The sequence below is a fragment of the Nitrospirota bacterium genome (assembly GCA_016219645.1).
Taxonomy (GTDB): domain Bacteria; phylum Nitrospirota; class Nitrospiria; order Nitrospirales; family Nitrospiraceae; genus Palsa-1315.
Genome location: JACRLR010000015.1, coordinates 57,304 through 166,454, shown reverse-complemented (window position 1 = coordinate 166,454; position 109,151 = coordinate 57,304). Strand labels below are relative to the sequence as shown.

Sequence of the window (109,151 nt, the reverse complement as noted above, 5' to 3'; positions counted from 1 at the left end):
GGCCTACGGGAGCTTTATGCGGAGCTTCACGTTGCCGGAGGATGCCGACGGCAGCAAGGTCAGCGCGGAGTACAAGGAAGGGGTCTTGCAGGTGCACCTGCCCAAGTCGGAGAAGGTAAAGCCGAAGTCCATCGAGGTGAAGGTCGCCTGAAGCCGAAGGAAAGGAGGGAAGCCATGCTTCGCCATCCCCACTATCTTGAAGTACCATGGGACCTTAGGGGACATCGTGGAACCACGGAACCTCAGCATCATCTGTGGTGGCTGATCGCGCTCCTGGTTCTCTTCGCCATGTTTTTGATCGGCGTAGGAGTCACAGAGGGAATCTTCTAGGGGACAAGACCAAGGCCCGCGGAGGAAGCAAATACGTTATTCGAGCGAAACTGGGGAATTCCCCGGTTCCGCAATTGGCTGCGGGTCGGTGTGACCATGCCGTAGATCGTTCAGGACCTGGCAGCAGCAGATGTCCTGGTCTGGCGGACGAAGGAAAGGGATGGCATATGTCTCCTGAAACACCATCAGCCCAGGCCACTCATGGGACACCGCCCGTCCTGAACGAGGAGCCGTTCACACAACCGACGTTGCTCCCTGTCTGTTGTCAGTGCGGACTCATTCGAGACGACAGGGGCTCATCCCCCGGTCTCGAATGCTGGCTCACGCCACACATGCATAACAAGACCTATGACATAAAGCTGGAGGCTTTTGCTCTCACCCATACCTACTGTCCTCAATGTTTCACGAAGGTCCGGAAAACGACCGCCCAGTACTTCCGGAAGAATGGACCGTCGCCATGATTCTACTCGACGGATCCAGTCGGCGCTTGATGATCGGCTCAGGGGGGGGATTCTTCGTACTGAGGCATTTGGCAACAGCCCCCGGACCGTCCACTGACCCGAATTTCCTCATCGAGCCGGATGGTGCAGCCCATTCCTTCATCCTGTAAGCCTGTAACTCCCTGAGTTACGGAACTTCTCCCTCTCCCAGCCGGCGACAACATTCTGTGGCACCGACAATGCAACCCTCTCTTCCCAGCAACTTATTTTGCTTTTCAAGACGGTCCAATGGATGTTGCGCGTGAGCGCAGCAGTCAAGGAGAAAACGTAGATCTGATGGAATCATCGATGGAAACTCGCTTCGGCCGTCGGGCGAGCAAGGCAAACAGTCTCACAGTATTCTCTGCTCCGAACTATGGCCAGGTTCGTCGTGCCTTCAGCGGCTTGGTGCGCGCCATCTACCGGATCGAGGTGATCGGCGCCGATCGCGTCCCTGCCTCCGGACCTGCGGTCATCGCGTCAAACCACGAATCGTTCCTCGACGCAATCATTCTGGGAGCGGCAATCCCGCGCGACCTGCGTTTCGTCGCAAAGGCAGAGCTCTGGCGGTTCCGACTACTGGCTTGGATGCTCGACGGGCTCGGCGCAATCCCGGTTGAGCGTAGCCACTTCGACTTTTCCGCTCTCGCAAAGGTGCTGCAAGCGCTCAATGAGGGAGAGGCGGTCGCGATCTTCCCACAGGGCGGCGTGCGCAGCACCAATCCGTGGGGTCGGGGCGCGGCACACCTGTCACTCGTGACGGGGGCTCCCCTTATCCCGGTTCACCTCATCGGCACGGCACGGGCCCTCTCGCAGGGCAGAATCGGCTTCCCGAAGGTGCGCGTCATTGTTGGAGAGCCGATTGAGGTCACGTGGGACCAGGAAGACCCAGCTGCCGCGACAAAGTTGACCGAGCGGTTACGGGGTATCGTGGAATCGTTGGCATAGTTGCCTGTTGTGGGGTACATGACGGTTCGTCGAGAAATTGGCTGGACCGCGTATCTCGTGAAGCGTCTCTCGTATCTCGCAGGCGAAGGACGGACATGCACTCACTCCGGTCTGCGCTTCACGCTTCACGAACGACGATCGACGCGAACGGTCGCAGCGTCGGATCCACGATTGCAGCAGAAGCGGTCATGAATGCGGGCTAGAGGAAAGGGCGGGGGTGAATGTTTCGTAATCGAGAAGAAGCAGGCCGCACCTTGGCCGAGAAGCTGAGCCACTACCGCAACGATCCGACAGGATTGATTCTCGCTCTTCCGCGCGGCGGTGTAGCTGTGGGCTATCAACTGAGCCTCGCCCTCCATGTCCCGCTGGATGTGTTTATCACACGCAAGATCGGTGCACCGGGCAATCCCGAGTATGCGATTGGAGCTGTGGCTGAGACAGGGGCCCGCTATCTGAATCAAGAGGCGATCAGTTCGTTTGACCTATCCAGGCATGAGCTGGAGCGGTTGATTCATGTCCAGGAGAAAGAAATCGCCAGACGCAAGGACCTGTATCGGCAAGGACGGCCGCTTCCGCAACTCACAGGCCGCACCGTGTTCCTGGTTGACGACGGCATTGCCACAGGCTCGACATTTTTGGCCTCGGCACTGGCTATTCGCAGTTTACAGCCCCGCCATCTGGTGGGAGTGATCCCGGTCGGACCTCCATCGACCATGCGGGAAGTCCAAGCGCATGTGAACGAATTGATCATTCTCATGACTCCGGATCCCTTCTACGCCGTGGGGGATTTCTTCGTAGACTTCACCCAGGTTGAAGATCGCGACGTGGTGGAATACTTAAATCTGGCCGAGGCGGCAATGCTCGAACGCGCCTCCTCGTCACCGGCTTCGTAAGGCGGCTTGTCGCCAAGGAGGATGCCCGTCACATGTCTACACATTCAAAGATCCCGTCAGGATTGGGGGCTCGGAGAGACCGGACTGTTCAAGAGTACCAACATGACACCTATAAGCTGCGGGGCAAGCTCAAAGAGCCGACAGTCTGCACCGAGTGCGGGGCCCTGTTTCATAAAGGCCGCTGGACCTGGAACCCGAAGCTGGCAGAAGCCGATGAGATTGTCTGCCCTGCTTGCCTGAGAATTCGGGACAAGTACCCTAAAGGTTTCCTAACTTTGAACGGCCCCTTTCTCGCTGATCACAAGGAAGAGATCATGGGGGTAGTCCACAACACGGAAGCCAAGGAGAAGGCGGAGCACCCCTTGTCCCGCATCATGGGATATGAACAGCAGGGCGCGGCCCTGGTGATCTCAACCACAGACACGCACCTCCCCCGGCGCATCGGTGAAACTCTCCATCACGCCTACGAAGGAACGTTCGAGGTCCATTACGACGAGGGGGAACAATTTATACGGGTCACATGGAGTCGCTGATCCCTGATCTCAACAGTAGAGGAGGCTAGTATGTCCGGTCTCACAAGAGGTATCACCATGGCACAGTCGAGGTGGTCCTGCTCCAGTCGATCGCTATGTGTCGCTGTGGTGACACTTAGCCTGCTGACCGGAACGGCAGGATATGCAGACACGTTGCTTCAGACTGGCGCGGTCGTGGAAGTGGATCAGGCTACTGTCAACCAGATCTTGGATGTGTTTCACAAGGCTGACGCAGCCATCGCTGAGGAAAATCTCGAGGGTATCATCGCGCTCCATGCAACCCAGTACAACTATCATGGGCTGAAACTGGCAGATATTCGTAAGATCTGGTCCGACATCTTTAAGGAATACCGTGATCTGGGGGGAGTGCATTTCTTTTCGAAGATCGCTAAAGTAGGATCTGGCTCCAACGCCATCATTGAAGTGACCTGCACAGGGAGCCTGTCGGGCATCTCAAAGACCAGTGGCCTCCGGGTCCCGATCGACAGCTGGTACCAAGAGGTGCATTATCTGACGTTTGAAGGAGGCGCCTGGCGCATCAGAGGAAATGCCGGCGAAACGCCACGGGTCTTGCCCTTCGGCACGTCACCACATCCACTGTTCTGAATGATTGGGAGACGATAATGCGAATCGTAGCCGGGGTGGATTGGTCAGATGAAGCTTTTTCCGCAGTGGAACAGATCGGAATGCTCTACCGGCCGGAGGAGGTCGTGCTCGTACATGGGGTGGATCTTGGCATGTTCCAGTCTCCCCTCGTGGCGGGAGTATTCAATGTGCAAGGGTACGACGAGTTCCGCCAGGCCATGATTGACGCCGGTCGTCAGGCGGTTGAGCGCTGCCGCACTCTGCTGCCGGCTGAAACCCCCTCCGTCCGAACATTGTGTGAAGTCCAGCACCCGGCATCCTTCATTCTCGACAGCGCCTCCGCGGTCAAGGCCGACCTTATCGCAGTCGGCACGCGTGATCACAGCCGGGCGGCGGAGCTGTTTCTCGGCAGCGTGTCCCACCGCGTCGTACTCCATGCCACAGTGCCGACCCTGATTGTGAAGGGGAAAGCCCGGCCTATCACCCGCGTCCTCTTGGCAGTGGAAAGTCGCGAGGATGCGATCCGTTTGCAGAGATGGCTGACGTCGCACCCCTTCAAGAACCCCGTCGCAATTACCATCCTCTCGGTCGTCCCCTCGCTGCATCTGGTTGACCCGCGTCTGACGGTAGGGCTCGAAGGCTGGTCTGAACAAAATAAGCGAGAGGCTGAACAGGTCGTGAAAGACACGGCCCGGGCGTTGGCCGGCCCGAACTTCACCCCGTCTACCGAGGTCTGCCTGGGTGATCCCGCCACGACTGTGTGCGAAATGGGACAGAGCCGCGACCTCATTGTGGTCGGCTCCCATGGTCGGATGGGGATCGAGGGATTCTTGCTGGGCAGCGTGTCACACGGGATTGTGCATCGGGCCACAACTTCGGTCCTCGTTGTCCGTTGAGATCAATTCACGGGAGGCGACGCCACCAAACCAAGGAGAGTCGACAACATGAAAGTCCTGAGCATGATCAGTGCGGTGTGCTTGATCCTGTTGGCAGGTTCCTGGGCTGCCGGACAGACCGTCCGCGGGAATCCCAAGGAAGGGCACGCGGTGTATCAAAAGAACTGCCTCCGCTGTCATGGGAACACCTTGGATGGGAATGGGCCGGATAGCAAGGATTTGATCGTACAGCCTGCCAATCTTCGATCCTCCATCGTTCGATCCAAGAGCGATTGGGAATTGCTCGTGGCGATTTCGAACGGCGTACTGTTCAGCCCGATGCATAGTTTCCGCGGCAAGCTGACGGATCAGCAAATCTTGGATGTGTTGTCGTACATCAGGGATGTGTCTCCTCCCGGCACTGTCAGTTAATTGGCGCGATTCTCCACTGGCATCAGAGACACCCTGGCGACTTCTGCCACAGTCGAGCTAAACGTATAGCTCCCGCTCATTGCTCCGACCTACGGATTTGCAAGCAGATTTCATGTTTTCTGCTTTAGTCTCAATGGCCTATGCCTTGCACTCTCCCGCGCAGGGAGAGTCATCTATGCCTTGGTCGACGATCGTTAAATCCAGCCGGGACTGGGAGACCGTTCCCAATCTCCACGACTACGGGAGTATCCATGCGCGATTCACATGGAAGCAGGCCAGACAGGACCTGGAAGGGCTCCGTGACAATCAAGGCCTCAACATCGCGCATGAGGCCATCGATCGTCATGCCAACGGAGCACGCGCGTCACATTTGGCGATCAGATGGCTGGGAAAAAATGGAACGATCGAGGATTACTCCTACGGCCAGCTACAGGACCTGACGAACCGGTTTGCCAACCTGCTTCAGCAGTTGGGCGTAGCCAGAGGCGATCGCGTATTTGTTCTGGCGGGACGCATTCCGGAGCTCTACATCGCTGCGCTCGGGGCATTCAAGAACCGTAGTGTGTTCTGCCCTCTGTTTTCTGCCTTCGGCCCTGAGCCGATCCGAGCACGACTCAATATCGGCCAGGCGAACGTCCTCGTCACCACCGCCTCGCTGTATCAACGAAAAGTGGCCGCTATTCGCGCGGCGCTCCCAAACCTTCAGCACATCCTGCTTATCGGAGAGGACCGGCAGCGCACCGCCATCGCTGGCACAGAGGATTTGTGGGCGCTCATGCAGCAGGCCAGTCCGTCCTTCGTTATCGGACCCACGGATCCGGAGGACATCGCACTGCTCCACTTTACGAGTGGCACGACCGGCACACCCAAAGGGGCTATTCATGTCCATCAGGCAGTGGTGGCTCACCACATGACCGGCAAGTACGCGCTGGATTTTCACAAAGATGACGTGTTTTGGTGTACAGCAGATCCCGGTTGGGTCACCGGGACGTCCTATGGGATCATTGCGCCCCTGACGAACGGAATTACCAGCATCGTGGACGAGGGGGACTTCGATGCCGAACGCTGGTGTCGCATCCTGCAAGAGGAACGTGTCACTGTGTGGTACACAGCCCCCACCGCCATTCGCATGATGATGAAAGGCGGCGCGGGGCTCGTCAGAAAATACAACCTCCGTCATCTTCGTTTTCTGGCAAGCGTGGGTGAGCCCCTCAACCCTGAAGCGGTCGTGTGGGGACAAGAGGCTTTCGGCCAGCCGTTCCACGACAATTGGTGGCAGACCGAGACCGGTGGAATCATGATCGCCAATTATGCCTCCATGGACATTCAACCCGGTTCAATGGGCCGTCCGCTTCCCGGTATTGAAGCTGCTATCGTGCATAAGACGGAGGCCGGCACCATCGAATTGATCGAGACCCCCGGCGAACAGGGAGAACTGGCCCTGCGTCCAGGCTGGCCCTCGATGTTCCGCGGCTATTGGAACGAACCGGAGCGTTATCAGAAGTGCTTTGCCGGAGGCTGGTACCTCACCGGAGACCTGGCCAAGAAGGATGAACAAGGCTATTTCTGGTTCGTCGGCAGAGCGGACGACGTGATCAAAACTTCCGGCCACTTGATAGGCCCGTTCGAAGTGGAAAGCGTGTTGATCGAACACAAGGCGGTCGCAGAAGCCGGCGTAATCGGGAAGCCGGATCCCGTCGCCATGGAGGTGGTAAAAGCCTTCGTGTCGCTCAAGGATGGGTATGAGCCCTCCGAAGAGTTGCGCCGTGAATTGCTGGGCTTTGCGCGCGCCAGACTTGGCGCCGCCGTGGCGCCAAAAGAAATTGCGTTTCTCCCGACCTTGCCCAAAACGAGAAGCGGGAAAATCATGCGGCGGTTGCTCAAGGCCCGTGAACTCGGTTTACCGGAAGGTGATACGTCGACGTTGGAAGGATGAGCTTTCAGCGGTCAGCCTTTAGCGTCAGCATCGGAGAGTGAGTGTGCGCTGACAGCTCGCACCTGTGATGGAGAAGAAATGGATGCCGTCGTAGATCGCGATCATGCCCTTGACCTTCTGCGCCAGATGCTCCGCATCAGGCGGTTTGAGGAGAAGTGCGCAGAACTTTATAGCGGGGGCAAGATCCGCGGCTTCCTGCATCTCTACATCGGTGAGGAGGCGGTCGCGGTCGGTGCCATGCCATGTTTCACGTCGGAGGATGCGATCGTCGGAACCTATCGAGAGCACGGCCATGCGCTGATACGGGGCACCCCAATGGGACCGCTGATGGCGGAGCTGTACGGGAAAGCGAACGGCTGCGCGCGGGGACGCGGGGGATCCATGCACTTCTTCGACGCCGCACGCCGCTTCTATGGAGGCTTGGCGATCGTCGGCGGAGGGCTGCCGGTCGCCGTCGGACTCGCGTTGGCCGACAACATGCAGCAACGCCGTAGAGTGACTGCGTGCTTCTTCGGCGACGGCGCTGTGGCCGAAGGAGAGTTCCACGAGTCCCTCAATCTCGCCGCGCTCTGGAAGCTCCCGGTGCTGTTCCTCTGCGAAAACAATCTCTATGCGATGGGCACCGCGCTCGGACGGCACCAATCACAGACCGACATCGCCCGCAAGGCCGATGCCTATGCGATTCCGGCCGAAGCCGTGAACGGGATGGATGTGCTCGAAGTGGAAGCAGCCACGCGAAAAGCCGTCGATTTCGTTCGCACAGGCCACGGGCCCTATCTTCTTGAGTACCGAACCTACCGGTTTCGTGCCCACTCGATGTACGATGCGGAGCTCTATCGGACAAAGGACGAAGTCGCCCAATGGAAACAGCGCGACCCGATCGCCCTCTTCCAGCAACAGCTCCGCACCGAAGGGTACGTGACTGATGCCGACCTCGATAAGATGGAAACCGCCATTGCGGCAGAGATTGCAGGAGCTGTGTCGTTTGCCGAAATGGGTCCGTGGGAACCTCTGGAAGATCTCACGAAGGACGTGTATACGCCGAAGAACGGCTCTCAGCGGTCAGCCCAGAGCTGACAGCCGATAGCTGATGGCTGATCGCTTCTACACTCGACATGACTAAAATTACATACAGAGAAGCGGTGCGGGCTGGGTTGCGGGAAGCCTTGCAGGGCGATCCGCGCGTGTTTCTGATGGGTGAAGACGTCGGCAAGTACGGCGGGACCTACGCCTGTAGCAAGGGTTTTCTGGATGAATTCGGGCCGGAGCGTATCCGGGATACTCCTCTGTCTGAAAGCACCTTCGTCGGGGCCGGCATCGGAGCCGCTCTGGGTGGCATGAGACCGATCGTCGAAGTGATGACGGTGAATTTCAGCCTGCTCGCCCTCGATCAAATTGTCAACAATGCAGCCACGATTCGCCATATGTCCGGCGGACAGTTCAGCATTCCTCTCGTCGTGCGGATGGCCACCGGCGCAGGCCGGCAGGTGGCTGCCCAACATTCGCATAGCCTCGAAGGCTGGTATGCCCACATCCCCGGGATCACGGTGCTCGCGCCGGCCACCGTCACGGATGCCCGGGGAATGCTGCTTGCGGCACTCCAAGAACCGGACCCAGTCTTTATCTTCGAGCATGCCTACTTGTACCCGTTCGAAGGCGAACTCGACGAGAGCGCCCTCCCCGTCGATCTGACACAGGCGGCAATCCGACGGGCCGGAACAGATATCTCGCTGATCACGTTCGGGGGCTCTCTCTGGAAAGCGCTCGAAGCAGCAGACCAACTTGCCCATGAGGGCATCTCGGCTGAAGTCGTTGATCTCCGGATACTCCGGCCACTCGATATCTCGACAGTCTTGACCTCTGTGCGGAAAACGCGCCGCGCGGTCGTGATCGACGAAGGGTGGCGCACCGGCAGTTTTGCCGCCGAAGTATCCGCGCAGATCATGGAAGGGGCGTTTTATGATCTGGATAGCCCGATCGCCCGGGTCTGTAGCGTCGAGGTGCCGATCCCCTATCCCAAACACCTGGAAGACGCCGCAATCCCGCAGCCTGAAAAGATTGCGCTGACAGTTCGGAACATGCTTCGACGCTGATCCGAACGTCCCCTGACGAGAAGAGAGATGTGGAATTATGAATTCGTTGCCAGGGAATCGTCGCACCACTGAGCCTGACTCATTCCTCGTCAAGACACTCGGCAACTTATTCCAGGTTGTCCAACAGAGGGCCGCAGAGGCTCGAGCGCAATTCCGTCTTTCAGACCCTGACGCGCAATGCAGCTGCGACAACCTCCTCGCTTACCTGGCGCTGCGTGAGCATGATCTTCAACATCTTCAACTGGAGCTGGCGGAACGTGGGTTGTCCTCTTTGGGAAGGCTCGAAGGCTCGGTACTCCATAGCCTCAGGAAGGTCATGGGGCATGTGGGGATCGAACCGACAGACACTCCTCTTATGGCCCCCGACTTTGCACAGGCACGGTCCATACTGTCCCGGCGCAGCGCCATGTTATTGGGGCGACCTCGCCCGCATCACCACACTCGCATCATGGTGACATTGGACCCTGACGTCGTCAGGCAACCCGAACTGCTTGAGCAGCTTCTGGTGAAGGGGATGGATATCGCCAGGGTCAATTGTGCCCACGACACATCTCATGAATGGTCCATGATCATTACTGCGGTACGGGATGCAGAGAAGCGATTAGCGAGCAGGGGACAAGCGATCGGACGCAGTTGCCGGGTGTTTATGGATCTCGCCGGACCGAAGGTCCGGACCGGGCCGTTGATGCTGACAACCAGGCCGCTCAAACTCACGGTGGAGAAGGACGACTACGGGCGGCCGGCCCGCATTTTGGAAGGATTCCTTGACGCCGAAGCATCGCAAACCCAACGGGTCCGCTCACCGGGCGCCCCTTCGAGCTTTGTTATCGCCCTGCCAGGTCAAAGCGGCCTGACGAACCTGGTGCTCGGCGAAGAACTGCGGTTCACGGACACCAGAGGTCGTGTACGGGCTCTCCGTTTGCTTGAGCGCGTCAGTCCCACGAAAGTTCGTGTCGGGCTGGAGAGAACGACCTATCTTGAAGAAGGAATGGAACTCGTGACGACTGGCGGAGCGAGTTTTCGCATCGGGCCGATCATGCCTCAACCGGTGGACATTCGCGTCCAGGCAGGAGACCGATTGGTCCTCTACCGAGAGCCGGCTCGTCTCGGCCATGAGGCTCGGGGACGGCAGCCGCCTGGAATCAGCTGCACCCTTCCCGCAGTGCTGGAGATGGTAAAGCTGGGACATCGCGTGTGTATCGATGACGGCAAGATTACGACCATCGTCCGGAATCTGAATCCGGAATATGTGGAACTTGAAGTCATCGCTCCGCATGATATCCCGGCACGCATTCGTCCGGAGAGGGGCCTCAATTTCCCCGACTCTCCTGTTGACGTCCCCGCCTTTACGGCCCAGGACCGGGAGGATCTTCGATTTGTCGCGCAGCATGCGACGGCAGTCGGCCTCTCCTTCGCGCACCATCCTCAAGATCTGTTAGATTTGCGCAAGGCCCTAGAAGATCTCGGGTGTCCCGATTTGGGAATCGTGATCAAGGTCGAGACTCGAGAGGCCATTCATCGGTTGGCACAGCTTCTCCTTGCCGGGCTGAACCTACCCAGATTCGGCGTGATGATTGCGCGAGGCGATCTCGCGGTCGAGGTGGGCTTCGAGCATCTGGCACTGGTACAGGAGGATATTCTCTGCCTCTGTGAGGCCGCCCATGTGCCCGTGATCTGGGCGACGCAAGTGCTGGAGAACCTGGCGAAAAGCGGATTGCCTGCACGAGCCGAGATTACCGATGCTGCCACAGGACAGCGGGCCGACTGCGTCATGTTGAATAAAGGCAGGTTTGTGTTGGACGCCGTGAAGATCCTTGCGGATTTGCTCGGTTCGCGAGAACGCCAGCGGATTAAGAAACGGCAGGTCTTTCGTGATATCACAGCCCAGCACGGCATATTCGATCGACCCGAGACCGGTCTGCATGCCGGCACCGGGCCATCTCAGGACCCGACTCGCTAGCAGGCGTGCACCCACAGGTGGATTGATTTGCACTTCTACCAGGACTCTTGACCGGAGAACGTCGCATGGCTGAATTTGTGATGCCCACCCTCGGCTCAGATATGACCGAAGGGACTCTTGTCCAGTGGAAAAAGAAGGTGGGCGAACGGGTGGTCAAGGGTGAGATCATCGCAGAGGTGGATACCGAGAAGGCCGCGATCGAGATCGAATCCTTCCACACGGGAGTCTTGGAGCAACTCCTTACGGAACCAGGCGACCGTGTTCCGGTCGGCACGGTCATGGCAATCATCCGAGAAGAGGGAATTCAGGCGACACCCGCCGTTCAATCTCCCGCATCTCCAGCTCCATTGCAGAGAGTCTCGCCGAAGGAACCGGTTTCATCGGTTCCTCCTGCACCTCCGCCGGCCGCAGCACCGGTTACAGAACCGAGACGGCTTCGCATCTCGCCGGCGGCGCGCAAGCTCGCCGGCGAATTAGGAGTGGATCCCGCCTCTGTTCAGGGCACTGGTCCCGGCGGCGCCATCACCCTGGACGACATTCAACATGGCGCTCAAAGACAACGCCAAGAACCCTCCGCACCCACTGCCTTCGCCGACGCGGCCGGCGATCGCCAGGCCAGGATGCGACAGACCATTGCAGCCGCCATGGCACGATCCAAACGGGAGATCCCCCATTACTATCTGAGCAGCACCATCGACATGGGCCGGGCTATGACGTGGCTCAAAGAAGAAAACATCAAACGGCCGGTGACGGATCGGCTGCTATACGGCGTCTTACTTGTTAAAGCCGTGGCCCTGGCGCTGCGGCAGGTACCGGAGTTGAACGCACTGTGGAAAGACAACGCCGCAGTTCAGAGCCCCAATATCCACGTCGGTGTGGCAGTTTCCCTCCGGCAAGGAGGCCTCATCGCGCCGGCCATTCACGATACGGACAAGCGAAGCCTTGGTGAGCTCATGACCAGCTTCCAGGATGTCGTGAAACGGGCCCGTGCCGGAACGTTACGGGGCTCGGAATTGTCCGACCCGACCATCACGGTCACCAGCTTGGGTGAACAGGGAGTGGAAACCGTGTTCGGCGTCATCTATCCGCCGCAGGTTGCCTTAGTCGGTTTCGGAAAGGTCGTGGAACGTCCGTGGGTCCTCGATGGACAGGTGGTCTCGCGGCCGGTTGTGACCGCAAGCCTGTCGGCGGATCATCGCGTGACCGACGGCCACCGCGGCGGGGTCTTTCTTTCAGCCGTCGATCGTTTGTTGCAGGAGCCAGGACAGCTATGAACACTCCGCTCGCGCCGGACCAAATAAGAAAAACCGTCCTTCAGCTCCTTGGCGAGATCGCGCCGGAGGCAGATCTGACGGCCTTGACGCCCGGCGTCAGCTTCCGTGATCAGCTGGATATCGACTCGATGGACTTCCTCAACTTTGTGATCATGATTCACAAGACCTTTGGCGTAGAGATTGCGGAAGCTGACTATCCGAAGTACGCCACGCTCAATGGCTGCGTGGACCAATTGTCGGACAAGCGGGTGACATGACCCTCCCTTGACACGACCAGCTAGCGCGACATTGTGTTCCACCCACATCACAACATATTGAGATTCGTTCGCACGATCGGCATATGCCTTGTCCTACTCATCGTGGGGAGCGGCGCTCGGCTCCAAGCCGGCGAACCAGTCCCGGATCTCGAAGTGTTTGTTCGCGCCGGCTGTCCCCATTGCGAAGCTGCGAAGACTTTTCTCGATGAACTTCGGCGTGAACGGCCACTGCTGCGGATCGCCATCTACGACATAGCTGAGGATCCAGCCGCCCGGCAGCGGCTCGCCACATTAGTCGCTGAACGAGGTTTGTCCAGCGTCGGCGTCCCCACCTTTCTCATCGGCACAGAGCTGATTGTCGGATTCCTCTCAACCGACACGACCGGAGTAGAGATACGCGCCCGGCTTGACCAGAACACCCAAGCTGCTACACCGCCTCCGGCTGTTGAGAGCGTCCAGTCCAAATGGTTCGGCGAGCTTCGCGTCAGGGAACTGGGCCTTCCGCTGTTCACCATTGTCATCGGGTTGCTGGATGGATTCAATCCCTGCGCGATGTGGGTACTGCTCTTTCTATTGTCATTGCTCGTCAATCTTCAAGATCGACGGAAGATGGCGCTCATCGCCGGAACGTTCGTCCTCGTCAGTGGCCTGGTGTATTTTGCCTTCATGGCGGCCTGGCTCAACATGTTTCTCTTGCTCGGTCTTTCGCGCGCTGCTCAGATCGGGCTCGGCGGCATCGCCGTCCTGGTTGGTGCGGTCAATGTGAAGGACTTCTTTGCGCTGCATCACGGCATCGCGCTGAGCATTCCCGAGTCCGCCAAGCCCGGACTGTACACCCGTGTCCGAGGCATACTCCAAGCCGAGCATCTCGCCGGTGCGATAGCAGGGATCGTGGTACTCGCAGGACTCGTGAATCTGGTCGAACTACTCTGTACCGCCGGATTCCCGGCGCTCTACACGCAGATTTTAACTCTTCAACAGATGCCCTCCTGGGAATATTATGGCTACCTCGGCCTCTACAACCTGGCCTATATCTTGGATGACAGTCTCATGGTCATGATCGCGGTGGTCACGCTGAGTCGCAGAAAATTGCAGGAACGTGCCGGTCGTTGGCTGAAATTGGTGAGCGGGATCGTAATGGCCGCCCTTGGTGGCTTATTACTGATAAAACCCGACTGGCTCATGTAACCGTTCCGCACGATTTCAGCTTGCCGGACTTGTCTCAACAGGAAACCGAGAGTATTCTCCAGCGAACCTGGGGATGTTGCAGATCTGGGAAAGGACGAAATGAACGGAATGAGCGATAACGCCGCGACATTGATTACAGCATGTCGAGTGGGTGACCGAGCATGAAGCAGATCCGCCCATTGTTCCAACCGCCTCCGGCATCTGAGAGCCTGGAATCTGGACCGGTCATCCTGCGCGATGGCACGACCGCATCCCTCCGCTCGACCCGTGCGGAAGACCAGGCGATGATGCAAAGGTTTATCGATCGGTTGTCACCGGCATCCAGGCGTCATCGGTTCTTTTCTGAAACGGCGCCCCCTGCTGACACCATCGTGTCGCTGTGTGATTCCTCCAATCCCTCCAAACAACTCACCATCGTGGTCACGAGAACCCTCGCAGGACAGCCGCGCATCATCGCCGCCGGCTCATATTGGGCGCGAACCGCCGATCAGGCCGAAGTGGCTATGGCAGTCGACGACGACTATCACGGGAAAGGCCTGGGAACGATCCTGCTCGAACGGTTGGCGATGCTGGCCATACACCGGGGTTTCACCAGACTGTGGGCTGTCACACACACTGACAATCTGGCTATGCGCGAAGTCTTCCAGGAATCCGGGTACCCGGTCCATGAAACCTATGAAGGCGGCGACATGCAAGTCGAGATCTCGCTGCACCCGACCGAGAACACGACGACTCGCTTGGAGTTGCGCGAGCGTATCGCCACGACTGCCTCGCTTCGCCCGTTCTTCTATCCTCGTTCCGTGGCCGTGATCGGAGCGTCCCGCGATCCCCAAAGCATCGGCTACCGGATTGTCGAAGCCCTTGCCGTCAACCGGTTTCGCGGCGCCATCTATCCGGTGAACCCCAAGGCGGCAACCATTGCAGGCTTGACTGCCTTCTCGTCCGTGACTGCAATCCCCGGCGCCGTCGATCTGGCGGTGATTGCCGTACCGCGTGATGCGGTGCTGCCGGTCCTCACCGATTGTGCAGGCAAAGGCTTCGGCTCCGTGATCGTGATCTCCTCGGGCTTTGCCGAATCTGGCCCTGAAGGAAAGCAGGCCCAGGACCGTCTCGTAGAGGTTATCCGTCAACAGGGCATGCGCATGATCGGACCGAACTGCTTTGGGCTCCTGAATACCGATCCGGCCGTCCGTCTCAACGCCACATTTACGTCGGTCTTTCCCCCCTCCGGCCGCATGGCCATGGCCTCCCAGAGCGGCGCGCTGGGGCTCGCAATCCTCGCCGCAGCCCATCGACTTCGGCTGGGCGTATCCTCATTCGTCAGCGTAGGAAATAAAGCCGACATCTCCACGAACGATCTTCTGCAATATTGGGAAGGCGACCCTTCCACCGACATCATTCTCCTCTACCTGGAGTCCTTCGGGAATCCCAGACGGTTTGCGAGAATTGCGCGTCGCGTTGCTCGTCACAAACCGATCGTGGCGATCAAATCCGGCCGGAGCCTCGCCGGACGGCGCGCGGCCAGCTCGCATACCGCCGCACTCGCATCGAGTGAGGTGGCCGTTGACACACTCTTTCAGCAGTCCGGTGTGATCCGCGCAGACACCTTGGATGAGCTCTTTGCCCTGGCCCGAGGGCTTTCCGATCAGCCCTTGCCGAATGGAAAGCGCGTCGGCATCGTTACCAATGCCGGCGGCCCCGCCATTCTCTGCACCGACGCCTGCGAAGCGGGAGGATTGTCTGTCCCCGAGTTGTCCAAGGCGACCACCGCCGCCCTGTCGGCCTTCTTACCTCCCGCCGCCTCGGTGAAGAACCCGGTCGATCTCATCGCATCCGCCGCTCCTGATCATTATACAAACGCGATCACCACCCTCCTCGCCTCCAAAGAGATCGATGCGCTGATTGTTCTCTACATGTCCGTGACTGTCGGCGACGCAGTCGGCATTGCAAACGGGATTTTGCGCGGGATCTCCACTGCCAGACAGGCTGGCGGCACCGACATCCCGATCTATATCTGTTGGATGGCTGAAGGGGACCTCGGGCGGACCTTTGAGACGGCAGGCGAAACGATTCCCACATTTTCATTGCCGGAGCAGCCAGCGGTTGTGCTCAGCAAAGCCTTCCGGTATGAAGCATGGCGCACCGAGCCTCTCGGCATGATTCCAGACTTCGACGACATAGATTTCGGGACTGCGCGAGCGATCTGTGCTCAGGCCCTGTCTCAAGAAGGGCCCGGTTGGTTGACCGTCGAGGACACCAGAACCCTCCTCGCCTGTGCGAAACTTCCTGTGACACAGGGCGGCGTCGCGAGGACCGCAGACCAGGCAGCGGCCCTGGCGCATGACGTGGGATTTCCCGTTGCCGTCAAGCTCGCGTCACGCCAGATCCTGCACAAGACCGAGATGGGCGGCGTGCATCTGAACCTGTCTGATGAGCAGGCCGTGAGGAATTCGTTCGAGGCGATTCAGGCCAGGCTCGCACAAGAAAATAAACTGGAGGCGATGGAAGGTGTGCTCGTGCAGCCGATGCAGTCAGGCGGCACGGAGGTGATGGTCGGCGTGACACATGACCCTCTCTTCGGCCCTTTGATCGCGTTCGGGCTGGGAGGCATTCACGTGGAAATCCTGGGCGATGTGCGATTCCGGATTACACCCCTCACCGATCGTGATGCAGCTCAAATAGTGCGCGAGATCAAGGGCTATCGATTGCTCCAAGGCTACCGAGGCCATCCTGCAGCGGATGTGGAAGCCATCGAAGAGGTACTGCTGCGTCTCTCTCGCCTTGTCGAAGAAATCCCCGAGATCAGCGAACTCGATCTCAATCCGATCTTCGCCCTCCCGCCTGGGCAAGGTTGCAAGATCGTGGACGCCAGAATTCGCGTTGAGAAGAGTTCGCCGACGGTTTAGGAACATGCCGGCTGGGCGATCCAGCGGATGCGATCCGCCCGCGGCAAACCACAGCTAGACCTGGCAACCACAAGGAAAACGAAAACACAACGCTGTCACTGTTAAGCGACAAATTAAAGCCATTCTATTGTGTCCCTGCAAAACATTGCTGCTCGTTGGCAATCTCGCTGACACGCGAAGTAGTTCCGCCAATGCGTTGCGCGCGCGCATTGGCAGACAGGCCCAGTGGCTCCATGAATTCTTCCAGGAGGATTTCACCTGGGTAGATAGGTGGCAGTTGTTGCTTGCACATGGCAGGTGCCTTTACGACGCCCACTCATGCCGCACGCCGCTTTGTCCCGCGACTGCTTGCACGAGAGCTTGATGCACTGAGCCGCTTACCGGCTGCTTGGGCATGTAATTTCAGCCCCAGCGCTCCCACCACCTTGAGGATCGTATCGAAGTCTGGGTTCCGCTCACCAGAGAGCGCTTTATACAAGCTTTCGCGAGACAAACCGGCCTCCTTGGCAACCAGGGCCATGCCCTTGGCCCTGGCAATATCGCCCAGTGCCTTGGCAATAAAGGCGGCATCGCCTTCAGCCTCCTCCAGGCACGCCTCCAAATACGCAGCCATTTCTTCCGGCGTGCGAAGGTGCTCCGCAACATCGTACCGCGTGGTCGTCGTTTTGCTCATCATGCGCTCCTACAGATTGCGTGCAAGACGCAAGGCTGTTTTGATATCGGTGGTCTGCGTGCGTTTGTCACCACCGGCTAGCAAAACCACCATCTCGCGTCCGCGCTTCGTAAAATACACACGGTAGCCGGGACCAGAATCGATTCGCATTTCAGAAACGCCTTCACCCACTGGCCTCACATCCCCCGCATTTCCTGTCGCCAGGCGTTCGACCCTGACTTGAATCCGCGCTCGCGCACGAATGTCGCGCAATCCATCAAGCCACTGCGCGTAGGTCTCAGTTTTGCGAACCTCAAACATGAAGCACTGTAGCCAGAAGGCTACAGTTTGTCAATGTGCGTAACTGGTCTATCTGCCATTTAGGGAACCCTCACGCCGCAGGAGCGCCAGGTAGGCTAGCGTATCGATGAGTTCCTGATCGGTCATGGTGGTATCCGGGAACATGCCTGTGCCCGGGTGTCCTTCCCGGATTGCACGCGCGCGCTGCTTGTCAGATTTCAGATGTAGTGCCTCGGGATTTCTCAGATCGACCGGTGGAGGATTGAGTTGACTGATGAGTGTGGCTGTGTCGGCTGCGAGTTGCGGTCGTAGGTTTTTGTTTCCATCAATGCCATGACAGTAGTGGCACACGCCCTTCCCATTGAAGACCGCTCTGCCCCGCTCGGCATCGCCTGCCGCTCTTGTACTCTTGGATGACGGCGGAGAACCGGCCCAGGCATTCATCTCAACTGTATCTGTGAACTGAATCCCCCAGCAGCCCACGAAAAGGAAGCAGGTAAGAGAAACTTCTCTCATATTATTCCCCTCTGAGCTACGAACCACTTGTGACTTTGAATTCTAAATGGCAAGCCACACAGGCTTTGAGCACTCCGTCAAGCTTGGGCAAAATCTGTTTGAGATCCTTTGTCGGAATAATCTGGGCCAGATCCTCCGCCGCCTGGTGATGAGCCATGGCGAGATCGTGATAGGCCGGTGGAAAATTCTCCGGCTGCTGACTCGCCATCGCCTGCCTGTGCATGAAGAAGCCCAGGTGTGTTTCGGTTAGGCCTTTGGCCAATTCGTAGTCCTCCTCAGCCAACGCGCTGACAATCCCTTGAACGGTCTCCAGGTGCTGCAACATGACTACGCGATGTTGCTTCCCTGCCGGTGACGACAGCGGGATGGGATGCCTGATATCGGAAGTCATATAGGGGTCGGGGGTTTGCTCGCCCTGGCGCGGTCGGACATCGGTACAACCGACTGAAAACACAACACAAATGACTCCCAGAGCCATACCTCCAAGTAAGGCCTGTTTCCCTCTATATATAATGGTAGAGACTCTATCCACGACATTTCTGACATATCTCCGTAAAATCAATCGCTTAACACCATTAGACCGCTTTTTCCGCATTTTTCACCTGCTTCCAATAGGCATCGACCCGCTCTTGAATGTGCCGGATAGCTTCATCCTGCCTCGTCGGTTCGAACAGATGTCGGAACCGGCCCTGCAACTTGAGGTACTCTTCAACCGGCTTGCGCTTGGGAATGTAGGTGTGTGTGACTACTCCGTTGATCGACTCCTTCAAAGGCCAAAGACCGGTCTCGACCGCCAACTTGGCGACTCCCGGAGTCTCTCCCGGATCGTAGAGCCAGCCGGTGGGGCAAGCGGAGAGGGCGAGAAACAGTTTGGGGCCTGTAAATGTTGCCGCCCGGGCGAACTTTTCTTCCAAATCCAATGGGTACCGAGGCGCGACTGTTGCGATATAAGGCGGTTTGTGTGCCCGCCAGATCTCGAAGATGTCTTTCTTCTCCTGCGTGGTACCAGACGGATGCTGCAAGCTGCAGGGCGAGGTGCTCGTTCGTGCGCCGTAGGGTGTCGCGGGAGAGAGCTGCATACCTGTGTTGCCATACGCTTCATTGTCGTAGCAGAAATAATAGAAATCGAGTTTTCTGGTGATGGCGCCCGAGGTCGAAGAGAGGGCCATGTCATAGGTCGAACCGTCTCCACCCAGCACAACAACTTTCAGATTCTCGCGTTCCGGCAGCCGTCCTTTGGCGATCAACACATCCAATGCATCGCGCACACCTTGCGCGCCGGCAGGCGCCGACCCCATGGTGGTGTAGAGCCATGACCCCTTAAATGGGGTGAAGGGATACGCCGCCAGCATCGTAAAGCACCCGGCGGCATTCACATAGACAACCTCGTCCCCCAACACCTTCGCAGCCAGCCGCAACGCTTCCAGCCCTCCGCAGCCGGCACAAAGTGCGGTTCCCGGAAGGACGTGTTCTTCACGGGGAATCTGTTTGATCTTCTTAAATGTCTCACGTTGCCAGGTCATGATGAAAACCGTGAGGCGTGAAACGTGAAGCGTTAGAAAACTGATGGCCATAACACCATTTATTCACTTGCCTGACCCCTGACTCGCCCTCACATCCGCTGCGATATCTTGAAGCTGCACCATCTCGCGGTGCTCGGCTTCTGTGTAGAGCAAGACCGGCCCGATCCCTTTTCCTTGAACTCCAGCTTCTGCCGTCTGTTCGAAGACAGTCCGAAGCTCACCTTCCGAAAGATTCTTCCCTCCCAGGCCCCCGATGAAAGAGCAGAGCGCCCGCGGCCGCAACGCTTCATGGTACAGACAGGCTGCAATCTCCTGAAAGAGAATGCCGCCCTGCCCCGGAGACAGATTCTGATCCAGGACCGCCACGGCCCTGCGGCCTTGCAGTGCGTGACGGATGGCGTCCGCCGGCCAAGGACGGATCATGCGTAACCGCAGCAGTCCCACTCGCTTGCCCTCTGCCCTGGCCGCATCGACTGCGGCCTTGCCTTTGCTCGCAAAGGCGTTGGTCATGACGAGCACATCTTCCGCATCGTCAAGCCGATACCCCTCAACCACATCGTATCGCCGTCCGAACAGCTGCTCGAACGCAGCGGCCGCGTCCCGATGCACATCCAACGCGTTCATGGCAGCCAGATGCATTTGATGACGGAAGTACGAGTATGGCGTCCCGCCGAGGACCGCCACGCCGAGCGCATGCGGCGCAGAGGCTTTGAAACCCAAGTGAGCAGGACGAAACGGCGGCAGGAACGCCTTCACCATCTGAAGATCCGGTATCGTCACCGGCTCGCGGGTGAACGAAAGGTAGAAACCGTCCAGATTGACGATGACCGGCAACATGACCCTTTCATCCTCCGCGATCCGATAGGCCATCAGGATCGAGTCCAGGACTTCCTGGCAGGTCTCGGCATGGATCTGAAGAAAGCCTGAGTCCCGCGCAGCCAGCACATCATTGTGATCCGGTTCGAGCGTAATCGGCGCAGCTAACGCCCGCGAGACGTTGACCAGCACGAGCGGTGCGCGCCAGCCGGAAACCGAATAGAGGACTTCGAGGGCATAGAGCAATCCCTGGCTGGATGTTGCGGTGAAGACCCTGGCCCCCGTGGCCACAGCAGCTCCGGCCGCAGTCATCATGGAATGTTCGGAATCCATGGTCACAAAGCGGGCTGCCATCGCGCCGCTCTCGCACCAGGTGGCCAGTGCTTCCACAATTTCCGTCTGCGGTGTAATGGGAAACGCCGGGATGTAATCCACATCCGCCAGCCGAGCGCCCCAGGCCGCCGCGAGATTGCCCGTCATCATCATCTGGTCTGTCTGGTTCATTTGGTCTATCCGGTCTATTTGGTTTGCTTGACGAGACCCGTCTCACATTTCCATACCTATCGTGCCGTCCACGCCACTCCCCCTTCCTGCTCCCGCTCGGCCACCAATGCCTCCGTCGGGCATTCATGGACACAGATCTGGCATCCTTTGCAATGGGCATAATCAACCACGGGCCTGTCGTCCTTTGTCATCGAAATCACCCCTTCGGGGCAATAGGCGAAACAGAGCCAGCAGCCATTGCACTTGTCCGGCACCAGCACCGGCCGGAAGGTTCGCCAGCCGCTGGTTTCACGCAGGATCGAATTTGCAGCGGCGCTGATCCTGGCAGTTCCTCTGGTCGGAGGTTCATAGACCGGTACTTGAAGCTGCGCTGACGTGGTCGATTGCGGCGCGCCCGGTACTACGGGAACCGTGCGAACGGCATCATAGCACTGAAGTGCAGCAGCTTGATTGCGCTCAATCTGAGAAGCGGCGAGTGCGAGGTCGGCTAATTCCCGCGCAATAGCCTCTCGAACCGAATCCCGGCGGAGTCCGATGAGTCTCCCGGCGACAGCACCGAGCAGCGCGCTGATCGCGCCGCCCTTTCCAAACTGTTGCAGGGCGATGTCTGTTAGATCGAGCGTCGTCAGATGTCCCGGCAGCGAAGTCTGGGGCTGCAACTGTTCTGCAGTCAGTGGTGAGTTGACGAAGACAGCCGTTCGTTCGTCGATGCCGTCCAGCACGCGGGCGGCAGGGTCCTGGATGAGCGACGCGTCGGCAATCACGACAAGGTCGGGGCAGGCGATGATGCCTCGCTGTTTAATTGGTCCGGTATCGATGCGCGTGAATGCCGCCACTGGTGCGCCGCGCCGCTCGGCCCCATAAATCGGCGAGTCCTGCGCCACGAACCCCTCGATAAACGCAGCCGTTCCCAGGATGCGGCTCGCGGTCTTCGCACCCTGCCCTCCTCGGCCATGAAACCGGACTGCCCGCATCGTTCATTCCCTGAGCGGCGCCTGATTCTCCCCTGCCTGTGCGCAAGCCATACGCGGGTCGCACTGTTGCCTAAACAGCTTCTTCCGAATATCCTCGGCCGGTTCCATCGCAAGAGCTTTTCCTCACCGCAACATCAGCTACAACACGTATCCGCTTTTTCCTTCATGGCCTCACGTCCGGCCTTGATTGCCGCCTCGACACCCGCCGTTTTCGCTGCGATGAAATGCTTGCCACGCTCAATGCTCTCATCAAGGGCGGCTCGCGCCTCCTTTGCCTTCTCCAGAACTTCTTCCTCCGTCCTCCTGGCATAGCCCTTCAACACCTGACGCGTTTCTTCCCCGGACTTCGGGGCGAGAAGAAGACCTGCCACGACTCCAGCCATGGCCCCCCCTAAGAATGCGAGTACAACAGCCGGTCCCGAACATTGTGTCTCTCGATTGTCCATAACAATTCCTCCTTGGATAAACGTGGTTCTTCCGAAAGAGGAAAAGCGAAGGCCGTGCCAGAATTGCCGAACCACGGCGATCACTGATTGTTGCGATTTGACGCGGCCTTACAAAAACGTGTGAAGAAGAGAAACAATTTCCTGGGGCATTCCAGGTCTTAGGAGAAAAGGGTGCTGTCGCAAAAGGCAACAGTCCCCCACACGAAGGAGGTAGGTTACTGTAGACCTAATAAAACAGAAGATAAATCGTTATGGAGAGGCAGCCCATCCTTCAATCTGTCCCATCATGCCGGCCCATGCTCACCGGTGAAGCTGCGGATGTACTGGATGAGGGCCCAGATCTCATCATCTGTCAATTGATCTCCATATCCAACTAGGCCGGTATCGGGGGATCCGTTCTTAATCACCCAGAAGAGTTCGCCTTCCGTACGATGGATCCAGAATCCCTGGTCCTGGAAATTGCGCGGTGAGGGATCCAATCGGGCTGCCAGCGGTCCTTTACCGTCACCCTCTTTCCCATGACACCTGAAGCAAGCACCCTTGCCAACGTAGATCGCCTTACCCTGTGAAACAGTCTCAGGGGACCTCGGCAATGGACTCGTGAGCGCGCGCGCCTCGGACAGTTTATCAGCCGGCACTAACAGCTGCATCCTGTGCCGTTCGGTGGCCCAGGATGGAATGGTAAGAGAAACCACAAGAGCCAACAGCGGCAGCATACTACGAGGCTTCATCACCTTCCTCCAGAAAAAGGATTGCGTCAGGCTCCCTATAGGATCGCAGGCACCGTTTGGGCAGACCTATCACTTCCCCTCTGTCGCGAAGGACCGGACGTACCGCAGCACCTGCCAGGCTTCTTCTTCCGTGAGGACGAGCGGGATAAACGGCGCCATCGCCGTGCCCTTGCTGCCATGTTTCAAAATCCAGAACAATTCTCCATCGGTTCGAGCGGCCTGCCAGTCCTTGTCGGTGAAGTTTCTTGGCAAGGGCCCTTTCAAAGTGCCCGGCTCAATGTCTGCCCCCAGTCCCTTACCGTCCCTTCCATGACAGGTAATACAGAAGGCTTTCCCATGGAAAAGCTTCTGTCCCTTCTCAATAGTTTCCTCGGTAGCCGGAAGCGGATTGGTCCAGGCTCTGGCTTCTTCGATTTGATCGATCGGTACTCGCGGTTTGAGCACGGCTTCATCGCCCCCAAAGACCGGATTCCCCCATGAGCCAAGCGATGCCGCCATACAGGCCGTGAGTAGGAGATACGGACGCATTGCTCATCCTCTCATTTCATTCTCCTTCGCCGAATACCCCGTAGCTCGCGACGGGGATGAAGGCAGGGAGAACCCTCCGTAGCCTTGGCGAAGGAGGGTGGTCGCTTCGGAGAATTTCGCAAGATACCCCGCAGCTTCCGGCCTTCGTAGCCGAAGTGGCTACTTCGGCGGAGTAGGCTGCTGCGGGGAGCTTCATTGTGCAATCCATTACGAACGGTAGACCGTCGACAGGGACCAGCCAGGCCCTCAGAGGAACGAGGCTGGTCCCCTCTCTCAATCCTATTTGTCGGAATATCCCGTAAACTTGTGCCCGAGGGACTGAGGGAAACTCACGGTACCATCCGGGAATTCCAGCCCATGTTGCCACAAGTGATAAATCACACCGTCAGTCCCTGCCGCAACTTCCGCCACCTTGGCAGCCTGATCGGTCGGCATATCCAGGATTTGGACCCGGCCTGTCGCGATTTCCACTTTATGATCGTGGAAATGCCGGTGCCACTGAATGGCAGGGAGCTTTCGCGTGAGGTCTTTCGATATGAAATACTCGACCGCAACCAGTTTGGCCTTGGGATCCGTGGAATCGAACAGCAAACACTGAAGAATCTTGTCGGATACACCCTTGCAGTAGTGATGGAACGGTCCTCCCGGGGTGCCGTCCTCCATCATATGTGGTGCCTGCACATGAATATCGAATCCTTCGACCGGGGACTTTGGTTCCCCGCTTATGGCTTTCTGGGGAACGACTCCGCTACATCCAATTGCAGCAATCGCAGCAACAACTAGCAGACCTTTTCTCATCACAATAGACCTCCTCGGGGTTGGGGTTAGGGTACGGGGGCCTGGCCTCGCTCATCTGGACTGAGAAAGACCGTACACGTTCGACTGACCATAAGAGACACATCGCTTCAAAAGGATTCAACCGATTAACAATTGAGCCTTACTTATCGGCCACAGCCTTCCCCCTTGCAACCGCCCATCCCACCGCCTCCTCCCATCATGGGCCCCATCCCTCCGCCATGTCCCATCATGCCAGGTCCATGCTCACCCGCGAAGCTCCGCAAATACGGGATGAGACTCCAGATCTCTTCGTCCGTCAGTTGCCCGCCGAATCCTACCATGCCGGTACCGACCGATCCGTTCTTGATCACCCAGAAGATTTCGCCTTCCGTCCGATGGCGCCAGAATCCATGGTGTTGAAAATTGCGAGGGGATGGATTCAACTGGGCAGCCAACGGCCCATTACCATCTCCGTCTTTTCCATGACAGTTGAAGCAGCCGCCCTTGCCGGCATAGATCGCCTTACCCTGTGCGACCGTCTCAGGGGATTTCGGCAAGGGGCTCGTGAGCGCGCGCGCCTCGGCCATCTTGTCGGCCGGCACCAACGGCTGCATCATGTGCCGTTCGGCAGCCCCGGCAGGGATGGCAAGAGAAATTACCAGGGCTAGTAATGGGAACGTACTCGGCTTCATCACCTTCCCCCTTTGGTCGCTTGTTGTAGCTGGCCGAACGACCGATGCATCTTGCATCGAACAGCAAACGTGCAGGGACGCATCGTCAATCCTCTCCTGTTGGACACATCTCACGGGGCAGTATTGGTTTCGATGTCTACGCCAAGGCCTATCCAGGCCCGCAGCAGATCGTGTCGTGTGATCGAGTAGACCACCTTGCCATTTCTCTCAATCGGCAGATTGATGAGCCGCTTATCCTCCATGAGCTTCACGGCCGCCTCGAAACTCGTATCATCTGTCACAGCGATGCGCTCTTTCGCCATAATGTCCTCTGCGGCCAGCCGGTTCAGATCTTTCCCCGCTTCCAACGCCCGAAGAATGTCGAACTCGCTGATGAATCCTGCGAACTTTCCCTCTTTGTCGACCACCGGCGCTCCCGGCGTATGGGTCGTCAGCAACTCAACGGCGATCCCCATTGCATTCTGTTTTCGAGTAAACACAAGATCGTTTGTGGCCCGCACTTGTCCAATCGTCTTGAACCCTCCGGCAGGAACACCCGGTCTACCTAACGTTGTCATGACAACCTCCTTTGTGTTGATGAATGCTAAACTTGTCCTAGCCGGATTCTGAAACAGTCCGCCATTAGTCCCTCTCTACCCCCCTACTCATTGTGAGCCTTTGCGTAGAAGAAGGATTCACGAATTGCAGCTGGCGCTTCATCTTTTCATGCCGACAAACGCAATCTAACTTGAGCACAAGACAACCTACAGCACTGGCGAGTCTACGCCAATGCCATTTGGATGCCACCGGGGTAGTTTCAATGCTGTATGTATAGTTTTTGAGAAACAATGGCTTAGAGAGGCCGGATCGGCTAATTCGTTGTCGATGTGATGCATAGATACCCAGGAGGGTATCTATCGGGTGGGGCAAATCGCTACGGCAGGGTACAACAGCGCAATGAGAAAATGGACCACGATCGGATGCTTCCGGTCTTTCTCCGGCCTGTTACAAGTCCAATTCCACCATCTTGCGGTGGAATCGGGTGATCACGTTCGGATCTGGTGTCAGCCGAATCTGCGCTTCTTCCTTGCCCTTGTAGGGCAACAAATTCAGCACATAGCGCAAGCTTTCCAGACGCGCGGCCTGTTTATCGTTCGCTTTGACGATGATCCAGGGGCTGAACGTCGTATGGGTCTTGCTGAACATCTCCTCTTTGTAACGGGTATAGGAATCCCACAACTCCTGTGCCTTTTCATCGACCGGGCTCAACTTCCACTGTTTGAGTGGATTCAGCCGGCGCGCTTCGAATCGCTTCGCCTGCTCCTCTTTCGAAATTGAGAACCAGAACTTGATGATGGTCACGCCATCTTCGTAGAGCATATGTTCGAATTCAGGAACCTGCTGCAGAAACCGCTGGTGTTCTTTCTTGCTGCAAAATCCCATCACCGGTTCGACGACCGCGCGGTTGTACCAGCTACGGTCGAAAAACACGATCTCGCCTTTGTTGGGCAGCTGGCGGATATAGCGCTGAAAGTACCACTGGCCCCGCTCTTCATCCGACGGTTTGGGCAGCGCGACCACCCGCATGGCGCGAGGATTCAGATGTTCGGTGAACCGGCGGATCGTGCCGCCTTTCCCGGCCGCATCGCGTCCTTCGACCAGAATCGCAATCCGTTCTCCGCTGCTCTGCACCCACCGTTGAAGCTTGACCAATTCAACTTGTAACTGCCTCAACTCTTGCTCATACAGCAGTGTCTTGCGCACCTCCTCAATATCGACGGTCTTGTTCTCAAGCAGCTGAATAAAGCCCTTTCTCGTATTAATTCTTTGCAGATCATCGTCGGTCAAGGCGAAGCCCGGTTCACCGATACGCCCCAGCCCCTGTCCAACGGACCCGCGGCGCGCCACTGGATAGCCGTCCCCTTCCCGTGGCACCACCGTTGGAATGGCCTCCAGCCCATTGACATCGAGCTGCCCATCCTTTTCGACGGACTTGTCAATGCCCATTTCATCCTGCCGACCCGTCCGGCCTTTTGACTTCCCGGTCGATTCGCCATCTGCTGCCATACAGAGGTCCCTTCCTGTGATACAGAATCAGAACGCCACGTTGCGGTCACGCTCGGCAACGGCTTTGATATAGTCCGCCATGCCCTTGATCGACGCCCCGGTCACGAGGTCTGTCCCGCTGATCTGCCGCGCCACGGCGCAGGCCCCGCAGACCCAGATAGGAATATTCGCAGCTTGCAGGGCTGCCAGCAGATCTTTGAGCGGCGTCAGATTCACACCGGTCACATGATCGGCCGTACCCTTTCGTCCCAACGTCACTGCTTCATTCCAGAGCCATAGGACCACATCATGGCCCTGCTCCTTCGCCACCTTCGCTGCCATGAACGGCAGCGTTGCCATCGTCGGATCGTCCGTACCCCGACTGCCTGAAATAATAAATGTCGCCATTCTTTCCTCCTCCGTTGCTCGTCGTTCGTGAAGCGTATCTCGCGTGAAATCTTTCGCGCTTCACGAGATACGAGGGACGCTTCACGCGTTACTTCGCCAGCGATCGAATGTAGTGAATCAATTGCCACACCTGCTCATCCGGCAACCCGGCAAACGACATCATCCCTGTTCCAGGCGAGCCGTTCTTGATGATCCAGAACAAATGACCATCGGGAATGTCTTTCATCATCGCGCCACATGTGAAGTTTCTGGGTGGCGGCACCAGGGCGGCTCCCATGATGCCCTTTCCGTCGCCTTTTTCTCCATGGCACATCGCACAGGCCACAGGCTGGGCCGTCTTGAGGAACAGCTCCTTTCCCACTTGTACCGTACCGGCAGAGGTGGGAAGCGGATTCGTTTTGGTCAAGAAGTCATCCGGCACCTTTACCACCTGGCGCGGTTGCACACAGGCTCCCCCCTGGCCTCCGCTTGGGGCAGCCGTCATATCAGGGACACCCTTGAAGGTTGTCTTGAGGTACGCGATCACATCGGCCACGCCTTGCTGACCGATCGTCAAGTTCCAATAGGGCATATTCGCCGACTTCCCCACTGCCGGACCGCCATGGTTAATCACGTTGTAGAGATATTCCATCGGAAGCTTTTCGAATGGAATATTGGCATGGATCGCCGGCTTGGGTAGCAGACCGGACGCTGCCGGTCCGTCACCTTTACCAGTCGCGCCATGGCACTGTGAGCAATACTCCTTGTAGATGACTTTACCTCGATCCGGGCTGGCCATCCCGAATTCGGGACTTGTCCAGGGTTCGTAGTACTTGAAGTCCTGCACCCCTTGGACCATCAAGAATCCGATCACGGCGCGAAGCTGCGGCTCCGTCGCATCGGCCAGAAATTCGCCGCTATGAGGCACGAAGTCTTGTGGATTTTGCCCGAACCGGAAGAGCCAATCCTGGTCATACCGTTGTCCAGCTGCCACCAGCGAAGCACTCTGTGGTCCCCCGATAACCTTGCCATTCTCCTCGATGACGTGACAGCCGAGACAGGCGTGCGCCTTGTAGGCCATTCCACCGAACGTCGCATCGAACTTCGTTACCTTCGAGAGATCAAACGCGCCGACCTTCACGCGCGGATCCTTGTTGTGCTCGGCAAAGTAATCGGCGATGGCGTGAGCCTCAGATTCGGTGACCATCGGATGCTTGGACGGAACTTCGGTCAGATCCCACCGATAACCCTTGGCGTACAATGGCGCCTCTTTGCCTGTCAGCCACCGGATCAACCAGGGCCGCTGATACTTGCTACCGGCCCACATGAGGTCGGGCGCCTTCAGATTGAAGCGAGAATCCGCCTGACCTTCCAGCCTGTGGCATTGGACGCAAGTCTGCTGAACGATTTCCTTCGCACGCGACTGATCGCCTGCGAACAATAGATGAGGGGGCGACATCAGCCCCATCAATACGAACACAGCGCTTCCAATGGCCATTCGGCTTCTTATATTCATGTTGCTGCCTCCTTCATGAGTCTGTTGCAAACCCCCCTCGACAAGGAAATCCCCGGTCGTTCCCGCAAGGGCCACAGAGCTTGGGAGGAGGCTCGTGAGGATGCTGAAAAAGCCCGTCCAGCAAGGCCGCAGCGAGTGAAAGGTCGAGGCGTACGCGGTTGGTACGTTGAGACCTTGAGCGATGCGAGAACGCCGCTGGAGGGCTTTTGCAACATCATCACAACGGCTTCTCCCCATGGTGATGGTGATTGAGTTTGATCGCCACGCCGGGAGGCACCGCGATGGATTGATGCACGGTGCAGCCATGTGCCACCTTGAGGAGGCGCTCACTATGTTCGGCCGTGACGCGATGCGGTAGATGAACCGCCAGGGTGATCTGGCCTACCCGATGCGGCTGTTCCGCCATGGTCCATTCTGCCTCGACACTCAACCCCTTGGTCGAGATCTGATGGCGGTCGCAGTAGCGCCCCACGAAATAACCGACACAACTGGCGAGTGCACCGACAAAGAGTTCGACAGGACTCATGCCGGCGTCCTGGCCACCGTCATCAACCGGCTGATCGGTGACGACCCGATGCTTGCCGCTCGTGATGTCATGCCGAGTTCCACCATGGTAGGCCACGGTAAGTGTCATCACGCACCTCCCGGTTCGGGCAGTCGCATCGCAAGCCAGATACAGACGATTCCCAAAGGTGCCGGGATCCACAGGCCGTGAATCCCGATCAAGCCGGAAATCGTCACCGGACCATAGCGACCGACAACCAGCAGATGTTCTTCGATCTCAGGGAACATGAAGGCAAACACGAGCGCGCCGCACAATCCCCCTATAACGGTGACCCAGGCATCCGGCTTCCCTTCCGCACAGGCTGCGAGCGCCGTTCCCGGGCAATATCCTGATAGCGCAAATCCCACCCCGAAAATCGCACCAGCAATCATGAGCCCCAGGAGATACAGTTCTTTCACCTTCATATTGGCCAGTCCAAAGAGATCCAACAGATGCACGCCGATGAGTCCAACGCCGATGGCCATCAGTATTAGCTTCATAATGGTCAAATCCTTCAACCGTAGCGCGTTGACAATCTTGGTATGGCTGGAGGCACCGGAGAGCTGAAGCAGCGCCCCGAAGGCTGCTCCGAGCGCCAATCCGAGCCCGAGCGTCAACATCGTGACCCTCCGTCCCGATAAAGCACGCGCGCTGTGATAATCGCGCTGATGAAGAGCGCCGCAGAAAAGAGAAAGGAACTGATGGCTAATTGCGAAATCCCGCTGATCATATGCCCGGAGGTGCAGCCACCGCCGAAGCGGGCGCCGAAGAGAAGGAGAAATCCCCCGACGAAGGACCAGACCAGCCGACGCCCCGGGTTTGAGCCAAAACGTCTCTTCCATTCGATCGGCACGACTCTGGTTCGGAAGCGAGCGGTGACCATCGCCGCTACCAACGCCCCGAGCGGGATCCCCAACACAAAGAAAAACTCGTAGGTGGCCAGAGTCCATCCTTGCGCGGTCTTGGCCAAGTAGGGACTCCTTGACGCGACGTCCGGGAGCACAGAATGCAGGAGCACCCCATCCAACACGACATACTGGCCCGACACTCCGATGGGTTGAACCAATCCAACGGCCACGATCAAGACCAGACCGATTCCGATCCCCCCGGCCCACCATGGGAATACTGGTCTCGCATCCTCGTGAGACGTTTCATAACGATCTGGGACGTCTTTCTTCATTTCAGCATCACGGTTTGATATAGATCCAACCTTGTTCTTGCAGCTCTATCAATCGGACCATGGCGGGAGTCGTTCGATCCACCTGATCGATCAAATCCGCCCGCGTGAGACCCTGAGCCTTCATCGTATTGGAGCAGGCTGTAAATTCGACATCATAGGCAGCCTTCAGTTGAGCCAGTTCGCTCGCCAGCGTCGAATCCTTTTTTGTCAACAACGTCAGCCCGGCACCATGTACCACCAACTCAACACGCACGTGCTCGCGGCCCACTTCCTGATAGAGATTGCGAATATTGTTCAACGCTCCTCGCTGAACCTTCTCATCGCCTGAATTGAGGTGCAGGACCACGCGATGCGGATCCTGAGACGTTACGGCTGCTCCACTGAGCCCCGCGGAAGAAACGCCCAGTGCGCCGACCAGACATATGATGAGCATCGCATTCATCTTGACGGCCACTGTCTGTAACACCCTCTCAACGATTCCCCTTAATACGGTGAATCAGCAGGCTTCCCGCCCTTCGGCCAATCATTCACCTTGCCGGGGAAATCCGGCCGCGGCTGAGCGTTGATATATGCGGCGACGTCGTACGCATCATCGTCCGACAGGCTCCAGCCCCAGCCACGCGGCATATTCGACTTGATGAAGGCAGCAGCGACCGTCACCCGCGCCATACCTGCGGCAATGGTGTAGGACTGGGGTCCCCAGACCGGCGGCGCCGCCATCGTCCCTTGGCCATCGGAGCCGTGACAGAAGGCACATTTACCCGCAAACAGGTTCTTCCCATTGCCTGGATCGAGAGGACGCCGTGAGTCGATGCGTTGGAGGCCCCGCCAGGGGATTGTCGCACCGCTCGGGACTCCACGCGAGAGCCAGGTGATATAGGCCACGACGGCCTGCAGTTTGAAACTATCCGGCGGAAGTGCTCGCCCATTCAGGCTCCGCTCGAAACACTCATTAACACGGTCAGCGAGTGTGTTCACTCTCGCGCTGCGGGGTCGGTACTCGGGATAGACTGCGGCCAGACCTACGAATGAGGCGGCGTTCGGATTCAGCCCGGCATCGAGATGACAATTGGTACAGTTCAGGCGGTTGCCGACGTAGGCATCGGCATACTCCTGCGTATTGACGACGATCTGATAGCCCAGCCGGATCTGTTCACCCAACTGAGTGCCCGGGATAGTGTCCGGAGAGGGTGGAGCGAATTCAATCGGGGCACTGCCAGATTGAGCCTCCCGAGACTTCTCAGTCTTAACCTGGGCACTCTCGCTTGAACAGCTGAGGAGCGTAGCCACCCCAAGAATCACCGAGAAGAGCCTCATCATGATAGCTTCGCTTGTGCCAAGACCGTGCCACTAACAAGGACAACCGGCCTATGGCGTAACCTGTCAAATCACAGGATTAGCAGTCAGATTCAGATCGGACTGGAGCTAAAAGCCACAGCGCGGCAGATGTGATTGTTGCAGGATGCCACAGACTTCGTCGGTCCCTCGTGAAGCGTCGTTCGTCCCTCGTTGCTCTGGTTCGTCGCTCATATCTCGTCCCTCGTCGTTTGTAGGTGGAGAATTTCCTAGCTCGCGAGATACGCTTCACGTTTCACGGGTAACGCGAGCGACGCGGCAGTCATGCGATGGAGGCAAGGTGCTTGGGTTATTTCGGCTGGGCTTTCGACGCGGACTCTTCGTTGTACAACTCGACCCGGTTCCGCCCTCTTCGCTTAGCGTCGTACATGGCTTGATCGGCACGAGTAATGAATGTTTCGACCTGGTCGATGTCCGGAGTGAGCATCACGACTCCGATGCTGACCGTTACCGTAGCGACATGGTGATCCCAGACGAATTGATTTTGTGCGATTTTCAGCCTGATGCGTTCGGCAATCTGCAGTGCGCCGGTCTGATCGCACTCCACCAAACCAATCACAAACTCTTCCCCCCCATAACGGCCGATGATATCGGGCGGGCGGATCATTCCCCTGGCCAACTGTGCCACGTGGAGCAACACCTGATCGCCGAACGTATGCCCGTAGCGGTCATTGATCTCTTTGAAGTGGTCCACATCGAGGAACAGCAGCGCGAACTGGTGCCGGTAGCGCCGGCTCCTGTGAAATTCCAAGGCCAGGGCCTCCATGAGTGCGCGCCGGTTATTCACAGAGGTGAGAGAATCCTGTCGGGATAACCCTTCAAGCTGCCGGTGGGCGTCTTTCAGTTGAGAGAGGCTCTCTTCCAGACGCTGCATCGTCGCATGGTAATACGTCTCCACGACGAAGATCTCATCGAGCGTAATGGCCTTGTTCAAGGTAAGGGCCAATGAGGTGAGTCTGCCTGCGTCCCCAGGGTAACGAATCGCAAGCTCTTTCAGAATCAACTCGAAGAGTTTGTGGTAGGCACCCAAGTACCATTTCTGCTTGAGCCCGACCCGTTCGTGCGTGAGCCCGATTCGAAGCCGCCCTTCTGCATACTCGACGTCATCGCCGAGTCGTCCAAGGCTGAGCAGGTAACGACGCTGCGACCCCTTGAGTCGCTCCACGAGCTTCGGGTCGGATAAGATGCCCCTGAGTTCTTCAAATCGGAGCAGGTGGTCGTAGAATTCCCCGATGATCTCGTCGACGTGAGAAGAGACCACGTCGTGGATCTCGACGAGATTTTGCCGGTCTTGTGTGCTGAAGGAGAGAAACGCCCGTCTGGTCTGCAGCTCCTCCTCTGTGATCTGCAGTCGATCGCAGAGACCTCCCGCCGACTGCATGCTTTCTGGGTCAGCCATAAGGATTGCGCGCGCGACAAGCAGGATCCGAAGGTCAAAGTTGTGAAGACTTCAACCTTCGGACCTTGAACACTCGCACCCCGGGTGGCTGGTGCAGTTCTCGTGCCTCTCGTTCCCATTGACGGTTGAGAGGCGCTGTTATCCAGCAGGGTCTTTTACTCTTTTACAATCACACCGCAGGCGATGCGGGGCCCACCAGGCGCATCCTTTGTCACCGGATCCGGCAGATACTTATCGTCGAACTCATGGATAATGAACGCGCTCCCGTCTTTATCGAACAAGGTATTGAGCCCCTCAGATAGAGTCACCCGGCTCGTGATGGTATAGAGTGACCCTTTCCGGTCATTGTCCACGGAGAGATTCTGGAGATCGCCGAGATGGTAAGGATGGTTCGCCAATCCAGGCGTGACATTCGCCTCAGGATTGATTGCCGCATCCACATTCCCGTCAAAGTGCCCTTTGGCTGCCGCAAAGGGCTCGCAGTTGCCGACCTCATGAATGTGTATCCCATGGCGCCCCGGCGTCAATTTGCTTTCCGCCGTGCCCTCGAGCTTCAGCTTGATCCTGACACGTCCCTCAAACTCCTCGTAGAGATGCGCCTCTCCCGTAATGCCTGGTCCTGCGATGATCGCCTTCGCATGCAGAGGCTTCTCGACCTTGCCCTTGTAATAGCAGCCCGACAGCGGCAGTAGCGCTGCCGCCACGAGCGCAGTTCCTACAAACATTCGATTCATGCGGCCTCCTTGGTTATATGATTTTTCGCTCAGACGATCGCCTTCTTGAGAGCAATGCGTCACGATCTTATCGCACGTCGGAGGGTATCCTAGCAGAACGCCAAAATAGTATTCCAGCGATCCTCGTGACGTGAATCGTCACACATCGAAGGCTTCGGAGAAAGATACAGGGATCTTGCGAACAGCGGGCGACAGGCAGTGAAGTGGCCCCGTCGTCCCGCACGATAGGCTTCATGTGCCGGTCGGAAACCCCGCCCCCTTCCAACCGGTCATCCCGCCCACCATGACATGCACCTTGGGGAAACCGGCTTGCATGAGAATCTGCGCGGCCGTGTGCGCGCGGCCCCCGGATTTGCAAACCGTCACGATCTTGAGGCTGCGGTGCGAATCCAACTCGGCCAGTCGATGGGCAAGTGCCGAGCGGAGCATCAACTCGCCACTCAACTCTGATGCTTCGTCAGTGTACAGCACCGGATCCGGCACCGCTCCGTTCAGCCCGCTCGGCTTTCTCGTGCTGCGGTCTCTCCGGGCGCTCCGTGCGGGTCTGTTCACGGGTTCGCTCCCGTGTCCGCTCCTGCTCCTTGAGCTGATCCTTCTCCTTCAGCTGGTCTTTGGTCTGCAGCTTGTCCCTATCCTGTAATTGCTGGTCCGTCTTCAATTGATCGCGGTCGCGATCTTGCGCCGACGCGATAGTCACGATACTACCGACCGGCAACAGCATCGCGGCCGCGACTGCAACGGAAAGAATCATTCCGGACTTCATCTGGCACCTCCTTGTGTCTATGGCCGGAGCGACATTGCTCACGGCAGAAGCAGGCGATCTGCCGGCTTCACTATGTCCGTCATCCGGCCTGACAGGGCATATCTTCTATGAGTCATCGCGCGTGAAATGGATTCAGTCTTGTTCGGGCTTGCTCATTTCTGATCATGACTGTCTCGGATACCTCTCTCATGCTGATAGCTGACGGCTGATCGCTACTTGTCTACTCCGAATCGATACATGTCATGGCAGATCGTGCAGCGCGCCGTCATGCTGGAGAGGCGTTGGAGAATCTGTTGCTGGGTCTCTTTCTGGACAATCGCATCGGCAAGGGCATCCATGTCTTGATGAATCGACATACCCATTTGCTTGAAGGGCAGCGGCAGCTTGGCCATGAGAGCCGGGTTCACGTCCTCCGCCATCCCCATCCCAGCCGAGCGGGCCGCCTGTTCAATCTGCGCGCGATTTACCTCCTGTCCCTGGCCGGCCAAACCTGCGACCACACCGTGGACTGCCTTCAGGAGCATCCGCATCTCGCCCAGGATCAGATCTCGCTCTGCTGGCGCCAGCACGATCTGCATTCTTCCATCTGTGCCCTGCGTCGTCCACCCCTGCACGAAGAACCAGCCAATAACCCCACTCGTCACGATCCACAGCCCTAACATCATCCGGCAGAGCATCGATCTCATCGGAGCCCGCTGCCCATGCCACCGGTTTGCTCAGGAGCCAGGGTTCGAACATAGGCGAGTACATCCCAAATCTCGTCGTCCGTGAGTGCTTCTCTCCAGGCTCCCATTGCCGTATTCTGCTTACCGTCATGCACGCTCTTAAACAACCTCGCATCCAGCTTTCCTTGAACCGCTGGGGACATGAGGTCGGCGACCGGAGGAGTGAACTTCGTCTGCCCCCCTCCCTTGCCATCGACGCCATGACAACGGATGCAGATCGTCGAATAGATGACCCTGCCGCTGAGCACATCACGCTCCGGCTGAGACACGTTTAAGTCCTTTAGGCTCGGCCCCCCGGCGTACCCCAACCCCATGATCCCGGCAAACACCAGTACAGCGACCCCGACAATGACAGCCTTCATCGCATCGCCTCCATAGCTCAATCGTAACGGGCGAGACTGACGGGATCTGCAGGCTGAAGTCCGAAGGCTTAAGGTTCGGATATTCGACCTCTGGCCTTCAGCCTGCACCCCTTCAGCCTCGAGAGTCCCTTGTCTCGCCCCCGTCCTTTGCTCTAATCCAACAGAACACTTTGCGAGTAAGATGCCAGACAGACGTGAAAATCTGTACGGCTAAACCTCCGCACAAACAATGTCTTAGGAAGGAAGATCCAAAGACGCCGCCAACCGATCACAGCAACTGGCGAGAAAGACCCCGCCGCGGACCTGGTCACTGTCGCAAGACGCCACAGCCGGGAGAACGTCAATGGTCGTTCGTCGTCACGAACGACTCAGGTTAATAGGCTGAAGGCTTTTAGCGTTTGGCCTGACTAGCTGAGCAGCGACCATTCGGCAATCGACTCATCCATCGACAATAATGAGCTGGGACAAGCTCCGCTTCAGACCAGCTCCTGTTCCTCTTTTTGTTCCTAATCAGTCGCTGATCCATGACCTCTTAGAAAAAGCCGCCTCCAGAGCGGCGTAACGGTCGTTTTGGTCTGTCTCGTCTATCCAGTCTATCTGGTCTCTCTGGTGGGGGTTCCGGTCTGGTCAACAAGACAGACCAGACTCACCAGCCTCGATGACAAAAAAGTACCGGGAGTCTTTTCTCGCCGCACGGCCCACCGTTCATCCGTCTTCTCCCTTGAGGACGGCCCAGATGGGCTCCCCCTGCGCGTGTCCAACGAAGGCTACATCCTCACATGCATTTAGCAAGACGGCTGGTGTGGTCTCCATTGCGCGCATCGAGCGACCACAGTCCATCCACCTTCTCCTTTGAGGGCAGACTAGATTGGTCTCCCACTGCGCGTGTCCAACGAGGGTCTTCCGAGACCGCGCGTTGCACGAGCACAGGAGATCATCTAGTCTACCCTCTCCTATTCCTTCCACGCTCGTTCATTCTCTCTTTAGGGATGGGGGCTGATTGATATTCCACCGCGCGCGTCCATGACGAAGATCGAGGCCGATGGTTCCGGATGAAGGGACACGGGAGAAAAACTGCTGAGGACAGGCAGGTCTGCTCATGCCTTGAATCCGATGCGGAGGGACTTTGATGTCGGCGGCTCCATGAGCTGACGGATAGCATCAAATAGCGATCGAATCTGTCCATCATGCCCTCCCACTTTCCGTTCAAGCTGCTCCAACTTCATCGCCAAGGTCTTATGGCTTGCTGCAAACTCTCGCAGCTTCACAGAGGCCCTCATAATCGCGATATTCACATGAATGGCCCGTTTGCTTCGGAGAACACTGGAGAGCATGGCAATCCCTTGTTCCGTAAAGGCCCTTGGGAGCTTCCTGGTCCCTCCCCAACTTGATGTTCAAAATTGGAACTTCAAGTCGTTGAACTCCGCACGTGTCAACTGCAGCATGAAATCATCGGGGAATCTGTCCAGATTCCTGGATACCGACTTATTGAGATCCCTGGTTGAGACGCCATACATTGCAGCCAAGTCTCTATCAAGAATGATCTTGTGGCCGCGAAGCAAGAGAATGGTTTGCTCTATTCGTTCGCTCGGAAATACCGCACTCATTACTCTCTCCTATTCTCGGGGAAACTCTTCTCTCGCCGCGTAGAGATACCCTGTTCAAGGCATGAAATCAAACGAACGAGTTTCCGAAATGGTTGTATTTACACAGTATTGGGGTAGGAAGCTGAGATTCAAGGAGTGGCGAATGAAAAGGGGAAAAGAACGAATGACCTCCGGCACATATACCTATCTATCCCATACTTTCTTTCAAGGGTGGCTTGGTCGATCCTCGATTGCGTGCGTCGATCGAGGCCTCTCTGATTCCTCGATTTTCCAGAAGGAGTAGGCAGATTGTTCTTCACTGCGCGCATCCGACTTTTTATACCTCTCGATAAGGGAGTGGCCAAGGCTGCCCTTTACTGGGCGCATCGAACGAGCACGCAATATGATGCTCCCTCCAAGCTCGCTCGTATACGTTGTTCTAGGGTGGCCCGGATGAGTCCCCCACTGCGCGCGTCCAACGAGGGGAGTCCGCGACCGCGCGTTGCGCGAGCACAGGGGACTCACCGGGCCATCCCTCCCTTCCCTGCTACCGGATGGTCGGCTCCAAACTCACTTTGGCCTTCATGGAATTGGAAATCAGGCAGTTCGCCTCGGCCTTCTCGATCAGCTCCTTCGCTTTAGCCGCATCGGCATTCGCCTGGAGCGTAATGGTCGGCTTCAACGTAATAGCCGTGAACTGAAACTTCCCATCGACCAATTCCAGCTTCCCTTCGGCCTGACTCTCGTATGAGGTAAAGGCCAGGCCTGCCCGCTCCGCCACCGCCAGAAACGTCGTCATCAAACAGATATCGGCGGATGCAACGAAGAGATCCTCCGGCGACCAGATACCTTCGTGTCCCTTGAACTCCGGCGGCGTGGCAACCTGGATATCCGGCTTACCGGCACAGGAGATGACTCCCTTGCGTTGCTCCGTCCATTTGATTGCAGTGTGATATGTGTAGACCTTGCTGCGAACGTCCATCTTCGTCTCCTTTCTGTTCCCCTCACGCCTTCCGTTTCACGGTTTATGCCTTGTGCCTCACGGCTTTATATATGACCGTCCCCGCTCATGCAATTCCATCAGGCGAACCACCGCCGGCCTCGTGCGATCCACCTGATCGATCAAATCGGCCCGCGTGAGAACCGGTTTGTTGCTCTGATTCATCCGGTTCATCCGATCAGTCTACTCCAGTCAAATAAACGAGATAAACCATACACTCCCCCAGGGGGGAAGATTTCTCGCAGGGAAAGAGGTATTCTGCGTCGGCGATTCAAGCAGTTTCTGAACAAGGCATGATTACAGAAGCTGATACCTGCCGGAAGTATGTCCTCCCCAAACTCATCCAGTCTGGATGGGATAACGATCCGCTTTCGTTCACCGAGCAGAAAACCTTTACTGATGGCCGTATTGTGCTCATCGGTGAAAAAGTCCGGCGACGCCCGCAAAAACGCGCAGACTATCTGCTCCGCTACACCAGAGATCTTCTGATCAGCGTAGTGGAAGCGAAGGCCGCCTACAAGTCCGCGGCGGATGGGTTGCAACAGGCGAAAGACTACGCCACGGTCCTTGGCCTTAAATTCGCCTACTCGACAAATGGGCACGGTATCGTCGAATTCGACTTTTTAACGGGTCAAGAACGAACGCGTGAAACGTTTCCCACGCCAACGGAACTCTGGGCAAGGCTTCGAGCTGGCGAGCAACTAAATGACGACACCTCTGCCGATCGTCTACTAACGCCATACAACCATCTTTCCGGCAAGAGCCCACGCTACTACCAGGAGATCGCCATCAATCGAACCGTCCAGTCGATCCTGCAAGGGAAGCGCCGCATTCTCCTGACGATGGCGACTGGCACGGGCAAGACAGTGGTGGCATTTCAGATTTGCTGGAAGCTCTGGCAGGCACGATGGAATCGCCCAGGCGAATACCGACGTCCGAAGATTCTCTATCTGGCCGATCGAAACATCCTGATTGACGATCCGAAAGATAAAATCTTCACACCGTTCGGCGATGCGCGCTGGAAGATCGAGAACGGCGAGATCAACAAAGGCCGCGAGATGTATTTCGCCATCTATCAAGCCATTGCCAAGGACGAACGACGGCCTGGGCTCTACAAAGAATACTCCCGTGACTTCTTCGACCTCATCATTGTCGATGAGTGCCATCGTGGCAGTGCAAAGGACGAGAGCAACTGGCGGGAGATCCTCGACTACTTTGAACCGGCCTATCAGCTCAGCATGACGGCCACGCCGTTACGTGAAGATAATCGGGACACCTACGCGTACTTCGGCAATCCCATCTATACCTATAGTCTTCGGCAAGGAATTGAAGATGGATTTCTCGCACCCTACCGGGTGCATCGCGTGGTGAGTACCTGGGATGCCGCAGGTTGGAGGCCTAGCAAGGACGATCGTGATCGATATGGCCGGGCGATTCCAGACGACGAATATCACACCAAAGGCTTTGAGCGAGTCGTAGCCCGGCGCGCCCGCACGCAGGCGATTGCGCTGCATCTGACGGAGTTTCTGAAAAAGACCGATCGCTACGCCAAGACCATCGTCTTTTGCGTCGATCAAGAGCATACAGCCGACATGCGGCAGGCTTTGACCAATCTTAATGCTGATCTCGCACAGCAGTATGCCGACTATGCCTGTCGAGTCACGGCGGAGGAAGGGGATATTGGGCGCGGGCACCTGGGGCGCTTTCAGGAACTCGAAACCACAACGCCGGTCATTCTCACGACATCGCAGCTGCTCACAACCGGCGTGGATGCGCCCACCTGCAAGAACATCGTGCTCGCGCGGGTGGTGAATTCCATGACTGAGTTCAAGCAGATGATCGGCCGGGGAACGCGAGTCCGTGACGACTACGGGAAGCTCTACTTCAACATTCTTGACTACACGGGCTCGGCCACCAGATTATTTGCCGATCCGGACTTCGACGGCGATCCAGTCCTTATCACGCAAGAAGAAATGACCGAAACGGGTGAACCAAAAGAATACAAGATCGTCGAAGAACAGCCTGTGATGGCGGAAAAGGAAGAGGAATTTCAAATCTCAGATGACAGAGAAGGGGAGCGGCGGAAATTTTACTTCGATGGCGGCCAGGTCGAGATTGTCGCGCACATCGTCCATGAACTCGATCCGGATGGAAAACAGTTGCGCGTGGTCAAGTTCACCGACTACACGGCGGAAAAGGTCCGCACGCTCTATCGGACGGCATCGGAACTCCGAGCCCAATGGGCGGACCCGGAACAGCGTGCCGAGATTATTCAGCGATTGGCTGATCGAGGCATCGACTTTGACGATCTGGCAAAGGCCGGCAGCCAGCCGGACGCCGATCCGTTCGATTTGCTCTGCCATGTCGCCTTCAACGCACCCCTGCGGACTAGACGAGAGCGAGCGGACCGGCTGAAGAGAGAGAAGAAGGACTTTTTTGACCAATATGAGCCGCAGGCGAAAGTGATTCTAGCTGAGCTATTGGAAAAATATGCGGAATACGGCACCGCGCAGTTTGTCATTCCCGATGTGCTGAAAGTGCCGCCGATCTCCAAGCGAGGCAATGTCATGGAGATCGCCGGATTCTTCGGTGGACCAGACCAGCTCCGTATGGGGGTTCATCAATTGCAAACATTGCTGTACGCGGCATAGCGAGACACATCGCAAATAGCAAATCTCAGATTTCAGAGGTACAATCCGCCTCCGTTATCTGAGATCTGCCATGTGAGATCTGCGATCTGAGATCTGAGATTCACCAAAGGTGACCATGAAGTACAAATCCTTCGAAGACCTTCCCGTCTGGCAAGCTGCCATTGAATTGGCTCGTCACACCTACGCTTTCACCGAGCAACAAGCCTTTCGCGGGCATGCAGGCCTGCGCGACCAACTGGAACGGGCCGCCCTCTCTATTTCTAACAACATCGCCGAAGGCTTCGAACGCGGCAGCACGAACGAACTGCTCGCCTTCCTCTATATCGCCCGCGGCTCCGCCGGCGAAGTCCGTTCCATGCTCTGCCTCTTAGAGCGCGTCCCCGCTTTCTCCCCTCTGAAATCTGAAATTTGCAATTTGAGATCGGCTGCCGCTGGTATATCGCGGCAGCTCTACGGCTGGATCGAGCAACTCAAGAACTCCGACATCACCGGCCAGCGGCATCTGAACGATACAGCCCGGTCTCGAACCGTTGCGCAGAAGGACCAAGCAGCCTTCCTTGAAGAACTCGACCACCTCCGCAAATCCGAGACGAAGTAATCTGAAATCTGAGATTTCTTTTTGAGATTTGAAATTTGAGATCTAAAACATGAAATCGAAGCCTCCTCTGCAGTCCAGCACCTTGCAGTCTCTCCGAGTCCGAAACGATCAAGTGCAGGAGCCACTCTTTGAACTATGCCATTTGAGATTTGCGATTCCTCTATGAGATCTGAAATATGAAATCTAAGGTTCCCTTGACCACCGCTCAGCAGCTCGGCTCACTGATCAAATCCGCGCGCGACTGATATGAAGCTCGCGGGCAAACGCTTCCGTCCCGCCATTGAATCACCCTACCGCTGGCGCGACTGGGCTGCCAAGCCCGACGGCATCACTGGCGACGAGTTGATCAAGTTCGTGAACAACGACGAAGCCATCGGCCCAGACGGGGAAAAAGGGCCCGGCCTCTTCGCCTACCTCCGTAGCCTGCAAGGGGCCAACGGTGGCGACCGCCGCGACGTGATCGCCACCGTCTTCCGCGGCACCGTCAACCGCATGATCAACGGCTACCTCCTGCGCGATGTCGTGAACAAAGTCCACGGCATCCACTTTTCCTCCAGCGACGAAATCCACACCCTCGGCCATCTCTACGAGTCCATGCTCAAAGAAATGCGCGACGCCGCCGGCGACTCGGGCGAGTTCTACACCCCGCGCGCCGTCGTCCGCTTCATGGTCGCCGTGACCGATCCCAGGTTAGGGGGAACCCTCCTCGACCCAGCCTGCGGAACCGGCGGCTTCCTCGTCGAAGCCTTCTCGCATTTGGAGAAGCAGTGCAAGACCGTCCAGCATCGGGAAATCCTCCAGACCAGAAGCCTTATCGGCGGGGAGGCTAAATCGCTTCCCTATCTGCTCGCCCAGATGAATCTATTGCTTCATGGCCTTGAAACCCCGCAGATTGATCCGCTCAACAGCCTACGCTTTCCCTTGAAAGAAATCGGCGACAAAGACCGGGGCGATATCATCTTGACCAATCCGCCCTTCGGCGGCGAAGAAGAGCGTGGCATCCTCTCCAATTTTCCCGAAGACAAGCAGACTTCCGAGACTGCACTGCTCTTTCTCCAGCTCATCATGCGCAAGCTCCGCCGCCCGGGCGCGCACCCAGGGATGGGCAATCTCAAATCTCAGATCTCAAAGGGCGGTCGGGCTGGCGTCGTTGTTCCGAACGGTACCCTCTTCGGCGACGGCGTCTGCGCCCGCATCAAGGAAGAACTGCTGAAGGATTTCAATCTTCACACGATTGTCCGTTTACCCAACGGCGTCTTTGCTCCCTACACAGGCATTCCGACCAATCTCATGTTCTTCGACCGCTCCGGCCCCACGAAAGACGTCTGGTACTACGAGCAGCCGCTCCCCGAAGGCCGGAAAAACTACACCAAGACCCAGCCGATTCAATTCGACGAATTCGCCGACTGCATCGCCTGGTGGAATAAACGGAAGGAGAACGACCGAGCCTGGAAAGTCCCCGCCGCCGACATTCTCAAGAACAGCTGCAACCTCGACATCAAGAATCCGCGCAGCAAAGTCGATTTCGAACATTTGCCTCCAGAAGTCCTTGCGGAGGACATCCTCCGCAAGGAAGAGAAGATCTGCGACCTCATATCTCAGATAAAGAAGTTACTCGGAGAAGGCCGATGAGTAAGTGGTCGATGGTTTCACTGGGAAGGGTGGCTTCGCCAGTCGAGCGTCCGGAAGTGCCCGTTCCGGGGAAACCATACAGACAGGTAGGCGTCAGATTGTGGGGTGAGGGAGCTTATGAGCGAGAATTGCTCGATGGGAGTGAGACGAAATACAAAACGCTGTCGCGTGTCGAGGCTGATGACATTGTAGTGAACAAGATTTGGGCAAGAAACGGAAGTGTCGCCGTGGTACCAGACAAGTTGGCAGGTTGTTATGTTTCCGGTGAATTTCCCACCTTCAAGCCGACAGCAGAGCGGTTAGAGCCTCTTTGGTTTCACTGGCTAACGAAAACTCCCACGTTCTGGGAGCAATGCGATGAGAAGTCTCGTGGCACAAGCGGCAAGAACCGGATTCGGCCTGAGCGGTTCTTGGAAATCGAAATCCCTCTCCCCCCACTTCCGGAGCAGCGACGGATCGTGGCGCGGATCGAATCCCTTACTGAGAAGGTACAAAATGCACAAGGACTGCGGCAAGAGTTGTTTGATGAACGAGATTCATTAGTCGGCGCTGTCCTTAACAGATTCTTGGGAAATCCCTACACAGGAGAGCGTGGGAAGCTACAAATAGCTGATTGGTGCAAGCTAACTGATGTTGTCACGGATGTAGCCGATGGGCCGCATATTACTCCGCGCTATGTTGACGGAGGAGTGCCGTTCATCACAGTTCTTAACATAACTTCTGGGCGAATCAGCTTCAGAGACCATAAATACATAACTCCTGAGGATCACAAACTATACCAAAAGAGAGCTCGCGCAGATAAGGGGGACGTACTGATCAGTAAGGACGGCACAATAGGTGTCCCTTGCTTTGTAGATACCGACCGCGAGTTTAGTTTCTTCGTTTCGGTCGCTCTTGTTAAGCCAAAAGCAAATGTGCTGGACGGAGAATTTCTCACGTGGGTGCTGAGGGCGCCTTATCTTCAAGAGAGAATGAAATCTCAGTCTCGTGGTGACATGATCAGGCACCTAGTATTGCGAGAGATCCGGGAACTTACGGTGCCGTTACCATCCATTCATGAACAGCGCCGTATTGTCGCCTACCTCGACGGCTTGCAGGCCAAGGTGGATGAGCTGAAACAGCTGCAAGCCGAGACCGCCGACGAACTCGCCGCGCTCCTGCCCTCCATCCTCGACAAAGCCTTCAAAGGCGAGCTGTAACTGACATGCCGGGCGATGGCCCCATGTTCGATCGCTACATCGGCATCGACTATTCCGGCGCAGAGACTCCCACGGCGAGTTTGAAGGGATTGCGTGTCTATGCTGCGGGCTGTGAAATGCCGCCGGTCGAGGTGCCTCCGCCGCCGAGTCCGAGAAAGTATTGGACCAGACGGGGCATTGGCGAATGGCTGGTCGAACGGCTTGCTGAACCAACAAGGACATTGGTTGGCATCGATCATGGTTTTTCGTTTCCGATCCAGTATTTCAAGCGACATGGGCTACCGCTCGATTGGCCGGCGTTTCTCAAAGATTTCCACCGACACTGGCCGACTGATCAGGATCATATGTATGTAGATTTTGTTCGGGAGGGCCATTATGGAAATGGCGCGGCTCGCTCCGGCAATCCCCGTTGGCTGCGGTTAAGTGAGCAACGTACTCGAACGGCCAAGTCGGTCTTTCGTTTCGACGTGCAGGGATCGGTGGCGAAGTCCACGCATTCCGGCCTTCCCTGGCTTCTGTTTATTCGCCGCCGGGTCGGAGCACGGGTCCATTTCTGGCCGTTCGACGGCTGGGAGGTGCCGGATGGATTGTCGGTTGTGGCCGAGGTCTATCCGTCACTATGGAGTCGAAGCTTTCCCTCTGAAGGTCGCACAGCCGATCAGCACGACGCCTATTCTGTCGCCGCCTGGATGCGAAACACAGATCGCGATGGCGGCCTTGCTGAATTCTTCCATCCAAAGCTGACGCTGGATGAACGTGCGCGGGCTCAGATCGAAGGATGGATTCTCGGGGTCCCCTAACGTTATTTGGTCAGATCGGTCGAAGGAACCGTTACTTCCTCTTCAGGGATGGAGGCTGATTGATCTTCTACTGCTCGTGTCCATTTGTACTCTCCACTCCCTTTCAATACCCAGCTAAGCAAGGGAGTGAGGACCTTTTGACTGCGGCCGTCGAACGAGCACATTCCGATCGTGCGCGTTCCAGGAGCAAAAAAAGGTCCTCACTCCCTTGCGTCACTCCTTCTGAAGCCGCGCGTTGCGCGAGCACCGAAGACCATCAGGCTTCATCCCTTCCGAGGTTCCGAGGGCACAGAACCACCGTGGGTGGCAGTTCCACGTCAAAAGACCACATGCCGATAAAAGACTTTCTTCGCCACTTCAGCCGCCACGACATACCCCACGACGATACCCAGCAAGGCTGCCAGGAACAGAGGCGGCAACGGCACGAACCCCAGCGGCCCGCGCAGTGGCGTATAGGGCAACAGAAGCGTCAGTCCTACGACCGAAAGCGTCGCAACCAACAGGCCACGGCTCGGTCGGCTTTGAGTAAACGGCCGACGACTTCGAACGACCAGGACAATGATCGAGGCGGAGATCACCGACTCCACAAACCATCCGGTTCTGAATTCCTCGACACCAGCTTGAAAGACCAAGAGCAGTACACCAAACGTCATATAGTCAAATATGGAACTCACCAACCCGAACGTGAGCATGAATTTTCGAATGAAGGCGATGTTCCACCGCCTGGGCCGATCGATCAGCTCCTCATCCACGCGATCGCCGGCGATGGTCATTTCCGGAATGTCGGTGAGGAGATTGGTCAACAATATTTGTTTGGGCAGCAGTGGCAGAAAAGACAGAAAGAGCGACGCCCCTGCCATGCTGAACATGTTGCCGAAGTTCGCGCTGGTCGCCATAAAGACATACTTCAACGTGTTGGCGAACGTCCGCCGCCCTTCCTGCACTCCCTCGACAAGGATGCCAAGATCCTTTTCCAGCAACACGATATCCGCCGCTTCTTTCGCCACGTCTACCGCGCTCTCGACGGACACGCCGACGTCCGCCGCGTGCAATGCCGAAGCGTCATTGATGCCGTCGCCCCCATAGCCTACGACGTGGCCTGCCTTTTTCAACGCCAGGATGATCCGTTCCTTCTGATTCGGCTCGACCTCGGCAAAGACATGGACATCATTCACGCGTGACACCAACGCTTCTTCGCTCATCTGCCGCAAATCCCCACCGGTCAACAGATTCCCATTCGACAGGCCGATCGTCTGTCCGACGTGGGCTGCAACGAGACGATTGTCGCCGGTCACAATCTTCAAGGTGACGCCTACCCTCTTGAGGCGGCCAATCGTCTCCACGACATCGGCCTTTACGGGATCTTCGAACAGCAGGAATCCCAGGAACGTCATGCCAGCCTCATCGTCTTTAGTGATGCCCACTTTCGCACCCATCTCGCGAGAAGCAAGCCCGAGCACCCGCCATCCCAGGCCGGCCCACTGAGCCATCTGCAATTCGATGGCGTCGCGCACGGCAGCCAACTCAACCAGGGTCCCATCTGCAGACTCGGCGCTTGAACAGACCGCCAGGACATTCGCCAGGGCCCCCTTGGTGACCAACAGATGGCTGGTCGGCGTCGCGACTAACACGGACAACCGTTTGCGGACGAAGTCGTAGGGTTCCTCATCCAGCTTCCGATAGGAAGAGAGGTCGAACGAACGAGCGGCACGGATCGCTTCGTCGATCGGATTGAGAAATCCGGTCTCGAAACTCGCATTGAGCCAGCCATGGAAGAGCACCCGTTCGCTCGAGCTGCCTGCGATATTGCAGGCAGACTTCAGCCGGACGAGCCCTTCGGTCAGTGTCCCTGTCTTGTCAGAGCAAAAGACTGTCATGCTCCCGAAGTTTTCGATCGAGGCCAATCGCTTCACAATCACTTTCCGCCGGGCCATGCGCTTGGCCCCATGGGCGAGATTGATACTGATGATAGCCGGCAGCAGCTGCGGGGTGAGGCCGACCGCAAGGGCGAGAGAGAACAGAAAGGCTTCGAGCACAGGCCTGGCCAGATACACATTGACTGCGAAGATGGAGACGACCAGCACAATGGTCACTTCCAACAGTAGATATCCGAATTGCCTGATGCCTCGTTCGAACTCCGTCTCGGGTGGCCTGAGTTGTAAGCGACCTGAGACCTTCCCGAATTCCGCCTCCGACCCGATGTGCACCACGACCGCCGTCCCGGTTCCACTCACGACATGGGTCCCGAGAAAGAGGCTGTTCGTCCGTCGGCCCAAGGGCATGTCGGCCGGCAGGATGCCGCAGTTTTTTTCTACCGGATAGGTTTCGCCCGTGAGCGTCGCCTCATCCACGAACAGATCTTTGGATTCAAGCAGGAGACAATCGCCGGGAACCGTATCGCCCGCTCTGAGCAGGACGACATCGCCCGGCACGACCTCATCGACCGGCACAGAGGCCTGGCTTCCGTCCCGCCACACATCCGCTTTGACCTGCACGATCGCCAGCAGGTTGGTCACCGCTCGATTCGCGCTCCGTTCCTGCCAGAATCCGAGCAGGCCGCTGACGAGCACGATGATGAGAATGATCGCCGTATCGGTCCGATCCGCCAAAAAGAAGGCCAGCCCTGCGGCTGCCAGGAGGATGAGGATGATCGGGCTGGTGAATTGCCGGGCCAGTAGCTCGTAGGTGGACAGACGGCTCTTCGGTTTTAAGAGAAGGTGTGCACCGCGCAGGTGACGCCGCAGCGCTTCATCAGCCGAGAGGCCGTTGGAGCTTGAATCGAGCCTCTTGAGTGCCTCAGCCGAGGAGCTGCTCCAAAAGCTCCACGCATGAGACATCGAAAATCCTCCCGAAGGCTGAGCAGATACTCGCGCTTATCCCTTCCTGCTCCATCGCCGGTTGCGAATGTTCGGCAGGCCATCGCCATGCTCTACGATGTATCGCTTATGTCTGATCAGTGTCTCCACGATTGTTCGCTTGGCATGGGCGGCGCGGGATCCCACCTGGGGCCTGTTAGCAGATCCGAGGCAGTTGCTCTCCCGATAACAGATCGAGAATACGGTGCGTGCCCAGCAGGGTCTGCAACGCTACCAGCGGTGGATTCTCCGCTGTCACTCTGCCGATCCGGACCGCCTGGTGCGCCACGGAATGCCGACGCATGATCGTCAGCGCGCTCTCGACATCCGATTCTGGAACCATTGCGACGAAACGCCCCTCATTCGCCACATACAGAGGATCGAGCCCCATTAGCTCACAGGCGCCGCGCACGGTTTCGAGGACCGGAATGACCGCCTCGTCGCTGACCATGCCGACCTTCGCCGCAACGGCAATTTCATTGAGCGCGCTGGCGAGCCCACCGCGCGTGAGGTCGCGCAGGCAATGGATCTCGATGCCGCTGTCAACCAGCTCGCCGACGACTTGGTGCAAGGGCGCTGAGTCGCTTTCCACATTGCCGGTAAAGGCGACGCCTTCGCGCACACTGAGGACCGCGATACCGTGACAGCCAAGATCGCCGCTGAGCAGAATGGCATCCCCCGGCCGGACCAACTCAGGCAGCACACGGACGCCCGCCGGCACCAGCCCGACCCCCGCCGTGTTGACGAAGATGCCGTCGCCCTTGCCACGATCCACCACCTTGGTGTCCCCGGTCACGATGGGCACACCAGCCGCTTGTGCGGCCTTCGCCATCGATTCCACGACTCGACGGAGCGTCTCTAAATTCAATCCTTCTTCCAGAATGAATCCCGCGCTGAGACATAGGGGCTTCGCCCCGCACATAGCCAGATCGTTGACCGTGCCGTGCACCGCCAGGCTTCCGATGTCGCCGCCGGGAAAGAATAGGGGGTGCACCACGTAGGAATCGGTCGTGAACGCGAGCGTGCCTTTCTCGTTCGGGAACGTCGCGCCGTCATGCAGGTGGGCCAACATTGGATTGTCGAACGCGCGAAGAAAGACGTCTCGAATCAACTCCTGCATGAGGCGCCCGCCGCCGCCATGGGCGAGCTGCACGGTCTGTTTTCCCGAGGCCGGCAACGGACAGGCCGGCTCATAGGATTTGTTCTCGGTCATGATTAATCTCTCGTATCTCGTGAAGCGTCGTTCGTATCTCGTGCTTGCGAGAGAGGCAAGGCCTGCGCGAAAGGCGGGACTCGTCTCGACAATCTCCTCAACCCGCCGCGCTTTTCGCGCGACTCCCGCCAGTCTCGCGAGATACGCTTCACGTTTCACGTTTCACATGGCTGCGATAGCGGTAGTAGGCGGCGCAGGCGCCCTCACTCGATACCATGGGCGCCCCCAAGGGTTGTTCCGGCGTGCAACGCGTGGCGAAGGCCGGACAGTCCGGCGGTTTGATCAAGCCCTGCAATACCAGCCCGCTCCGACAATCCGGATCTTCCACCCCTACTGAACCGGCTTGGGAAAGCGCCTCACGAAATCGAACCGCCGCATCGTAGGCTGCATAGGCCGGCCTGAGCTGTAGACCACTCCGCGCGATCTCGCCGATGCCGCGCCAGGTGCGCGGCGCCGGTTCGAAGACCTCCTCGACGACGGCTCGCGCCTGCCGATTCCCTTCCCGGCGGACGGATCGCACATACTGGTTCTCGACCTCGGCTCGCCCCTCCTCCAATTGGGTGACGAGGAGCCCGATGCCTTCCAGGATATCGAGCGGCTCGAATCCGGCCACGACGATCGGAACTCGATAGCGTGCTGCGAGCGCTTCGTAGTCTTCGTAGCCGACCACCGTACAGACATGGCCCGCAGCGAGAAAACCTTGGACCCGATTCTGAGGCGACGACAGGATCGCCTCCATTGCCGGCGGCACCAGCACATGGGCGACCAGCAGGCTGAAGTTCGTCAGTCCCGACTCTTTCGCTTGGATCACAGCCATGGCCCAGGCCGGCGCGGTCGTCTCGAACCCCACGGCAAAACAGACAACCTCGCGAGCCGGGTTGGCGCGGGCCAGGGTCATTGCATCGAGCGGCGAATAGACGATCCGAACATCCCCACCCGCCGCTTTCACACCGAACAAGTCCCCTCGCGACCCGGGCACACGCAGCATGTCTCCAAACGAGCAGAAGATGACATGCGGCAGCGATGCGAGTTGGAGCGCTTGGTCGATGAGGCCGACCGGCGTAACGCACACAGGACAGCCGGGCCCATGCACGACCGTCAGGCTCGTCGGTAACAAGGCATCGAGACCGAACCGCACAATGGCATGGGTCTGCCCACCGCAGACTTCCATGATCGTCCAAGGCCGGTGCACGGTATGCGTGATGCGCTCCGCTAACCTCGTCGCAAGGGTACGGTCCCGATATTCGTCAACGTATTTCATGACGGCCCCGGCGCTTCTCGCCGATCTAATTGCGCCATCAATTCGAGCGAGCGTAGCGCTGCCTTTTCGTCCAACTTGCTGATGGCAAAACCGACATGGACGATGACATAGTCGCCCACTCCTGCATCCGGGACCAGGGCCAGAGAGATATCCTTGGTTACTCCGCCGAACGATACAGTCCCGGTGCGGAGTTGGTCGTCAGTGATGCTGAGAACCTGTCCTGGAACCGCGAGACACATCGTTCCTCCCACCTTTTATCTAGAGGGGCCATCAGCATGGTGTGCCGCGACCACAGCTTGCCCTAAGGACAACCCACCATCATTCGGTGGAGCGAGACAATGGCTATAGACCGTGAAGCCGGCCTCTGCCAACCGGTGCTGTGCCAATCGCAGCAGGTAGGCATTCTGAAAACAGCCTCCGGTCAGAATCACACGCTCCAGCCCTGCTTCCCGCGCGACGCGCAGCATCACCTCGACTATCCCGGCGTGAAACCGCGCCGCAATTAACTCGGCACTGCTTCCCACACGAAGATCATCCACGATGGCGCTCACCATAGGCCGCCAATCGACGACCCAGCCCTTCGCAGTAGAAGGACCCGGGCGCAAGTCCATTGAATATCCTGCTGCTGGGTCTCCCCCGCTCTGCCGGGCCCGCTCTGCTGCGAACTCGACTGCCATGGCAGCTTGTCCTTCGAATGATGCACTATGGCACAGGCCTGTGAGCGACGCCACTCCGTCGAACAGCCGGCCCATACTCGTCGTCCATGGTGATGCGACCCCGGTTCTGAGCAACATCGCGAGTTGGACCTGCTGATCGTGCGGCGGTTTCCAACGAGGAAGCCGGTGCGCCAGCATCTCCTCTCCCATGATGTCCCACAGCAGGGCCGCAGCCGTGCGTATCGGCTCTCGCATCGCGGCTTCTCCGCCCGGCAACCGGAACGGTCGGAGGTGCGCGAACCGGGTGAACCCCTCATAGCTCGCAATGAGAAATTCCCCACCCCAAATCTGGCCATCCAACCCGTAACCGGCTCCATCCCACGCGATGCCGAGCACCTCGCCGTCGATCCCATGTTCCGCCATACAGGAAGCGACGTGCGCATGGTGATGCTGCACGGGAACGAGCGGCACGGACAGAGCAGCCGCCAACTCGCGCGCGAAGACCGACGAACGATAATCGGGGTGCCGATCGCAGGCAATGGTCTGAGGTGCGACCTGGAGCAGCCGCTGGAGATCATCCACAACTTGTCGAAAGGCCAGGACGGCTTCCACCGTAGACAAATCACCGACGTGTTGGCTCATCACAACGCGATCACCGCACAGCATGGCTACAGTGTTCTTGAGATGCCCGCCCACGGCAAGGACCGGATCGCTCGTTCTTCCCTGACGCATATTCTCGCCTAAGCGGATCGCTTGAGGCACGAAGCCTCGCGCCCGCCGCAGCAGCACCACATTCATCTTGGGCTTAGACTTCGGCTCAGGCCCACCGGGAAACACCCGTATCACCGAGTCGTCTACCGGCCTGGCAATCGGCCGGTTATGCACGAGAAACGCGTCCGCGATCCCCTTCAGCCGAATGAGCGCCTCTCGCTCATCGATCACAATCGGTTCCTCGGACCGATTACCGCTCGTGGCCACCACCGGCCGTTGCAGGTCCTCCATCAACAGATAATGCAACGGCGTGGCCGGCAACATCGCGCCGATGTAGGGATTCCCCGGGGAGACTGCTTCGGCCAGATCCGCCTCTTGGCGTTTCCTCACCAACACAATCGGCGCTTGCGGCGAACGAAGAAATGTTTCCTCTTCCGGCGACAACACACAGGAGGCTCGGACCGATTCTACAGAAGGAAACAACAGGGCAAACGGCTTGTCCGGCCTCCGTTTTCGAGAGCGTAGGCGCTGTACGGCTTCCCCCGGGCCCGCATCGACCCAGAGCTGAAACCCGCCTAGGCCTTTGACCGCGACAATGAATCCCTCACGGATCAAGGCCGCCGCCTGACGCAAGGCTTCGTCGCCGCCGGCGACATCGCGCCCCTCTTCATCCCACAAGATCACGTGTGGTCCGCAGGCCGGGCATGCGATCGGCTCAGCGTGAAAGCGCCGATCCGTTTCGTCTTCGTACTCGGTTCGACAAGCGGAGCAGAGTCCAAATCCCGCCATGGTCGTATTGGGCCGGTCGTAAGGAATCGCTGTGAGCAGGCTGAAACGAGGTCCGCATTGCGTGCAAGTGAGGAAGGGATAGCGAAACCGGCGGTCGGTTGGATCCGCAAGTTCGCGGCGGCAGTCGAGGCACGTCGCCAGATCCGGTGGAATGACGAGGGTCCGCTGACCGGAACCGGTGCTGGTGCAGATCGAAAAAGATATGCCGCCTTGTGCCGGAATAACGGCTGTCATCAGAGTCTCGACTCGTGCGGAGGCCGGTGCGTCGGTCTCCAGCCGATGGAGAAACGTCTCAACGGCGCCGGCCTCCCCTTCCACTTCAATCAACAGACCGTCGCTCTTGTTGCTGATCCATCCGGCCAGCTCCAGTTCTCGTGCCAGCCGGTACACAAACGGGCGGAACCCGACGCCTTGCACAGTCCCGTCCACTTCAACGCGAAGGCGATGAGCAATGCTGTCCCTCATTCTTCCACCACGACCTCCTGTACCATCACTTCCGGCACCCCTTCTCCCGCGATCATGAGTGCTCCGCAGGTTGGACAGATCACATCTTGTCCCGCACCCGTCGCTCGTATCTCGCAATGTGGGCACCAGGCTTCACCGGATGCCGTGATAATTTCGAGCGCGGCTCCTTGGGCCACTGTACCGCAGGCGGCCAGCGCAAAGGCCGCGTGAAGAGTGGAGGGATCCGCCAGCAGATGCGACAGCGCGCTTACTTTAAGTCTTACCACCGTCGGTTTGGCCCCCGGCGCCCTCTCCAGCCCGGTCTCGACGGCTTTGACAACCTGCGCCATCAGATGTAATTCGTGCACGTTAGCGCCTCGCTCTCCCGGAGAATTCGTTCGACGACCTCGTCCAACGCCTGAGCCACCTGTGGCGACAGAGGCTGCCCGGCTCCTGTGTCACCGGCTTCAATCCCGAACACGATGACGACCGGCGGAAGAGTGCCCAACGTCCGTGCAAGCTCCAACGCGTCCAGCGCGCCGATGGCATGACTGGAACGGGGAAACACAAGGGAACTGACCGGACTGTCCGAGGCATTGAAGCGGTGGATCGTCCCCGGAGCCTGCCCGCTGCGCGCGGCATCGATCAGTATCGCGATGCGCGCTCCCTTCATCAACTCCATGATCTCCACGCCGGCCATTTCCGCTTCGATCACCTCCACCCGGTCATCCACTCGCGCGCGAAGCCGGCGAGCAGCAAGAAGGCCGACCGCATCGTCGCCTTTGAATGCATTACCGAGACCGATGATTCGAACTGCAGCCATGGTCTGTTTGGTTCTTATTCGCGTTCAATTTCCAATCGCAAGAAATGCGTGGCGCAAGAAATACAAGGATCGTAGCACCGGATTACCCGTTCGCAGGCGAGCGCCGCTTCCTTGTCGGGAAGGTTCAACAGGCGAGGCATGAACAGGCGAAGATCCTGTTCGATTCGACCCTGGTTCTGCGAGGTCGGTGGAACAATCTTGGCTTCGCGGATGATCCCGTCCGCATCCACCCTGTACCGATGGTAGAGGATACCGCGTGGCGCTTCGGTGCAGGCTGTCCCGCTGCCCGGTCGAACGACGACCGCCACGGAGGGCGAGGGTGGCGGGTCGTACAGTTCGATCAGCCGCAACGATTCCTCCAACGCGTAAAGAATTTCCACCGAGCGGGCAATGATCCCGTGAAAGGGATTGCGCAGGGGCAGCGTCAGTCCGGTGCCGGCCAGGATCTGCCTGGCCAGCGGCGAGAGATGATCGTGGTTGAAGTTCAGACGTGCCAGCGGCCCGACGAGATAGGGCGATCCATGCAGCGTACAGTGGAGGGCATTGGAATAGGATACCTGCTGTTCGGCAAAATGCCGCTCGAACTCGGTCGCTGAGATTTGCAGACCGTTGCTGGAGACGATCTGCCCTTCGTTGAAGGGATACTCGCCGGAAGCACGGAGCGCGACGAACAGGGAATCGGGCAGAAAATCAGGATACTCAAAGCCCGCCACCCAGCGGACCGTCGCAACCGCCGCATCGCGCGCCCACAGCAGTTCGTCTTTGAGACCCTCCAACTCGCGTCGCCGCGGCACCCGCGAAAACCCGCCGACCTTCACCGAGACGGGATGCACGGAACGGCCACCCAGCAACGTCATGATGGCATTGCCCGCTTTTTTGAGCCGCAGACCACGGGTGACCATATCCGCGTGGTCCTTCGCCATCGCGATGCCGCTGTCATAGCCGAGGAAATCCGGCGCCTGCAGCATATAGACGTGCAACGCGTGGCTCTCGATCCATTCGCCGCAGTAGATCAGTCTTCGCAGGTCCCGCAACGAGCCGGTCACCTCGACGCCGAAGATCTGCTCCAACGCATGGACCGCGCTCATCTGGTAGGCGACCGGACAGATGCCACAGATCCGCGCCACAATGTCCGTCACCTCGTCGTAGTGCCTGCCTTGCAAGAACGCCTCAAAGAACCGCGGCGGTTCAAAGATCCTCAGCTCCACGTCCTGCACGAGACCGTCCGTCACCGTGACGCGCAACGCTCCTTCACCCTCCACCCTGGCGATGGTATTGATCGCAATCGTTCTGGCCTTGTGTTTCTCTTCAGCCATCCCCTTCACTCCTCACACGTCACGCTTCAAGTCGCACCGGGACGGGCACCCTCCTCAGCCCAGAGGCGACGGAGGGAGCCGGCCCCCTACTCGTCACGGCCTAGACGTTCCCACACCTGGCTCTCCTCCCGGAATGGTTTGACGGAGCCGTTGATCCCACGAAACCGCCGCAGCACTTCGACTGGAATGAGCTGAAGCCCATGATGAAACTGCTTCGCGAGCGAGGCTGTATTCGGGGGGACCCCCGGCCCCAGGACGGAACCCTCTGCCGGCCCGAAGCAGCCGTAACAGTCCCGCCCCATGCCCGGACAAATCGCCCCGCAGCCAGTGCGCGTAACAGGCCCCAGGCAAGGAATTCCCTTCGCGACCATCACGCAGACGATCCCGCGTCGTTTGCAGTCTACACAGACCGGATGAGAGGGCAGCCTCGATTGCACACCGGCTGACAAATCGGTGAGCAGTCTCAATAGTTGCCCCCTATCGATCGGACAGCCCCAGAGCTCGAAGTCCACGCGCACATGTTCCGAGATCGGCGTCGAAGCGGTGAGGCTCTCGATGTACTGCGGATTGGGATAGACCACGCGCTTGAAGGCCTCGACGTCGGCCCAGTTGCGCAACGCTTGAATCCCCCCGGCCGTGGCGCAGGCCCCGATCGTGATCAGGACCTTGGCCTGCTCCCGCACGGACAGGATCCGATGCGTATCCTCAGGCGTGGTGATCGAACCTTCGACCAGCGCGATGTCATATGGACCTGCTCTCATATCGCTCGAAGCTTCCGGAAAGTAGGAGATGTCCAGGACCTGTCCCAAGGTGAGCAGGTCATCTTCCAGATTCAAGATGCTGAGCTGACAGCCGTCGCAGGAGGTGAACTTGAATATACCCAATCGGGGCCGAACAGGCGTCGTGGTTTCTTTCTGCCTTTCCATATGTCTCGCTCGTCCAGACCTTCTCGTGAGGCGTCAGGAGTTAGGCGTCATTTCACGCGGGGTACTGAATGGCTGGATCCACAAATCCATCGTTCATCATTCATCGTGCCGCGTTTCCTCTGTAACACGCCACCCCTCACCCCTTACGCTTCACGAGCTACACCCCTGTTCGTCCCAACCACGGCGCTGCCCGGTCGTACCGCATGACCGGACCATCCTTGCACAGAAAGTAGGGCCCCAACTGACAATGGCCGCACAAACCGATACCGCACTCCATATGCCGTTCGAGCGACACGTAGAGCGCGGTCGCCGGAATCCCGCGCCGCATCAAGATCGGCGCGCCCAAACGCATCATGATCTCCGGCCCGCACATCAGGACCATGCTCTTGGCCGGATCAAGCGACACCTGCTCAAACAGGTCCGTCACCACGCCGACGTGGTAAGCCCAGGTCTTATCCGGCTGGTCGCTCGTCAGCAACACCTCGGTATTGGGATGCCGTCGCCAGGCGTCGAACCGAGCGCGATAGAGCAGATCGTGGGGGGTCTTCACCCCGTGCAAAATCTTGACGGCACCATACTGATCGCGCCTCCGGAAGATGTATTCAATGGCGCCGACTACCGGTGCGCAACCCAACCCACCGGTCACGATGATGACATCCTTGTCGCGGGCTTCATCCAGCGGCCACCCCACCCCATACGGCCCGCGGAGGCCCAAGACATCACCCGGCTTCAGGCGCCCGATCGCCTTCGTGACCCGCCCAATCACCCGGATCGTGTGATCCAGCAGTCCAGGCTGGCCGGGATCGGAGACAATCGAAATCGCCACTTCACCCACGCCGAAGGCATAGACCATGTTGAATTGTCCCGGCGCAAACCGGAACCCGCGCCGCGTCGCCTGATTGATGAAGCGCAAACGGAATGTCTCGATGTCCTCCGCCTCCGAGATCTTCTCGACGATCGTCGCCGGCTGGATCTCGTAAGGGTTCTGGGACTGCCGATTTGCGACGCCGTTCATAGTCGAGCCAGGGTTAGAAGCGCCGGCAACTCTTCGGTCAGGTCGATCCCGACCGGACACCAGGTGATACAGCGCCCGCAGCCTACGCAGCCGGACGTTCCAAACTGGTCGATCCAGGAGGCCAACTTATGCGTGAGCCACATGCGGTACCGGTCCTTGGTCGTCGGGCGAATGTTCTTGCCATGAATATACCCATGCTCCTGGGTGAAACAGGAATCCCATAATCTGAGGTGCTCACTATACTGCTGCGTGAGGTCCGCCGGCTCCTCCGCCTGGTGGCAGAAGCAAGTCGGGCAGACCATCGTACAGTTCCCGCAGGCAAGACAACGCGCCGCCACATCATCCCACCGTGGATGTTCATGCGCATCATAGAGCGCCTGCGGCAGGCGCGACCGATCTAAGCGTCTGACTTGGCTTTGGGCGCAGACATCGATGCGACGTGCGGCGTCTGTGCCCAGCTCCTGCGACGCAGCGGGCAACGACAACTCCGCGAGAACTCCACGGCCGGCCCCGCTGCCCGCTTCGATCAGGAACACGTCATCCAATTCCGTCAACACAAGATCGAACCGGCTGGTTGCTCGCGGTCCGGTCTCCATCGAGGCGCAGAAACACGTGGCTAGCGCGCGAGTGCAGTTCACCGCGATGACAAGGAGCCCCTTGCGGCGGGCTTCATAGTATGGATCCGCATAGCGGTCTTTCAGGAAAATATGATCCTGGATGGCCAGTCCGGCGAGATCGCAGGCGCGAGCCCCCAACACAGCGATCTTCTCCTCCCGGGGGAGCGTCGGCCGTACAGTGAATCCGTCCTTCGTTCGTTCAATCTGGAGCAGCGGCTCGCGGGGCGTGAAGGTCAAGGGCTTGAGCGATTGCGGCCCATGCACGACACCGAAGATCTGGGCTGAGCCGGTATCCTCTAACCGATAGCGACCCGGTTCCTGCACATCGCGCCAGCCGACCGGCAGATCCGAGATCTGACGGATCGTGTCCCACACCACTGCGCCGTCGCGCAAGGTGGGACCCAGAACTCGATAGCCCTGTTTGTGCAACAGATCGATGAGCCGTTGGAAAGAGGGCTTCGCTAAGAGGGCGGGACCTGGCTCGTTGATCGGCTTGTTCTTCATCCTGTTCCTTTCTGCAACGCCGAGCGGCTGTTGCGACTCTCTTGAACAGACTTGCACGTTCATGGTCTCCGCAGCAACTTGATTCCCTCCATGATTACGAACGGCAGCAGACCCATCGCTCCCATCAGCGCCCAGTCTTCAATCGGGAGCGGGACAACCTTGAAGATCGTCGAGACCGCTGGGACGGTGAGCACGACAACCTGAGTCCCAAGAGAGAGCGTAAAGGCCAAGAGGAGTGGACGATTGGTCCACAGACCAACTTGGAACAGAGACCATCGTTCACTTCGGCAGTTGAACGCATGTACCAATTGCGCGACGACCATCACGGTAAATGCAACGGCCCTCGCCTGCTCGACTTCTTGATGGAGACCATAGAGGCTATAGGCGAATGCCCCCAACGCGATCGCGCTCAACATAACCCCTTGCGCCCCGATAGCCAGGAGTGTGCCGCCGTCCAACAACCGAGCCTCCGGTCGGCGGGGCGGCTGCTTCATCAGATCGGGCGACTTGGGATCCACCGCCAGAGCCAGGGCAGGAAATCCGTCCGTCACGAGATTCATCCACAGAATTTGGATCGGCAACAGGGGCAACGGAAGCCCGATCAATGTCGCAAATAACATGACCAGCACCTCGCTGACATTGCACGACAAGAGAAAATAGATGGTCTTGCGGATATTGTCGAAGATGCCGCGACCTTCTTCCACGGCCGCGGCGATCGAGGCAAAATTATCGTCCGTCACCACCATGTCGGCGGCCTCTTTCGTGACATCGGTTCCGGTTATCCCCATCGCGACGCCGATATCCGCGGCTTTGACTGCCGGTGCATCGTTCACCCCGTCCCCCGTCATGGCCACGATGGCGCCCTGCGCCTTCCAGGCTTTGACGATACGCAGCTTATGCTCCGCCGAAACCCTCGCGTAGACCGCCACCTGGTCCACGGTCTTGACCAGTTCTTCATCGGACAAGCGATCGAGTTCCATGCCGGACAGCGACCGTATCGATTCCTTCACCCCCCTGAGTTCTTCTGCAATCGCCACCGCCGTATCCTGATGATCTCCCGTAATCATCACGGTCCTGATACCGGCATCGTGGCAGGCCTGGACGGCGGCTTTCGCCTCCGGCCGCAGCGGGTCTTTCATGGCCGCAAGCCCAAGAAACACCAGCCGGTCCTCCAGGTCTTGCGCCCGATAGACCTTGGGTTCCCCATCCAATCGCCGATGGGCCATTGCCAGCACACGCAACGCCTGATGCGCGAACGATGCATTCGCATCGAGGATGGCGGTACGAATCGATTCTGTGATCGGTTCGGTCGTGCCGTCCATGGCCAGCCGATGCGTACAGTGCCGCAACAACACATCCGGCGCGCCTTTGACATAGGCGACCGAACCGTCTGGTGTCTGCCGCACGATCGTCATCATCTTGCGCTCAGGATCAAACGGCACCTCTCCAAGAAAGCAATAGGTCGAAGCGAATCTGTCGATCGTCAGCGCTGCTTTCGCCGCCGCAACCAGCAAGGCCCCTTCCGTCGGATCGCCCAACATTTTCCACGTTCCCTCCTCCTGCCGCAGCGTCGCACCATTGCAAAGGACTGCCGCCGTCAGCAGCTCACGCAAGCCTGATGGCAGACGTGAGGCGTGAGGCGTGAGGCGTAAGGGGTCGCCAGAGGTGAGGCGTGAGGCGTAAGGGGTAAGGCGTGAAGGATGCTCAGAAGTGTGGTCCAATTGATCAGTGACCGATGACAATTGACCATCGCCGCCTTCCCAAGTCCCTTCACGCCTGACGCCTAACGCCTCACGGATTTCGCCGATCGGCTCATACCCTTCGCCCGTCACCTCGAACACCCGGTCTCCAGCAAACAACCTCGTCACCGTCATTTCGTTCTTGGTGAGCGTGCCGGTCTTGTCGGAACAGATGACCGTGGCGGATCCGAGTGTTTCGACCGCAGGCAGCTTGCGGATCAGAGCATGGCGTTTCACCATGCGGGTGACGCCCAGGGCCAGCGTGATCGTCACGACGGCGGGGAGCCCTTCCGGAACAGCGGCCACCGCCAGACTCACCGCCGTCAACAGCATCAGGACAGCCGGCTCGCCCCGCAGATAGCCCAACGCAAACACGACGGTCACAACCGCCAGAGCCAGCCACAGCAGCGTATAGCCGAATTGTTCAAGCCGGCGCTGCAAGGGAGTTTCCGCCCGCTCAGCTTCCGTGGCTTTCTGGATCATCGCGGCGACCCGCCCCAACTCGGTGTGCACAGCAGTCGCGACGACAAGAGCCCTGGCTTTCCCGGACACCGCAATAGTCCCCATAAAGGCCATGTTCGTCCGCTCGGCGAGCGGGACGTCGGTTCCGGCCATGACGCCCGCATGCTTCTGAACCGGCGTCGATTCGCCGGTCAGCGAGGCCTCCTGCGTCTGGAAATTCGTCGTGTAGATCAGCCGGGCATCGGCAGGGATACGGTCGCCTGCTTCGAGGAGGATCAAATCCCCTCGCGCTAATTCCCGTGCGGGAATCGACAGCACAATCCCGTCGCGAACGACCCGGGCCGTCGCCACGGACATTTTTCGCAGCGCCGCCAACGATCGCTCAGCCCGAAACTCCTGGACAAATCCAAGAATTCCGTTGAGCAGCACGATGGCCAGGATGGCCGCCGCATCGAGCCAGTCTTCCAGGAGACCGGAGATGACCGCCGCCCCGATCAACACCCAGACAATGACGCTCGTGAACTGAGAAAGAAACAGCTTCACCAGTGACGGTGGGGGAGCTTCGGGCAGTTCGTTGAACCCCTCACTCTGTTGTCGACGGCCGGCTTCGTCCGCACCAAGCCCGGCTTCGGGATGTGTGCGCAGGTCCAGCGCCAGCGCGTCGGCCGATATTGCGTGCCAGGGCCTCACGGCAACCGCATCATTTCGTGGTTCCATTTCCCCTCAATCCTTCATCGAAACAACAGCCACAAACCCAACACATAGCTGACGACCATCAGCAGTCCATCCGGCTCCATCAACATAAACCGTTTCTCGGCTCGATAGATAATCCCCATCAGGCCGATGTTCATCATCAGGATGGACCAGAGCGCAGTGAAGGCGTGGGCGGAACTCACGCTGTCCAGCAAGCCGCCGTCGCGATAGGCCAGATCGGCGAACAAGAACGCCGCCATGTTGAAGGCATTGCTTCCGAAGAGATTTCCCACGGCAAGATCGAACGCACCCAATCGCACCGCGGCGATCGCCACCACCAGTTCCGGCAAGGAAGTCGTGATGGCGACTAGCGACGTGCCGATAAACGTGGCGCTGGTGCCGGTCTCTTCGGCAATCCGTTCAGCGGACCAGGCCAAAAGTGGGGCGGCCACGAGCAAGGCAAGCGCGCTGAGCGAGAAGCCGATGACGGCGCGACGCAACTCAACCCGTCGGCTGACGGCATCCTGTGTGACGAGAGTTTGTGCAACCACCACGTCCTGTTCCCGCTGGCGACGCTCCATATCCTCTTGCCGAAAGACGAGTCTCATCCCCAACACATATAAGAGAAAGAGCGTGAGACTCCCGAGCCCCACGCCGACATGGGTCACATTGACGTTCAGCAGCACGAAGAACGCACCAAGACCCGTCAACGCCATCGCCAGCGCGGCGGTGAGCGTGTGTCCCAGCGCAGCCTGTTGCCAGATTCGCTTCTGCCGATGAAGGAGATCGATCAGGCCGAGTGTCAGCATGTTGCTCATGCCGGCGCCGAACAGATTGCCGGCCGCAAGATCCGGCGTATTCAGCCACCCGGCGCTGACGGTCGTGAAGATTTCCGGAAGCGAGGTCGCACCCGCCATCACAACGACGCCGATCCACAACCCACCCAAACCGGTGAGTTTCGCAATCTCGTCGCCATAACGGGATAGTTTTGTCCCGGCATAGACGATCACTGCTGCGCTTAGCAGAAAGATCGCCCAGGGCACGAGCCCTTCACCCCAAACCATCGGCCCTCTCCTTTTTCGCGACGCGTCATCCTCACGACCAACACCGAACAGAGGGCCCGCCGTGCCACCTTTGGCGACACCTACCACGAGTCGCAACTTGATCGAAGCGACGCCGGAATCCGCGATAGCATGGATGCAGCGATTCTGCGAATTGGCCGGGGATGAAGGAGCGGGCGCCTTCACATCTTCTTTTCAGAAGAATTCAGGAGTTATCGACGCGTGTAGGCGCGGAATGCGGGAGAATCGAGCAACCAGCAGCCGAGCCCATGGCTACCCCAGGGGCAGACCCCGACGCGCGAAAACGTTTTCTAGTAGTTCTGTCGACCGCTCTGTTCGCCCAGGGCTTGTGTTCCTATTTGTGTTCCTGCTTTCGCTCACGCTTCATGTCTTTTTCCGGTTTCTCTTCCTCCACATCGATTACGGCTCCGGACTCCGCATCGATGTGCACCTCCATCACCTTGTTCTCGGCCGTGACGACTTCGACTTCCCACACAAGCATACCGTGTTTCTTCTCCAGTTCGGCCTCGACGACCTTGCCCGGTATTTTTTCTGTCGCCGTCTTGATCGCCTGATCGATCGTCACCTTGGCCGCCGCGGCCATTTCAACCGTCTCTTTCGATTCATCTTTCTTTCCCTTGCCTTTCTGATCGCTCCAGGCAGGACCGTTCAGCACCAACATGGCGCCGAGCGCCAGGACCATCATTCCGAATAACTGTTTCATACGAACCTCCTTGTTTGTAGAGTGTGATTGTGTGCACCGCTCGCTCGTGATGACCACCGGCTCGCAGCGTCACATGCTTCAATTCTGCAAGACATAGACCCCCCTACTCTCCCTATAAGCCACAGCCAAGGACCATTTTGACCCGTTGTGCAACAGAACGGGTAACTTCTGTGGGGAGTTTTGCGCCAAATGACGGCATGCTTTTCACAGCGGTTTGGGCAGCTCAACTCCCATAAAATCTTTGTCACAGCGAACAGGGATTCTCCCTGCGTCATTGTGGTTCTACCCTGCATAATGCCTACTTGATCAATCGGAATCTTATGGTACGGCGGGATTGCGCAGGCTCACTCACAGTACCCCTCACGTCGATCCCTGTCTTTGCGGCATGTGTGCCTCCCCCAATCGATAGGCATTGTGGAGATACTGGGTGACCATGCGCTGCGTATTGAAAAACGCTCCGTTCAATGCAATCGCGTGCCGCATGATCTCGGTAAATCGTTCACGCTCCTTATAAAAACAGGGCAAGACCTTCTCTTCCAGTTTTCTGTAGAGTTCCGCTGCATGACAGGCATCCATCCCGGGCTGAGGCTCCAGACAGGCCTCCACCCGATCGCCGATCGACCAGCCGGTCACACCTTCGATGTGGCCTTCGATCCACCAGCCGTCGAGCACACTGAGGCTGGGAACCCCGTTCATCGCCGCTTTCATTCCGCTCGTTCCTGAGGCCTCCATCGGCGGCAGCGGCGTATTGAGCCACACATCGACACCGCCACAGAGCATCTTGGCCACCTCCATGTCGTAATTATTCAAGTACGACACCGGGATTACACCCTGCAGCGCATCACGCATCTCATGGATGTGCACGATCAGATCCTTGCCATCACGGTCGCACGGATGCGCCTTGCCGGCAAAGACGATCTGGATCGGCCCGGCCGCTCGGACGATCTCCTTGAGCCGGTCGAGATCCTGAAAGATCAAACCGGCACGTTTGTAGGCCGCAAACCGACGGGCGAACCCAATCGTCAGCACGTCGCGATCGAATCCCGTGTTCGTTTCCCGGTTCACATGGTCAACTAACGTGCGCTTGGCTTCCACATGAGCCGCCGAGATATCCGATGTGGGAATGCTCACGGCATAGCGCAGCGAGAGTTGATCGCGCCGCCAGTCCGGCAGATGGGTATCGAAGAGTTTCTGGAACGACGGAGCGGTCCACGTTACCGCGTGAACGCCGTTGGTAATGGAATGGATCGGGTAGCCGGGAAACATGCTGTGCGAAACCTCACCATGCTTCATCGCAACCCCATTGATATACCGAGAGCCATGCAGCGCCAGTTGCGTCAGATTCAATGTCTGCCCATTATTGCAGGCCTTCAGCAGTCTGCACCGGCGTTCTCCCAGCAGGCGTCGAGGGAGTTCCTCGGGAAATTGATCGTGACCGGCCGGCACTGGCGTATGGGTCGTAAAGACACATTGTTCACGAACGTGTTCGATAAGATCGGCCGAAAAGGACTCTGCCTCGCCCTGCGAGGCCAGTTTCTCTTCCAGCAGCGCGAGGACGAGCAAGGCGGAATGCCCCTCATTCATATGGAACCGGAGAAGGTCCTGGTACCCAAGCGCCCGCAAGAGGCGGAGTCCCCCGATTCCCAGCACCAACTCCTGACACAATCGATAATAATCGTCACCCCCGTAGAGCACATCGGTAAGGGTCCGGTCTGAGGGCTGGTTCTCGTTCACATCTGTATCGAGCAGATACACAGGAATGACATGTCCGGACTCACCCGTCACGCGGTACCTCCAGGCCCTGACATGGACCGTCCGACCTTCGATGTCGACCGTGGCCCGTTCGTCGATCAGTTCAACGAAATCATTGACCGGCCAGGCAACAGGCTCCTCGCTTTGCCGACCCTGCGCATCCACACGCTGGAAAAAGTATCCCCGCCGGTGCAGCAGGGATACAGCCACCATCGGCACGTCGAGGTCAGCGGCAGAGCGAATCGTGTCGCCGGCGAGCACACCAAGCCCTCCCGCATAGGTCGGGATTCCGGACTCAAGGCCGATCTCCATGGAAAAATATGCGACGCGCGGCGGTGGCACCATAACTAACTCAACGTTGACTGAATCCAGTCACCCACATAATGCGTGATCGCGATCACGCTGATACCAATGATTAAATGCTCCGAGATGACTTTCCAGGCCGAGATCTGCTGGGCCCGCGCCAGGAAGTAGCTCAGCACGGCGAGCCGCATGAGACCCCATCCCACGCTTACCATCATGGCCTGCTCCAGCGGCAACAGCAACACAGGCGCCACAAAAGTCATCGCTATCAAGAACTTCGCCGCAAAAGTCGCAATGGTCGATTCCCAGATTTCCGACAGGACTCCGTGATTCTTGGACTCCTCGGCAATGTGCATGCCTAAAGCATCCGACATGGCATCAGCGATCGCAATCGTGAGAATGCCGCCGATCACGACGGTTCGTGAATGGGTGCCCGAATGGAGTCCTACCATCAACCCCAATGTCGTAATCACGCCGGACGTGAGACCGAAACTCAAACCGGTCATGAACGATGTCTTCATCTGCCTTCATTGCCAATGCCTGACACAAGCGAGACGGGCGAGACCGGCGGGAAAAGCGCGACGCGAAGTCCGAAGGTCTAGATTCGAGATTCCGAACACTTCAGCCTTCAGTCTGCCTGGCCTGTGCCGCTATTCTCGCAAATCCCGCGAGTCTCCCCTCTTTCGCAGGATGCTCAAAAAGGCCAGACTTCTCACCCGCCCAACCCCGGCTAATATTTCACCCTCTCGCCCTGAGTCTGCCAAGACAGACTCCTTGCCCTGGGACGCGCCGTTCCGCGGGCAAGGCCTCAGCGAGTTATCACTTTATTGAAGGGGTGGGTGGGATGATCCCAACTGCGCGCGTCGAACGAGCACATTCCGATCGTGCGCGTTCCGCGAGCAAGGGATCGTCCCAGCTACCCCATCCCCTCTTCTTTTTCAGCATCCTGTCAGTACTTGTCCATGATGGCTTTAAGATCCGCCCCACTGATCACCTCTCGATCGAGGAGGACCCTTGCTCCTTCAATGAGTGCGGGCTTCCTTTCAGCCAGGAGCCGTTTCACACGCTCATACTGTTCATCGATAATCCGACGCACTTCGCAGTCGATCTCGCGGGCGGTCTCCTCTGAGTAGTCGCCTTTCTCCTGAGGCGCCTGGATTTGCATCACGAGGGGCTGGCGTTCGCGATCGAGCGTGACTGTCCCCAACTTTTCGCTCATTCCGTAGGATTTGACCATACTCTTGGCAATGTCCGTGGCCTTCACCATGTCGTTCTGCGCTCCTGTAGAGGCCTCGCCGAAAATCAATTCCTCTGCAACCCTCCCTCCGAATAGGACGGCAATCTTGTTCTCCAGCTCCGTTTTCGCCATCAAGAAACGATCCTCGGTCGGAAGCTGAAGGGTATAGCCCAGTGCCGCGATTCCACGGGGAATGATCGAGATCTTTTGAATCGGGTCGGTTCCAGGCAGTGACAGAGCCACCAATGCGTGGCCCACTTCATGGTGAGCGACTCGCTCTTTCTCCATCTTATTGAGCACCCGGTTCTTCTTTTCCAATCCGGCGACGACCCGCTCCACTGCTTCCTGCAATTCCGGGAGGCCCACCCGCTCTTTATTTCGACGCACGGACAAGAGCGTTGCTTCATTGATGATATTGGCGAGATCGGCGCCGGAGAAGCCGGGAGTCATCCCGGCAATGATCTCGAGATCCGCATCGGAACCCAAGGCCACCTTCTTCGCATGGACGCGCAGGATGGCCAGACGGCCGAGCTTATCCGGCCGGTCGACCAAGACTTGCCTGTCGAACCGGCCGGCCCGCAAGAGTGCCGGATCCAGGATTTCAGGCCGATTAGTCGCCGCCATCAGAATAACGCCGATGCGGGGATCGAAGCCGTCCATCTCCACGAGCAACTGATTCAAGGTCTGTTCTCGTTCTTCATGCGCCATGGGCCCCATCCCGCGGGCTTTCCCGAGCGCATCCAGCTCGTCGATAAAGATAATACAAGGGGCTTTAACCTTGGCCTGATCGAACAGGTCCCGCACGCGTGCTGCCCCGACCCCTACAAACATTTCCACGAACTCGGACCCGCTGATGCTGAAAAATGTCACCCCTGCCTCTCCGGCCACGGCGCGGGCGAGAAGGGTCTTACCCGTTCCAGGCGGTCCGACGAGTAAGATGCCTTTCGGAATCTTTCCTCCGAGACGCGTGAACTTTTCCGGGGTCTTCAGAAACTCGACCACCTCCAGCAACTCTTCCTTCGCCTCGTCCACCCCTGCCACATCCGCGAACGTCACCTTGATATCCTGCTCCACGTAGATCTTGGCCTTCGACTTCCCCACCGTCATGAATCCCCCTTGTTGGCCCTGACCGAAACGTCGCATGGCAAAGAGCCAAATGCCGACAAAGACCAAGGCAGGAATAACCCAGGAAATGAGGTCGCGCAAGAAGGTACTTTCAATCACGCCGGTAACCGTCACGTTGCGCGCGCTGAGGTCCTTGATAAGATCGGGGTCTTCAACCCGAACAGTCGTAAATATCCTCTGCTCTTTGGCTCCCTCTTCCAACTTGAGCTTCCCGACCAATCTCTGATGAGTCACCGCGACTTCCGCCACTTTGTCGGCCGCCACGAGTGTCTTGAATTCGCTGTAGGGAAGCTCTTCCGGCTTCTGCGTCGCCACGATGAAATCGTGCATGAGCACGACCAAAAAAATCGCGAGAAAAACATAGAGGATCGAAAAGGACATTTTCTTATTCACCGGCATCGCCATGCCCTCCTCTAGAAGTCACGAACCCAGCAGGGGATGAAAGGATCTTGCGTATAGCTTGTTCCAAAGAACCTCGACAATTCAAGTAATCAGAAAAAGCAGATTGACAAGACAGCCCATCTCTCCGACGACGCCCGTACGCTGCGATTGCAAATGAGAGACCCTGACATGGGGCCCTTAGACAGGAATTTTTCCAATAGATATTGGGGGGTTCGAGAAAAATTTGAGGGATGAAAATCGGATTCGGGGAGTCCTGCTACAGTGACCCTAGTTGCCACTGTAGCGTAAAGCAACAGGTCGTGCAGGTAGCAGCAAGAGCCCGATTACATTCACGCCGGATGGTAGCTTCGGACAGGGACCTATACAGGAAATTCACGACTCAGGATTTCCCGCTCGGCATCCACCCAATCCTCCAACGCACAACCAGTCCGGTAGCCCCGCTCGGCGTACAATTCATAGGCCCGTACCGTGATGCGCGCTTGTAGATCATCGAATGAGGGTTGCCCCTGACGCTTGGGCTTGGCGGGTGCTGTTGCTTCTGCGCCCTGCTTTGCCGGCGGGCGGTGCAGCTTCTTCTCAGCCGTCTGTTTTGAGGTCTGTGCTTTCATGATGCTCCTTTCAGATGATTCAGGCGACGATTTGGTGCTGCGCTGCTTGCAATGCATCGTTCGAGAGGTGAACCGTATACAGCCCGCGTCCTTTAGGCGTCAGCTTGAGCGCCCCTTCTCGACTGAGCCGATCGATCGCGATAAAGACCTGGTTCCAGGTGAGATCCGGACACTCGAGCACGATGTCATCGAGGGCAGTTCCCGGTGATCGAACGATCACTTCCAACACCCGGAGGTCAGTACTCTGTTGAGCCTGCATGTTTCTCCCCCTTTCTGATGAAATGTGGTGCATGGTCCAATCACCTTGCAGCTTCGGTGCCAAGTGCGCCTCAGGAAAATACGTAGACTAAACAACAAGGCAACAGGCGGTCACTCACGGATGGCTGACGTATATTGCCGCAGCAATGTATGTCTTCGCAGACATGTCACAATCTGCGCACTGGTTACACATCAACCAGATGATTTTTCATCTGCGGAGTTCTCCGAACAGTCCTCTAATCCGTGGGCAACCCCACATATGGGAGGACATTTGAATCCCACCACTCGATCATGGGGTGCCAGAGCTTAGCGGGACCGTCCCCCCAGGGCATCGAGACCAGACACACGCGGCTTGATGTCAGACCCATGATCGAGGGCGCACAGTTGCTGTCTCAGCGGAATCAGTTGCTCAACCTGCCTGATGATGCTCCGGAGAGCAGCTTGTGTTGTCTCCTCATCGGTTCGCTCCAGGAGGGACTCAGCACGGCAGAGGATCACATTGAGCGGGGTCCCCATCTCTTGGGCCAATTCTGATGTCTTCGTGAGCCATGCCGTAAGAAGATTCACGACCGTCCGATGCTCGGCCTGGCGCTGCTTCTCTTCAGTCGCTTGCCTGCTCAGCGCATAGTCCAGAGTCCTCCTCGCCTCGCTTGCATCCTGCTTGGTTGCTTCTATCAGATCATCGCGCTGCTTGAGGGAAGCATTGAGCGCCAGCTCAAGGTCACTAAACATGACTTTGAGCAGGGCATTCCAGATCTTCTGGTACAAGTGAGGAGTCATACCAAAGGCTTCGAACACCACCGGCTGCATCGAGGTCAGAAAATGGACAAAGCTCCGCAGGTGCCATTCGCTGCCAAGACCAAATGGATCACGATACTCTGCTACCGGCACTCCGTCTCTGTCGACAGACCCATCGCTCGCTCCGCTCAGCATGGAGAGAAGATATTCCCGTTGCGACCGTTTCAATCGGGCCACTGCGAGTTCGTCCGACAGTAACGAGGCCCCCTCAGGACCACTCCCGAGGTGAAGGGTCAAGGCCTCGAGTATGGGGGCGAGATGGCGGTCGAGGAGCGGTTCCAGCAGAGATAGCGAGGAGGCCTCTTCCCGCGTGAGCAACGTCCTGTCCCATTCTTGGCCATCTGGTTTTTCCATCACAGCCTCCTTCTTGCCATCGCTCAACGCATCAACAAGTCGTTCAGCCCATCCGTCGCTCTTCCACAATCGTGAAACGCGTCGCTTCGGCCCCTACGTCCTCGATAGCTGTATCGGAACCCTGCCTCCATCAACTGGCATCCACTCCCCCTTCACCCCTAGCCCGATATAGCGATCGCCGGCGAGCACGTGCAAAAGGGCTTGAGGCAATTCTGTAAGGAGGGCAGTGTTCTTGAGGATAAAGCCGCGAGCCCCCGCGTCGAATGCCAAGGTCAGGTATGCCGGTTCCTGATAGGTCGTCAAAATGATCACTTTGCTCTGTGGTGCACAGTTTTGCAGGGCACGAACGGCGTCGAGGCCATTCAGCTTTGGCATCGAAATATCCGAAATAATAATGTCCGGATTCAGCCATTGTGCCGCTTCTACGAGCGCATGCCCGTCTCTCACCGCCCCCACGACTTTACCCAGCTCGCCCAGGAGGCCCAACAAGGCATCCCTTACCAAAGGATGATCCTCGGCAAGTAAGATACGTGGCTTTATCATCTCATTGTCTCTCCTCTCTATCAGGCCACGAGAAACTATCCTGGCCAGCCAAGCGTTCGATGGATCAGAGGAGACCACAGAGGAAAAATGGCAGCGAGGGAATCGTAGGCTTCCAGGAGAGAGCGTGGAACTAGGAAGAACCCTGGCATTGAGGGGCAATGTTACTAGAGGTCACTCGGTACGAAACCGCCCGCCTGGGCGTGAAGCGTCGTCCGTGAAGCGTATTTCGTTTCCGGATTCGGATGCTTCACGCTTCACGAACAACAAATAAGTTCGCAGCAGCGTGTAGACAATTGCGATGGAAGCCGGCAGAGAAATTACAGGTTAGCAGGATGCTCAAACTGGTTTGTTTCGTTTATCTGGTTTATCTGGTCTGTCTCGTTCAACCAAACAAACCAAATAAACAAGGGAACCGCATCAGCAACCTACCGTTAGAGGCCGGTGATTCCGTGGGTGATCGCATACTTCGTCAAGTCAGCCGTGGTATGAATGTCCAGTTGCTGCATGATACGGGTCTTATGGAATTCCACCGTTTTCACCGACACGTTGAGAATCGTGGCGATATCCTTCGTGCCTCGGCCCTCAGCGACAAGCTGCAAGACTTCCCGCTGGCGCGCCGTGAGGACCGCAGCCAGAGGCTTGCCTCGTTCGACGCTGGACGGATTGAGGACTGAGTCCAGCACCTCCTTCGTGAGCGACGGGGTAAGATAGTGTTGCCCTTGGAGGACAGATTTGATCGCCAGACTGAGTTCTGACGCTGCGGAGCGCTTGAGGAGATAGCCGGAGGCCCCGGCCTGGAACGCTTCGGTCGCATAGGTCGGGCTGGCATGCATGGTGAGGAAGATCAGTTTGCTTTCCGGCACCAGGGTGCGAAGTTGCCTGGCCGCTTCGAGGCCGTTCAAGAGCGGCATCGAGATGTCCAGGAGAATCAAATCCGGCCGCAGCTTCCGCGCCGCCGCCACCAGTGCCCGCCCGTCTTCCACCGTGCCCACCACCTCACACTCAGCCTCCACCAGCTTCCGCAAGCCGGCGAGGATCATCGAATGGTCATCGGCCATAAGAACCCGCGGTTTTTTCATGCCCCCTCCGGAGCAAGTGGGATCCAGGCGCAGACCTTCGTGCCGCCCATCTCGAATGAATGGATCCTGAGAAACCCGCCCAGCCCATGCGTGCGCTCCTCCATGCTGACCAGGCCGAGTCCCTTCAAGCGAGCACTCTTGTCTCCGAGATCGAACCCCTTGCCGTCATCGCGCACCGATACACCGATCCCTTTGGAGGAGCCGCTCAGCTTGACCGTCACATCAGTCGCCTTGGCATGTTTGGACACATTCTGCAGACTTTCCTGCACCACACGAAACAGGTTAGTGGCAATCTCCGGCGAGAGCCGCATCGGTACCTCACGAGCGGTAAACCTCACGGGCAACCCGGTCCGCTTCGTGAACTCGGCGATATGGTCCCGCACGGCGGCTTCCAAACCGACGTGATCCAGCAACGAGGGATGCAGCCTGTAAGCCAGATCGTGCAGGTCATCGGAGAGTTGCACCATCTGTCCTCGAATGACTGCGAGTTGTCGGGCGATCGATACCGGTGGGGCAACAGGAGATCGCTCCAGGTTCTCGAGTTCGACGGACAGAGCTGCCAGTCGTTGATTGAAGTCGTCGTGCAGTTCGCGCGCGATCCTTTTGCACTCCTGTTCCCGGGCTTCGATCAGCTTCCCCGTCAGGGATTCCAACTCCTCCTGCTTTTCGCCAAGCAGGCGGGCATGATTCTCTAACTCCCGCCCCATTTGGACCCGCTCCGAGATATCCGTGTGCGAAACGACGACACCCTTCGACTCTTTCAGGGGAGTGACCCGCATCAGAAACCATTGCTCTTTTTCGGACGAAAGACAGGCATATTCCGAACTATAAATCGGTTGACTGCCTCTGAGCACGATTTCAATACCTTCGACAATGGCCTGAGCTGCCGGATCTCCATCGGCGATCGCCCGACGGCATAGATCGAGATAATTCTCTCCGGAATCGATAGGGGGAACCAGGCGATTTGAGTTGCGGCAGGAAAACTCTTTCCAGGCATCGTTCGTCTTTAAGATGATCCCGTCCTTGCCCAGCACGCAGATAAGTGCGGAGAGCGAGTTCAGGACAGAACGAGAAAAAATTTCGCTCGCCTGCAATGCCTCCTCCGTACGCTTCCGCTCGGTGATGTCTTCGGAAATCCCCAATAGATATTGCGGATGCCCCATTTCGTCAAAGAGAGGAATCTTTTTGGTGTGTAAGAAGCGCGGTCCTTTTCCTTTGGTGAGAATGGGCTCTTCTGGGATATCGAGGAAATGTCCGTCCCTGAGTACCTCTTGATCCTTTCCGGTGAAAAAATCCGCTTCTTCCTTGGGGAAAAAATCGTAATCCGACTTTCCAATAAGTTCAGTGCGCGCACGACCGAGAAGCTCCTCACCGGCCCTGTTCAATCGAACAAACTTCAACTGCTGGGCATCCTTCACGAAAATCATGTCCGGGATGTTCTCCACAATGGAGTCGAGGAATAATTCGCTGCTTCGGAGCGCTGCCTGCGCCTGCTTCCGTTTGGTAATGTCGCGCACAAACGCACAGTGATATTCCTTTCCACCGTAGGAGAGATAATTGACACTCACTTCTATGGGAACCAGACGGCCATTCTTGGCCCGATGGGCAGTCTCAAACACCATGGTCCCGTGCCGCTGAGTTTCTGCCCAAAACCCCGGCCACATGTTCGCTTGGAAATCGGGATTCAGATCGTGGACAGTCATGGCACACAACTCTTCTTTCGAATAGCCCAGCATCAGGCTGGCTGCCTCGTTCGCATCCAAGACCTTGGCCTGCGGGTCGATCCAGTACACCGCATCAGCAGCCCTTTCCATCGAGAATTTTGCAAGCCGCAAGGCATCTTCCGCCCGGCGCAGCTCCTTGTTCTGCATTTCCAGCTCGATCTCACGGATCCGCAGTCCATACACGAGCTGTTGGACGTCCTTGAGCGGCATGGCCGCCACCTCGCGCTTCGTCGCCCGCAGCAACTCTTCCGCCTGCCGGCGGAGCTCCGTAGTCTTCCTGGATTTGCCGGATTTCTTGGCCATCACATTGTCCTTCTTAAGAAAGGCAGGCGCAGGGGTGACGCGGGTAAGGCTGAAGGTAGGAATTCGAAACTCCGAATACTTCGTTCGGCCTTACCCCCTTCAGCCTAGTCCACAGCACTGAGAAGTCGTTGCCCTCGACTGAAGGGTTGATCAGGAACCGAAGTCTATGCTTATTGCGAAAATCAGACAAGCCGAGAAACTGCCATTGGTCAGCCGCTAGTAATCTCTCCTTGCGAGACTAGGGGTCCTCCTAGTTTCTCTACCCAGGCACTGGTCGGAAATCTTACCCTCGTGAGTCGCGCACGTCTCGCTCAATTCACGAACGACGAACGAAGAGGGCGGCCTCTATCAACAGCCGCTAGTGTAGTGCGTCATAAATAGATTGACATATGTATTTAGGATCTATACGCTGTGTGCGTATGAGTCGGATGGCCGAGCCCATCGTGTTGTCTCCCGATGAACGCGTCATCCTCTCCACCTGGGCGCACGGGCGGCGCTTCCCCGTGCGATTGGTGCAACGCGCACGGATTATCCAGATGGCCGCCGAGGGCCTCCTGAGTCAGCACATCGCCCAACACTTGAATATCTCCCGCCCAACGGTGCAGCTGTGGCGACAACGGTTTCTGGCGCTGCGCTGTGCGGGCTTGGAACAGGACGCCCCGCGCCCTGGACGGATTCCACGCATCTCGGAGCGGGCAGTGCGCGCGGTGGTCGAGGCGACGCTCCACACTACGCCTCCCGCGGCGACACATTGGAGTACCCGACGCATGGCCGAGGCGCACGGGCTGAGCGAGGCCACCATCCGCCGCATCTGGAAACGACACCACCTCAAGCCGCATCTGGTCAAGACCTTCAAGAGCAGCCGCGATCAGCATTTTATCGAGAAGCTCTACGATGTCGTCGGCCTGTACCTCAATCCCCCGGACAAAGCCTTGGTCTTGTGTGTCGATGAGAAAAGCCAAATCCAGGCCCTCGACCGCACCCAGCCAGGCCTCCCCTTGAAGAAGGGCCGCTGCGGCACCATGACGCACGATTACAAGCGCCACGGCACCACCACGTTGTTCGCAGCCCTGAGCATGCTCGATGGCACGATCATCGGCGACTGCATGCCGCGGCATCGGCACCAGGAGTTCATTCGGTTCCTCAAGAAGATCGATACCGACACGCGGGCCGAACTTGATGTGCATTTGATCGTGGACAACTATGGCACCCACAAACACCCCCGTGTGAAACGCTGGCTGCAACGACATCCACGGTTCCAGCTGCACTTCATTCCGACGTCGAGTTCGTGGTTGAACATGGTTGAGCGATGGTTCCGTGAGCTCACTGACAAGCGGATCCGTCGCGGCAGTTTCACCAGTGTCCCGGAACTGATTGCCGCGATCAGAGACTACCTGGACCATCACAACCAAAACCCTCGCGTGTTCGTCTGGACGGCGTCAGTGGAACGGATCCTGAGCAAAGTCGCCAAATGTAAAGAAGCGTTGGACGCACTACACTAGTAAGTTGTTCGAGTGGAACTGGGGAACTTCCTAGTTCCGCAAACGGCTGCCCGTCCGTATAACCATGCCGTAGACAGCTCAGCCCGCCGCTGTGGCACAGCTCCTGGCCGGCGGATGAAGGAAAGAATGTCGCCTATGTCTTCTGAAACACCGTACACCCGGAAGAACGTACCGCTTACACAGCCAATGCTGCTCCCTGTCTGTTGTCTGTGCGGGCTCGTTCGAGACGCCGGGGGCTCATCCCCTGGTCCCGAACGCTGGCTCACGCCACAAACGTATCAAAAAACCTATGACATAAAGCCAGGCGCTCTTTCTCTCACCCATACCTACTGTCCCCAATGTTTCACAAAGGTCCGGGAAACAACCCCGCAGTACTTCCGGCAGATCGGACCGCCGCGATGATTCTGTTTGACGGACCCAGTCAGGCACCGGACCGGGAAAGTGACCAGTGCAGCAAGGTATCGGCTTCGCCTGGTGCATTCTTGCCCGCGCTGTGGCGGGTTGCTGATTTCCGACCACACGTCGTTCACGGGACGGGGCATCACAGGCAGACCAGCGATGGTCCGGCGTTGTGTCAACTGTGGCAACTGTATGGATCTCGATATCCTGACTAACCGATGGAAGCGCCCTGAGCCTGCACCTCCCAACACGAGACGCGCGAGACCACCGACAGGAGTCCCACGCGCAGGAAAGCCGCAAGGGGGCGGAACAGGCAAGGTTGGGTGAGCGGTTCTCCTCACGTCCGTTCCAGCACGAAGTCCACAATCCGATTTTCGGCCCAGTAGGCATCTTCGCCATTACGGGCCCGGTGCAAGAACCCGCAGTGCCCCCCATGACGCGGCGCGATGATCCGAATCTGCGGGTGGCGCTGAACCAGCGGTCCTGTAAACATGGCGTAGGGAATGAAGGGATCATCCTGGGCTGTGATGATGAGGGTAGGGACGGCGAGGGACTCAAGTACATGGCGGGCTCCGGTCCGCTGGTAGTAGTCGGCGCCGCTCGTGTACCCTCCGTCAGGCGCAGTGTAGCGGTCATCGAATTCTCTCATCCAGGCGATGCCCGCGAGGTCCGTGAGATCCCACTTGTCGGGGAAGAGCGCGGCCTTTCGCCGCAAGCGGGCTTTCAGTTTCCTGAGAAAGCCTCTGTGATACATCCGGTTACGAGGCTGTTCCAAAGCCTCGATGCATTGTGGAGGATCGATAGTCGGGCAGACCGCGATCACGCCGGCCAACGCTGCCTCTGAGGCGCCGATTTCACCGGCGGCTTTGAGGACCAGATTCCCGCCCATCGAATAGCCGATCAGCCAGATGCGATCGAGTCCATCTACTTGCGCTAATTCCTGGACAACGGTGCGATAGTCCTGACTCAAGCCGCTGTTGTAGAGGGTCGGCGTCAGGTGCTCGGTCCCGCCACAGGTCCGCTGGTTCATCCGGATGACATTGCAGCCGGCACGATAGGCTTTTGCGGCGATGCCGCGCATATAGTGCGACTCGCTGCAGCCTTCCAGGCCGTGCACGAGGACCAGGGTCTGGCAGGCCGTACGGTGGGGCTGCCAGTGGCAGTGACCGAGCAACTGGGTGTGCGGCTCGGTGGTAAAGAGCCGCGACTCGGTCGGGACGCCGGTCAAGAGCGCCCGGCGAGGCCAACAGAGTGGGAGCACCGTCATGAAATCTGGATGGCGGAGCCAGGGTGCCGGTGTAAATTCGCGCCGGTTCTGTGACATAGCGGTCATCATACCAAAAAGTTCCGCAGGCGAGTCTACATTCGCAGAGTAAATTCACAAGGCCCTCCGAGTCAACCGGGGCGAGACGTAGCTTCATAGAGTGTACAGAGCAGAGCGAACAAGGATCATCAGGATGATTGCGAGAGGGTCTGCACGTCTTGAACAACGGGAGCGGACCGTGAAGGATGCTCAAAATGACATCCCAGCAAGGCCGCATCGAACTATCATTTATACGGAGTGGCTGGGATGATCCCAACTGCGCGCGCCTTCCTAATGCCCAATTCATTTTCAAGGGTGGCCTGGTCGATCCTCGAGTGCGCGCGTCGAACGATATCCGTGCTCCCTCCAAGCTTGCTCGTTCTCTCTTTAGGGATGGAGTCTGATTGATCTTCCACTGCGCGCAGCTTTTTCACCCGCCCACCCACTGGCACGCCAAGACGTGCCATTTACCCAGGCGAGGGCCTTATAATTCCCACTACCTATCTCCAAGGGGGTGGCCAAAGCTGCCCTCTACTGCGCGCATCGAACGACATACATCGTTCCCTCCAAGCTTGCTCGTTATATCTCTAGGGATGGGGGCTGATTGATCTTCCACTGCGCGCGTCCAACGAGGGCCTTCCGAGGCCGCGCGTTGCGCGAGCACAGAAGATCATCAGGCTCCATCCCGCTCTCTGTTCCGCGAGCAGGAGGACGGCCAGGCTACCCTGCCGCTTTTTCAGCATCCTGCTATAGGAATTTCGCTTTGACCAGGTCGCGAATCCGGCTTGCCGCCTTGTCTGAGGGAATGGTGGCGCTGTCGATCGAGAGATCCGGCTTGATCGGCACTTCGTAGGGAGATTGCAACCCCGGGACCGTAAGAGAGTCGCCCGACTGGCCCTTTCGATAGGTTCCTTTTTTGTCCCGCTCCATGCAGGTTGCAAGAGGACATTCCACGGCAACCTCAATGAAGCGGGGGATCGCGGACCTCGCAAAGTCCCGATAGACTCTGCGGCTCGCCGTCGCATCGAAGATCACGGTCACACCATGTGCGACGAGCCTCTGCCCGGTGAAAGCCAAGGCGCGGTAGAAGAGGTCCCGCTCCGCTTCCGAATAGGTCGGTCTCGGCGTAATGACCCGCCTTACTTCATCAGACTCCAATACCTCGACCGTCAATCCAAGTCCTTCGAGCTGGGGCTTTAGTGCCGAGACGATCGTGCTCTTGCCCGACGCCGGAAGGCCGGTGATCCAGATCGCGAAGCTGGAAGAATGGTCAATGGTCATCGGTCAACGGTCACCAATATACGCAGAAAACATGTCGGCATCGCGAAAAGAATCCAATCTTCACCATTGACCAATGACTAGTGACCAATGACCCTCTAGGCTCGGCAATACTCATTCACCCTCGAAGGGTCGAAGTACGGCTCATCCAGCACATGCTCGATAAATCGAAAGATGGTCCGGCGCACCTCGATCGGCAGCTTGGGATACCACACGGGACTCGCTAAGACCAATCCTCGAAATGCAAAGAAGGGGGCAGCAGACTCTGTGACCGCATGGTCTCGGCTTGCCTCCACATAGGTGTCCCAAAAGAGCCGGAACAGCACTTCCAAAGGCCCTTTCAATGTGCCCCAGCGACAGAGTGAGAAAAACAGATAATTGATCGTCATCGAGGTCACATCGTCCGCCGGTTCCCCCCACTCCCCGCGTGACCGGTCGAGCACGGAGAAATCCGCTCCTTTCCGGAACAAGACATTCCAGGGATGAAAGTCTCCATGAACTTGCGAGAGACGGTGGGTCTCCCCGCGCAGGCGCCAGCGCCACCGGTTACAAGCCTCTTCGATTCCGCGCAAGAGATCCGCCGAGATAAACTCGTAGCGGTCCGGGTAGCTGTCGGTCAGCCCCATAATACACTCGCCGTGACCGATCAATTCCCTGAGCCGGCGCCGATAGAGGGAGGGGTCGCGCCGTTTCCTGGCATGGATCTCCGCCAGATAACGTGCCAGGGCTATCGTTCGCTCTCGATCCAGTTTCCTGAGGCTTCCGCCTTTGACCAATCGCTCCAGATCGGAATGATAGCTGGTTCCCTCCGTCCATTGAGTCAGAACAAAAAATTCGCGCGCCTCCGCCACCGAGATCAGCTGCTGATCGTCGGTAAAGGCTCCGACATCGAGAGCCTTCACGTGGCGCGGTAGCCGGCCATAGGAGTCATAATCCCAGAGGATTGCCTGGGCCCGGTCCGCCATATGCTCATGACCGAACGGCCCAGGACTCATCGTCTCCAATACCGCCGACTGGATAGTGCGCCCGATTCGAAATGTCAATTTGACCGGTGAACCATACCCATACTGTTTGTAGGTGCCCTTCGAGCTTTCCTTCCCGATTGCCCCATAGGTCAGCAAGGTCGCCTTGAAACCGAACCGGCCGCGAAGGTATTGTTCCAGGGACTCTTTCTTGAGCATAGGCATAGGAGTGAAGATAGGCAATTCGTGTTCCATCGCGTAAGGCAAGGTTTAAGCATGCAACGGAGCCACTAGAGAATGAATCAACCATTCGCCTCAACATAAACTGGTGCATTGAGCTTCACTCCCAACCGAGCCACTGGGGAGAAATGCGTCACTTCAATTAGGCGAGAGGAGTGCAACAAGGGGCAAGACACAAGAAATATCAGCCTCTACCCCCTATACTCTCACCCCAAGCTCTCTGTTTGAGGGCGGCATACAGCTTGCTGATGTCAACCGGCAGCTGGTCGTTCTGGTTTGTTTAGTTTGTTTGGTTGATTTAGTTCATCTGGTTAGTTTCATTCAACCAAATCAACAAGACAAACCAAATAAACGAACGGAGGCCACATGCAGCTGGAAATTGAGAGCAGAAACGTCGAGATGACTCCCCGCTGGAAGAGTGAAATCGAGACCCGCATGGCAGACCTCCAGCAGAGGCATTACGATCTGATCCATGGGCGTGTCACCCTCACGAAAAATCCCCACCACAAGAAGTTGGACAATGTTGCCGAAGCGCTCATTGTCCTCACGCTCCCCGGTCGCCAGACCATGACGGCCCGTAAGGAAGACAAGACGTTCGAGGAGGCCATCCGAACAGCTTTCGACGCCATGGCTATCGAGCTCCGCAAGTACCGCGAGAAGCGGGCCAGCACCGAGGTACGTACCCCTCCGATCCCTCCATTACGCGGAGTGATCTGCAAACTGTTTCCAAAAGAAGGGTACGGATTCATCCTCAAGGAGGGCGGGGGCGAGGTGTACTTCCACAAACACGCGCTACAGGGTCTCACGTTCGAAGAATTGAACGATGGAACCGACGTTGCCTTTAACCTTGAAGAGGGCGAGAAAGGCCCTCAGGCCACGACGGTCCAACGTCCGTCCCCCCTCGTCTTGTAGGAATCTTCATGGCCGTCGACAGACTCAAGATTCCCGTCTCCATGCTGTCGCCGGCTGTCGATCCGGCACAGCTAGGGTTCGACGATACCAGCGAACTGGAGCCGCTGAACGAAATCATCGGACAAGAACGAGCGGTCGAAGCTTTGGAATTCGGCCTGCACATGAAGGGGCCAGGCTTCAATCTCTATGTCTCTGGTCCGGTCGGTACCGGGAAGGGGACGCTCGTCCGCCAGATGGTGAAACGGGTGGCCCAGGGGGCGCCGGCCCCGGCCGACTGGTGCTATGTGAACAACTTTCAGGACGTGTCACGCCCGGTCTGTCTGTCATTTCCCGCCGGACAGGGCTGCATTTTCAAGCGGGAGATGGCTGCGTTCATCGAAGGCCTGCGGCGTGACATTCCCCTGGCCTTCGACAGCAAAAAGTATCTGGATGCCAAGGCCAAAATCTTCGAAGACACGGAATCGAAGAAGAAAGCGCTCTTTCGCGATCTGACGGAACTGAGCGTAGCGCGGGGGTTCGGTTTCGAAGAAACCCCCGGAGGGTTCGGGCTCGTCCCTCTCAAAGATGGCCATCCGATGACCGACGAACAGATGGAGGCCCTGACGGAGCAGGAACAGCAGGAGCTGGCAGAGCGGCGGAAAACGCTCGAAGGGGAAATTCGTGAATTTCACGTCCGCATCCACGCCCTCGAAAAGGAAGCGGAGCACGCCCGGCAGCACTTGGACCGTCAACTCGTGGCCAACATCATGGAAGGTCGCTACGAGACGATACGCCGCGCCTACCTGGACCTGCCGGCGATCGCCGGCTATCTCGAACGAGTGCATCAGAACATTATTCATCAGTACAAGGATTTCCTACCGCACGAAGGTCCGGCCCTCCACCTCCCGGGACTTGAGCCGCGTCGGCCCGATATGACCCGGTACCTCGTCAATCTCATTGTCGAGCATGACCCAACGTCCGGGGCGCCAGTGATCGATGAATCCCACCCGACCTATACCAACCTGATAGGGAAAATCGAACGGAAAGCCCAGATGGGAGTCATGTACACTGACTTTACTGAGATTCGGGCCGGTGCAGCCCTCCTCGCCAACGGCGGGTATTTGATCGTCAATGCAATGGATGTTCTCCGCCAGCCCTTTTCCTGGGACGCGTTAAAGCGGGTCATCAAGACGGCGGAAGTCAAGATCGAAGACCCAGCCGAGTTTTATGGATTTTCCACCGCAGGACTCAGACCGGATCCGATTCCCGTCACCGTCAAAGTCATCATGGTCGGACCCCCGGTACTGTATTACCTCCTCCAAGCCTACGAAGAAGACTTTGCCAAACTCTTCAAGGTGAAGGCGGACTTCGACACCGAGGTGGTGCGGAGCGAGCGGCAGGATCGCCAATATGCGCGCTTCGTCGCCAAGCTCTGCCGGGAAGAAGGGCTCCCGCATTTTGGAGTCGATGCCGTGGCCGAAATCATCCGACAGGGGTTCCGGTTTGCGGACCGGCACGACCGCCTCTCGTTGCGTTTCAGTCTGGTCAGCGACCTCATCCGGGAAGCAGGTTACTGGGCCAAGAAGGATGGCCATGCGTTCGTCACACGTGCGGATGTCGAAGCAGCGGTTGCGCACAAACGCCATCGGTCCAATCTGGCGGAACACTGGATCCAGGACGAAATCCGGGAAGGCACCTTGCTGGTGGATCTGGACAAAGAAGTGGTGGGTCAGGTCAACGGGCTCTCCGTACACCAGCTCGGTGACTATGCCTTCGGCCGCCCGACCAGGATTACGGCGCGCACTTCCGTCGGCACCAAAGGGGTGATCGACATTCAACGCGAAGCGGAACTGGCAGGTAACATCCATAGCAAAGGTGTGATGACACTCGCGGGATACCTCACCGGAAAATTTGCCGGCGCCCATCCCTTTGCGTTGAGCGCCTCACTGACGTTTGAGCAGACCTACTCTGAAGTGGAAGGTGATAGCGCCGCAGTGGGCGAGTTGGCCGCCATCCTGTCCAGCCTCGCCGATCTCCCCGTTCGTCAATGGCTCGCCGTAACCGGCTCGGTCAACCAGCTGGGTGAGGTGCAGCCCATCGGCGGTGTGAATGAAAAGATCGAAGGATTCTTCGAGTCCTGTGTACGGCGGGGGCTGACCGGGAAACAGGGCGTCATTGTCCCCGCCCGCAATACCAAACATCTCGCGCTGCGGCGCGAGGTCGTCGAGGCGGTGGAGTCCGGTCGCTTCACGATCTATGGGGTGAACACCATAGAAGAAGCCATCGAATTGCTCACCGGCGTGCCGGCAGGCGTGCGAGACCTCAATGGGGAGTATGCTCCCGACACGGTCTACGGCCGCGCGGCCCAACGACTCGCAGAGCTGGCTCAGGCCATCGCAGAATGGAGCGAGGGCGAAAGGAAGCCTAATGGACGCATTATCACAGAAGTCTAGCAGGCTGCTGAAAAAGGCCGCCAGCGTATGGGAAGGTTGAGGCTGAGGCTAAGGTTGAGAAAACAAGAATCTCATCGACACTTAACCTTAACCTCGACCTCAGCCTTCTTCACTCGCTGCGGCCTTGCTGAACGGCCTTTTTGAGCAGCCTTCGGGAATGGTTTTTTGGCAACCTACTAGGGGGAGGTCTTCATATGCCCATGTACGACTATAAATGTCAGGACTGTGGGAAGGAATCATTGGTGGTCTTAACCTTGAAGCAACATGAATCCAATAAGGTGACCTGCCCGAAGTGCGGCAGCGGCAAGATGCAGCAACTTTATACGTCGTTTGTGGCCCACACGACCAAGAAGAGTTAGCAGGATGCTGAAAAATGGGAAGGGGATGGAGCCTGATGATCTTCTGTGCTCGCGCAACGCGCGGCCTGAGAAGGATGGGACGGGTAGCCTGGTCGTCCTCCTGCTCGCGGAACGCGCACGATAAGAATGTGCTCGTTCGACGCGCGCAATCGAGGATCGACCAAGCCACCCTTTGGAGAAATATGGGAAGGTAAAAATGAGCGCAGTGGAAGATCAATCAGCCCCCATCCCTGAAGAGAGAACGAGCAAGCTTGGAAAGATCAATCTTTGGTCGCTCGCTGCGGCCTTGCCTGCGGAACGGCGCGTCCCAGGGGAAAGAGTCTGTCTTGGCAGACTCAGTGCGGGCGGGTGAAATGTCTGACCTTTTTGAGCATCCTGCCTGGTTCTTGGTTTACGACCGCTAGCAAGGGAACAGTGCAATGCTGTGCATACCACAACGGATTTTCCGCAGCTTACTAGGAGGTTTTCATGCGCCCGATCCATCATGACCTGATGCCGACCATCGTCCGAGTCATCGTCATCGCAGGAATGATGGGTCTGACATTCTATTCATCTCTCCGCGCGCAAGAATATCCGGCCGATATCACAAGGGGCAAAGGTGTCTATGAGCGACATTGCCAGGCCTGTCACGGTATCGGAGGCTGGGGGGACGGACCTGACGGGCAGGCTCTCAAGGTGCCGCCGGCCAACTTTCACCGCTTCCTATCTTTTCTGAAATCCGACGAAGAGCTGCTACGAACCATCGAACACGGAGTCGTCTTCAGCCCCATGCATGCGTGGCGAGGGCAGCTGACGGACGGCGAGATGCAGGACGTGGTGGCCTATATCCGCCTGTTGTCCCAGCAGGGACGGTAGCAGGAAGAGGAGTGGCGCGGATGGGTCCCCTGTGCTCGCGCAACGCGCGGTTTCGGAAAACCCTCGTTGGACGCGCGCAGTGGGGGACCCATCCGGGCCACTCCTAGGGACAATACATACGAGCAAGCATTGAGGGATCATCCTTGGTCACTCGCTGCGGCCTTGCTGAACGGGCTTTTTGAGCGCCCTGCATGTATGCTCTTTTCTGGTGACACCGATACGCCATGAGCACAATACGGGAAGAGCTGTACATCGGCGATGCCTTGCTGATCGCCGATGTCCAGAACGATTTTCTCCCAGGCGGAGCCTTAGGGGTCAAGGGAGGCGACGAGATCATCCCCATCCTGCGCGGGTACATTCATCGTTTCCAGTCACAGGGCCTGCCGATTTTCTTGTCGCACGACTGGCATCCGCCCAACCATTGTTCCTTTCGCGAGCAGGGAGGACCCTGGCCAATCCATTGCGTGGCTGGTTCGCTCGGCGCTCTGCCGCCTCCCTCATTCCCCATCCCGGAAACGGCTACCATCATTCAGAAGGCGACCCTGCCGGACAAGGAAGCCTATTCAGCCTTCCAAGATACGCCTCTACACGAACACCTACAGGCGGCTGGTATCGGGCGGCTCTTCATCGGCGGGCTCGCCACGGACTATTGCGTCCTCAACACGGTCAAGGACGCGCGGCTGCTCGGCTACCACGTCTGTTTGCTGACCGATGCAATCAGGCCTGTCAATGTCGCCTGGGAGGATGGACGCAAGGCGGAAGAAGCCATGGTTCGATTGGGAGCGATCCCGACCCGGCTGGAATACTGCGTATAGTCATTATGGATTACCTGAACTTCAAAGGCCTATCCGTCTCTGATAAGAGGGAACCACTGAAACAGGATGCTCAAAAAGGCCGTTCAGCAAGGCCGCAGCGAGTGAAGGCCCGAGGCGTACCCTTGCGGTACGTTGAGGGTCTGAACGATGCGAGAACGACGCTGGCGGACTTTTTCAGCATCCTGCAAGAAAGTCTCGCCGCATGAATCCCTGCTCAAGTATTCTTCTGACCGACCTCTATCAACTCACCATGGTGCAGGCCTATGTCGAGCAAGGCATGATGGACAGCGCCGTCTTTGAGTTTTTCGTGAGGAGGCTGCCGCCCCAACGTGGCTTTTTGATGGCCGCCGGGTTGGAGCAAGTCCTGGACTTCTTGGAACAGCTCCGCGTCAGCCCAGCCGAACTGGAATGGCTCGAACAGACCGGACGGTTCAGTCAATCCTGTTTGGACTATCTGGAAACCCTGCGGTTCTCCGGCGACGTGCACGCCATGCGGGAGGGAACGGTGTTTTTTCCGAACGAGCCGATCCTTCGCGTGAGGGCCCCCCTTCCCCAAGCGCAGCTCGCCGAAACGAGGATCATGAATCTGCTCAACTTTCAGACACTCATCGCGTCGAAAGCGGCACGATCGGTCTTGGTCGCAGGCGGAAAACCACTCATCGATTTTGGGTTACGTCGGGCGCACGGAGCGGAGGCCGGCCTGCTCGCCGCGCGAGCCAGCTATCTGGCCGGTTTCGCCGGCACCGCCACAGTCCTCGCGGGTATGGAATATGGCATTCCGACCTACGGGACGATGGCCCATTCGTTTGTACAGGCCCACAAAAACGAAGCAACTGCCTTCGAACATTTCGCTCTTGCACAGCCGGAGAATACAGTTTTCTTGATCGATACCTACGACACGGAGGCGGCAGCACACAAAGTTGTGGCGCTGGCTCCTCGCTTAAGGCAACGGAACATCACGGTGAAGGGCGTACGGTTAGATAGTGGCGACCTGGCAGACCATGCGAGAAAAGTCCGGTGCATCTTGGATGAGGGGGGCTTGCCACAAGCCAAGATCCTGGCGAGCGGCAATCTGGACGAGTACCAATTGCAGCGGCTGATCGGCAGCGGAGCACCGATCGACAGTTTTGCCATCGGCACCGCCATGACCACGTCGGCCGACGCGCCGTCACTCGATTGTGCCTACAAACTTCAAGAGTATGCCGGCCGGCCCTGCCGGAAACGATCGGAAGGGAAAGCCACCTGGCCTGGCAGCAAACAGGTCTATCGACAGTACCGCCGCGATGGGCGATGCGATTACGATCTCGTGACCACAGTGGAGGCCCCCGGCACAGGAGATCCACTGTTGCATCCCGTGATGACAGGGGGCCGACGCCTTGTTCCTACTCAGAAACTGACGGAATTGCGTCAACGGGCCGCCACAGAGCTGGCACTGTTGCCTGATCCGTTACGAAGTCTGGAGGGCGACCACCCCTATGAGGTTAGAATCTCTCAACCACTTCATGATCTTGCGTTCGCCGTAGACCAATCTGTGTAATAATCACATGCCACACCGCCGGATGTTCATCCTAAGGAGATACGAATGAAAAGATTACTTAAAGGAGCCTGTGCCTTCCATAGGGTATTGATCGCAGCGTTGACCATCGGAATCCCCGCCATTGCCCAAGCGGCAGAACCGAGTCAGGCAAGCAGCTACGCCACCAACTGTGAGAGCGCCTACAAAAAGAAGCCTGTTCCGCCCAAGCAGCTGCAGGCGATTGTGGAATCGCACGGGCGGTGGCTCGCACAACGTGAAAAGCAGGAGTACCAACGGGCAAATCTCTGTCAGGCAGACTTGCGCCAGGCGAAACTCGCCGGAGCCAACCTGGAACGGGCCAACCTGGAAGGCGCAGTCCTACGGGAAGCGCACCTCGCCGAGAGCACCTTGACGCAGGCGCGGCTCGCCGGTGCCGATCTTACCAAGGCCGGCTTGGAGGACAGCAACCTGTCGGGCGCCGATCTCCGGCATGCTCGATTGTCGAAAGCCAGTCTATCCCGTGCGATAGGCGATGAAGCGGCTCTGTACGACGCCATTGTGACCGGGGCCAGACTGCGCGAATCCACCTTCGAACGGGCACACTTTGAAGGCGCGGACCTCACCGCTGCCGATTTCACACAGGCCAACCTAGCCGATAGTTATTTTTATGGCGCCAACCTGCAGGGCGCAGCCTTGTCCGGAGCCGACTTCCTGAATGCCGATCTCCGCCGGACAAACTTGACCAAAGCGAACATGGAACAGGCTAATCTGCAGGGCGCCCTTCTCGACGGCGCCCGACTATACGGCGCGCGCCTCGTGGAAGCAGATCTCGAAGGAGCCTATTTCGATGAGGCGGATCTGACGGAAGCCAGCCTCCGCGATGCGTTGCTCCGGGGCGCCGACTTTCGGTTCACCAATCTGCAGTCTGCAGACTTCCGGCAAGCAGACCTGGAAGGAGTCAACTTCGAAGACGCACGGCTGGTGAGGACCAACCTGCAATCTGCCAACCTTCGAATGGCGATTCTGTACCATTCGATTCTCGATGGAACCGACTTCCGTGGTGCGAAACTCCCTCACGCCGTCCTGATCGGAGCGAGGGGCAAGGGAACCATTTTCATCCAAGCGGACCTCAGCCAGATGTACGCGCCGAACGTGTCGCTGGAGCGCGCGCAATTCAATGGGGCAAATTTGGAATCGGCCAATCTGGTCGCAGCGGACTTGAGAAGGTCGAACTTCAGTCACGCCACGATCGAGCAGGCCAATCTGCAGGAGGCGAACCTTCAGGAAACTTCGTTTCCGGGCGTGGATTTCACCGGCGTACGACTGGATGCAGCCGATCTGCGGCAGGCAAACTTGCGGGGCGCGAACCTCACGAGAGCGCTGGGCCTGACCCAGGCGCAAATCGACAGCGCCTGTCTCGACGAGCAGACCAAGTTACCGGCCGACCTCAGCCGCCCGGAGCCCTGTGGGGGAAAGACAACCACGAAGAAAACAAAGCGGTGACGGGAGACTGCTGTGGGGGAGGACAGATATACCGCCTCCCCTATTCAGAGGTTCAATTTGAGGCACATCACAAAGAAATCGAAGGTTGTGACGAAAATTATACGGTAGCCGCTTCAACTTCTTTCGTAGCTTTAGCAGCGAGGCTATTTCTTCGATTATTGCAAATCGTCTTGTCGATGATCGCGCCGCAATTGACACATTTCCAGGCATAAAAGACCAGGAAGAAATCCGAGAACCGTTCCAACATCATTAATCCTTTGCACTTTGGGCAATCCATCACTCTTTCCTCCCTCATTATGATGAAAATTGACTGACGTGGGGAGTACTTAGCAATTTACAATCCAACATTGAGTCCTTACATTATCAATGACTTAGCCATGTGGGGACTACTTATACGTACAAATGTGTACAGTCTGAGGTCCTTGTCCTTTCAAATTTGAACGGGCAATAGGGTTTTCCTGAATGGCAAAGGGTCGATCTTTACGATCCCGCCTCCTAGTCGATGCGTCATCAACCACTTCGCCTGTGGAGACTACTTATACGTACAAGCTGGTACGGCGAGAGGGGGGCGAGAAAGCTGGCTAGTCTCTGTGCTCGCAGAGGCCCCACGATAGAACGGTGGTCCCTCGATGCGCGCAGTAGAGACTATGCCAGCCTCCTCGCTGAGAGCGGGTAGATGAGGACAAGCATTTGACGGCCGCACGTAGACCAACATGGGTACCCTTCCACGGGAGAAAAAACTAGCGAGCTGGGAAGGATCAATCAGCAGATCGACGATAATCGTTCACTGCCCGCAGTGAAGGACTGTTTGCCCGCCCTCTCTGGAGAAGCTGAAGAATCGGAAGGGCCTCGCTCGACGGCCACGGTCAGGCCCGACACGAGTGCCGTTCCAGAGAAGAGCATATGAGCAAGCTTGGAGGGAACATGGATTACGTTCGATGTGTGCAGAAGGCAGGTTAGCAATGCGGCATGTTCTCTTCACAGTCTTCCTGATCATGGCCTGTGCGCCAGGCGAAGCGGCAGATTCCTCTGGTGACGCCGGGTCACAATCCAATCTGGCTGCAATGTATGCCGATGGCCAGACTATTCCGAAGGACCCTCAGGGAGCCGTGAAGTCGTGGCAGCGGGCGGCCGAGCAGGGAGACGCAGAGGGGCAGTATAATTTGGGGTTGATGTATGACAAGGGGCAGGGCGTCCCGCAAGACTTCATTCGCGCATACATGTGGTACCACCTCGCTGCCGAAGCAGTGAGTGGGGATGATGCGATGGTCGCGATAAAGCTTCGAGACCGTGTGGCTTCACGCATGAGCGCCGCGCAGATTGCGAAAGCGCTGGAGATGGCCCGGCATTGTCGACAGTCGAAGTTTAAGGAGTGCGACTAGCCACTGAGCCTTCATAAGCATTGACCTTATTCACGTCCCAACCTTGTCCAGGCGGGACAGCTCGCACGAGGGTGGAAACCGGAAGAGAAATGAGCATGGCGACCACCCAACATGTGGGAGATCTAGCCCGCATTATTCATGAACACTTCTGCTGCAATCGCCGATCCGCTGCACGACAAGCCTTCGGTCGGCGGGCTCGCCCTGCGGACCCTCAACGTACTGCACGAGTACGCCTCAGGTCCTCAGGGCTCCGCGCGCCGTTCTCGCGACGCGGCTCAGCGATTTCGCAACGAACTGTCATGAATAATGTGGGCTAGGGGTTCGCCGCCTCCGAAAAAGGTTTGATCTCTCCGGTCTTCTGCATCAGCTTTGTGACCAACTCTTCGTAGGAGTATGTTCTGATGATTTTGGTGAACTGTTCGCGGTAGCTGTGGACCAGGCTGATTCCGTCTACAACAATGTCGTAGACACGCCAGTCTCCAGCCCGCTGCAGCATCCGGTAATCCACATCAAGACTAAACTTGCTACTCGTCAACCTCGTCCTGACTTCCGCGTAGTCTCCCTGAAGTGTCTCCTGGAGAAACTCGACCTTCTCATCAGAGTAGCGGTCGAAACGACTGGAATAGGTATCCCTGAGAAGCTGAGCATACAACCGGACAAATTCCTGCCTTTCTTCGTCATTCAGCTGCGCCCACTGGGGTCCCAACGATCGTTTGGCCATTTCGTCATAGGCGATGCGGTTCCCGATCACATTCTCGAGCTGCTGGCGGCGTTCTTCGGCCCTGCCCGGGGTCTTCAATTCCTCATCATTCAAGATGACGAACATCTGTTTAATCGTGGTTTTTATCGCTGCTGTGGCGGTTCCAGCCGCCATGGGCGCCACTCCCACGGCCAACACGAGGACCACTCCGATTCCAGATAGGACATGTCGCAAGGCCTGTCTGATCATTTTGGGGCCTTCGTGCTGCAAGCAGTGAACTGATCCGCAACCTATCGTTTCCTCTCCCACACAAATATCACGACAGCGCTACGGAGCTCAATGGACTGGCACTTAGCTATAATTCATTATCTCAATAACCGGGCCAGTCGTCTACTCATGCATCTTTTTCGGAAGGACAGGCCTGGCTCCGCATGCCTTGGACACGTATGGCTCGCGCTCCTTTGCCATGTCACGCTCAATCCGAGAGCCAAGCATGCCGGACACAGGTAAAACCTTCACTGGTTGGAGGCGTAGAAGGGATGCAAAACGGACAGCCGACAGTCACCGATGGGATCGGGCCGATCCCTGCTATTTGGCGCGTGGATAGTCTTTGAATGCTTCGGCGATTCCCTTGTTAGCCGATTCAAAATTCTGCTCCAAGTTGTCCCCCAACACTGCCCGAATCACGGCTCGCCACACCAGCTTCTTTTTCGACGAGTCCGCCAGATCCACAATCAGGGTGCCTTCATGATCCTCGTGGGTAGTCACGACGCGAGTACTGGCGGGTACCCAATCGCCGTCGTGATACTCATAGGCAGTCACCTGACGGCCATAGCAGCCGGGATAGAAACCTCTGTAGCAGCCCGGATAGAGGTCCTGTGTCTTGTCAGTGGTCTCGACACGTTGCTGGCCCTTCACGCCGAAAAAAATGTGCACCAGCAGGTCTGGGCGGTTTTCCATGCTGACTTGCCGGAGCCCCTTGGCAACGAGCTGCTCGTCAACCATCTCTTTGACCCGCCCTCTCAAGGGTGAACGGTCCGACGGCCCGACCTCATAGCCTCTGTCCGTCATCCCCGAAAGGGCAAACGTGCGAAACGCAGAGAACTGCGTGGACGGATCGGAATCTGTGAGCACCTTCGGCCCCTCCGCGCAGCCTCCTGCTGCGAGGAGCCACAGCGCCAGCCACGCGATCAGAAATCTGAGATTCATCTTGCATCACCCTCCTGCTTACAGAGGTTCGTATAAATACAACGGGGTCACACCATATACCGAACTCCATCCTACGTAAAGCCGGGCGAGTTCACCGGATTATTCCCGCTCACTCCTGGGCGCTTGGCCGATGATGTGGACCCTTGGACCATAGGGCAACCGGATCACCCGATTGTCCTCCACTTCACCGCCTAAAACCCACATGAATAGTCTTTTCGCGTCGTTGAGTTCCGGGTCCATTGGTATGCCGTATTCTTCTTTCTGCATCGACTCGTCGTAGAGGCCGATGCAGCCGTGGGAGGCTGGATAGCCTGGCATGTCCCGTCCGTGGATCCAATAGGAGACGCCTTCCCGATTCACATGGAAGCGCAGCGCGTAGTTCATCGGATAGGGTCGATCCGTCCCTTCGATGGTATAGAGATCGGATTGATGTTGCAGATGGGCAGCCGTCAGACGGAACTTTCCTGTGGGCGTTTCGTTGAGTCCATTCCCTGAAGCGATGGGAGCCGCGAAGCGAAGGGCTCCATATTCATAGGCTCCGAGAAACTGCTCCGTGAGATCGATCAGAATGAATTGCTCGTCTCGCTCTGCAACCGGATAGAACAGGGGAAGAGGAGTAAAGGATGTGAGATCCTCCAGCCTCATTGGAACTTTGATGGGCACGCTTGAATGTGCATGGCGCCGATCGATCCGATTGAATCGCGCCACATATACCCAGTTCTCGCCAAACATCGTCTCCAGCGATTTGCCGTGCGGAATGACACGGCAATCCCACTCGACCGTCGCATCACTCAGATAATGAATCTCACAGGGACCGCGATACTTCTTGGAGGATTCAGCTTGCGCGGAAGTGTGAAAAGCCATGACCATCATCACGGTCACAGCAACCAGCGAACTCCAGAACGCCTTGAGCATAGTAGCGGACATATTCGATGTATTTCTGAGCAAGGCGGCACCGAACAGATACAGTAGCACCCGCAGGATGCTCAAAATGACATCCCAGCAAGGCCGCAGGGAGCTCGGCAACCGAAGCGTACCCTTGGGGTACGTTGCAGGGAGACGAGCGACTGAGAACGACAATTGAGGAAACGCGCGTCTCGACGCGCCGGGGTTGGGCGGGTGAGAAGGTCGTCATTTTCAGCATCCTGTTAAGACCAGTACTGCGATGCTTTCATATACCCATACAATAGATCGCGCCGTGCCAGAATACCGACGAGCTTGCCGTTCCGCACGACCGGTACCCGCGTGATATACCGATCCTGGAAAAGATTCGCGACCTGCTCCAGCAGCATATTCTCAGTAGCGGTCACCGGGTTGCTGCTCATGAGTTCGACAGCCATGATCTTTCGCAAATCCCGGCCATCGATCATCGCCTGAAGCAGATCATACTCGCTTATCAGACCGACCAAGGTCCGGTCCTCTTCCACCACCGGCAGGCTGCCGAAGTTCCGCTGGGTCATCATGCGGCTGATGGACAAGGCATCGGCCCTGGAGCCACAGGTAAAGACCGCGTCCTGCATCAATTGCCCCACCGTCAAGGATTTGGGATCGCAAGCCGCCGCAAGAAACTCCGTTTGTCGCATAGTCCCTCCTTTCTCTATCCTCTATTTGCGTGATGCTCAAAATGACCGCGGCTCTCACCCGCCCAACCCCGGCTGGTATTTCACCCGCCCGCCCTGAGTCTGCCAAGACAGACTCTTTGCCCTGGGACGCGCCGCTCCGCAGGCAAGGGCCTTCCAATGCTCTTTACATCTCTTCAAGGGAGTGGCCAAGGCTGCCCTTTCTGCGCGCGTCGAACGACATACATCGTTCCCTCCAAGCTTGCTCGTTATATCTCTAGGGATGGGGGCTGATTGATCTTCCACTGCGCGCGTCCAACGAGCGCCTTCCGAGGCAGCGCGTTGCGTGAGCACAGAAGATCATCAGGCCCCATCCCCCGCCCCTATCTGCGAGCAAGAAGGGCACCTGGCCGCTCCCTTCCCATCCTTCTGAAGCCGCGAGCAGAGGGGACTCACCGGACCATCCCTCTCCCTTCTTGGGGTCATCTTCAGCATCCTTCTACGCTCGGCCTGCTGCGAGGTAAGCACGCAGAACGTCGCGACGGGCGATGATTCCGACAAGTTTGTCCTTGACATCCACTACCGGCACCCGAATCAAATCGCTGGCTCTGAACACATGAATCAGCGTCGGGAGTATGGTCTCCGGGTGGACCGAATAGGGGTTGCACGTCATGATGTCAGCGGCGGTAACAGCGCCCAGCTTGTGCCCATCATCCAATGCAGCCAGTAGATCATGTTCGCTGACGATCCCCAGAAGTTTATCTTTGGTATCCACCACCGGCACGGCCCCGAACCCCTCGATCATGAGCGACGCAATAACGTCGCCTTTCGTCTTGAGATGGGCAGACTGCACCATTTTCTGCATCACCTGTTTGACCGTCATCTCGCCAAAGTCCTTCTTCCTATCTGTCCTGGCCTTCTTCTTTGTCTTCGCCTTCCTCTTCGTCGGCATGGATGTCCTCCTCACTCTGGTTTGTTTAGTTTGTTTGGTCTATTTGGTTTTGGGGTTCAACGAAACGAACCAGATAAACCAAACAAACTAAATAAACCAGCTAGACTGACCCTATTCACCACAGTGCTGTTCCCCTCTCTGCTGCAAAACGCCGCACCATTCATTGGAGCCACTCTACTGATTCTCTCCGCAACTCCTTGGAATAGGGCTGATTCTTCTTCTTTACTCCCCTGTGTCACAGGCACATGCAATGCAGTTCTGATACCGGGAGTCGCCAACTGGTTGTTTGCCGTCGTCGTCATTGAAGAAGGGAGCTGTCATGCGAATTCTTTGTGCAGTGGATGGATCTGAATGGTCTCAATGGGGGGTGCAAGCACTCGAAGCGCTCGCAGACCGTGAGCCGGAGGATGTGACGCTTCTCCATGTGGTCGATTTATCGGCCCTCCAAGCTGGCAGAGGCAAGAATCCCGTGGCTGAAAAGCGCGCTTTGGGTGCCATGGAGAAGGCCGGTACGATGCTCCTCCGCGAAGCAGAGCGATCGGCTCGAGTCGCCCTCGGACAGGCCGCGACCGGCCCTCGCACAACATACCACCCGGTCTTAGCCCACGGCCCCCTCGCCCGGACGATCGCGCGACAGGCGCAGCGGGCGAGGGCCGACCTCATCCTCATTGGATCCCGCGGGATAAGCGACATCGAAGGATTCTTGTTGGGAAGCATTTCTCGGCAGGTCGCATCGATTGCCCCATGCTCCGTCCTCGTTGTGAAACAGCCGATCCATCAGCTAACGCGCGTGACCCTCGCGGTCGATGACTCGAAACCGTCCCGAGCCGCCGCCCGATTTCTTCGCTCCCGTATTCTTCCGGAATCTGCTATCACCACCATCCTCTCCTCTGCCGAAAGACCTGTGACCGACTTGGCTGTTCGGTACCTGTCCAAATCCCAGATCGAAGAGTTGGAGCAGCCGGTCGTCGAGCGAGCCACACGACTGGTGACATCATTGCGGGACGATTTCCTGAAAGAGGGCTACGCCGTAGAGACGGACGTGCAGATGGACCACGTGATCGACACCATTGTCAGACATGTGGAGGCAACTCATACCGATCTCTTGGTGATCGGATCTCGCGATTTGACCAAGAACGAGCGGCTCCATCTGGGGAGCGTCTCGGAAAGTCTCCTGAGACATGCCCCCTGTTCCGTCCTGATCGTGCGAGGCCGGCGTGCCTGACCTCGACGAGCCACAGCTCCACCAACTGCCGGTTGGTGAGGTCTTCAAGCAACTGGGAAGCAGGGAAGGCGGCTTGTCGCCCGAAGAGGCGAAGCAGCGACTGAGTCAGTATGGACCCAATGTCCTGGAGGAACCAACTCGCTATTCACTGATTCGGGAGTTTCTCCACCAGTTCACCCACTTCCTGGCCATTTTGCTCTGGATTGCCGCAGGGCTGGCTTTCACAGCAGAATTCATGAAGCCCGGCGAAGGGATGGCCACACTCGGCTGGGCAATCATCGGTGTGATCGTCATCAACGCCTCCTTTGCCTTCTTTCAGGAATATAAGGCGGAGCGGGCGGTCCATGCCCTCCACCGACTCCTCCCTGCCAGGGCATGGGTACTGCGAAACAACCAACCACATGACGTATTGCGGAGCGAGATCGTGCCGGGAGACCTGCTCGTGATCGAGGAGGGAGAACAGATCCCTGCCGACGCCAGGCTCGTCGAGGCAGCCGACATGCGTGTCGACCTCTCCTCTCTCACGGGCGAATCCCAACCGAAGCGGCGGATAGCGGAGCCGGTCACCGATGGACATCTCCTGGACATCCCCAATCTCGTATTTGCCGGCACCCCCGTGCTCTCCGGCAGAGGCAGGGCAGTGGTGTTCGCCACCGGTATGCAGACGGAATTCGGCAAGATCGCCCGCCTCTCGACAGGGATCGATACAGGTCTCAGCCCGCTGCAGAAAGAAATCGTGAAGGTCACCCATGTGGTCGCACTGCTATCGCTCGCCATGGGCGGGGTCTTTTTCGCCATCGGCCTTTCTGTAGGCTTGGGTTTCTGGATCAGCGCGATCTTCGGGATCGGCATTATCGTGGCGAACGTGCCGGAAGGACTGCTCCCCACCGTGACGCTGGCCTTAGCGTTAGGCAGTCAGCGCATGGCCAAACGCCACGCGCTCATCAAGCAACTGACGTCCGTTGAAACGCTCGGTTGCACCACCGTCATCTGCACGGATAAGACCGGGACGCTGACCGAGAACCGGATGCGCGTGGCACGGTTCTATATGGACCATCTCGAAATCGGGGTGCAGGAAAGCTGTCTGGTGATCGCCGGACGCGTGACCAGCGCGATCGAGGCCGAGGAATATGCGCCGCTCTTCGATGCGATCATCCACTGCCACAATGCCAAGCGCGTACGGCGGACCGACGGCCGCCCTACCATCACTGGCGATCCAACCGAAGTGGCCCTGGTCGAGTTCGCACAGGATCACGGACTCCTCCACCAAGAACCGCTGCCCCGGATGGGCGAGCTTCCGTTCGATGCAGATCGGAAGCGCATGTCCACCCTCCATTGGCGCGAGGGCCGACTCGTGGCCTTCGTGAAGGGAGCGCCGGAATCTCTCGTACCCCTCTGCAATGAGATGCTCCACCACAATGCCCGCTCCCCGATAAGTCAGGAAGACCGCCTCCGCATCATGGAACAAAGCCGTATCTTTGCGCACCAGGCCTATCGGGTCCTGGCTGTGGCCATGCGAGACATTGAGCAGGGTATCGAGAAGCTGGACATCGACCAGGTGGAACAGAACCTCACCTTCCTCGGCCTCGTGGCGATGATAGATCCCCCGCGCCACGAAGTGCCGGAGGCCATCGCGCGCTGCCGCCAGGCCGGCGTCCGCACCATCATGATCACCGGCGACCATCCGCTCACGGCCCTGGCCATTGCCCGTCAGATCGGACTGGCGCCGGACGAGTCCCGCGCTGAGTCGGCAGGATACTGTCCCGTGATCGAAGGACACCAGGTCGAAACGATGAACGACGAGGCTCTCCGTCTGCTCCTCACACCCACCAGCCCTGGCGAGGCCGAGCCGGTCTTCGCGCGCATGGCCCCCCGGCACAAGATGCGTGTCGTGTCGGTGCTGAAAGACCTGGGCGAGGTAGTGGCCGTGACGGGCGACGGGGTGAATGACGCTCCAGCCATCAAGAAGGCCGACATCGGCATTGCGATGGGCATCGCCGGAACCGATGTGGCAAAAGAAACGGCGGACATGATCTTGCTCGACGACAACTTTGCGACCATCGTCAATGCCATAGAAGAAGGCCGGGCCGTCTACGCCAACATCAGAAAATTCTCCACGTACGTGCTGGCTAGTAACGTGCCAGAGATCGTCCCCTATCTGGCGTATGGATTCCTGGGAATTCCGCTGGCACTGACGGTCCCGCAAATCCTCGCCGTGGATCTCGGTACCGACATGGTTCCGGCCTTGGCCCTGGGTGCCGAAAAGCCCGATGCCGGCATTATGGCGACCCCCCCGCGCCCGCGCACGGAACGGTTGATGAACCTGCCGCTCCTCCTGCGCGCCTATGTCTTTTTGGGGCTGATCGAAGCCGGAATCGCCATGGGTTCATTCTTTTTATTGCTCCTGACGCAAGGATGGACCTGGGGCACGCCGCTTGACTGGTCTGATCCACTCTACAAACAAGCCACCGCCGCCACCTTCGCCGCCATCGTCGTCGCCCAGGTGGCGAACGTGTTCGCCTGCCGATCGGACCGAGCATCGCTCTTCCGACTCGGCTGGTTCAGCAATCCATTGATCTTCTGGGGAATCGCGACAGAACTCGTCGTCCTGGCCTTGATCATCTATACCCCCTGGGGTAACGAAATCTTTGGAACCGGTCCCTTGCCTCTCTGGATCTTCGGACCGCTCGCTCTGGGAGCCCTTGGTCTGTTATTCGCAGAAGAATGCCGTAAGATCATCATGAACCGATTTACGAACAGCCGCGCCGGCGGAGTCACGCGACGGATTGACACAGCATGACAGCTCACCCTCAAGATCCGATCCGTCAGGTCTCTGTCACCGAGGTCATCTCCCACGGGTCCTCCTCAACCCCGGCTCGCCATTCGTCGAGTGGCTCGCCCGATCACGAGCATCAGCTCCCCGCTTCGATACCGGTGATCGCACCTCCTAGGAGACGCAGCCCTGCACCCCGGCTGATCGGCATCATGATTCTGCTCGCGATCACAGGAGCGGGAATCTGGTATTGGTGGACCGCCGGCCCCCCGCCCGTCCACTACAAAACCGCTCTGGTCGATCGAGGCCCCATTACTGCGATCGTCACTGCCACCGGCACGGTCAATCCGGTCATGTCGGTGCTAGTGGGTAGTCAGGTCTCAGGCAAAATTGCCCAACTGATGGCGGACTTCAATTCCGTGGTTACGAAGGGCCAGGTCCTGGCTACGATCGATCAGCAGCCGTTCAAAGCACGGGTGAGCCAGGCCCGCGCCGCCCTGAAGATCGGGCAGGGCAATCTGGCAAAGGCAAAGAACATGGCGAATCAGCGAAAACTCGAGTTGGATCGCATGGCAACCCTGCGCCGACAACAATTCATCTCCCAGGCGGATTTCGATCTCGCTGCCACAAACTTCCGCGACGCCCAGGCCCAGGTCGAGGTCGCACAGGCGCAGGTGGATCAAGCGACAGCCACGTTGGCCTCAGCCGAACTCGATCTCGGCTACACGACGATCTACTCGCCCGTAAACGGGATCGTGGTATCCCGCAACGTCGATACAGGCCAAACCGTCGCCGCCAGTTTCCAAACGCCGACCCTGTTCATGATCGCCCAGGACCTGACGCAGATGCAGGTGAATGCCAACGTGAGCGAATCCGACATCGGCGGGGTCGCGGAGGGCAAGCAGGCCAGCTTCCGCGTGGATGCCTATCCCAAACAGTTCTTCGAGGGCACCGTGACACAGGTGCGCAACGCGCCCATCAGCATCCAGAACGTGGTGACCTACGACGTGGTGATCGCCGTCGACAATCGGGAACTCAAGCTCAAACCGGGAATGACAGCGAACGTGACGATCGTGACGGCCAAGAAGGAGAACGCTCTGCGCGTACCGAACGGAGCATTGCGCTTCCGGATGCCCGGAGTCCCGGTGGACCGCAAGGTGACGCAGGTGTGGGTGATAGATCAGGAGGAGCACGTTCGTCAGACGGCCATCACGACCGACATCGCCGACTCCCTCTCCACAGAAATCACCGAAGGGGCGCTGAAGGAAGGGGACCGTGTGATCCTGGGGATTGAGACGACGGAAGAACAGGCCCAAAAGAAGCTGCCGCCTGGCTTCGAGGGCTCTCCGAAGGTGAGATAAAACTGGTTTGTTTGGTTGATTTAGTTTGTTTAGTTTCTTTGGTTTGAGCCTGACGCACCCAATAATCCAGACAAACGAAACAAACCAGATAAACACTTCACCTGCACACCATGTCTTTTCTCTGGCTCACGATCTTATCCGCCCTCCGTATCCTCCGCCGGAACCCGTTGCGCGCCGGCCTGACCATGCTGGGTATCATCATCGGCATCGGCGCCGTCGTTGCGATGGTCAGCTTGGGTCAGGGCGCCACCGCCTCCGTCCAAGCTGAAATCGCCAGCCTGGGCACCAACGTGATCATCATCGTGCCAGGAGCTACCACCGTCGGGGGCGTGCGCGGCGGACTCGGTTCTGTTTCGACCTTGACGGTCGATGATGCGGAGGATATTCAAAAGAAAGTCGCCGGTGTGGCGATGATGATATATGGCTCACGGTCGGTCCTGCAGGTCATTCGCGAGAACAAGAACTGGAGCACCGTTGCCCTCGGGACGACGCCTGAGTTCACCGACGTCCGCAGTTGGCCGGTTGCCGAAGGCAACTTCTTCACACAGTCCGATCTGGATTCCGCCGCGAAAGTCGTCGTGCTGGGGAAAACTGCGGCCCAGAATCTATACGAAAGCGATGAAGAGATCGTCGGCAGCGAGATCCGCATCCGCAACGTCCCGCTCCGGGTGATAGGCATTCTCACGCCCAAAGGCCAGTCGATCACGGGCCAGGACCAGGACGACCTTGTGGTCCTTCCATTTTCCACTGCCGAACGCAAAGTCCTGGGCACGAAATTTCTCGGTACCGTAGGGATCATCCTCGTGGCCACTCAAACGCGGCACGACATTCCCGTTGCGGTAGGCGACATCAAGGATCTCTTGCGAACCAGGCATCGGCTGCAGCAATCTGAAGAAGACGACTTCACCATCCGCACGATGGAAGACATCGCCAAGACCACCGCCGGCACGAGCCGGACCATGATGTTCATGTTGATGAGCATTGCCTCGATCTCGCTGATCGTCGGCGGGATCGGCATCATGAATATTCTCTTGGTGTCGGTCACGGAGCGGACAAAGGAAATTGGGCTTCGCATGGCTGTTGGCGCGAAACGCAAGCATATCCTGCTCCAATTTCTGACCGAAGCGATCATCATGACCGCGATCGGTGGAGCGCTCGGCGTCGGCGCCGGGATCGGGATGGCACACCTGCTGACCACCATGATCGGCTGGCCGGCCATTATCTCTCCGGAAGCCGTCATCATTGCATTTTTCTTTTCCCTGGTCGTGGGCATCTTCTTCGGTCTCTATCCCGCGAACAAAGCGTCGAAGATGAACCCCATCGAGGCGTTGCACTACGAGTGAGGTCCACCACACACATGGCACCCATCGCGCAGAATCAGGACATTGGCAGACGACTGCAGGAAGTCGCACAGCTCCTGGAGAATCAGGGAGCGAATCGGTTTCGCGTGCGGGCCTATCGCGCGGCAGCGGAGACGATCGAACGCTTGACAGTTCCCGCCGCAGAGATCGCACAGCAACAGGGCACGGACGGGCTGCAATCATTGCCGGGTATCGGGGTGAGCCTCGCGCGCTCCATTCACACCCTCGTCGTCACCGGGCGACTGCCCATGTTGGATCGCCTGCGCGGCCGCATGGACCCGGTCTCGCTCCTCGCCTCCATTCCAGGGATCGGTCCGGCCCTCGCCCATCGGCTGCACAACGATCTGCACATTGAATCGTTGGAACAACTGGAAATGGCGGCGCATGACGGACGATTAACAGACATCGAAGGGATCGGCCCGAAGAAACTCCAGGGCATCGTCGACTCCCTCACTGCTCGATTAGGGCGGGTTCGGAAGCTGCCTCAAGTAGCCGGGCCAAAGCCAATCCTTGAACCTCCTGTCGACGAATTGCTGGACGTGGATAGAGAATATCGCGAAGCAGCCAAGGCCGGCAGACTGCAGCGAATTGCGCCGCACCGGTTCAATCCGGAGAAAGAGGCCTGGCTACCGATCCTCCACACCCAACGAGGCGCCCGCCACTATACCGTGCTGTTCTCGAACAGCGCCCTGGCCCATCAGCTCAAGAAAACGCGCGACTGGGTCATCCTCTACTACGATGACGACCACGGCGAACGCCAATGCACCGTGATCACAAGCCATCAAACCCCATTCAGTGGGAAACGAATCGTACGGGGGCGGGAAGAGGACTGTGCCTCCTACTACCAGTCTTATAAGGCCATGAGCGCAGAAGCAACATGATCCGGATGCCGGGACAGAGTTACCAGGGCCCGCTTCCTCCCCTGACGGATGAACAACGGGCGCTGGAGAAGGAACTCCGGTCTCACGTACAGATGCTCGCCGGGCAGATCGGTGAGCGCAATGTCGTTCACCACGAGAGGCTCATCATGGCGGCGGACTATATCCGGACGACGCTTGCCGGTGCCGGCTACGAAGTTCGCCGGCAACCCTACGAGGTAGCGGGGAAGATCTGTGAGAACCTTGAAGCGGAAGTGCTGGGTAGCCGGAGACCAGGTGACATCATCGTCATCGGCGCGCACTATGATTCGGTGCAGGGGAGTCCCGGTGCCAACGATAATGCAAGCGGCGTGGCAGCGATACTCGGCTTGGCTCGTGCATTCGCGAAGACCACGCCGACCCAGACGCTGCGATTTGTCTTATTTGCCAACGAAGAACCGCCGTTCTTTCAAACCGAACACATGGGAAGCCGCGTCTACGCCAAGCGCAGCCGCGAGCGTGGCGAAAAGATCGTTCTCATGCTCAGTCTGGAGACCATCGGGTACTACTCAGACGAGCCAGGGAGCCAACATCTCCTCTTCCCATTGAATCTCATCTATCCCTCTACCGGGAACTTCATCGCCTTCGTCAGCAACGTAGAGAACGGGCGCCTGGTGAGACAGCTCGTAGGATCATTCCGCCAACGGGCTCAATTTCCCTCGGAAGGAGGAGCCCTGCCGGGATTGACTCCCGGCGTCGGATGGTCGGATCATTGGGCCTTTTGGGAGGAGGGATTCCCGGCAGTGATGGTGACCGACACAGCCCCCTTTCGCTACCCCGCCTACCATTCGCACAACGACAGGCCCGAGCTCGTTCAGTACGAACGGATGGCTCGCGTCGTCTCCGGCCTGCAGGCTGTTATTCTGGAGATAGAGAATGCACTAAGGTGAGAACAGACGAAGGCCTTCCAGCTTTCCCCGCTGTGCCCAAAGGGGAACCGTCAGACTGTCCTTTACTGCGCGCATCGAGCGAGCACATTCTGATCGTGCGGTTTCGGCAAAGAAGAAGGATGGTGTTGCACCCGAACCTGACACAGAAAGGGCAGCCTGGGTGAATCCCGAACTGCGCGCGCCGAACGACCACTGTAAATGGTCCCTCCGAACTTGCTCTTTGCTTTTCCCCCTGGCGCGGGGCGGATGGAACGGATATGCGGTGAGGCTCGCGCCATAGCGGGCGCTGCCAATTAGGAAGCTGAATCGATGCCGACTGCCCCACCTCCTGACTCGCCCCTGCTTACCCCTATTCTTCTGCCTGAACCCCAGGGCGATAGGTGCCATACACATAGACGGGGATCGACAGGTGGCCGAGATGTTTTTCCATCAGCGGCTTCACGTCTTTCCAGTCGAGTCCCCCCACCCCGGTAGCCAAGCGTGGAAGCGCGACTGTCTTAAACTTCTCAGCCTCGATCAACTTACACAAGGCTTTGAGACAGTGGTTCACGTTCTCGATCGTGGCTCTGCCTGGCTTGCCTCCGTGACTGGCGGCAGGCTCCTGCGTAAACAGATTGACAATTCGAACGCCCCCGACACCGGCCCAGGTCCACAATTCTCCGGTCTTGGGAGTAAAGGTCTGAGAGTAATGCCGGAAATCCTTATACATTGCCGGCCACCGTTCTCTGAGCGCCAGAGCTAACCCGTTTGCAAAGTTGTCGTTCGGGGCGACACCGTGCGCCAGAGCCTCTGCCTTCGTCAACAAGATATCTCCTGCCACTTCCCTCAACATATGACGACTCCTCCATTTCGTGATTCTGAACGTGCATTCCCTACGAGAATAAGATGAGTCTCTCTCGCTCTGTCATCGAACGACGAGCACGGAACAGTTCGCCTGCTGCACCACCCTTGTCGATACGCTCCCGAGGAGGAACCGCGCAACGGCGCCCAGCCCTTTGGCTCCCATTACAATCAGATCGGCATGTTGCGTTGAAGCCACCTGCATGATCTCTTCAGCAGGTTTCCCAAACTTGCACAGCGGTTCGGCTGTAAATCGCGCCTTGACCAACTTCTGGACGCTCAGGTCGAGTAATTTACGGTTTGCCTCCTCCAGCCCCGGATACTTGACGGGCGGCATCACATGGACCACGCTCACATGAATCGGCACGCGCCCGCCCTTACCGGCCGAACGATTCGGCGAAAATTTAGCCAACACAAAGGCCAGCGCCTTGGCCGAAGCGTTCGATCCATCGGTCGCCAAGATGATCCTCCGCAATGGCGCTGCTTCGCCCTTAACGACCAGCACCGGGCAGGTCGCATGATGGATAAGATTCGTTGACACGCTGCCGAGCATGAAGCGGTCGAGTGCGTCGAGGCCCTGACTGCCCACCACCAGAAGCCCATCTCGCTTTGGCGCACGCTTCAAGATCGTCGGCGCAACCGGCCCCTGTACTTTGAGGACCCTGCCCTTGAGCCTCAGCGCCGCCAACTCCTCTGTCGCCTCCTTGAGAGTTTTCGCCGAGCGAGTTTCCATGCGCTGAATTTCTTCCTGGAAGTACCGTTCGGTTCCCGCCATTACCGGTTGCGAGAGAAATGGCGCACGAAGCGCGGCGACATCCAGCACATGCAGCACTTTCACTTTCGGCGGTTTCACGAACGGCAGCGTGGCCACCCAGTTGAGGCCCCATCCCCCATACCTCGATCCATCAGTCGCCACGAGCACGTTCATGCCACGCCTCCTTGTTGAATCAACATCATAGCCGCCCCGTCCCGCATTGGGAAATGCCGCCGCACATTCGCGCTGAGACTGTTGCAAGAGGCCCTACACATAAGACAGGTGAGTCTGTCATGCGAAGTTCGTGGGCACAACAACCGTGCGCGAGAGAATGGTGAAAAAGCCTGTCCAGCAAGGCCGCAGCGAGTGAAGCAGGCTGAGGTCGAGGTTAAGGTTGAGCAAAGATCTGACTTTCCTCTCTCAACCTTAGCCTAAGCCTTGACCTTCCCTTAAGCTGGAGGGCTTTTGCGACATTCTCACACTGTCACCGAACGACGAGCACGGAACAGTTCGCATACTGGACCACCCTCGTCGACACGCTCCCGATGAGAAACCGGGAGACGGCATCCAACCCCTTGGCCCCCATCACGATCAGATCGGCATGGTGTTTAGTAGCCACCTCCATGATCTCTTCCGCAGGCTTCCCAAGCTGACACACTGGCTCAGCCGTAAATCCCGCCTTGACCAGCTTCTGTACGCTCTGATCGACCAGCTTGCGCCCCGCCTCCTTCACCTCCGGGTACCTCATGAACGGCATCACATGGACCACGCTCACGTGAATCGGCACATGCCTTCCCTTGCCGTTCGAACCATCCGGCTGAAACGTGGCCCGCACAAACTCCAACGCCTTGGCCGATGCGGGTGACCCATCGATCGCCAAGGCGATCCGCTTCAACGGAACCGCCTCACCTTTGATCACCAGCACCGGACAGGTTGCATGTTGGATGAGCTTCGTCGACACGCTGCCGAGCACGAAACGGTCAAGGGCGCCGAGGCCCTTATTGCCCACCACCAGGAGCCCGCCCTGTTTCGGTGCATGCTTCAAGATCGTCGACGCGACCACCCCCTGCTCTCTGAGGACCGTGCCCTTGAGCTTCAGCGACGCCAACTGTTTCTTGGTGTAGGCAATGGTTCTGGCCGAGCGCGCTTCAATACGCTGCATCTCTGACTTTGTCCGGAACGGTAGACTGTGTACGGCTCGATCGAGCACATACAGCGCCGTCACTCGCGGCGGCTCGACGAACGGCAGCTTGGCCACCCAGTTCAGCCCCCATCGTCCATACCTCGATCCATCTGTCGCAACAAGCACATTCATCGTGCGCATCCTTTCGATTGAGTTCCTATCGCATTCAACACCACTTGCTGAAACGATCCTGAAAGGCCCCCGGCGACAGCCCCACGAGGGCGGCGTAGCGGCCCAATGCCACAGGATCCTTGAAGTCTTCGTCAGAGAGCCGAATCATATATCGACGCGCGATCTGGTACGACTGGGCCGTGACATCCACCATCCTCACTCTTGCCCGACCGCTGACAGGATCAACCATCTCTTTGAAAGGAATCGGCATGAACTGTCCATTTTGGATCGAGACCATGGCCGCCGTGCCCCCATCGAGAAGGAACTGCGCCGCACAATAGCCGAGGTCGCGGGTATATTCCATGTCGAACGGAATCGGGTCAGCACAGCGCAATTCATACCCGACATTCTTGGCGACGATCGTCGTGACAAGCCCCAAGGCCTTCATGCCCCTCATCACTTCTCGCCGGAGCACATCGCCGATATCTACGTCTGCTAATCGCAGATTGCCATGTTCATCCCGCTCGACATGGTCCAATCCACCCAGATCTCGCGGGTCAAGCATCTCGATCAATCCTTCCGCCAAGACGATCACCCCGTCAGAACGCCCCTCACTGAGCCGCTTGATCATCGTCCCGATCACCAGATCCACCAGACGTTGGAGCCTCACAGGCCGCTCCTCAAATTCCTCAGGGATGATGGTGAGAGTCGCGCCTGCTGCCTTGCCGATTCCGAGGGCCAAATGGCCGGCTTTGCGCCCCATGGTGACGGCGAAGTACCAGCGCGACGTGGTATGGGCGTCCACCATAAGATTCTTGACGATCTCGACTGCCACATGCCGGGCCGTTTGAAAACCGAACGTCGGAATGCCATGAGGAAGATCGAGGTCATTGTCGATGGTCTTCGGCACATGCACGATTTGCACGAGCCCGGTCACCTGCTCTTCCAATTTGAGCGATGAGAAGGCTGTATCGTCTCCGCCTATGGTCACCAGACCTGTGATACCCAGCCTCTTCATTGAGGATAAGACGTTGGCAAGAGATTCGGCCCTCTTCGTCGGATTCGCCCGCGAGGTACCAAGACAAGACCCTCCTCGAAAGTGAATACGACTGACTTCTTCGATCGAGAGTGGCTTGACGTGGCTGACATTGTCTTCCATGAGCCACTTAAATCCGTCGATGATACCGACGACCTCGCAGCCGCCGAGGATACTGCGGATCGTCACCGCGCTTATGACACTGTTGATTCCAGGGGCCGGTCCGCCCCCGACCAGGATGCCGACGGTCGTTTTTTGCAACGTCATCCCTGCTTCTAAAATTTTGCCCAGCGGCCTTCCAACTTTTTCATAATCTGCGGCATAGTTGTATACTCCATCTCCTCAAGAGGCAACCGGTGCGGCTCAAAGGGACCATGCATGCGCATCACATCTGCTATCCGATTGGCATCCCGCCGCGCTTCATCGTAGGACGGATCGTCGAACATGTCGCGCGGCCCAATGAGTCGTCCGTCGGCTAACTGAAATCCGACACAGGCCACGCGCGGAGGGCCATCGAACCGGGTCGGCGTCGCTTGCTTCACCGACACCGGCATCAACGGCCCGTAGTGCGAGCCTCGCATCCAACCCTCGATAATCCAGGGATAGCGAAACGGATCCAGCACTTCTCCGACCGCGGGGAAATTCTGCTGCGCCCGCACGATCATGACCGGGTCGTCCTTGCCGACATACTTTCCCGCAATGAGCGAGAGCCGTTCCGTCGACGAGGCGGCAGCAATGGTCCCGTCTGCACGGGAGAAGACATGTTTGACTGTATACTTTCCTGGCGACCCGATAAACATCAGCATGTCGTAGAGGTCTTCGGGGCAATCAAAAGTGATTTTCTTATGCTCACGGATATCGTGCACCTCGAATCGGAACCCCTGATGCAACGCCGGGGCAATCACGAGACCGGCGGTCGTGAAGGGGTCGGCAAACATCTTATAGAGAGGAAGATTCCAAGCGCCGGCTGAAGTTTTATCCGCCATAAAAATCAAGACCGGCTCTGATTTCCGTTCGATGATATCCATTTCGGCCACGCCAGGCCCTTGGCCCCTGACATTACCGCTGAAGGCATCGGAGAGGAGGTCCTGCCCTGCTCCATAGAGATGGAGATCCTTGGCCACCTGGGTGCCGCCTTCGAAGGTCTCCCAGGCGAGGCGATGGATTACTTCGCTATCGACGCCATATCGGTGCGTCATGATGAGCTGCAAGTCATCCCCGCAGGCTGTCACATGATAGTCCACGAGCATCCCGCTTGTTTTGGCCGTCTCGAGTTGCCTGTGCGCACTGTCGATCAAAGCCGGATGGATCGCCGAGTGACCAACCCACCCGCCGATGTCTGCTTTGATGACGCTCACCGTGATGTTCTTCGGCTCCCGCTTGTTCGTCTCAACCGCCATGTGGCACCTCTCTCTGAGGGTGCGGGCTTGACCCGACAATCTGCCTTTTTCACTTTATCCGACGTTAGGCAATCAATGAATGAACCAACTCCTGCAGCCGGCCATTGATAGTCAGATGTATGGTCATTGCGATGTCCACCATTTCTGAACTCTCTACGGAGGAGGCTGAAGGAGCGGAAGGCTGAAGGCTATCAGCCTGTTTCGCTGGCTAGTGGCCTGCAGTGGGTGAACCACCATGCGGGCTGCCCATCATTCCCTGCATCCCTCCGTGCGCCCCTTGCATCTTAGTTCCATGGCCATCCTTCCCCTTCGCCCGTTGTTCCGGAGTCAGGATCGCGAGCGCATCGTGCCGGGATTTGAACGCCAACATCCGCCGTCCCACATCCAGCGCCCCGCTTTGCTTGACTTTGGCTTCGATCGCGGATAGGTCGGCCTTTTCATCTTCTACCAACGCCCGCAATTCCCGTTCGGCAATCTGGATCTCCGCGTCGATCTTGATCTGTCCACGATCGAAGTCCAATTCAATAGCCTTCAGCTTCTTCACCTGTTCCTCTGTCAGCCCGATTTCTTTCTGGTGTTTCAAGAGATGCTGGAGATGGTCTGCTGATGGGGCATTTTGTCCCGTGTGTCCCATATGCCCCATCATCATTTCACAACAGCCATGTTTGCCGGAATGCGCGTGTGAGCCCCCTTGTTCATAATCCGCCAGACTCGGCTGCGCACCCAATCCCAGCACGGCAATGAGGCCCACACCACTTATGAACACCTTCGTCTTCATCGCATCCTCCTTGGTTGGCCGGTGTTTCCACATATCTCGCCCTTCTCACTTACCTAGCAAATCTTGCAAATTTAGATCCTTAGCCCTTGCCGGAATTCCTCTCCGAAATGTTCAATCGCCGTCTCGACCGGATAGGGCGCTCGCCCTCCCAAGGCACAGAGACTGGCGGCTTTCATGGTCTCTCCGAGATCGGATAGGAGCAGGAGATCCTCCTCAGTTCCCTGCGCAGAACATCTGTTCCAGGGTAAGTCTCCTTTCAGGCCCGTTGTCTCCGACAGAAACGCGCAACTGATCTTGGATCGCACGAAGGACTAGATCACTGCGGTTGGCCACGCAGGATTCGCCCATACAGATCCGAATGAGGTGCCGACCGGCCGATTGAATCCGGAGATCCGAATAATAGGACAAGACCCCGGCAACCTGAGCATCCGATACACCGAGCACTCGCGCAATTTGGGGTATGGCACTCACTGGCACATGCCCTAGAGCAGACTGGACAGCCAGCAGCCCTTTGAGAATATTCGGTTTGTCCGGCGGCACAGGGCGGAAATTTTCGAGCACCTCGGCGAACCTGTCCTTGTACCGAATCGTCATCACGTCACCTCACAGACTGCAGAACTATTCAGGCTGCTCAAAAAGGCTGTCCTCGTCGTTCGTGAAACGTGAAACGTCCGAATCCAGAAACGAACGACGCTTCACGAGATACGCTTCACGGGTTCAATCGAGCTGCTGGCGGACTTTTTC

At 57.8% G+C, this 109,151-nt stretch carries 106 protein-coding genes and 1 pseudogene; 37 read left to right on the top strand and 70 right to left on the bottom strand.

Annotated features, from left to right (window positions below; translation table 11 throughout):
* The 16 genes from HZB34_04395 to HZB34_04320 form a co-directional block, all read left to right on the top strand.
* A partial coding sequence (locus tag HZB34_04395) for an Hsp20 family protein (GenBank protein MBI5315189.1) occupies positions 1-151 on the top strand: 151 nt, incomplete at its 5' end.
* Positions 152-174: 23 nt separating this feature from the next.
* Positions 175-330, top strand: a complete 156-nt coding sequence (locus HZB34_04390) for a hypothetical protein (GenBank protein MBI5315188.1) — start codon at positions 175-177, stop codon at positions 328-330.
* A 776-nt stretch (positions 331-1,106) separates the two neighbouring features.
* The gene (locus HZB34_04385) at positions 1,107-1,757 is read left to right on the top strand and encodes a 1-acyl-sn-glycerol-3-phosphate acyltransferase (protein MBI5315187.1); all 651 of its coding nucleotides are present in this window, start codon (positions 1,107-1,109) and stop codon (positions 1,755-1,757) included.
* Positions 1,758-1,978: 221 nt separating this feature from the next.
* A complete protein-coding gene (locus HZB34_04380; protein MBI5315186.1) occupies positions 1,979-2,650 on the top strand; it encodes a phosphoribosyltransferase in 672 nt (223 codons plus the stop codon).
* Positions 2,651-2,682: 32 nt separating this feature from the next.
* Complete coding sequence (locus HZB34_04375) at positions 2,683-3,183, top strand: ATPase (GenBank protein ID MBI5315185.1); 501 nt, start codon at positions 2,683-2,685, stop codon at positions 3,181-3,183.
* Positions 3,184-3,213: 30 nt separating this feature from the next.
* Positions 3,214-3,789, top strand: a complete 576-nt coding sequence (locus tag HZB34_04370) for a hypothetical protein (GenBank protein MBI5315184.1) — start codon at positions 3,214-3,216, stop codon at positions 3,787-3,789.
* Between the two features lie 17 nt (positions 3,790-3,806).
* Positions 3,807-4,664: a universal stress protein gene (locus HZB34_04365; GenBank protein ID MBI5315183.1), complete on the top strand. Its 858-nt coding sequence runs from the start codon at positions 3,807-3,809 to the stop codon at positions 4,662-4,664.
* A 48-nt stretch (positions 4,665-4,712) separates the two neighbouring features.
* Complete coding sequence (locus HZB34_04360; GenBank protein MBI5315182.1) at positions 4,713-5,075, top strand: cytochrome c; 363 nt, start codon at positions 4,713-4,715, stop codon at positions 5,073-5,075.
* Between the two features lie 175 nt (positions 5,076-5,250).
* Positions 5,251-7,011: an acetate--CoA ligase gene (gene acsA / locus HZB34_04355; GenBank protein MBI5315181.1), complete on the top strand. Its 1,761-nt coding sequence runs from the start codon at positions 5,251-5,253 to the stop codon at positions 7,009-7,011.
* A 78-nt stretch (positions 7,012-7,089) separates the two neighbouring features.
* Positions 7,090-8,088 carry a pyruvate dehydrogenase (acetyl-transferring) E1 component subunit alpha gene (gene pdhA / locus HZB34_04350; GenBank protein MBI5315180.1) on the top strand — a complete coding sequence of 333 codons (999 nt, stop codon included), beginning with the start codon at positions 7,090-7,092 and terminating at the stop codon, positions 8,086-8,088.
* Between the two features lie 38 nt (positions 8,089-8,126).
* Entirely contained in the window at positions 8,127-9,104 is a 978-nt protein-coding gene (locus HZB34_04345; GenBank protein MBI5315179.1) for an alpha-ketoacid dehydrogenase subunit beta, read from the top strand.
* A gap of 37 nt (positions 9,105-9,141) precedes the next feature.
* Entirely contained in the window at positions 9,142-11,064 is a 1,923-nt protein-coding gene (locus tag HZB34_04340) for a pyruvate kinase (protein ID MBI5315178.1), read from the top strand.
* A 65-nt stretch (positions 11,065-11,129) separates the two neighbouring features.
* Positions 11,130-12,338, top strand: a complete 1,209-nt coding sequence (locus HZB34_04335) for a 2-oxo acid dehydrogenase subunit E2 (protein MBI5315177.1) — start codon at positions 11,130-11,132, stop codon at positions 12,336-12,338.
* The gene (locus HZB34_04330; protein MBI5315176.1) at positions 12,335-12,595 is read left to right on the top strand and encodes an acyl carrier protein; all 261 of its coding nucleotides are present in this window, start codon (positions 12,335-12,337) and stop codon (positions 12,593-12,595) included. Before HZB34_04335 ends, HZB34_04330 begins: the two co-directional genes overlap by 4 nt.
* Before the next feature lie 75 nt (positions 12,596-12,670).
* Entirely contained in the window at positions 12,671-13,783 is a 1,113-nt protein-coding gene (locus HZB34_04325) for a glutaredoxin family protein (protein ID MBI5315175.1), read from the top strand.
* A gap of 161 nt (positions 13,784-13,944) precedes the next feature.
* Entirely contained in the window at positions 13,945-16,689 is a 2,745-nt protein-coding gene (locus HZB34_04320; GenBank protein ID MBI5315174.1) for a GNAT family N-acetyltransferase, read from the top strand.
* Between the two features lie 124 nt (positions 16,690-16,813).
* Here HZB34_04320 and HZB34_04315 read toward each other — a convergent pair whose 3' ends face one another.
* The 30 genes and pseudogenes from HZB34_04315 to HZB34_04170 form a co-directional block, all read right to left on the bottom strand.
* Entirely contained in the window at positions 16,814-16,981 is a 168-nt protein-coding gene (locus tag HZB34_04315; GenBank protein ID MBI5315173.1) for a hypothetical protein, read from the bottom strand.
* A gap of 24 nt (positions 16,982-17,005) precedes the next feature.
* Complete coding sequence (locus tag HZB34_04310) at positions 17,006-17,362, bottom strand: putative addiction module antidote protein (GenBank protein MBI5315172.1); 357 nt, start codon at positions 17,360-17,362, stop codon at positions 17,006-17,008.
* A 9-nt stretch (positions 17,363-17,371) separates the two neighbouring features.
* A complete protein-coding gene (locus HZB34_04305; GenBank protein ID MBI5315171.1) occupies positions 17,372-17,662 on the bottom strand; it encodes a type II toxin-antitoxin system RelE/ParE family toxin in 291 nt (96 codons plus the stop codon).
* Between the two features lie 48 nt (positions 17,663-17,710).
* Positions 17,711-18,157 (bottom strand): c-type cytochrome, encoded by a 447-nt coding sequence (locus HZB34_04300; GenBank protein MBI5315170.1) that lies wholly within the window; start codon positions 18,155-18,157, stop codon positions 17,711-17,713.
* A gap of 16 nt (positions 18,158-18,173) precedes the next feature.
* On the bottom strand, positions 18,174-18,635 hold the full coding sequence (locus HZB34_04295; protein ID MBI5315169.1) for a cytochrome c: 462 nt from the start codon (positions 18,633-18,635) through the stop codon (positions 18,174-18,176).
* 97 nt (positions 18,636-18,732) lie between these two features.
* Positions 18,733-19,680 (bottom strand): pyruvate synthase, encoded by a 948-nt coding sequence (locus tag HZB34_04290; GenBank protein MBI5315168.1) that lies wholly within the window; start codon positions 19,678-19,680, stop codon positions 18,733-18,735.
* A 63-nt stretch (positions 19,681-19,743) separates the two neighbouring features.
* A complete protein-coding gene (locus HZB34_04285) occupies positions 19,744-21,000 on the bottom strand; it encodes a pyruvate synthase (protein ID MBI5315167.1) in 1,257 nt (418 codons plus the stop codon).
* 56 nt (positions 21,001-21,056) lie between these two features.
* Positions 21,057-21,974 (bottom strand): 2-oxoacid:acceptor oxidoreductase family protein, encoded by a 918-nt coding sequence (locus HZB34_04280; protein MBI5315166.1) that lies wholly within the window; start codon positions 21,972-21,974, stop codon positions 21,057-21,059.
* A gap of 134 nt (positions 21,975-22,108) precedes the next feature.
* Entirely contained in the window at positions 22,109-22,420 is a 312-nt protein-coding gene (locus HZB34_04275; protein ID MBI5315165.1) for a YtxH domain-containing protein, read from the bottom strand.
* A gap of 284 nt (positions 22,421-22,704) precedes the next feature.
* Positions 22,705-23,151, bottom strand: coding sequence for a c-type cytochrome (locus tag HZB34_04270; protein MBI5315164.1), 447 nt, complete (start codon positions 23,149-23,151; stop codon positions 22,705-22,707).
* 69 nt (positions 23,152-23,220) lie between these two features.
* Positions 23,221-23,649 (bottom strand): cytochrome c, encoded by a 429-nt coding sequence (locus HZB34_04265; GenBank protein MBI5315163.1) that lies wholly within the window; start codon positions 23,647-23,649, stop codon positions 23,221-23,223.
* A 309-nt stretch (positions 23,650-23,958) separates the two neighbouring features.
* On the bottom strand, positions 23,959-24,477 hold the full coding sequence (locus HZB34_04260) for a DUF1264 domain-containing protein (GenBank protein MBI5315162.1): 519 nt from the start codon (positions 24,475-24,477) through the stop codon (positions 23,959-23,961).
* Positions 24,478-24,620: 143 nt separating this feature from the next.
* Complete coding sequence (locus HZB34_04255; GenBank protein ID MBI5315161.1) at positions 24,621-25,148, bottom strand: c-type cytochrome; 528 nt, start codon at positions 25,146-25,148, stop codon at positions 24,621-24,623.
* Between the two features lie 110 nt (positions 25,149-25,258).
* A complete protein-coding gene (locus HZB34_04250) occupies positions 25,259-25,705 on the bottom strand; it encodes a CBS domain-containing protein (protein ID MBI5315160.1) in 447 nt (148 codons plus the stop codon).
* Between the two features lie 427 nt (positions 25,706-26,132).
* The gene (ppk2, locus tag HZB34_04245; protein ID MBI5315159.1) at positions 26,133-27,134 is read right to left on the bottom strand and encodes a polyphosphate kinase 2; all 1,002 of its coding nucleotides are present in this window, start codon (positions 27,132-27,134) and stop codon (positions 26,133-26,135) included.
* 87 nt (positions 27,135-27,221) lie between these two features.
* Positions 27,222-27,581: a DsrE family protein gene (locus HZB34_04240; protein ID MBI5315158.1), complete on the bottom strand. Its 360-nt coding sequence runs from the start codon at positions 27,579-27,581 to the stop codon at positions 27,222-27,224.
* Between the two features lie 88 nt (positions 27,582-27,669).
* The gene (locus HZB34_04235) at positions 27,670-29,076 is read right to left on the bottom strand and encodes a c-type cytochrome (GenBank protein MBI5315157.1); all 1,407 of its coding nucleotides are present in this window, start codon (positions 29,074-29,076) and stop codon (positions 27,670-27,672) included.
* A gap of 217 nt (positions 29,077-29,293) precedes the next feature.
* Positions 29,294-29,710 (bottom strand): OsmC family protein, encoded by a 417-nt coding sequence (locus HZB34_04230; protein MBI5315156.1) that lies wholly within the window; start codon positions 29,708-29,710, stop codon positions 29,294-29,296.
* The gene (locus tag HZB34_04225; protein MBI5315155.1) at positions 29,710-30,240 is read right to left on the bottom strand and encodes a YeeE/YedE family protein; all 531 of its coding nucleotides are present in this window, start codon (positions 30,238-30,240) and stop codon (positions 29,710-29,712) included. Before HZB34_04225 ends, HZB34_04230 begins: the two co-directional genes overlap by 1 nt.
* The gene (locus HZB34_04220; protein ID MBI5315154.1) at positions 30,234-30,800 is read right to left on the bottom strand and encodes a YeeE/YedE family protein; all 567 of its coding nucleotides are present in this window, start codon (positions 30,798-30,800) and stop codon (positions 30,234-30,236) included. The genes HZB34_04225 and HZB34_04220 overlap by 7 nt, the downstream gene beginning before the upstream one ends.
* A 7-nt stretch (positions 30,801-30,807) precedes the next feature.
* On the bottom strand, positions 30,808-31,266 hold the full coding sequence (locus tag HZB34_04215) for a DsrE family protein (protein ID MBI5315153.1): 459 nt from the start codon (positions 31,264-31,266) through the stop codon (positions 30,808-30,810).
* A 17-nt stretch (positions 31,267-31,283) separates the two neighbouring features.
* A complete protein-coding gene (locus tag HZB34_04210; GenBank protein MBI5315152.1) occupies positions 31,284-32,120 on the bottom strand; it encodes a c-type cytochrome in 837 nt (278 codons plus the stop codon).
* A gap of 325 nt (positions 32,121-32,445) precedes the next feature.
* Positions 32,446-33,555, bottom strand: a complete 1,110-nt coding sequence (locus HZB34_04205) for a diguanylate cyclase (protein MBI5315151.1) — start codon at positions 33,553-33,555, stop codon at positions 32,446-32,448.
* Between the two features lie 155 nt (positions 33,556-33,710).
* The gene (locus HZB34_04200) at positions 33,711-34,280 is read right to left on the bottom strand and encodes a superoxide dismutase family protein (protein MBI5315150.1); all 570 of its coding nucleotides are present in this window, start codon (positions 34,278-34,280) and stop codon (positions 33,711-33,713) included.
* 240 nt (positions 34,281-34,520) lie between these two features.
* Positions 34,521-34,760 (bottom strand): rhodanese-like domain-containing protein, encoded by a 240-nt coding sequence (locus HZB34_04195; GenBank protein ID MBI5315149.1) that lies wholly within the window; start codon positions 34,758-34,760, stop codon positions 34,521-34,523.
* Positions 34,747-35,052, bottom strand: coding sequence for a hypothetical protein (locus tag HZB34_04190; protein ID MBI5315148.1), 306 nt, complete (start codon positions 35,050-35,052; stop codon positions 34,747-34,749). Before HZB34_04190 ends, HZB34_04195 begins: the two co-directional genes overlap by 14 nt.
* Before the next feature lie 212 nt (positions 35,053-35,264).
* On the bottom strand, positions 35,265-35,729 hold the full coding sequence (locus HZB34_04185) for a cytochrome c (GenBank protein MBI5315147.1): 465 nt from the start codon (positions 35,727-35,729) through the stop codon (positions 35,265-35,267).
* Positions 35,730-35,734: 5 nt separating this feature from the next.
* The gene (locus tag HZB34_04180; GenBank protein ID MBI5315146.1) at positions 35,735-36,139 is read right to left on the bottom strand and encodes a cytochrome c; all 405 of its coding nucleotides are present in this window, start codon (positions 36,137-36,139) and stop codon (positions 35,735-35,737) included.
* A 1,097-nt stretch (positions 36,140-37,236) separates the two neighbouring features.
* Positions 37,237-37,746 (bottom strand): annotated as a pseudogene (locus tag HZB34_04175) (ORF6N domain-containing protein).
* 526 nt (positions 37,747-38,272) lie between these two features.
* The gene (locus tag HZB34_04170) at positions 38,273-38,707 is read right to left on the bottom strand and encodes an OsmC family protein (GenBank protein ID MBI5315145.1); all 435 of its coding nucleotides are present in this window, start codon (positions 38,705-38,707) and stop codon (positions 38,273-38,275) included.
* A 311-nt stretch (positions 38,708-39,018) separates the two neighbouring features.
* Between HZB34_04170 and HZB34_04165 the strand changes: the two genes are divergently transcribed.
* The 5 genes from HZB34_04165 (at position 39,019) to HZB34_04145 (ending at position 45,605) form a co-directional block, all read left to right on the top strand.
* Positions 39,019-41,376, top strand: a complete 2,358-nt coding sequence (locus HZB34_04165; GenBank protein MBI5315144.1) for a DEAD/DEAH box helicase family protein — start codon at positions 39,019-39,021, stop codon at positions 41,374-41,376.
* A 115-nt stretch (positions 41,377-41,491) separates the two neighbouring features.
* Positions 41,492-41,974 (top strand): four helix bundle protein, encoded by a 483-nt coding sequence (locus HZB34_04160; GenBank protein MBI5315143.1) that lies wholly within the window; start codon positions 41,492-41,494, stop codon positions 41,972-41,974.
* A gap of 246 nt (positions 41,975-42,220) precedes the next feature.
* Positions 42,221-43,606: an N-6 DNA methylase gene (locus tag HZB34_04155; protein ID MBI5315142.1), complete on the top strand. Its 1,386-nt coding sequence runs from the start codon at positions 42,221-42,223 to the stop codon at positions 43,604-43,606.
* Positions 43,603-44,805 carry a restriction endonuclease subunit S gene (locus tag HZB34_04150; GenBank protein MBI5315141.1) on the top strand — a complete coding sequence of 401 codons (1,203 nt, stop codon included), beginning with the start codon at positions 43,603-43,605 and terminating at the stop codon, positions 44,803-44,805. The genes HZB34_04155 and HZB34_04150 overlap by 4 nt, the downstream gene beginning before the upstream one ends.
* A 5-nt stretch (positions 44,806-44,810) precedes the next feature.
* Entirely contained in the window at positions 44,811-45,605 is a 795-nt protein-coding gene (locus HZB34_04145; protein ID MBI5315140.1) for a hypothetical protein, read from the top strand.
* A gap of 317 nt (positions 45,606-45,922) precedes the next feature.
* Here HZB34_04145 and mgtA read toward each other — a convergent pair whose 3' ends face one another.
* The 23 genes from mgtA to HZB34_04030 form a co-directional block, all read right to left on the bottom strand.
* Positions 45,923-48,442 carry a magnesium-translocating P-type ATPase gene (gene mgtA / locus HZB34_04140; GenBank protein MBI5315139.1) on the bottom strand — a complete coding sequence of 840 codons (2,520 nt, stop codon included), beginning with the start codon at positions 48,440-48,442 and terminating at the stop codon, positions 45,923-45,925.
* A gap of 175 nt (positions 48,443-48,617) precedes the next feature.
* A complete protein-coding gene (gene hypE, locus HZB34_04135) occupies positions 48,618-49,673 on the bottom strand; it encodes a hydrogenase expression/formation protein HypE (GenBank protein MBI5315138.1) in 1,056 nt (351 codons plus the stop codon).
* Positions 49,674-49,821: 148 nt separating this feature from the next.
* Positions 49,822-50,934, bottom strand: a complete 1,113-nt coding sequence (hypD, locus tag HZB34_04130) for a hydrogenase formation protein HypD (GenBank protein ID MBI5315137.1) — start codon at positions 50,932-50,934, stop codon at positions 49,822-49,824.
* On the bottom strand, positions 50,931-51,173 hold the full coding sequence (locus tag HZB34_04125; protein MBI5315136.1) for a HypC/HybG/HupF family hydrogenase formation chaperone: 243 nt from the start codon (positions 51,171-51,173) through the stop codon (positions 50,931-50,933). Before HZB34_04125 ends, hypD begins: the two co-directional genes overlap by 4 nt.
* A gap of 15 nt (positions 51,174-51,188) precedes the next feature.
* Positions 51,189-53,555 (bottom strand): carbamoyltransferase HypF, encoded by a 2,367-nt coding sequence (gene hypF / locus HZB34_04120; protein MBI5315135.1) that lies wholly within the window; start codon positions 53,553-53,555, stop codon positions 51,189-51,191.
* Positions 53,552-53,902, bottom strand: a complete 351-nt coding sequence (locus tag HZB34_04115; GenBank protein MBI5315134.1) for a hydrogenase maturation nickel metallochaperone HypA — start codon at positions 53,900-53,902, stop codon at positions 53,552-53,554. Before HZB34_04115 ends, hypF begins: the two co-directional genes overlap by 4 nt.
* On the bottom strand, positions 53,884-54,357 hold the full coding sequence (locus HZB34_04110) for a hydrogenase maturation protease (GenBank protein MBI5315133.1): 474 nt from the start codon (positions 54,355-54,357) through the stop codon (positions 53,884-53,886). The genes HZB34_04115 and HZB34_04110 overlap by 19 nt, the downstream gene beginning before the upstream one ends.
* 14 nt (positions 54,358-54,371) lie before the next feature.
* Complete coding sequence (locus HZB34_04105) at positions 54,372-55,673, bottom strand: Ni/Fe hydrogenase subunit alpha (protein ID MBI5315132.1); 1,302 nt, start codon at positions 55,671-55,673, stop codon at positions 54,372-54,374.
* 86 nt (positions 55,674-55,759) lie between these two features.
* A complete protein-coding gene (locus HZB34_04100) occupies positions 55,760-56,599 on the bottom strand; it encodes a sulfhydrogenase subunit delta (protein ID MBI5315131.1) in 840 nt (279 codons plus the stop codon).
* A 157-nt stretch (positions 56,600-56,756) separates the two neighbouring features.
* Complete coding sequence (locus HZB34_04095; GenBank protein MBI5315130.1) at positions 56,757-57,614, bottom strand: FAD/NAD(P)-binding protein; 858 nt, start codon at positions 57,612-57,614, stop codon at positions 56,757-56,759.
* Positions 57,611-58,735 (bottom strand): 4Fe-4S dicluster domain-containing protein, encoded by a 1,125-nt coding sequence (locus HZB34_04090; protein MBI5315129.1) that lies wholly within the window; start codon positions 58,733-58,735, stop codon positions 57,611-57,613. Before HZB34_04090 ends, HZB34_04095 begins: the two co-directional genes overlap by 4 nt.
* A gap of 59 nt (positions 58,736-58,794) precedes the next feature.
* Positions 58,795-60,609, bottom strand: a complete 1,815-nt coding sequence (locus HZB34_04085; GenBank protein MBI5315128.1) for a cation-transporting P-type ATPase — start codon at positions 60,607-60,609, stop codon at positions 58,795-58,797.
* A gap of 1,058 nt (positions 60,610-61,667) precedes the next feature.
* Positions 61,668-62,693, bottom strand: a complete 1,026-nt coding sequence (locus HZB34_04080) for a sodium:calcium antiporter (protein MBI5315127.1) — start codon at positions 62,691-62,693, stop codon at positions 61,668-61,670.
* A 352-nt stretch (positions 62,694-63,045) separates the two neighbouring features.
* Complete coding sequence (locus HZB34_04075) at positions 63,046-63,414, bottom strand: PepSY domain-containing protein (GenBank protein MBI5315126.1); 369 nt, start codon at positions 63,412-63,414, stop codon at positions 63,046-63,048.
* A gap of 360 nt (positions 63,415-63,774) precedes the next feature.
* Positions 63,775-65,511: an alpha-glucan family phosphorylase gene (gene glgP, locus HZB34_04070; protein MBI5315125.1), complete on the bottom strand. Its 1,737-nt coding sequence runs from the start codon at positions 65,509-65,511 to the stop codon at positions 63,775-63,777.
* Positions 65,512-65,513: 2 nt separating this feature from the next.
* Positions 65,514-65,990, bottom strand: coding sequence for a hypothetical protein (locus HZB34_04065; protein MBI5315124.1), 477 nt, complete (start codon positions 65,988-65,990; stop codon positions 65,514-65,516).
* Between the two features lie 428 nt (positions 65,991-66,418).
* The gene (locus HZB34_04060) at positions 66,419-68,230 is read right to left on the bottom strand and encodes an ATP-dependent metallopeptidase FtsH/Yme1/Tma family protein (protein MBI5315123.1); all 1,812 of its coding nucleotides are present in this window, start codon (positions 68,228-68,230) and stop codon (positions 66,419-66,421) included.
* A 362-nt stretch (positions 68,231-68,592) separates the two neighbouring features.
* On the bottom strand, positions 68,593-68,841 hold the full coding sequence (locus HZB34_04055) for a DUF2934 domain-containing protein (protein ID MBI5315122.1): 249 nt from the start codon (positions 68,839-68,841) through the stop codon (positions 68,593-68,595).
* A 19-nt stretch (positions 68,842-68,860) separates the two neighbouring features.
* A complete protein-coding gene (locus HZB34_04050) occupies positions 68,861-69,100 on the bottom strand; it encodes a hypothetical protein (GenBank protein ID MBI5315121.1) in 240 nt (79 codons plus the stop codon).
* A gap of 305 nt (positions 69,101-69,405) precedes the next feature.
* On the bottom strand, positions 69,406-70,251 hold the full coding sequence (locus HZB34_04045) for a hypothetical protein (protein MBI5315120.1): 846 nt from the start codon (positions 70,249-70,251) through the stop codon (positions 69,406-69,408).
* 93 nt (positions 70,252-70,344) lie between these two features.
* Positions 70,345-70,794 carry a response regulator transcription factor gene (locus HZB34_04040; protein ID MBI5315119.1) on the bottom strand — a complete coding sequence of 150 codons (450 nt, stop codon included), beginning with the start codon at positions 70,792-70,794 and terminating at the stop codon, positions 70,345-70,347.
* A 431-nt stretch (positions 70,795-71,225) separates the two neighbouring features.
* Entirely contained in the window at positions 71,226-71,873 is a 648-nt protein-coding gene (locus HZB34_04035; protein MBI5315118.1) for a response regulator transcription factor, read from the bottom strand.
* Positions 71,870-73,900, bottom strand: a complete 2,031-nt coding sequence (locus HZB34_04030; protein ID MBI5315117.1) for a PAS domain S-box protein — start codon at positions 73,898-73,900, stop codon at positions 71,870-71,872. The genes HZB34_04035 and HZB34_04030 overlap by 4 nt, the downstream gene beginning before the upstream one ends.
* Positions 73,901-74,319: 419 nt before the next feature.
* Here HZB34_04030 and HZB34_04025 point away from each other — a divergent pair, with 419 nt between their 5' ends.
* Positions 74,320-75,402, top strand: coding sequence for an IS630 family transposase (locus HZB34_04025; GenBank protein MBI5315116.1), 1,083 nt, complete (start codon positions 74,320-74,322; stop codon positions 75,400-75,402).
* A 736-nt stretch (positions 75,403-76,138) separates the two neighbouring features.
* Here HZB34_04025 and HZB34_04020 read toward each other — a convergent pair.
* From HZB34_04020 to HZB34_04010, 3 genes are all read right to left on the bottom strand, one after another.
* Complete coding sequence (locus tag HZB34_04020) at positions 76,139-77,137, bottom strand: alpha/beta fold hydrolase (protein ID MBI5315115.1); 999 nt, start codon at positions 77,135-77,137, stop codon at positions 76,139-76,141.
* A gap of 714 nt (positions 77,138-77,851) precedes the next feature.
* Positions 77,852-78,385, bottom strand: a complete 534-nt coding sequence (locus HZB34_04015; GenBank protein MBI5315114.1) for an adenylyl-sulfate kinase — start codon at positions 78,383-78,385, stop codon at positions 77,852-77,854.
* Positions 78,386-78,480: 95 nt separating this feature from the next.
* On the bottom strand, positions 78,481-79,563 hold the full coding sequence (locus tag HZB34_04010; protein ID MBI5315113.1) for a phosphotransferase: 1,083 nt from the start codon (positions 79,561-79,563) through the stop codon (positions 78,481-78,483).
* Between the two features lie 387 nt (positions 79,564-79,950).
* Between HZB34_04010 and HZB34_04005 the strand changes: the two genes are divergently transcribed.
* The 7 genes from HZB34_04005 to HZB34_03975 all read left to right on the top strand — a co-directional run bounded on the left by HZB34_04005 (position 79,951) and on the right by HZB34_03975 (position 87,976).
* Complete coding sequence (locus tag HZB34_04005; protein ID MBI5315112.1) at positions 79,951-80,496, top strand: HPF/RaiA family ribosome-associated protein; 546 nt, start codon at positions 79,951-79,953, stop codon at positions 80,494-80,496.
* Positions 80,497-80,504: 8 nt separating this feature from the next.
* Positions 80,505-82,928 carry an AAA family ATPase gene (locus tag HZB34_04000; protein ID MBI5315111.1) on the top strand — a complete coding sequence of 808 codons (2,424 nt, stop codon included), beginning with the start codon at positions 80,505-80,507 and terminating at the stop codon, positions 82,926-82,928.
* A 194-nt stretch (positions 82,929-83,122) separates the two neighbouring features.
* Entirely contained in the window at positions 83,123-83,287 is a 165-nt protein-coding gene (locus tag HZB34_03995; protein ID MBI5315110.1) for a zinc ribbon domain-containing protein, read from the top strand.
* Positions 83,288-83,755: 468 nt separating this feature from the next.
* Positions 83,756-84,142 carry a cytochrome c gene (locus tag HZB34_03990; GenBank protein MBI5315109.1) on the top strand — a complete coding sequence of 129 codons (387 nt, stop codon included), beginning with the start codon at positions 83,756-83,758 and terminating at the stop codon, positions 84,140-84,142.
* A 224-nt stretch (positions 84,143-84,366) separates the two neighbouring features.
* Positions 84,367-84,957 (top strand): isochorismatase family protein, encoded by a 591-nt coding sequence (locus HZB34_03985; GenBank protein MBI5315108.1) that lies wholly within the window; start codon positions 84,367-84,369, stop codon positions 84,955-84,957.
* A gap of 202 nt (positions 84,958-85,159) precedes the next feature.
* On the top strand, positions 85,160-86,494 hold the full coding sequence (locus HZB34_03980) for a nicotinate phosphoribosyltransferase (GenBank protein ID MBI5315107.1): 1,335 nt from the start codon (positions 85,160-85,162) through the stop codon (positions 86,492-86,494).
* 45 nt (positions 86,495-86,539) lie between these two features.
* Positions 86,540-87,976 carry a pentapeptide repeat-containing protein gene (locus HZB34_03975; protein MBI5315106.1) on the top strand — a complete coding sequence of 479 codons (1,437 nt, stop codon included), beginning with the start codon at positions 86,540-86,542 and terminating at the stop codon, positions 87,974-87,976.
* Positions 87,977-88,073: 97 nt separating this feature from the next.
* Here HZB34_03975 and HZB34_03970 read toward each other — a convergent pair whose 3' ends face one another.
* Positions 88,074-88,253 carry a hypothetical protein gene (locus HZB34_03970; protein ID MBI5315105.1) on the bottom strand — a complete coding sequence of 60 codons (180 nt, stop codon included), beginning with the start codon at positions 88,251-88,253 and terminating at the stop codon, positions 88,074-88,076.
* Between the two features lie 685 nt (positions 88,254-88,938).
* On the opposite strand from HZB34_03970, the gene HZB34_03965 reads away from it, so the two are divergent.
* Both HZB34_03965 and HZB34_03960 read left to right on the top strand, forming a co-directional pair.
* Positions 88,939-89,358, top strand: coding sequence for a sel1 repeat family protein (locus HZB34_03965; GenBank protein MBI5315104.1), 420 nt, complete (start codon positions 88,939-88,941; stop codon positions 89,356-89,358).
* 138 nt (positions 89,359-89,496) lie between these two features.
* Positions 89,497-89,661, top strand: coding sequence for a hypothetical protein (locus tag HZB34_03960; protein MBI5315103.1), 165 nt, complete (start codon positions 89,497-89,499; stop codon positions 89,659-89,661).
* Between the two features lie 10 nt (positions 89,662-89,671).
* Here the strand turns inward: HZB34_03960 and HZB34_03955 are convergent, their stop codons facing one another.
* The 5 genes from HZB34_03955 to HZB34_03935 all read right to left on the bottom strand — a co-directional run bounded on the left by HZB34_03955 (position 89,672) and on the right by HZB34_03935 (position 93,778).
* Entirely contained in the window at positions 89,672-90,307 is a 636-nt protein-coding gene (locus HZB34_03955) for an ABC transporter substrate-binding protein (protein MBI5315102.1), read from the bottom strand.
* Positions 90,308-90,646: 339 nt separating this feature from the next.
* On the bottom strand, positions 90,647-91,267 hold the full coding sequence (locus HZB34_03950) for a DUF4136 domain-containing protein (protein MBI5315101.1): 621 nt from the start codon (positions 91,265-91,267) through the stop codon (positions 90,647-90,649).
* 99 nt (positions 91,268-91,366) lie between these two features.
* Positions 91,367-92,140 carry a L,D-transpeptidase gene (locus tag HZB34_03945; GenBank protein MBI5315100.1) on the bottom strand — a complete coding sequence of 258 codons (774 nt, stop codon included), beginning with the start codon at positions 92,138-92,140 and terminating at the stop codon, positions 91,367-91,369.
* Between the two features lie 275 nt (positions 92,141-92,415).
* Positions 92,416-92,850 (bottom strand): CBS domain-containing protein, encoded by a 435-nt coding sequence (locus HZB34_03940; GenBank protein ID MBI5315099.1) that lies wholly within the window; start codon positions 92,848-92,850, stop codon positions 92,416-92,418.
* Positions 92,851-93,325: 475 nt separating this feature from the next.
* The gene (locus HZB34_03935) at positions 93,326-93,778 is read right to left on the bottom strand and encodes a CBS domain-containing protein (GenBank protein ID MBI5315098.1); all 453 of its coding nucleotides are present in this window, start codon (positions 93,776-93,778) and stop codon (positions 93,326-93,328) included.
* Between the two features lie 319 nt (positions 93,779-94,097).
* On the opposite strand from HZB34_03935, the gene HZB34_03930 reads away from it, so the two are divergent.
* The 6 genes from HZB34_03930 to HZB34_03905 all read left to right on the top strand — a co-directional run bounded on the left by HZB34_03930 (position 94,098) and on the right by HZB34_03905 (position 102,305).
* The gene (locus HZB34_03930) at positions 94,098-95,003 is read left to right on the top strand and encodes a universal stress protein (protein MBI5315097.1); all 906 of its coding nucleotides are present in this window, start codon (positions 94,098-94,100) and stop codon (positions 95,001-95,003) included.
* Entirely contained in the window at positions 94,996-97,803 is a 2,808-nt protein-coding gene (locus HZB34_03925; protein MBI5315096.1) for a cation-transporting P-type ATPase, read from the top strand. The genes HZB34_03930 and HZB34_03925 overlap by 8 nt, the downstream gene beginning before the upstream one ends.
* Entirely contained in the window at positions 97,800-99,137 is a 1,338-nt protein-coding gene (locus HZB34_03920; GenBank protein ID MBI5315095.1) for an efflux RND transporter periplasmic adaptor subunit, read from the top strand. Before HZB34_03925 ends, HZB34_03920 begins: the two co-directional genes overlap by 4 nt.
* A 110-nt stretch (positions 99,138-99,247) precedes the next feature.
* Positions 99,248-100,480 (top strand): ABC transporter permease, encoded by a 1,233-nt coding sequence (locus HZB34_03915; GenBank protein ID MBI5315094.1) that lies wholly within the window; start codon positions 99,248-99,250, stop codon positions 100,478-100,480.
* Between the two features lie 14 nt (positions 100,481-100,494).
* Entirely contained in the window at positions 100,495-101,379 is an 885-nt protein-coding gene (locus tag HZB34_03910) for a DNA-binding protein (protein MBI5315093.1), read from the top strand.
* 5 nt (positions 101,380-101,384) lie between these two features.
* Complete coding sequence (locus HZB34_03905; GenBank protein MBI5315092.1) at positions 101,385-102,305, top strand: M28 family peptidase; 921 nt, start codon at positions 101,385-101,387, stop codon at positions 102,303-102,305.
* A 349-nt stretch (positions 102,306-102,654) separates the two neighbouring features.
* Here the strand turns inward: HZB34_03905 and HZB34_03900 are convergent, their stop codons facing one another.
* From HZB34_03900 to HZB34_03865, 8 genes are all read right to left on the bottom strand, one after another.
* Entirely contained in the window at positions 102,655-103,137 is a 483-nt protein-coding gene (locus HZB34_03900; protein ID MBI5315091.1) for a macro domain-containing protein, read from the bottom strand.
* 72 nt (positions 103,138-103,209) lie between these two features.
* On the bottom strand, positions 103,210-104,073 hold the full coding sequence (locus HZB34_03895; protein ID MBI5315090.1) for a universal stress protein: 864 nt from the start codon (positions 104,071-104,073) through the stop codon (positions 103,210-103,212).
* Positions 104,074-104,383: 310 nt separating this feature from the next.
* Complete coding sequence (locus tag HZB34_03890; GenBank protein ID MBI5315089.1) at positions 104,384-105,214, bottom strand: universal stress protein; 831 nt, start codon at positions 105,212-105,214, stop codon at positions 104,384-104,386.
* 34 nt (positions 105,215-105,248) lie between these two features.
* Entirely contained in the window at positions 105,249-106,496 is a 1,248-nt protein-coding gene (locus HZB34_03885) for a 6-phosphofructokinase (GenBank protein ID MBI5315088.1), read from the bottom strand.
* 8 nt (positions 106,497-106,504) lie between these two features.
* A complete protein-coding gene (locus HZB34_03880) occupies positions 106,505-107,629 on the bottom strand; it encodes a fructose 1,6-bisphosphatase (protein MBI5315087.1) in 1,125 nt (374 codons plus the stop codon).
* Between the two features lie 208 nt (positions 107,630-107,837).
* Positions 107,838-108,407, bottom strand: coding sequence for a Spy/CpxP family protein refolding chaperone (locus tag HZB34_03875; protein MBI5315086.1), 570 nt, complete (start codon positions 108,405-108,407; stop codon positions 107,838-107,840).
* Positions 108,408-108,478: 71 nt separating this feature from the next.
* Positions 108,479-108,712 (bottom strand): hypothetical protein, encoded by a 234-nt coding sequence (locus HZB34_03870; GenBank protein ID MBI5315085.1) that lies wholly within the window; start codon positions 108,710-108,712, stop codon positions 108,479-108,481.
* Positions 108,621-109,004, bottom strand: a complete 384-nt coding sequence (locus HZB34_03865; GenBank protein ID MBI5315084.1) for an NAD(P)H-dependent oxidoreductase subunit E — start codon at positions 109,002-109,004, stop codon at positions 108,621-108,623. The genes HZB34_03870 and HZB34_03865 overlap by 92 nt, the downstream gene beginning before the upstream one ends.
* Positions 109,005-109,151: the final 147 nt, after the last annotated feature.

What these genes read in the sequence shown, in the direction of transcription:
- HZB34_04040 (MBI5315119.1), bottom strand. Translation starts at nt 70,794, where the DNA reads ATGATAAAGCCACGTATCTTACTTGCCGAGGATCATCCTTTGGTAAGG.
- HZB34_03885 (MBI5315088.1), bottom strand. Translation starts at nt 106,496, where the DNA reads ATGACGTTGCAAAAAACGACCGTCGGCATCCTGGTCGGGGGCGGACCG.
- pdhA (MBI5315180.1), top strand. Translation starts at nt 7,090, where the DNA reads ATGGATGCCGTCGTAGATCGCGATCATGCCCTTGACCTTCTGCGCCAG.
- HZB34_04010 (MBI5315113.1), bottom strand. Translation starts at nt 79,563, where the DNA reads ATGCTCAAGAAAGAGTCCCTGGAACAATACCTTCGCGGCCGGTTCGGT.
- HZB34_04000 (MBI5315111.1), top strand. Translation starts at nt 80,505, where the DNA reads ATGGCCGTCGACAGACTCAAGATTCCCGTCTCCATGCTGTCGCCGGCT.
- HZB34_03915 (MBI5315094.1), top strand. Translation starts at nt 99,248, where the DNA reads ATGTCTTTTCTCTGGCTCACGATCTTATCCGCCCTCCGTATCCTCCGC.
- HZB34_04380 (MBI5315186.1), top strand. Translation starts at nt 1,979, where the DNA reads ATGTTTCGTAATCGAGAAGAAGCAGGCCGCACCTTGGCCGAGAAGCTG.
- HZB34_04240 (MBI5315158.1), bottom strand. Translation starts at nt 27,581, where the DNA reads ATGGCGACATTTATTATTTCAGGCAGTCGGGGTACGGACGATCCGACG.
- HZB34_03920 (MBI5315095.1), top strand. Translation starts at nt 97,800, where the DNA reads ATGACAGCTCACCCTCAAGATCCGATCCGTCAGGTCTCTGTCACCGAG.
- hypE (MBI5315138.1), bottom strand. Translation starts at nt 49,673, where the DNA reads ATGACCGAGAACAAATCCTATGAGCCGGCCTGTCCGTTGCCGGCCTCG.
- HZB34_04275 (MBI5315165.1), bottom strand. Translation starts at nt 22,420, where the DNA reads ATGGACAATCGAGAGACACAATGTTCGGGACCGGCTGTTGTACTCGCA.
- HZB34_03890 (MBI5315089.1), bottom strand. Translation starts at nt 105,214, where the DNA reads ATGAATGTGCTTGTTGCGACAGATGGATCGAGGTATGGACGATGGGGG.
- HZB34_04145 (MBI5315140.1), top strand. Translation starts at nt 44,811, where the DNA reads ATGCCGGGCGATGGCCCCATGTTCGATCGCTACATCGGCATCGACTAT.
- acsA (MBI5315181.1), top strand. Translation starts at nt 5,251, where the DNA reads ATGCCTTGGTCGACGATCGTTAAATCCAGCCGGGACTGGGAGACCGTT.
- HZB34_04205 (MBI5315151.1), bottom strand. Translation starts at nt 33,555, where the DNA reads ATGGCTGACCCAGAAAGCATGCAGTCGGCGGGAGGTCTCTGCGATCGA.
- HZB34_03970 (MBI5315105.1), bottom strand. Translation starts at nt 88,253, where the DNA reads ATGGATTGCCCAAAGTGCAAAGGATTAATGATGTTGGAACGGTTCTCG.
- HZB34_04050 (MBI5315121.1), bottom strand. Translation starts at nt 69,100, where the DNA reads ATGCAGGCTCAACAGAGTACTGACCTCCGGGTGTTGGAAGTGATCGTT.
- HZB34_04295 (MBI5315169.1), bottom strand. Translation starts at nt 18,635, where the DNA reads ATGGCTCTGGGAGTCATTTGTGTTGTGTTTTCAGTCGGTTGTACCGAT.
- HZB34_04265 (MBI5315163.1), bottom strand. Translation starts at nt 23,649, where the DNA reads ATGGCGGCATCGCTTGGCTCATGGGGGAATCCGGTCTTTGGGGGCGAT.
- HZB34_04330 (MBI5315176.1), top strand. Translation starts at nt 12,335, where the DNA reads ATGAACACTCCGCTCGCGCCGGACCAAATAAGAAAAACCGTCCTTCAG.
- HZB34_04385 (MBI5315187.1), top strand. Translation starts at nt 1,107, where the DNA reads ATGGAATCATCGATGGAAACTCGCTTCGGCCGTCGGGCGAGCAAGGCA.
- HZB34_03960 (MBI5315103.1), top strand. Translation starts at nt 89,497, where the DNA reads ATGAACACTTCTGCTGCAATCGCCGATCCGCTGCACGACAAGCCTTCG.
- hypF (MBI5315135.1), bottom strand. Translation starts at nt 53,555, where the DNA reads ATGAGGGACAGCATTGCTCATCGCCTTCGCGTTGAAGTGGACGGGACT.
- hypD (MBI5315137.1), bottom strand. Translation starts at nt 50,934, where the DNA reads ATGAAATACGTTGACGAATATCGGGACCGTACCCTTGCGACGAGGTTA.
- HZB34_04055 (MBI5315122.1), bottom strand. Translation starts at nt 68,841, where the DNA reads ATGAAAGCACAGACCTCAAAACAGACGGCTGAGAAGAAGCTGCACCGC.
- HZB34_04300 (MBI5315170.1), bottom strand. Translation starts at nt 18,157, where the DNA reads ATGAGAGAAGTTTCTCTTACCTGCTTCCTTTTCGTGGGCTGCTGGGGG.
- HZB34_04360 (MBI5315182.1), top strand. Translation starts at nt 4,713, where the DNA reads ATGAAAGTCCTGAGCATGATCAGTGCGGTGTGCTTGATCCTGTTGGCA.
- HZB34_04310 (MBI5315172.1), bottom strand. Translation starts at nt 17,362, where the DNA reads ATGAGCAAAACGACGACCACGCGGTACGATGTTGCGGAGCACCTTCGC.
- HZB34_04105 (MBI5315132.1), bottom strand. Translation starts at nt 55,673, where the DNA reads ATGGCTGAAGAGAAACACAAGGCCAGAACGATTGCGATCAATACCATC.
- HZB34_04155 (MBI5315142.1), top strand. Translation starts at nt 42,221, where the DNA reads ATGAAGCTCGCGGGCAAACGCTTCCGTCCCGCCATTGAATCACCCTAC.
- HZB34_04185 (MBI5315147.1), bottom strand. Translation starts at nt 35,729, where the DNA reads ATGCTCTGCCGGATGATGTTAGGGCTGTGGATCGTGACGAGTGGGGTT.
- HZB34_04065 (MBI5315124.1), bottom strand. Translation starts at nt 65,990, where the DNA reads ATGAAGACATCGTTCATGACCGGTTTGAGTTTCGGTCTCACGTCCGGC.
- HZB34_03955 (MBI5315102.1), bottom strand. Translation starts at nt 90,307, where the DNA reads ATGATCAGACAGGCCTTGCGACATGTCCTATCTGGAATCGGAGTGGTC.
- HZB34_04190 (MBI5315148.1), bottom strand. Translation starts at nt 35,052, where the DNA reads ATGAAGTCCGGAATGATTCTTTCCGTTGCAGTCGCGGCCGCGATGCTG.
- HZB34_04280 (MBI5315166.1), bottom strand. Translation starts at nt 21,974, where the DNA reads ATGCGGGCAGTCCGGTTTCATGGCCGAGGAGGGCAGGGTGCGAAGACC.
- HZB34_04305 (MBI5315171.1), bottom strand. Translation starts at nt 17,662, where the DNA reads ATGTTTGAGGTTCGCAAAACTGAGACCTACGCGCAGTGGCTTGATGGA.
- HZB34_04255 (MBI5315161.1), bottom strand. Translation starts at nt 25,148, where the DNA reads ATGAAGCCGAGTACGTTCCCATTACTAGCCCTGGTAATTTCTCTTGCC.
- ppk2 (MBI5315159.1), bottom strand. Translation starts at nt 27,134, where the DNA reads ATGGGCATTGACAAGTCCGTCGAAAAGGATGGGCAGCTCGATGTCAAT.
- HZB34_03905 (MBI5315092.1), top strand. Translation starts at nt 101,385, where the DNA reads ATGCCGGGACAGAGTTACCAGGGCCCGCTTCCTCCCCTGACGGATGAA.
- HZB34_03975 (MBI5315106.1), top strand. Translation starts at nt 86,540, where the DNA reads ATGAAAAGATTACTTAAAGGAGCCTGTGCCTTCCATAGGGTATTGATC.
- HZB34_04235 (MBI5315157.1), bottom strand. Translation starts at nt 29,076, where the DNA reads ATGAATATAAGAAGCCGAATGGCCATTGGAAGCGCTGTGTTCGTATTG.
- HZB34_04285 (MBI5315167.1), bottom strand. Translation starts at nt 21,000, where the DNA reads ATGAACCAGACAGACCAGATGATGATGACGGGCAATCTCGCGGCGGCC.
- HZB34_04125 (MBI5315136.1), bottom strand. Translation starts at nt 51,173, where the DNA reads ATGTGTCTCGCGGTTCCAGGACAGGTTCTCAGCATCACTGACGACCAA.
- HZB34_04110 (MBI5315133.1), bottom strand. Translation starts at nt 54,357, where the DNA reads ATGGCTGCAGTTCGAATCATCGGTCTCGGTAATGCATTCAAAGGCGAC.
- HZB34_04030 (MBI5315117.1), bottom strand. Translation starts at nt 73,900, where the DNA reads ATGGCCAAGAAATCCGGCAAATCCAGGAAGACTACGGAGCTCCGCCGG.
- HZB34_04225 (MBI5315155.1), bottom strand. Translation starts at nt 30,240, where the DNA reads ATGTTGACGCTCGGGCTCGGATTGGCGCTCGGAGCAGCCTTCGGGGCG.
- HZB34_03995 (MBI5315110.1), top strand. Translation starts at nt 83,123, where the DNA reads ATGCCCATGTACGACTATAAATGTCAGGACTGTGGGAAGGAATCATTG.
- HZB34_04270 (MBI5315164.1), bottom strand. Translation starts at nt 23,151, where the DNA reads ATGAAGCCTCGTAGTATGCTGCCGCTGTTGGCTCTTGTGGTTTCTCTT.
- HZB34_04180 (MBI5315146.1), bottom strand. Translation starts at nt 36,139, where the DNA reads ATGAAGGCTGTCATTGTCGGGGTCGCTGTACTGGTGTTTGCCGGGATC.
- HZB34_03910 (MBI5315093.1), top strand. Translation starts at nt 100,495, where the DNA reads ATGGCACCCATCGCGCAGAATCAGGACATTGGCAGACGACTGCAGGAA.
- HZB34_03950 (MBI5315101.1), bottom strand. Translation starts at nt 91,267, where the DNA reads ATGAATCTCAGATTTCTGATCGCGTGGCTGGCGCTGTGGCTCCTCGCA.
- HZB34_04160 (MBI5315143.1), top strand. Translation starts at nt 41,492, where the DNA reads ATGAAGTACAAATCCTTCGAAGACCTTCCCGTCTGGCAAGCTGCCATT.
- HZB34_03990 (MBI5315109.1), top strand. Translation starts at nt 83,756, where the DNA reads ATGCGCCCGATCCATCATGACCTGATGCCGACCATCGTCCGAGTCATC.
- HZB34_03940 (MBI5315099.1), bottom strand. Translation starts at nt 92,850, where the DNA reads ATGCGACAAACGGAGTTTCTTGCGGCGGCTTGCGATCCCAAATCCTTG.
- HZB34_04095 (MBI5315130.1), bottom strand. Translation starts at nt 57,614, where the DNA reads ATGAACGGCGTCGCAAATCGGCAGTCCCAGAACCCTTACGAGATCCAG.
- HZB34_04340 (MBI5315178.1), top strand. Translation starts at nt 9,142, where the DNA reads ATGAATTCGTTGCCAGGGAATCGTCGCACCACTGAGCCTGACTCATTC.
- HZB34_04365 (MBI5315183.1), top strand. Translation starts at nt 3,807, where the DNA reads ATGCGAATCGTAGCCGGGGTGGATTGGTCAGATGAAGCTTTTTCCGCA.
- HZB34_03875 (MBI5315086.1), bottom strand. Translation starts at nt 108,407, where the DNA reads ATGAAGACGAAGGTGTTCATAAGTGGTGTGGGCCTCATTGCCGTGCTG.
- HZB34_03945 (MBI5315100.1), bottom strand. Translation starts at nt 92,140, where the DNA reads ATGATGGTCATGGCTTTTCACACTTCCGCGCAAGCTGAATCCTCCAAG.
- HZB34_03985 (MBI5315108.1), top strand. Translation starts at nt 84,367, where the DNA reads ATGAGCACAATACGGGAAGAGCTGTACATCGGCGATGCCTTGCTGATC.
- HZB34_03935 (MBI5315098.1), bottom strand. Translation starts at nt 93,778, where the DNA reads ATGCCGACGAAGAGGAAGGCGAAGACAAAGAAGAAGGCCAGGACAGAT.
- HZB34_04210 (MBI5315152.1), bottom strand. Translation starts at nt 32,120, where the DNA reads ATGATGAGGCTCTTCTCGGTGATTCTTGGGGTGGCTACGCTCCTCAGC.
- HZB34_04075 (MBI5315126.1), bottom strand. Translation starts at nt 63,414, where the DNA reads ATGAAACAGTTATTCGGAATGATGGTCCTGGCGCTCGGCGCCATGTTG.
- HZB34_04085 (MBI5315128.1), bottom strand. Translation starts at nt 60,609, where the DNA reads ATGACGGTGACGAGGTTGTTTGCTGGAGACCGGGTGTTCGAGGTGACG.
- HZB34_04375 (MBI5315185.1), top strand. Translation starts at nt 2,683, where the DNA reads ATGTCTACACATTCAAAGATCCCGTCAGGATTGGGGGCTCGGAGAGAC.
- HZB34_03900 (MBI5315091.1), bottom strand. Translation starts at nt 103,137, where the DNA reads ATGTTGAGGGAAGTGGCAGGAGATATCTTGTTGACGAAGGCAGAGGCT.
- HZB34_04100 (MBI5315131.1), bottom strand. Translation starts at nt 56,599, where the DNA reads ATGGAAAGGCAGAAAGAAACCACGACGCCTGTTCGGCCCCGATTGGGT.
- HZB34_03930 (MBI5315097.1), top strand. Translation starts at nt 94,098, where the DNA reads ATGCGAATTCTTTGTGCAGTGGATGGATCTGAATGGTCTCAATGGGGG.
- HZB34_04035 (MBI5315118.1), bottom strand. Translation starts at nt 71,873, where the DNA reads ATGAAAAAACCGCGGGTTCTTATGGCCGATGACCATTCGATGATCCTC.
- HZB34_04015 (MBI5315114.1), bottom strand. Translation starts at nt 78,385, where the DNA reads ATGACCATTGACCATTCTTCCAGCTTCGCGATCTGGATCACCGGCCTT.
- HZB34_04370 (MBI5315184.1), top strand. Translation starts at nt 3,214, where the DNA reads ATGTCCGGTCTCACAAGAGGTATCACCATGGCACAGTCGAGGTGGTCC.
- HZB34_04260 (MBI5315162.1), bottom strand. Translation starts at nt 24,477, where the DNA reads ATGAGAAAAGGTCTGCTAGTTGTTGCTGCGATTGCTGCAATTGGATGT.
- HZB34_04390 (MBI5315188.1), top strand. Translation starts at nt 175, where the DNA reads ATGCTTCGCCATCCCCACTATCTTGAAGTACCATGGGACCTTAGGGGA.
- HZB34_04080 (MBI5315127.1), bottom strand. Translation starts at nt 62,693, where the DNA reads ATGGTTTGGGGTGAAGGGCTCGTGCCCTGGGCGATCTTTCTGCTAAGC.
- HZB34_04290 (MBI5315168.1), bottom strand. Translation starts at nt 19,680, where the DNA reads ATGACCTGGCAACGTGAGACATTTAAGAAGATCAAACAGATTCCCCGT.
- HZB34_04005 (MBI5315112.1), top strand. Translation starts at nt 79,951, where the DNA reads ATGCAGCTGGAAATTGAGAGCAGAAACGTCGAGATGACTCCCCGCTGG.
- HZB34_04150 (MBI5315141.1), top strand. Translation starts at nt 43,603, where the DNA reads ATGAGTAAGTGGTCGATGGTTTCACTGGGAAGGGTGGCTTCGCCAGTC.
- HZB34_04345 (MBI5315179.1), top strand. Translation starts at nt 8,127, where the DNA reads ATGACTAAAATTACATACAGAGAAGCGGTGCGGGCTGGGTTGCGGGAA.
- HZB34_04090 (MBI5315129.1), bottom strand. Translation starts at nt 58,735, where the DNA reads ATGAAGAACAAGCCGATCAACGAGCCAGGTCCCGCCCTCTTAGCGAAG.
- HZB34_03895 (MBI5315090.1), bottom strand. Translation starts at nt 104,073, where the DNA reads ATGAACGTGCTCGTGGCGACTGATGGATCGAGGTATGGGGGATGGGGC.
- HZB34_04170 (MBI5315145.1), bottom strand. Translation starts at nt 38,707, where the DNA reads ATGGACGTTCGCAGCAAGGTCTACACATATCACACTGCAATCAAATGG.
- HZB34_04165 (MBI5315144.1), top strand. Translation starts at nt 39,019, where the DNA reads ATGATTACAGAAGCTGATACCTGCCGGAAGTATGTCCTCCCCAAACTC.
- HZB34_03965 (MBI5315104.1), top strand. Translation starts at nt 88,939, where the DNA reads ATGCGGCATGTTCTCTTCACAGTCTTCCTGATCATGGCCTGTGCGCCA.
- HZB34_03880 (MBI5315087.1), bottom strand. Translation starts at nt 107,629, where the DNA reads ATGGCGGTTGAGACGAACAAGCGGGAGCCGAAGAACATCACGGTGAGC.
- HZB34_03980 (MBI5315107.1), top strand. Translation starts at nt 85,160, where the DNA reads ATGAATCCCTGCTCAAGTATTCTTCTGACCGACCTCTATCAACTCACC.
- HZB34_04335 (MBI5315177.1), top strand. Translation starts at nt 11,130, where the DNA reads ATGGCTGAATTTGTGATGCCCACCCTCGGCTCAGATATGACCGAAGGG.
- HZB34_04320 (MBI5315174.1), top strand. Translation starts at nt 13,945, where the DNA reads ATGAAGCAGATCCGCCCATTGTTCCAACCGCCTCCGGCATCTGAGAGC.
- mgtA (MBI5315139.1), bottom strand. Translation starts at nt 48,442, where the DNA reads ATGTCTCATGCGTGGAGCTTTTGGAGCAGCTCCTCGGCTGAGGCACTC.
- glgP (MBI5315125.1), bottom strand. Translation starts at nt 65,511, where the DNA reads ATGGTGCCACCGCCGCGCGTCGCATATTTTTCCATGGAGATCGGCCTT.
- HZB34_04020 (MBI5315115.1), bottom strand. Translation starts at nt 77,137, where the DNA reads ATGATGACCGCTATGTCACAGAACCGGCGCGAATTTACACCGGCACCC.
- HZB34_04025 (MBI5315116.1), top strand. Translation starts at nt 74,320, where the DNA reads ATGAGTCGGATGGCCGAGCCCATCGTGTTGTCTCCCGATGAACGCGTC.
- HZB34_04250 (MBI5315160.1), bottom strand. Translation starts at nt 25,705, where the DNA reads ATGACAACGTTAGGTAGACCGGGTGTTCCTGCCGGAGGGTTCAAGACG.
- HZB34_04230 (MBI5315156.1), bottom strand. Translation starts at nt 29,710, where the DNA reads ATGACACTTACCGTGGCCTACCATGGTGGAACTCGGCATGACATCACG.
- HZB34_04220 (MBI5315154.1), bottom strand. Translation starts at nt 30,800, where the DNA reads ATGAAGAAAGACGTCCCAGATCGTTATGAAACGTCTCACGAGGATGCG.
- HZB34_04060 (MBI5315123.1), bottom strand. Translation starts at nt 68,230, where the DNA reads ATGCCGGTGAATAAGAAAATGTCCTTTTCGATCCTCTATGTTTTTCTC.
- HZB34_04315 (MBI5315173.1), bottom strand. Translation starts at nt 16,981, where the DNA reads ATGTGCAAGCAACAACTGCCACCTATCTACCCAGGTGAAATCCTCCTG.
- HZB34_04200 (MBI5315150.1), bottom strand. Translation starts at nt 34,280, where the DNA reads ATGTTTGTAGGAACTGCGCTCGTGGCGGCAGCGCTACTGCCGCTGTCG.
- HZB34_04045 (MBI5315120.1), bottom strand. Translation starts at nt 70,251, where the DNA reads ATGGAAAAACCAGATGGCCAAGAATGGGACAGGACGTTGCTCACGCGG.